This window comes from Delftia sp. WSY_16 (assembly GCF_043104415.1).
GTDB classification, from domain to species: Bacteria; Pseudomonadota; Gammaproteobacteria; order Burkholderiales; family Burkholderiaceae_C; genus Comamonas; species Comamonas tsuruhatensis.
This window is the reverse complement of record NZ_JBICKS010000022.1, coordinates 1-94,508: the sequence shown is the minus strand read 5'-3', so window position 1 is coordinate 94,508 and position 94,508 is coordinate 1. Positions and strand designations below refer to the sequence as shown.

The window sequence follows — 94,508 nt, the reverse complement described above, 5'->3', positions numbered from 1 at the left end:
TTCTTTGCTTCTGACTTGCTGCGATCAGCGAAGCCTTGAATTCTAGCACAGTTTTTAGCGCCGTTGCAATCAAATTTCTTCGATTTTCTCAACACCAGCGATCTGCATCGCTCTCTTCAGCAGAGCCTTGCATTTTAGCACGTTTTTTCGTGCTGTCTACAAGACTTTTCTGACTCATCGCTGTCTGCAAGGCAGTGTGGCGACGAGGGATCGAACTATAGCATGGGTTTTTACCGATGGCGTGAAATTCGTGAACTTCCTTGCAGACCAGTGAAGAAGCCACCGCCCCGCCCTCTGAAACCCGCCCGGAGCCTGCCCTGCGGGCAGGCTCCGGGCGCGGAGGCCTTGCTGCCTGCACCAGGAATCGGGCCCGCATAGATAATGCGCGCACGATGGCATTGATTACTTTGTTAGACGCCCAACTGGCGTTCGGGCATGTGGCGCTTCTCGACCACGCCCAGTTTTCCCTGGAGAGCGGCGAGCGTGTGGGCCTGATCGGTCGCAACGGCGCAGGGAAGTCCTCTTTGTTGAAGATTCTTGGCGGGCTGGCCAAGGCAGACGACGGGCAGGTCCAGACACAGTCCGGTATCCGCATTACTTATGTGGCGCAGGAGCCGGTGCTTGTGCCCGAGCAGACAATCTTCGAGTCGGCATCCGACGGCATAGCCGAGGTGATTGCCGTGCGCGACCGCTACCTGGCTGGCGCCGAGGGCGAGGATCTCGATGCGCTGCAGTCCCAGATCGAGGCCTATGACGCCTGGAACTGGGAGCAGCGCGTGGAGGAGACTCTGCAGCGGCTGCACCTCGATCCCGAAGCCGTGGTGGGCACCCTGTCCGGCGGGATGAAGAAGCGCGTGGCACTGGCCCAGGCCCTGGTGGCGAGACCTGATGTACTGCTGCTGGATGAGCCGACCAACCACCTGGATCTTGACGCCATCGAGTGGCTGGAAGAGTTGCTGCTGAACTTCAAGGGCAGCGTGGTGACCATTACGCACGATCGATCCTTCCTGGACCGGGTTTCCACACGCATCGTGGAGCTGGATCGTGGAACGCTGCGCTCGTATCCCGGCAATTTCGTCCAGTACCAGCAGACCAAGGAGGATCAGCTGGCCCAGGAGGCCGTGATCAATGCCAAGGCCGACAAGCTGCTGGCCCAGGAAGAGGTCTGGATCCGCAAGGGCGTGGAAGCCCGCCGCACGCGCAGCCAGAGCCGCATCGGCCGGCTTGAGCAGTTGCGGGCCAACCGCGCTGCCCGCCGCGAGGTGCTGGGTGGCGTGAAGATGGACATTGCGTCGGGCCGAGGCGACGGCTACCAGGGCAAGATCGTGGCCGAGCTGACGGATGTGGCCAAGTCCTTTGGCGACAAGAACATCGTCTCCCACTTCACCGCCACCATTTTGCGCGGAGACAAGGTGGGCCTGATCGGCCCCAACGGCGCAGGCAAGACGACGCTGCTCAAGATGATTCTGGGCGAACTGGCACCTGACAGCGGCCAGGTGCGGCTGGGGGCGAATCTGCAGGTGGCGTACTTCGACCAGATGCGTCACCAGATCGACATGGATGCCACGCTGGAGGACTTCATCAGCCCCGGCAGCGAGTGGATCGAGATCGGCAGCCAGAAAAAGCACGTGAAGAGCTATCTGTCGGATTTCCTGTTCTCCCCGGCGCGCGCCCATTCCCCCGTTCGCTCGCTGTCTGGCGGGGAGCGCAACCGCCTGCTGCTGGCCCGGCTGTTTGCCCGGCCCGCGAATGTGCTGGTGCTGGACGAGCCGACCAACGATCTCGATATCGAGACGCTGGAAATGCTGGAAGACCTGCTGCAGAACTACGACGGCACCGTTTTTCTGGTCAGCCATGACCGCAGTTTCCTGGACAACGTGGTCACCAGCACCATCGCCTGGGAAGGCCCGGGCCAATGGCGCGAATATGAAGGCGGCGTGCAGGACTGGCTGGATCAGTCCCGCCGCAGCCGCGATCTGGCCGAGGCCGCGCAGCCCAAGCCATCCAAGGAAGAGGCCAAGCCCGTTGCGGCACGCAGCGACGGCAAGCCCAAGCGCAAGCTCAGCTACAAGGAGCAGCGTGAGCTCGATCAGTTGCCCGAAAGCATTGCAGCGCTGGAGGCAGAGCAGAAGTCCATTCGGGAAGCCTTGGCCGATGGTTCGCTGTATGCCAGCGACAATTCCCGCGCCGTTCAGTTGCATCAGCGCGATGGCGAGATCGATGAGCAGCTGATGGAGGCGCTGGAGCGCTGGAGCGCACTGTCGGAGTGAGCTTTCTTCGGACGAAAAAAAAGAGCGCCTGGCGCTCTTTTTTTTCATGGGTGCCGCCAGGACCGGCCGTTGCACTCAAATGCGGTGGTGAACCTGGTCCGAACCTATGCGCAGCTTGCCCAGCAAGGCGGAGGCGATCTGGTTGAGGGGCAGCACCTCGTCGGCCGCACCATGGGCGATGGCCTCGCGCGGCATGCCGAAGACGATGCAGCTGGCTTCGTCCTGCACGAAGTTGTAGCTGCCCGCATCGCGCATTTCACGCATGGCGACCGCGCCATCGGCACCCATGCCGGTGAGCATGATGCCGTAGGCGTTGCGGCCCGCACAGGCCGCCACCGACTTGAAAAGCACCTCGACCGAAGGCTTGTGGCGATTCACGGGCGGGCTGTCATCCACCACGGCGACATAGTTGGCACCGCTGCGCTGCACGGAGAAATGCTTGCCGCCCGGTGCGATGTAGGCGTGGCCGGGCAGCAGCCGCTCGCCCTGCTGTGCTTCCTTCACGGTCATCTGGCACAGGCTGTTGAGCCGGGCCGCGAAGCTGGTGGTGAAGCCCGGCGGCATGTGCTGGGTGATGACGATGGCCGGGCAGTCGGCCGGCAGATGGGTAAGCACTTCACGGATGGCCTCGGTGCCGCCGGTGGAGGCACCGATGGCAATCAGCTTTTCCGTGGACAGCCGCCCCAGCAGCGACGCCGGTGCAGCCTGGCGCGGCGCGCTCATGCCCGCCGAAGCGGAGACCGGCGCCAACGCGCTGCCGGTGGCGGGAGCCGCACTGCGCGGAGCGACCGGCAGGCGCCGGACCTGGGCCACGGCAGCAACGCGGATCTTGTCCACGATCTGCGCGGCCAGCTCCTGCAGGCCGTTGGACACGCCCACGCGCGGCTTGGCCACGAAGTCGATGGCGCCCAGCTCCAGCGCGCGCATGGTGACCTCGGCGCCGCGCTCGGTCAGCGTGGAGATCATGACCACCGGCATGGGGCGCAGCCGCATGAGCCGGCCCAGGAAGTCGATGCCATCCATGCGGGGCATTTCCACATCGAGCGTGATCACGTCGGGATTCATCTCGCGGATCATCTCGCGTGCGATCAGCGGATCGTTGGCCGAGCCGATGCATTCCATGTCGTGCTGGCGATTGATGATCTCGGACAGCAGACTGCGCACCAGCGCAGAGTCGTCCACCACGATCACCCTGATTTTCCTGTCCATTCCTTTGAACCTTCCTCAAAACAGGTCGACCGAGCCGCCTGCCGTATTGCGTGCCACGACGGCTGCATTGCCGCGCGTGAATTCCTGCTGTACCAGCTCCTCCGGATGGGCGTGTGCCAGGCGCTTGACCATGGCCTTGCCGCTGGCGGGGAAGAACACCACCTTGCGCGGGTAGATGTCCAGCACATCCTCCGAGACGATGGGGATGCGTTCAGTCTGCAGGTACTGCGTGACGAAGGCGGTATTGCGTTCGCCCACGTTCATGGTGGTGAAGTTGTGCATCACCTGCCCGCCGCCGAAGATCTTGGCCTGCAAAGACTCGCGCCGTGCGCCGAGCTTGAGCATTTCGTTGATCAGCAATTCCATGGCGTACGAGCCGTAGCGGCCCGACGCATCGGCGGAGTCGCCGTCGGGCAGCATGAAATGGTTCATGCCGCCCACGCGCATGGTGCGGTCCCAGATGCAGGCCGAGATGCACGAGCCCAGCACGGTGACCAGGATCACGTCCTCGTTGGAGACGAAGTATTCGCCCGGCAGCACCTTGACGGCGTTGTGCTGGAAATGCGGGTCGTAGTAGAAGAACGACGCCTCGCCGGGGTAGCGCTGCTGGCGCTTGAGCTGCTCCAGCGAGGAGCGCGGCACCGGGTCGCCCGGCGCCGGGTAGTCCGCAGCGGTATAGCTGTTGATGCGCGGCGTGCGGCGGCGCTCCGAAGGCGGCGGGGGCGGTGCGAAGGCGGAGCGGTCCCCGATCATGGGAAGACCCCCTTGTGTGCGGCAGGACCTGCGTCAGCGGCGCTCATAGACCGTCTTCCCCTTGAGCGTGAACAGATCGCGCGAGTCGCTGAAGTTCTCGGCATGTCCGACGAACAGCAGGCCCCCGGGCTTCATGACGCGGTGGATGCGCTCCAGCACGCGGCGCTGCGTGGCCGCATCGAAGTAGATCATCACGTTGCGGCAGAAGACCACGTCGAAGGGATCGCGGAACGGCCAATCGTCACGGATCAGATTGACGTTGAGAAACTCCACCAGGCGGCGCAGCTCGGGCTTGACGCGCACCAGGCCCGCATTGCCGGCCTTGCCCCGCAGGAAGAAGCGGTGCAGGCGCTCGGCGCTCATGCCCTTGATGCTTTCGGCGCGATAGACACCGGCCGACGCCGTGTCCAGCACACGCGAGTCGATGTCGCTGGCCTGCAACTGGAAGCTGGGCGTGGCGCCCAGCACCTCCAGGGCCGTCATGACGATGGAGTAAGGCTCTTCCCCGGTCGAGGCCGCGTTGCACCAGACCTTCCAGGCCGTGCCGGCCGGCTTGCTGCGCAGATGCTGGGCAAAGATCTCGAAATGGTGCTGCTCGCGAAAGAACGCGGTGAGATTGGTGGTCAGTGCGTTCACGAACTCCTGCCACTCCACGCCATCGGACTGGGACTCCAGCCAGTCCAGGTAGGTGGCAAAGCTGTCGTAGCCCGTCTCGCGCAGGCGCCGCGACAGGCGGCTGTAGACCATGGCGTGCTTGCCATCGTGCAGGCTGATGCCGGCACGCTGGTAGATCAGCGCCTGCACGCGGGCGAAGTCCCGCGACGACCATTCGAATTCGCGCCCCTGGGCCAGGGGCCCGTTGGCTGCCCCGTCGTCGGCGACGGGGCGCGCGGCCAGTGCCGCATTGGAAGAACCGGATCGCATGAGGGCGCTCAGTGCAAGAACGGGTCTCAGTCGGCCGAAGCGACCAGGCCCATGTCCACGTTGTTCATGAGCTTTTCGATGTCCAGCAGGATGAGCATGCGCTCGCCCACCGAACCCAGGCCCAGGATGCAGCCGCTGTCGATGGCGCTTTCGATGTCCGGCGCGGGGCGCACGGCTTCGGGAGCCAGCTCCATCACGTCGCTGACCGAGTCCACCACGATGCCCACCACGCGGTTGCGCAGGTTCAGGATGATGACGACGGTGAAGCTGTTGTATTCGACCTGGGAGCAGTTGAACTTCAGGCGCATGTCCACGATGGGCACGATGGTGCCGCGCAGATTCACCACGCCCTTGATGAACTCCGGCGCATTGGCGATGCGCGTGGGCGGCTCGTAGCCGCGGATTTCCTGCACCTTCAGAATGTCGATGCCGTATTCCTCCTGGTCCAGGCGGAAGGTCAGGTACTCGCGCGCGCCGGTGGCGACGCCTGCAGTCTTAGCGATCACGCTCATTGCTCAGCTCCTCAACTGTCGGGCCCGCGCCGTGGTGGCGAAAGCCATGGTTTTTGGCGGCGCGCAGGCTCTGCCTGCGGCTCCGTCGTTTGTCGTCAGGTATCCCTGTCCCATTCAGTGGCGCGCGCGGCGCACCAGCGCACCCGTGTCCAGAATCAGCGCCACCGTGCCATCGCCCAGGATGGTGGCGCCCGAAACGTTGGGCACCTTGCGATAGTTCGATTCCAGGTTCTTGACCACCACCTGGTGCTGGCCCAGCAGCTCGTCGACCAGCAGGGCCACGCGGCTGCCGTCGGACTCGACCACCACCATGATGTTGCTGGACTGGCTGGTGTCGCTGCGCGGCACACGGAAGGTCTTTTCCAGCGCGAACACGGGCATGTACTCGTCACGCACCTTGACCAGTTGCGTGCCGTTGGCCACGGTGTTGACGTCCTCTTCCTTGACCAGGAAGGACTCGACCACCGAGGACAGCGGCAGGATGTAGACCTCGTCGCTGACGCCCACCGACATGCCGTCCATGATGGCCAGGGTCAGCGGCAGGCGAACGGCCACGCGCATGCCCTTGCCCTGGTTGGACTCGATCTCCACCGAGCCGCCCAGCGCCGCGATGTTGCGCTTGACCACGTCCATGCCCACGCCGCGCCCGGACACGTCGGTCACCACATCGGCCGTGGAGAAGCCCGGCGCGAAGATCAGCTGCCAGACATCCTGATCGGGCATGCTGTCCGAGACATCCATGCCGCGCTCGCGGGCCTTCTTGAGAATCTTCTCGCGGTTCATGCCGCGGCCGTCGTCGCGCACCTCGATGACGATGGAGCCGCCCTGATGGGAGGCTGCCAGCGTCAGCGTGCCATGCTCGGACTTGCCAGCGGCCAGGCGCTCCTCGGGCATTTCGATGCCGTGGTCCACGCTGTTGCGCACCAGATGGGTCAGCGGGTCGGTGATCTTCTCGACCAGACCCTTGTCCAGTTCGGTGGCTTCGCCCAGCGTGATCAGGTCGATCTTCTTGCCCAGCTTGCCGGCCAGGTCGCGCAGCATGCGCGGGAAGCGGCTGAACACGGTGGACATGGGAATCATGCGGATGGACATCACCGATTCCTGCAGATCGCGCGTATTGCGGTCCAGATCGGCCAGGCCTGCCAGCAGTTGCTGGTAGGCCGATGCATCCAGCCCGTGGCTGTTTTGCGCCAGCATGGCCTGGGTGATGACCAGCTCGCCCACCAGGTTGATGAGCTGATCGACCTTGGCCACCGACACACGGATGCTGGTCGACTCCATCTGCGCCTGCTGCGCCTGGGCAGCCGTCTTGGCAGCAGGCTTGGCCGCGGCACCGGCCGGCTGGATGGCCAGCGCGCCGTCGGCCTGGGGCATGCCGGGTGCACCGTTGAAGAAGCCGTAGGCCTCTTCGGCGGGCGGAATGGCGACCGAGGCCAGGGCGGCGTCGGGATCGTGCGCGGCATGCTCTTCGGCGACGGGGGCTTCGGCCACCTGCACCGCTTCGGTTGCAGGAGCGGCCCCGGCCGCCTCATCGGCTGCCGTGATGCGAACCTGCTCCTTGGCCACGTGGAAGGCGAACAGATCGAGCAGGTCGTCGTCGGTGGACGAGGTCTGCACGGCAAAGAGGCGGCTTTGCGGCTGATCGCAGGCCAGGTCCTCGATGCGGCCCAGGCCGGGAATGTCGCGGAACAGTTCCTTGATGGCCTCGGCCATCTCCAGACGCTCCAGCGGACCGATCAGGATGTGCAGCGAACGGCCGCCACTGGCGGGTGCCGTTCCGACGGCGCCGCCCGATACGGGCGCGGCAGGCGCGGGCGCCTCGACCGGCGCTGCCACGGGAGCAGGCGCCGGTGCCGGTGCAGCGGCCGGGGCGGCTGTTGCAGGCACGGCACTGCGGCCTTCTGCCAGCATCTCGATGCGCGCCACCAGATCCGTGGTGGACAGGGCCTCGCCCTCGTTGCCGGCCTGGTGGCGTGCCAGCAGGCTGCGGCTGGCATCGGCCGACTCCAGCAGCACGTCGACCATTTCAGGAATCGGTGTGATCTCGTGCCGGCGCAGCCGGTCGAGCAGCGACTCCATGCGGTGCGTCAGCTCGGTCACATCGGCAAAGCCGAAGGTGGCCGCGCCGCCCTTGATCGAGTGCGCGCAACGGAAAATGCCGTTGAGCTCCTCGTCGTTGGCCGCCGACAGATCCAGATTCAGCAGCATCTGCTCCATCTGGTCGAGGTTCTCGGCCGCTTCTTCGAAGAAGATTTGATAGAACTGGCTCAGGTCGAAGTCTGCGCCCGCTCCTGCCCCATCCTGGTGTAGATCCGCCATCTTTGGTCCTGCTGTTTCCTGTTGCCCGTACTTATCGGCTCAACGCATTACTTTCTGAATGACTTCGATCAAACGGTTCGGATCGAAGGGCTTGACCAGCCAGCCCGTGGCGCCCGCAGCGCGTCCGGCCTGCTTCATCTGGTCGCTGGATTCGGTGGTGAGAATGAGAATGGGCGTGTTCTGGAACTTCGGGTTTTCGCGCAGCTTGCGCGTCAGGCCGATGCCATCGAGGCGCGGCATGTTCTGGTCGGCCAGCACCAGATCGACTTGTTCGAGCTGGGCCTTTTCGAGCGCATCCACGCCGTCCACGGCCTCCACGACGCGAAATCCCGCTCCTGCGAGGGTGAACGCCACCATCTTTCGCATCGAGGGGGAATCATCAACAGCCAGAATCGATCGCATGTATAGCTCCAACAGACGGGCAATAAAAGGTGGATGGGTGCATGGTCAGCGGTCAGAACAGTTCGACCGAGCCAGCATCCATCTCGCTTTGCGTGACGGGATTGGGCCGGTCGGGTATCGCCGGCAGGCCCAGGGAATCGTCCTCTCCCTCGTCCACACCCATGGTGGCTGCGGCCAACTGGAACGCGCAGCCTTGCAAAATCTTCGTAATATGGGCGATCAGTTGGGAGGACATGTCGTGAAACTGCAACTCGGTCACCGCCAGCCTCAACGTGGACCGGGCGGCATCGAGCTGGGGCAAGGCGGCTAGCGCCTCGCCGGCCAGCTGGCCATGGGTCTCGTCGAAACGGTCCAGCAGGTTCTGCGTTGCGTGATTGAGAAGGCCTTCCAGGCGCTGCAGATCGCGCATCGCCACCAGCAAGGCATCCTGCAGGTCTGCGGCCACCATGACGGGCATGGGGACGGCAGGCTCGCCCGAAGGCTTGTGCATTGACTGCATTGTTACTCCACCACCAGCGTTTCAGCCCAACGTGCGCCGTGCCTTGCAGCACGGCCAACCCTTGTCAATCGTTCACGGGAATGCCGCGCATCCCTTGGTGTACACGACCATTTGCATTTATGTTCCAAAATGTATCTCATGATAGCGCCCCCGGGGATGCCAGACCACCGCACAAGCCCTTGCGCATACTGCACATCGAGGATTCGGCCGCTGACCAGGCGCTGGCGCGGCTGAGCTTGCTGCGCGGCGGGCTGGTCTGCGAGATTGTCGTGGTCGACACGCTCGATGATGCCGCAGCTGCGCTGCACAACCAGGCATTCGACCTCATCCTGGCCGACTACCACCTGCCCGGCTTCACGGCGCTGGATGCCTGGGAGCTGGTTCGCCGCCAGCCCGGGCATCCGCCCTTCGTGCTGCTGTCCGGCGCCATCGGCGAGTCGGCCGCCGTGGATGTGATGCGCGAGGGCATCAGCGACTATCTGCTCAAGGACCACATCACGCGCCTGCCCCATGTGGTCTCGCATGCGCTGGAAGTGCACGAGGCCCGCCTGGCACGCCGGCGCGCGGCGGCCGAACTGGCGGCGTCCGAGCGGCGCTTGGCCGACCTGACCGAGCACCTGCAGACCTCCACCGAGCGCGAGCGCGCCAGCATCGCCCGCGAGATCCACGATGACATCGGCGGCTCGCTGACCTCGGTGAAGTTCGACGTGGCCTGGATCGCGCGCAATGCGCCCGAGGGCGGGCTGCGCGAGCATGCGCTGGCTGCGCTGGAGATGCTGGAGCACGCGCTGGGCGCCAGCCAGCGCATCATGATGAACCTGCGCCCGCCCGTGCTGGACCAGGGACTGGTGGCCGCCGTCCAGTGGCTGGCCGAGAATTTCGAGCGCCGCACGGGCGTGCCCACCCGTGTGCGCAGCAGCCGCGAAAGCATGGACATCGCGCCCGACATCCAGGTCGTGGCCTACCGCACGGCCCAGGAGGCGCTGACCAACGTCGGCAAATATGCCCAGGCGCGCCATGTGGACATCGATCTCTCCGACCGCGAAGGTTTTCTCACGCTGGAGGTGACGGACGACGGCGTGGGCCTGGCCGACGGCGCCCGCGACAAGCCCGAATCCTTCGGCCTGCGCGGTCTGGGCGAGCGCGCGCGCACCGTTCGGGGCTGGCTGGATGTCAGCAGTCAAGCCGGACGCGGAACCTCGGTCATCGTCTCCATTCCGCTGGACGATGGCGGCGCTTGCCCTAATATCCCGGGCAATGAATGCTGAACGCCATGGCGGCGTGACCCTTTTTCCAGGAGGCCGACTTTGATCCACGTGGTGCTGTGCGACGACCATGCGGTGCTGCGCCGGGGCATCCGCGACACCCTGGCCGAGGCAGTGGACATCAGCGTCACCGCAGAAGCAGGCAGCTATGCCGAGCTGCGTGAGCAGCTGCGCACCGCCGCCTGCGACGTGCTGCTGCTGGACATCAACATGCCCGGCCGCAGCGGCCTGGAGGCCCTGGCCAGCGTGCGCGAGACCCATCCGCTGATCAAGGTGCTCATGGTCTCCATGTACCCCGAGGACCAGTACGCGCTGCGCTGCCTCAAGGCGGGCGCCCAGGGATATGCCAACAAGGCGGGCGATCCGATGCTGCTGATCGAGGCCGTGCGCACGGTGGCCACGGGCCGCAAGTACCTGACGTCCGAAGTGGCCCAGATGCTGGCCGACAGCCTGGCCCAGCCCGCACCCCAGGTGCCGCATGAAAGCCTGTCCGAGCGCGAGCTGCAGACGCTGATCAAGATCGCGGCCGGGCAGCGGCTGACCGACATTGCCACCGAGCTGATGCTCAGCCCCAAGACCGTCAGCGTCTACCGGGCGCGCGTGCTGGAAAAACTGCAGATGAGCAGCAACGCCGAACTCACGGCCTACGCCATCCACAACCAGCTGATCTGAGGTTTTTGCGGCCGGCAGAGCGGAAAATCTGTTGTTTTTCACAACTGCTTACATTGAGGTGCCAAACACCGCGATGCCGCGCTGCAGCAAGGCGACCAGGGGCTGCTCGAGCAGCGGCAGCGTGGCCATCAATCCCGTCAGGCCCACGGTGAGCGTGACCGGGAAGCCCACGGCATAGATGTTCATCTGCGGTGCCACGCGCGAAATGATGCCCAGCACCAGGTTCACGAACAGCAGCATGGCGACCATGGGCAGGGCGATCCAGAAGGCGCTGGCAAAGACCGCCGCCCCCATCTCGTGCAGCCGCATCTGGTTGATGGCCTGCAGGAAGCTGCCGTCCACAGGAAACGCCTCGTAACTCTTGAGCACGGCCATCAGCACCAGCAGGTGTCCGTTGATGACGATGAACAGCAGCGTGGAAATCTGGACCATGAAGCGCGCCACGGCGCTGAGCTGGGCATTGGTCGTGGGATCGAAGAAGCTGGCGAAGTTCAGGCCCATCTGCAGGCCGACCACCTCGCCCGCCACCTCCACGGCGGCAAACACCAGGCGCACGGCAAAGCCCACGGCCAGTCCCACGCCGACCTGCTGTATCAGCGTCCCCAGCGCCTGCGGCGAGTTGATGCCGATCACGGGCTGGTCGCCCAGCACGGGCTGCGCGCACACCGCGACCAGGAAGGCCAGGCCGATCTTCAGCCGCATGGGAATGACGCGCTGCGAGAACACGGGAGCCACGGAAAACATGGCCAGCACGCGCAGAAACGGCCAGAGAACTGGCGACAGCCAGGCCACCAGTTGGGCTTCGCTGAAGGTGATCACGGCGGCGTTTCCTGCGCGCGGCGAAGGGCTCAGCCCACCGCCTGCGGAATGGTCTCTATGGTGCGGCGGATGAAATCCACCAGCGTGCTCAGCATCCACGGACCGGCAATGGCAAACACCAGCACGGCGGAGATGAGCTTGGGCACGAAGGCCAGCGTGGCCTCATGCACCTGGGTCACCGCCTGGAAGACACTGACGGCCAGGCCCACGGCCAGCACCACGCCCAGCACGGGCATGGAGATCATGAGCAGCAAGGTCAGTGCCTCGCGGCCGAAGGTGAGCACGTATTGGGAGGTCATGGAAGGATTTCCAATAAAACGGGACTAGACGGCGAAGCTGGCCGCCAGCGATCCGATGAGCAGGTTCCAGCCATCGGCCAGCACGAAGAGCATGAGCTTGAATGGCAGGGCCACCAGCACGGGCGACAGCATCATCATGCCCAGCGACATCAGGATCGAGGACACGACCATGTCGATGACCAGGAAGGGGATGAAGATCATGAAGCCGATCTGGAACGCCGTCTTCAGCTCGCTGGTCACGAAGGCCGGCACCAGCACGCGCAGCGGCGCGGTCTCTGCGGTGACGCCGGCTTCGAGCTTGGCCAGGCGCGCGAACAGCGCAAAGTCCGATTGGCGCGTCTGCTTGAGCATGAAGTCGCGCATGGGCGCCTCGGCCTTTTCAATGGCCTGCTCGAAGGTCGCGGCATTCGTGGTGTAGGGCACATAGGCCTCCTGGTACACGCGGTCCAGGGTGGGTCCCATGACGAACAGCGTCAGGAACAGCGACAGGCCGATGATCACCTGGTTGGGCGGCGCCGACTGCGTGCCCAGCGCCTGGCGCATCAGCGACAGCACGATGACGATGCGGGTGAAGCCCGTCATCATCAAAAGGATGGCCGGCAGGAACGACAGCGCCGTGAAGAACAGCAGGGTCTGGATGGGCACCGAAAAACTGGTGCCACCGCTGCCCTGGCCGATGACCAGCGGCAGGCTGGCGGGCGCGCCCTGCGCCCAGGAGGCCAGGGGCGTGGCGCAGCACAGCGCCAGCGCTGCGGCGCCGGCGGCCTGGCTCAGCGTGCGCGCCGGGCGCTTGCAGGAATATTCAGACATTCGCACCGTCCGCAGGCAGGCTGCGCGCTTGCGCCATCGCAGCCGAAAAATCAGCAGGGGCCGGGGCCTGCAGCACATGCAGGCACTGGATGCTTTGCGCCGTGACGCCCAGCACCAGCCGCACGGTCTGCGCGCCCTCGCCCACTTCCACCGTCACCACCCGCTGCTGCGGACCCACGCCCACGGCGCCCAGCACCCGCGACTGCAGGCCGGCTGCGCCACGCAGCGCAGCCGTGCGCTGCTGAAAGCGGCGCAGCAGCCAGGGCAGAGCAGCCATGGCCGTGACCAGGGCCACGACCGTGAGCAGGGTCGGCCACAGCGGGCCCATGCCGGAGCTCTCAGCCACGGCTGACCCGGCGCAGGCGCTCGGACGGCGTGACCACGTCGGTCAGGCGGATACCGAACTTGTCGTTGACCACCACCACCTCGCCCTGGGCGATCAGGTAGCCGTTGACCAGCACGTCCATGGGCTCGCCGGCCAGTGCGTCGAGTTCGACCACCGAGCCCTGGGCCAGCTGCAGGATGTACTTGATCGGCACCTTGGTGCGGCCCAGTTCCACCGACAGCTGCACCGGGATGTCCAGCACCATGTTGATGTCGTTGACCGGCACGTCGCCGCCACCGGCGTAGGGGCGCACGGGCTCGCCCGTCAGCGGGCCGCCCTGTTCCGCCTCCAGCTTGGCGTCGCGCTCGCGCTGCTCGTCCAATGCCTCTGCCCATCCCGAGAACGGATCGTCGCCAGCGGGCTTTTGCGTGTCTTCAGTTGCCATTGTTTTCTCCCATCCAGCCAGCATCGGCACCGCGCAGGCAGTGCTCGACACGGATTGCATACTTGTCGTTGTGAGTGCCGTACTGGCACTCGAAAATCGGAACGCCGCCGATGGAGGCGCGGATCAGCGGCTCGCGGTCGAGTTCGATGAAATCGCCGGGGCGCATGGCCAGCAGCTGCTCCACCGTGGCGTCGGCGCGCGCCAGTTCGGCCACCAGGGTCACCTCGGCGGCCTGGATTTCGCGCTTGAGCACCTTGACCCAGCGGCGGTCCACTTCAATGGAGTCGCCCTGCGTGGAGGAGTACAGGACATCACGGATGGGCTCCAGCGTCGCATAGGGCATGCAGATGTGGATGGAGCCCGAGATGTCACCGATCTCCAGCTGGAAGGCCGTGGACACGACGATTTCGCTGGGGGTGGCAATGTTGGCGAACTGCGGCTGCATCTCCGAGCGCTGGTAGCCCAGCTCCAGCGGATAGATGCCGTGCCAGGCCTTCTTGTATTCCTCGCAGATCACGTTGACCAGGCGGTTGATCACGCGCTGCTCGGTGTGCGAGAAATCCCGCCCTTCGATGCGTGTCTGCAGCCGGCCCGTGCCGCCGTACAGCGTGTCGATGACGCCGAACACCAGCGAGGGATCGCAGACCACCAGGCCGCTGCCGCGCAGCGGGCGGATGGCGACGATGTTGAAGTTGGTGGGCACCACCAGCTCGCGCAGGAAGGCGCTGTAGCGCTGCACCGACACCGTGCCCACCGACACCTCGGGGCTGCGGCGGATGAAGTTGAACAGGCCGATGCGGAAGTTGCGGGCAAAGCGCTCGTTGACGATCTCCATCGTCGGCATGCGCCCGCGCACGATGCGCTCCTGGCTGGAGATGTCGTACTGGCGGATGATGCCCGCCTCGACCTCCTCGGTCGTGGATTTCTGGCTCTCGCCGGTCACGCCCTCCAAAAGGGCATCGACTTCTTCCTGGGAGAGAAACGAATCGCTCATGGCGCCTTGCCTCCCCGGTTACTGAATGATGAAGCTGGAGAACAGCACGCGGCGCACGGGGTTCTTGCCAGGGGAGCGGCGGCGCTCGCCATCTTCGTCCTCTGCATCCTCGTCGCGGCTGCGCTTCTTGGCCTTGGCCTGGTTGCCGTAGCCCAGCGGTGCAGACACTTCGTTGAGCACGTCGGCAGCCAGGCGTTCCTTGCCGTCGCGCTCCAGCAACTCCTCGGCCGTGCGCTGGGACACCAGCATCAGGATGCCGTTGCGGATGCTGGGCAGGTACTGCTTGACCGTAGTGGCCGTCTTCTCGTCGGCCAGCTCCAGCGTGATGCCGATCTGCACGAAGCGGTCGCCGCCCGGGTCGGACAGATTGACCACCAAGCTGTCCAGCGGCAGGAAGGTGGGAACCGTGACGGCCGCCTTGCTGGAGCCGCCCTCCTCCTCATCGGCATTGCTGTGCCGCTTGGACAGCAGGATGAAGGCAGCGGCCGCGCCTATGGCCAGGACGGCGATGATGACGATCAGCACGATCAGCTTCTTGCCCTTGGCCGGGGCGGGAGCTGCATTGTTGGCGGCATTGGGTGTGGCAGACACTGGAATTCCTCTGGGTGAGCGGGACCGCCACGCGCTCGCGCATCATGCGCGGCGCCATGACGCAGCAGGCCCATGGCAGGAATTATTCGGCGATTGGACCTCGGGCCATGGCCTGAATAAGCGCATGAAACCCCGGTTTCTCGCTGGCTTGATGGCCCCAAAACGCCACAGGCCGGGCAGCTTGTCGCCACCCGGCCTGTTCTGAAAACCCGGAAAACGGCGCATGCGCCGCCCCGCAAGAAGCGCAGGAAGAATCAGACGAACAGATCCACCCCGCCTGCCGCCGCGCGGCCACCAACCTGTGCGGCGCCACTGCCGCCCGTGACGCCGGCGGCATCGACCATGGCGCTCACGCGGCCCTGGCGCGCCTGGGCATCCGCGCCCTGGCGACCCCCCGCCTCGCCATTGCCGGACTGGCCACCCGCGTCCACGCTGACGCCGGCCAGTTGCAGGCCCTGGGCCTGCAGCAGCTCGCGCAGCTGGTCGGCACCGTTGCCCAGCCATTCGCGCGCCTGGGATTCGCTGGCGCCAAAGCGCACATGGGCCTCGTTGCCCTGCAGGCTGACCTGCACCTGGATGGCCTTGCCCTCATGCTCGACAGACAGCGAGGCGTTCTGGCTCTTGTTGTGCACCCAGAAGGCCACCTGCTCGGACACCTGCTGCTCGCGCTCGGTGGAGTTGCCCGGCTGTGCCTGGGCATCGGGCTGGGCCAAGGCTGCGCCATTGTGTCCGGCGGCCTGCTGTCCCAGGGACTGGCCGGCGTGGGCCGCGCCCACGGCGGCTGCAACCCCATGCAATCCGTTGGCGGCAGACTCTGCGGAGCCGGTGCCACCTTCGCGGGCCCGCTCGAACAGGCCGCGCCATTCCGCGGGCCGCACCGCCGCCATGCCGTTGAGCGCAATGCCCGACGCCAGGGCCGCGTCCTGCCGTACGCCGGGCGCCAGCGCCTGGGGTGTGTGCTCATGCGTGGCCTGGGCTGCAGATGCCGTGCGCGCTGCGGCGGCCGTCAGCGCCGTATCGGACTGCACGGCGGCCAGCACATCGGCCGCCTGTGTCTGTGCCTGGGCGCCCTGGCGCGCAGCGGTATCGGCGGGCGTGCCGGCTGCAGCGGCATCCACTGCGCCAGCCAGCGCCGCCGTGTTGGCGTTCGCGGCCAGCGCCGCGCCTGCGGCATCGCCCGCTGCAGGTTGCGGAGCCATGAAGGCGGCATGCGCCACCACGCCCTGCTCCTGGCGCAAGGCCAGCATGGCGGCACTGCCCCGGCCAGACAACCAGTCGCCCGCCACGCCCTGCAGCATGTCGCGGTCGCCCTTGCCATCGAGGTGGGCGGTCTGCCCGACCAGGCTGAGCCAGGGCGCCTGGCCGTTGGCGGCCAGCAGCATGGCATCGGCCTGCGCGGAAGTGGCCATATCGGCCGTCTCCGCCTGGGGCTGCAGCGGCAATTGCGTCTGCAGCAGCCCCTGTGCCAGGCCGGACAGGTCAGCCGGATCCTTCAGGCTGCCCTGAATTGCACCCTTGAGGTTGGCCAGTGCGCCGGCCCCCTCATCGCCGAGGACCTGACCCAGGTCCGGCAGTCCGCCAATGCCATCCATGGCGGCCAGCAGCGAGGAAAAGCCTGCGGCCTGCTCATTGGACGGCGGCTGCGCCGCGCGCGCGGAACGCACGCCCTCCATGGTGCGCTGCATGGCGCTGCGCGCGTCGGCGCGCTGTTCGATCTGGTTGGTGGACATGCGTCAAGCCTCCTGGAATGTCAGCCCGAAGCTGCGGCGGAAAAACTGGATGGCCGCACGTTCGTCGGTTTCCTTTTGCTCGCGGCGCATCTGGCCCAGCGCCAGGTCGCGGCGGCGCACCTCGACCACCTTGCGCAGGCTGCTGACCCGCAGCTCGCAGGCCATCAAGGCCTTTTGCGCGGCCTCCAGGCGGATGGCCAGGTCGGCCAGCACCCGTGTCTGCAGGCCGATGGCGTGCTGCAGGCGGTCCATGAACTGGTATTGGTGGAACATGACTTCGGGCTGCACGGACTGGTTCTGCTGCACGCCCCAGCGTGCCTGCATTTCCTGCACGTAGTGCTGCAGTTGGTCCATCTGCGCCTGCGCCGCCTGCTGCGAGCGCTGACGCTCCTGCACCGCCTGGCGCGCCTCGTCACGCTTGCGCGACGCGGCATCGATGGCCACCATCAAGGCATTCAAGGACGACATACCGGGTTTTCCTCCCTGTGTTCGCTGTTGCGTTATCTCAGTGCCGCGTCACCGCATCACTGACCACCGAGCGCGGCGGCCATGCCCGAGATGCTCTCGTCCATGGAAGCCGACTCGAACATGCTTTGCTGCAGAAAGGCCGCCATGGCCGGCTGCAGCCGTATCGCCTCGTCCATCTGCGGGTCCGAGCCCGCCATGTAGGCGCCGACCTGGACCAGGTCCCGGCCCTTCTGGTAGCGCGAATAGACAGCGCGAAAGCGCCGCGCCAGCTCGAAGTGCTCGCGCGAGACCACGTTGTGCATCACGCGCGAGGCCGATTGCTCGATGTCGATAGCCGGGTAGTGGCCCGACTCGGCCAGCGCCCGCGACAGCACGACGTGGCCGTCCAGAATGGCGCGTGCCGCATCGGCGATCGGGTCCTGCTGGTCGTCGCCCTCGGACAGCACGGTGTAGAAGGCCGTGATCGATCCCACGCCGTTGAGGCCGTTGCCGCTGCGCTCGACCAGGGCCGGCAGCTTGGCAAAGCACGACGGCGGATAGCCCTTGGTGGCCGGTGGCTCGCCAATGGCCAGCGCGATCTCGCGCTGGGCCATGGCATAGCGCGTCAGCGAATCCATGAGCAGCAGCACATGCTGGCCCTTGTCGCGGAAATGCTCGGCAATGGCCGTGGCGTAGGCGGCACCCTGCATGCGCAGCAGCGGCGGCGCATCGGCCGGCGCGGCCACCACCACGGCGCGGCTGCGGTCCTGTGCGCCGAGGATGTCCTCGACGAACTCCTTGACCTCCCGGCCGCGTTCACCGATCAGGCCGACGACGATCACGTCCGCCTGGGTGTAGCGCGCCATCATGCCCAGCAGCACGGACTTGCCCACGCCCGAGCCTGCGAACAGGCCCAGCCGCTGGCCCCGGCCCACGGTGAGCAGGGCGTTGAGCGAGCGCACGCCGGTGTCCAGCGTCTCGCGCACCGGGTCGCGGTCCATGGCGTTGATGGGGTTGCGGTCCAGCAGATCGGCCGTGACGTCGGCCAGCGGCCCGCCATGGTCCAGCGGCTGCCCCTGCGAATCCACGACACGGCCCAGCAGGCCGCTGCCGATGGGCAGGCGCAGCACGCCGGCCGCCATGGACACGGGCTCTTCGGGACCGTCGCCAAAGCGCAGCGGGGCGACAAAGGGTTCGGCCGGCGTCACGATGGCGCCGCTGGACAGCCCCTGGATGTCGCCCGCAGGCATCAGGAACGCACGCTCGCCGGCAAAGCCGACGACTTCGGCCAGCACCGGGTCCTGGCCTGCCTGGCGTATCCAGCATTGCGAGCCCACCGGCACCTGCAGGCCCGTGGCCTCCAGCACCAGGCCGGTCAGGCGCGTGAGCGTGCCGTGGGTTTCCAGCGGAATGTCGCTGTGCAGGCGGGCGCGGGCATTGGACAGCAGCTGCTGCCAGGGCTTGCCTGCATCGGCCAGGGAGGCATCAACCGGCATCGCGTTCTCCGTCATACCAGGTGGAGACCAGGCCCAGCGCGGCCACGGCGCGGCGCCAGCGCTTGTCCATGCCGGCATCGACCTGGGCACCGCCCGATTCCACGCGCACATCGCCCTGGGCCACGCCAGCGTCGCTGATCCACTGCACCTTGGACTGGGCGCCATGCTCGGCGCGCAGCGCCTCGTCCAGCACGGCGAAGTCGGCAGGGTTCAGGCGCACGGTGGCGGCGCGGCCGTCGGAGGCCAGCATGTCCAGCGCCTCGCGCACCACGGGCAGCAGGGCCTGGGGCTGGCTGCGCAGCTCCTGGCGGACCACCTGGCGCGCGATGTCGCAGGCCAGGTTCAGCAATTCCTGCGCCGCATCCGCCTGCAGCTGCTTGAAGCCGGCGTCCAGGCCGGACAGCAGCGCGTCCACGCGCTGCGCCGTCTCTCGGCCCGTGCCGGAGACATAGTCATCCATGTGCTGCTGCCACTGCTGCCGGGCTTCCTGGCGGCCTTGCTCCAGGCCCTCGGCATGGCCTTCGGCGCGTGCCTGCTCCAGCAATTCATGCAGCCGCTCCTCGTCCACGGCGGGGGTGGATGCCGCCGTGCCTGGCGCGTCGGCGTCGACATCCAGCACCATGGAATCGGCGTCCAGCCGGGGCGCATCGGAGCGCCCGGGCAGCGACAGGCTGTGGAAGCCGGACGAGGAGGCGGGTGTGCGCGCCATGCCGGCGCCACCGGGTGCAGCCTGTGCATCGGGGGCGCCCTGAATGTTCGGCAGGCCGGGCAGGCTTTGCAGGCCGCCCATGTGGTCCACGGCACCAAAGCGCCACTGCACCACCTGGCGCTCGTCAATCTCCTCGGAGGGAATGAAGCGCGAGTTCATCCCACTAGACATAGCTGTCCTCCGCGCCGCTGCCGATGGTGATCTGGCCTTCTTCGGCCAGACGGCGCACCACCTTCAGGATTTCCTTTTGCTGCGCTTCCACTTCGGACAGGCGCATCGGGCCGCGGCCTTCCAGGTCCTCGCGCAGCGACTCGGCCGCACGCATGGACATGTTGGCCAGGATCTTGTCGCGCACTTCCATCGAACCGCCCTTGAGCGCGATGATCAGCGTCTCGGACACCACTTCGCGCAGCACCAGCTGCACCGAGCGGTCGTCCAGTTTGACCAGGTCGTCGAACACGAACATCTTGTCCATGATCTTCTGCGCCAGGTCCGGGTCGTAGTTGCGGATGGTGTCCAGCACGGCCACGTCGGCATTGCCGCCGAGGTTGTTGATCATCTCGGCCGCCGTCTTGACGCCGCCCAACGAGGTCTTGCGGATCTTGTCGCCGCCGGCCAGCACCTGGAACAGCACTTCGTTGAGGTCCTTGAGCGCGGTCGGCTGAATGCCTTCCAGCGTGGCCACGCGCAGCATGACTTCGCTGCGAAAGCGTTCGGGCAGCTGCATCAGCACGGCAGCAGCCTGCTCGTGCTCCAGGTGCACCAGGATGGCGGCCACGATCTGCGGATGCTCGCCGCGCAGCAGTTCGGCCACCGACAGCGGGTCCATCCACTTCAGGCTTTCGATGCCGGAGACATCGCCGCCCTGCAGGATGCGGTCGATCAGCAGCGCGGCCTTGTCGTCGCCCAGGGCGCGCTTGAGCACCGAGCGCACATAGCCGCTGGCGTCGTCCACCAGCAGGCTTTGCGCGGCCGCGTCATCGGCAAAGCGGTTGATGACGAAGTCCACCTTCTCGCGCGAGACGCCGCGCATGTGCGCAATGGTCTCGCCGAGCTTTTGCACTTCCTTGGGTGTGAGGTGCTTGAACACCTCGGCCGCTTCCTCCTCGCCCAGGGAGACCAGCAAGATGGCGGCGTCGTTCAGGCCTCGTTCGTCCATATCTCAGCAATCCGTGTTTGGCAGGCTCAGGTGGCCTCGCCGTTGATCCAGGTCTTGACGATGTTGGCCACCGCGATCGGGTTCTGCTTGGCCAGTTGGCGCGCCTGCTCCAGGCGCACCTGCTCCTGTGTGGGAGACAGATCGACAGCGGGTCCGGCCAGCGCCGGACGGTCCAGCTGTTCGCCCTCGATGGCATTGAGCTGACCGCCCACGGCAGCCGTCTTGCGGCCCTTGAGCATGGGTCGCACCAGGCCCAGCAGCAAGATGGCGCCGAACAGGGCCAGGCCGATGGGCACGCCCAGGCTGCGGGCCATGTCCAGCACTTCGGGCTGGCGCCACAGCGGCACCTCGGCCGGCGCTTCGTCCTGCACAAAGGGTGTGCTGACCAGGTTGACCGAGTCACCGCGCTCGGCGCTGTAGCCCACGGTCTCGCGCACCAGGGTCAGCAGTTGCGCCTGCTGCGCCGCCGTCAGGCCGCGCGCTGCGGCGGCAACGGTGGCGGCATCGGTGGCGCCACCGGCTGCATTCGGCGCAGCGGCCGCCACCAGGGGCGCATTGATGACCACGGCGGCCGTCAGGCGCTTGATGCTGCCCGTGCTGCCGCGTGTGTGGCGCACGGTCTTGTCCACTTCGTAGTTGGTGATGGACTCGCGCTTGCTGGCAGAGCGCACGGCGTTCTGTCCATCGGCCGCCTGGGGTGCGGGATTGGCGCCATTGACCGGCGCGGACGCGTTCTGGGGCGGCTGGTTGCTGGTGGCGCCGGGGATGCCGGTGGGCTGGGGCGGCTTTTGCTCGCCCGTGCTCTCCACCACCTGCTGGCTGCGCACCACGCCCGCGTCGGAGGACTGGTTGGGGCGGTGCTGCTCCGAGGTCGATTCGGTCTGGCTGAAATCCATCTCGGCCGAGACCTGGGCCTTCACATTGTTCTTGCCGACCACAGGCTCCAGGATATCCAGGATGCGGCGCACGTACTGCTGCTCGATCTGCTGGGTGTAGTTCAGCTGCTGCATGTCCACGGCGTTGGCGTTGCCGTCGGGCGACTGCGACAGCAGCTTGCCCGAATCGTCCAGGATGCTCACGGCCGTGGGCGCCATCTCGGGCACGCTGGAGGCCACCAGGTGCACGATGCCCGCGATCTGCGTGCGGTCCAGCACGCGGCCGGGGTACAGGCTCAGCAGCACCGAGGCCGAAGGCTTTTGCTGCTCGCGGAAAAAGCCGTTCTGATTGGGCAGGGCCAGATGCACGCGTGCGCTTTGCACGGCGGCCAGGGCCTGGATGGAGCGCGTCAGCTCGCCTTCGAGGCCGCGCTGGAAATTCAGGCGTTCCTGGAACTGGGTGATGCCGAACTTGCTGTTTTCCATCAGCTCGAAGCCCGTCACCGAACCCTTGGGCAGGCCCTGGGTGGCCAGCTTCAGGCGCACGTCGTGCACGCGGTCGGACGGGATGAGGATGGCGCCGCCGCCTTCCGTGTAGCGGTATGGCACGTTCATCTGCGACAGCTGGGCGACGATGGCGCCACCATCCTTGTCGCTCAGATTGGAGAACAGCACCTTGTAGTCCGGCTGGCGGTAGAACATGGCCGCCGCCCCCACGGCGACAACCAGCAGCACGGCGATCGCGCCCCAACGCAGGCGCTGGCCACGGTCCATGGCCGTCCAGCGCTGCTGCAGGGCAGGCTGGGGGACGGGAGTGGCTTGGGGGACAGGGATTTCAGCGACAGCAGACATCTTGGTTCCAGGTGTTCGAGCCCTGCACACACAGGACCCTAGCGTGCTGTCGATTATTCGAAGTCCGCCGCTTCACATTCGCCCGATAAGCGCGCCGTTTGACCTTCTATTTGCCCGGATGCGAAAACCCTGCCGACCTACGATCTCGTCATCTTGCTAACTCCGATGGAATGTGTCATGGACCTTCGCATCCCCAGTACCACCTCTCCCCTGTACGGCACCCAGCTCCCCAAAGGCGTGGGCGCAGGCGACGCATCGACCAAAGTGGCGGCTGGCGGCTTCAGCCAGGCCCTTCAAGGCGCGCTGCAGTCCGTCAGTTCAGCCCAGAACCACTCCAGCCAGCTGCAGCGTGAAGTGCAGCTGGAGAACCCGGCCGTCAGCCTCGAAGAAACCATGATCGCCATGCAAAAGGCACAGATCGGCTTCCAGGCCACGATGCAGGTGCGCAACCGGCTCGTGCAGGCCTATACCGACGTGATGAACATGCAGGTCTGAGGACGTCCGGCCCCGGCCGGACCCTCTTTGCCCACCCAAACCACAGACCGCAGACCGAACAGCATTTGCGCGCACCATCGCATGGCTGCGTCTTTCCGGCACGCGCAGGATCCGGCCTTCTTCAAGGCGTTGTTCCGCTTTCGCCGAACCGGGCCTTTGCCCACCCTCCCCATTCCTGGCCGCCCGTCACCGCACGGCCCAAAGCCCCCGTCTTTTTCAGCAAGCGTGACCTCCTCCCGCGCATGGAGGGTCGCCTGCCGATGCGCAGCCCTGCCTGCACCGGCCGGCAGGCGCGTCACGCCGACGCCACCCCGGAAAAGACAAAACCCTCGGGCACGCGTGCCGGAGGGTTGATCAGGACAGGAAAAAGGAAGACGGAGGCTGCTTCAGCTGGCCGAGTGGTAGATGCGCGCCTTGCCCGGTCCGGCGTGAGGGTGTCCATACAGGTCACGTCCATACGTGGCCTGGTCCGAAGCCTGGGGAATCAGCGCCGCCGCCTGGTGCTGGGCCACCACCGCCATGCGCGCCAGCTGGTCGCGCTGCATGGCCATCTGCTCGCCCAGTGCCTGGGCGCGCTCGCGCAGCTCCTGCGTCCAGTCGGCCGCGCTGAAGCGGCGGGCCAGTTCGGAAAACGCCGCCATGGCATCGCGCAGCCGGGTGCTGGCCTGCTCCAGCGCGACCGCATCCTTCGATTGCAGCGAGGCGGACACCATCCGGACCACCGCGTCCAGGGAATCGAGCATCTCGCTGAGAGTCATGGGACAGGCCTTGCTGAAAAAAGAAAGCGCGTGCTCGCGCCGGAAGGAAAAAACCGAGAAAGAACCGAACCCGCGCTCAGACGCGCGAGTGCGAGAGGAATTCCTCGGAGTTGGCCAGCAGCTTGTCGGCCACGGCGTCGGCGTTCACGCGGAAGGTGCCGTTGGCAATGGCTTCGCGGATTTCCTTGACGCGGTTGGCATCGAAGTCGGCGGTGGCACGACCAGTTTGGTCCAGTGCGCGGGCCGAGTTCGAGAACGACACGGGAACACCGGCCGCCTTGGCAGGCTGGGCCTGTGCGGAGGATTCCTCGCTGGCAATGGCGCTGGCTGTCTTGGGCTGCTTGGCGGCGGCCTGGGAGGCAGCGGCGGGCAGTTCCGGTTTTTGACCTATCTTCATCTTGATTCTCCAATCGCCCTGGCGGCGTAAGGCGCTGTGCCTAGCTTTCGACTGCCTGGAACAAAACTTGAGGTTTTTTTACTGCACCAGCACCACGCCCTCGGGATTCACCACCCCGGAGATGAGCCGGCCATTATCCATGCGAACCCGCACGGTCTGGCCTTCGCCGGCGGCAGACATGGCCTTGCCCGACGATGTGACGGAAAAACCACCACCATTGACCAGAACACGCACTTCGGCACCCACCGCGAACAGCGCCGGCGTGCGCAGCATGTTCTGGCGCAGTGCCTGGCCTGCGGCCAGCGGGCGGGAAGCCACCAGGCCCACCCAGTCCTGCTGGTTGGCGTAGACGGCAGCCGAATCCTCGGCCCAGTCCACCTCGGCCTGGACGGCGTCGTCGGCCGACAGCGGGCGGCCCGAAGGCACGCCGTTTTGCAGCACCCAGGCAGGCCCCCAGGCCTTGACCGTGATGGGCAGGAACACATTCCAGGCCACGGCGCCCTGCAGGCAGCGCAGGCCCAGGCGGGTACGGCCCCACAGGCGCGAGCCTGCGGGCAAATAGGGTTCGACCTTGGCGCAGGCGGCCAGGCGCAGGCGGGGATCGAGCTGGCCCATCTGCACTTCCATGCGCAGGGGCAGGGCGCCCGCACCGGCCATGCCCTGCTGCAGGGCCTCGTCGGCAAAGCGCTGGCCGATCTGGCTGAGCTGGGCCGCGCCATCGGGCGCGTTCTGCGCGAACGCGCTGCCTGCCAGCGATGCTCCAGCGGCGAGCGCAGCGCATGCGGCGGCGCGGGCGAAGGCTCGGGCGGCGGAAGGCGGATGGGCGGTGCTGAAGTTCGACATGGCTGGGGCTCCTGACTTGCTCCGGCACCCCGTCAGGATGGGCGGGATACATGGAGCGATGCCAGCAAATATAGGGCGGGCGCCGTTTTCCGAAGCGCCGAACTGCGCAGGCAAACGCGCTTTCTTTGCGCTTTAGCGTTCGGGCCCGATTTCCATAATCGACGCATGCCGCAGTCCGTGGGCTGCCGCCATTTCGTCAACCGATCACCGCAAATCCCAGAGGGCGAGGCCGACATGCTCGACAAGATGACTGAACGACTGGACTTCCAGAGCAAGGCGCTGGTGCTGCGCGCCGAGCGCCAGCGTGCAATCGCCAGCAACATCGCCAATGCCGACACCCCGGGCTATGTGGCACGCGACTTCAATTTCCGCGAGGCGCTGACGGCCGTCACCTCCGGCCCCTCGCCCATGACGCTGGCCAGCGTCAGCCAGGGCGGCCACATTCCGCTGCCTGCCGCCGCCTCGGGGCAGAGCGCGCAAAGCCATCTCGGCTACTCGGTGCAGGCCCAGACCAACATGGACAACAACACCGTGGACCTGGACCGCGAACGCGCCAACTTCGTCGACAACGCCGTGCGCTACGAAGCCACGCTGCGCTTTCTGAACGGCCAGGCCAAGACCATGCTGTCGGCCATCCAGGGCCAGTAAGCCGGCGCCACAGACCACAGGAGCTTTCCCATGTCCATGTTCTCCATCTTCAGCATCTCCGGCAGTGCCGTCAGCGCCCAGTCCCAGCGCCTGAACGTCGTGGCCTCGAACCTGGCCAACGTCGATGCCGTGGCCGGCCCCGACGGCAAGGCCTACCAGGCACGCCAGGTGGTCTTCCAGACCGTGCCCATGGGCGAGGAAGGCTCCTCGGGCGTGCGCGTCAGCGCCATCAGCCAGGACAACACGCCGGGCCGCCGCATCCACGATCCCCAGCACCCGCTGGCCGATGCCGAAGGCTATGTGACGCATTCCAACGTCAGCGCCGTGGACGAGATGGTCAACATGATCTCGGCCTCGCGCTCCTACCAGAACAACGTCGAGGTCATGAACACGACCAAGTCGCTGCTGCTCAAAACCCTGCAGATGGGCCAGTGAGCCCCGTCCGCACCACATTCCAGGAGCCACTCCCATGATCTATGGCGCAGGCAGCGTCGCCAGCACGGCCGACCTCAACAGCAAGAACACCACGAGCAATTCGAACACCGACCCCGCAGCAGCGCAGGACCGCTTCCTGAAGCTGCTGGTCGCGCAGTTGAACAACCAGGATCCCATGAATCCCATGGACAACGCGCAGATGACCTCGCAGATGGCGCAGATCAACACCGTCACCGGCATCCAGCAGTTGAACAAGACCATGGAAAGCATGGCCGGCCAGTTCACGGCCATGCAGGTGCTGCAGGGCACGCAGATGATCGGCCGCACCGTGCTGACCGAGGGCAACACCCTGGGCGTGGGCAAGGAAAAGTCCTATACGGCGGCCTTCGACCTCGAAGGCCCGGCCGCCGATGTCAAGGTGCAGATCACCACGGCCGGCGGCGAGCTGGTGGACACCGTCGAGCTGGGCAGCGGCACCGCGGGCCGCAACTACTTCACCTGGGACGGCAGCAAGTACACGGGCGATGCCAGCCAGCTGCGCTACACGGTGCAGGCCACGAATGCCGACAAGGCCGTGGCCTCGACCACGCTTTCGCCCCACGCGGTGCTTGCCACGGGCACCACCGACGGCAAGCTGACGCTGGAGCTGGACGACGGCACCAACGTCGCCTACACCTCCGTCAAGGCCGTGTACTGAACACCGCACCAAACACCCCAAACCATCGCAGGAGCACACCATGGGATTCCAACAAGGCCTCTCGGGTCTGAACGCCGCCAGCAAGAACCTGGACGTGATCGGCCACAACATCGCCAACGCCAACACCACGGGCTTCAAGTCCTCGCGCGCCGAGTTCGCCGAGGCCGTGGCCAGCGCCGTCGGCTCGGCCAGCGGCCAGAACAGCGGCATCGGTGTCAACGTGGCCGCCGTGACCCAGCAGTTCCGCCAGGGCCCGATCACCACCACGGGCAACAACCTGGACGTGGCCATCAACGGCAACGGCTTCTTCGTGGTGCGCCAGCCCGATGGCAGCACGGCCTATACGCGCGCCGGCAACTTCGGCCTGGACAAGCAGGGCAACCTCAAGACCGTGCAGGGCGACAACGTCATGGGCTACCCCGTGGACGCCACCACGGGCAAGGTGCTGGCCGGCGGCCAGCCCGTGCCCATGGTCTTCCCGTCGGGCCAGCCGATTGCGGCCAAGACCACGACCAAGATCAATGTGGAGCTGAACCTCGATGCGCGCGCCACGCCCGCGGCAGGCAACCCCGCAGCCACGCCTCCCGTTGCCGCCACGCCGCGCGCCACCTATGGCACCTCGATCAACGTCTATGACAGCCAGGGCGTGCCCACGCCGGTGCAGATGTACTTCGAGAAGGACGCGGCGTCCAACACCTGGAAGGTCTACGACGGCCTGGACGACCCCACGGCATCGCCGCCCAAGGTCGCCACCTTGCTGACCACCCTGGTGTTCGATGCCTCCGGCAAGATCACCAGCGGCAGCCCTGTGACTGGCGTGCAGATCAATAGCAGCAACCCCAACGCGCCCACGCCCGGCACCATCAACGGCACGGCCGGCGTGACGCTGGACTTCTCCAACGTCTCGCAGTTCGGCTCCAAGTTCGCGGTCAGCAGCCTCAAGCAGGACGGCTACACCGCAGGCGCGCTCACCGGCATCAATGTCGGCAACGATGGCTCCATCGTGGCCACCTACTCCAACGGCGTGACGCGCACCGAGGGCCAGCTGGCCCTGGCCGCCTTCACCAACACCCAGGGCCTGGGCGCCGTGGGTGACAACAAGTGGGTGGAAACCTCGGATTCGGGCCCGGCGCTCAACGGCACGGCCCAGTCCGGCACCTTCGGCTCGCTGCGTTCGGGCGCGCTGGAGGACTCCAACGTGGACCTGACCGCCGAGCTGGTGAACATGATGACCGCGCAGCGCGCCTACCAGGCCAATGCCCAGACCATCAAGACCCAGGACCAGGTCTTCTCGACCCTGGTGAACCTGCGCTGATAGCCAAGAACTGAGTCAGGAGAGCCGGCATGGACCGCATCATCTACACCTCCATGACGGGCGCCAACGCAGCGGCGCAGCGTCAGTCCGTGCTGGCCCACAACCTGGCCAATGCCGGCACCAATGGCTTTCGGGCCGAAATGTCCACCTTCCGCTCCGTGCCCCTGCAGGGCAGCGGCGCGGGCACGCGCGTGTTCGCGCTGGAGGCGACCTCCGGCTACGTGGACACGCCCGGCCCCACCCAGCGCACGGGCCGCGCACTGGACGCCATGGCCATGGGCCGCGCCTGGTTCGCCGTCCAGGGCCTGGACGGCCAGGAAGCCTACACACGCAACGGCGTGTTCGAGGTTTCCCCCGAGGGCCAGCTGGTCAACAGCAACGGCCAGGCCGTGCTGTCGGACGGCGGCGGCCCCATCGACATTCCGCCCGAGTCCACGATTTCCCTGGGCTCCGACGGCACGCTGACCGCCAAGACCGGCAACCAGCTGCCCGTGGCCGTGGGCCGCGTCAAGCTGGCCACGCCGGCCGAGGACGCTGCGCTGGTGCGCGGCAACGACGGCCTGTTCCGCACGGGCAACGGCGAGCCGCTGCCCAACGACGAGAACGCCCGCCTGCTGTCGGGTGCCATCGAAGGCTCGAACGTGAATTCGGTGGAGACCATGGTCGGCATGATTGCCGCCGCCCGCCAGTTCGAGACCCAGATGCGCCTGCTGCAGACCGCAGAAACCAATGACAAGACGGCCAGCCAACTCTTGAGCATGAACGGCTGAAAGCACTGAAAAGGAAAACGCCATGATCAATTCGCTGTTCATCTCCAAGACCGGCATGGAAGCCCAGCAGACCCAGCTGGATGTGATCTCCCACAACCTGGCCAACGTCTCGACCACGGGCTACAAGCGCGCCAGCGCGGTGTTCGAGGATCTGATCTACCAGAACCTGCGCCAGTCGGGCGCCCAGACCACCGAGCAGAACCAGCTTCCCACGGGCCTGCACCTGGGCCTGGGCGTGCGCACGGTGGCCACCTCGCGCAATTTCCTGCAGGGCGCCCTGCAGCAGTCCAACAATGCGCTGGACGTGGCCATCGACGGCAACGGCTTCTTCCAGGTCAACATGCCCGACGGCACCACGGCCTATACCCGCGACGGCTCCTTCCAGGTCGATGCCCAGGGCCAGCTGGTGACTGCCAGCGGCATGCCCATCGCCAACGGCGTCACCATTCCCCAGGGCGCGACCAAGGTGTCTATCAGCCCCGAGGGCGTGGTCAGCGTGACCATGGCCGGCCAGGCCGCGCCCCAGCAGGTGGGCAACATCGCGATGAGCCAGTTCATCAATCCGGCCGGCCTGGAGCCGCGCGGCCAGAACCTGTTCACGGAAACCGCTTCCTCGGGCCAGCCCCAGCAGGGCCAGCCCGGTGTCAACGGCATGGGCATGATCAAGCAGGGCTACCTGGAAGGCTCGAACGTGAACGTGGTGCAGGAGCTGGTGACCATGATCCAGACCCAGCGCGCCTATGAAATGAATTCCAAGGCCATCCAGACGTCGGACCAGATGCTGGCCAAGCTGGCGCAGTTGTAATTGATCTCTCCCCCTGAGCGGCTTCGCCGCTTCCCCCTCTCTACTCGCTTCGCGAGGGAGGGGGACGACGCCCTCGCTGCGGGGCGGCCCTTGCTCGGCGTCCCTGACCTGGGCCGCGCCGGTCTCCGGGGTCGCGCCACATGCCTATGGCTCGCCAGGTTCATGCGAAGCATGGATCACTGAAACACCGGGAACATCGCCATGACCCAACGAACCTTCTCCCTTTCCGCGACGGGCACGTGCCTGGCGCTGGCGGCAGTCCTGTCGGGCTGCACGACGCTCAATGACCCGCCGCCGGTGGACATGCCGTCCACGGCGCCGCCGGTGCTGCCGCAGCCTGCCCCGGTGGCGGGCAGCCCCACGGGCAGCCTGTTCAACGCGGCCAGCTACCGGCCCGGTTTCGAGAACCGGCGTGCGCGCCTGGTGGGGGACCTGGTGACGGTGCAGATCGTGGAGCGTGTGACGGCCAGCCAGAAGTCGGATTCGGGCCTCAAGCGGTCCAACAAGACCACGGCCGGGATTTCGGCGCTGCCGCTGTTTTCGGGCAATGCGCTGGCCAATCTCAAGGACCGCTCCAACATCGGCTTCAACAACAACAACGACTACACGGGCTCGGGCTCGACGTCCAGCGACAACACGTTCACGGGCGCCATCAGCACGACGGTGGTCGATGTGCTGCCCAACGGCCATCTGGTGATCGCCGGAGAAAAGCAGATCGGCGTGAACCACAACGTGGATGTGCTGCGCTTCACGGGCACGGTGGACCCGCGCACCATGCAGCCCGGCAGCCTGGTCGCCTCGACCCAGGTGGCCAATGTGCGCGTGGAATCGCGCAGCCGCGGGCAGGCCGGGGAAGCGCAGTCAATTGGCTGGTTGTCCCGGTTCTTTTTGAACGTTATGCCGTTCTGATTCTCCGGAGAATGGACAGCATGAAAGTACTGTCCATGCTCCTGACATTGCGCCAAGCGCAGCGCCCGTTCTGGGTTGCAGCCGCCCTCGGCGCCAGCATGCTGACCCTGCCGGCGCATGCAACACGCATCAAGGAGGTCGCTGCCATCCAGGGCGTGCGCAGCAACCAGTTGACCGGCTACGGTCTGGTGGTCGGCCTCGACGGCACGGGCGACCAGACCACCCAGATGCCCTACACCAAGCAGGCCCTGGCCAACTACCTGGAGCAGATGGGCATCTCGCTGCCCGCCACAGGCAACGCGGGCCAGCTGCAGCTCAAGAACGTGGCGGCCGTGATCGTCACCGCCGAGCTGCCGGCCTTTGCCCAGCCAGGCCAGACCATCGACGTGGTCGTCTCCTCCGTGGGCAATGCCAAGTCGCTCAAGGGCGGCACCCTGGTGACCACGCCGCTGCGCGGTGCCGACGGCGAGATCTACGCGCTGGCCCAGGGCAACCTCGTGGTCGGCGGCGCCGGCGCCTCGGCCGGCGGCTCCAAGGTACAGATCAACCACCTGAGCGCGGGCCGCGTGCCGCAGGGCGCCCAGGTCGAACGCGCCGTTCCCACCCCGATCAACGAAGGCGACAGCATCACGCTGGGCCTGAACGCCACCGATTTCCAGACCGCCGACAAGGTGGTGCGCGCCATCAACCAGCGCATGGGCCAGGGCGTGGCGCAGGCGCTGGACGGGCGCACCGTGCGCGTATCCGCGCCCCAGGACCCGGGATCGCGCGTGCGCATGATTGCCGAGATCCAGGAGATGCCGATCGAGACCTCCAAGCCCTCGGCCAAGGTCGTGATCAACGCACGCACGGGCTCCATCGTGCTCAACCAGGCCGTGACCCTGGGCCCCTGCGCCATCGCCCACGGCAACCTGGCCATCACCATCAGCACCACGCCGGTGATCAGCCAGCCCGGCGCCTTCTCGCAGGGCCAGACCGTGGTGGCCCAGAAGTCCGACATCCAGATCAAGCAGGAGCCCGGCAACATCATCAACATGCCCGGCTCCCCGCAGCTCACCGACGTGGTGCGCGCACTCAACACGCTGGGCGCCACGCCCCAGGACCTGCTGGCCATCCTGCAGGCCATCAAGGCCGCAGGCGCTCTCAACGCCGAACTGGAGGTGATATGAGCATCGCACTTCCCAATGGATCGCAGACTGCGGCCAGCAATGCGCTGGCGGCCGACGCCCGGTCCCTCAACGCACTCAAGTTCGCGGCCGGCGAGAACAGCCCGCAGGCCGCGAAGGAAACCGCCAAACAGCTGGAATCGCTGTTCATGCGCGAGATGATCAAGAGCATGCGCGAGGCGACCATGAAGTCCGGCCTGCTCGACAGCGCACAGGGCAACCTCAGCACCGACATGCTGGACCAGCAGCTGTCGGTGGCCATGTCGGGCCAGCCCGGCGGACTGTCGGATGCCATCACGCGCCAGCTGGCCCGCACCATGGGCTCGGAAGCCGCCGAGGATGCCGAGATCTCCGTGCCCTCCACGCTGAGCATGAGCCGCATCGCCTGGCGCAGCACGGCCACCAATGCCAATGGCGCCGCCGGCGGCACCGCTGCCATCGGCGCCTGGAGCGGCAGCCGCAGCAGCGCGGCCCAGTCCGTCAACGCCTACGCACCCGCGCCCAAGGGCCGCGACAACTTCGTGGCCCACCATGGCGACGCTGCGGCGCGCGTGGCGCAGGAAAGCGGCATTCCGGCCGCCTTCATGCTGGGCCAGGCCGGCCACGAGACCGGCTGGGGCAAGAGCGAGATCAAGAACGCCGATGGCAGCAATGCCCACAACCTCTTCGGCATCAAGGCCGGCAAGGGCTGGACGGGCAAGGTCGCCGAGGTCACGACCACCGAATACATCGACGGCGTGGCGCGCAAGGTCACGGCCAAGTTCCGCGCCTACGGCTCCTACGAGGAGTCCTTCCGCGACTATGCGCGGCTGATCACCAGCAATCCGCGCTACGAGAAAGCCATGGGCAAGACCGACTCGGCCCTGGCCTATGCGACCGAGCTGCAGAAAGCCGGCTACGCCACCGATCCCGAATACGCCAGCAAGCTCAGCCGCGCCATCCAGAGCGCCGTGCAGAGCGCGGCACGCGCACAAGCCTAAACCGAGAACACGCCATGAGCCTTTTGAACGTCGGATCCCGCGCCCTGATGGCGAATCAGATCGCCCTGCAGACCACCGGCCACAACATCGCCAACGTCAACACGGCCGGCTACTCGCGCCAGAGCGTGGCCTTCCAGACCTCGCCGGGCCAGAACATGGGCAGCGGCTACATCGGCAATGGCGTGGATGTGAACACCATCCTGCGCAACTTCAACGAGTTGCTGAACCGCCAGGCGGCCACGGCCAGCGCCGTGTCGGCGGCCGATTCGGCGCGCGCCACCTCGCTGGCGCAGATGCAGGAAGTGTTCAGCGGCGGCAAGACCGGCCTGGGCGCGGCCATCACGGACATGATGAATTCGTTCGGCGATGTGGCCGGCGCGCCCACCGACCCGTCGGCACGCCAGGTGGCGCTCACGCGCATGAACGAGCTGGCGGCGCGCTTTCGCTCGGCATCGGCCCAGCTCGACGAGCTGGACTACAGCGCCAAGCAGCAGATGGGCAACGATGTGACCGTGGTCAACAGCCTGGCTGGCCAGGTGGCCACGCTCAATGCGCAGATCAGCCGCTCCATCGCCTCGGGCCAGACGCCCAACGACCTGCTGGACCAGCGCGACCAGCTGGTGCGCAATATCAACAAGTATGTGCAGACCAGCCAGATCCCCGCGGACGACGGCACCATCAGCCTGTTCGTGGGCGGCAGCCAGCCGCTGGTGCTGGGCTCCAGTTCGGCCCAGCTCACGCTCAAGGAGGCCACGGAGTTTCCGGGCAGCGGCAAGATGGCCCTGTACTTCCAGCAGCCCGGCGGCCAGAGCGTGGAGCTGACGCCCTCCATGCTGGGTGGCGGCGAGATCGCCGGCCTGCTGCAGTTCCAGGGCAGCGACCTGACCGAGGGCCGCAACCTGCTGGGCCGCATGGCACTGGCCATCGGCGACACGCTGAACCAGCAAAACAACCTCGGCCTGACGCTGTCGGGACAAAGCGGCAGCAATCTGTTCAAGCTGTCCATGGTCAGCAACGGCTCGACCACGGGCGCCCAGTGGACAGGTGCCACCACGCCGACAACCACGGTGGTCGATGCCAGCCAGCTCAAGGCCTCCGACTACCAGGTCGTCTTCGGCAGCACGGCCCCAGCGGGCAAGGTCATCCGCCTGTCCGACGGCAAGGTCACGGACTTCACCGACATGGCCGACCTGAGCTCCAAGGAGATCGACGGCCTGCGCTTCGACCTCAAGGCCGAAGGCGTGCAGGGCAACTCCATCCTGTTCCGCCCCATGGCGGCAGGCGCCCACGACATCCAGGCCGCCGTGCACTCGCCCAACGACCTGGCCGTGGCCAACCCCGTGGCCGCCAGCATCAAGTCCCTGGGCGACGCCACCCTGCAGATGGGCGGCATCCAGGTCAGCGCGGGCTTCGACCTGTCGACCTTTGCCGGCGCCGAGGTGTCGTTCAGCAAGAACGCTGCCGGACAGCTGGAGTACACCATCACCCCGGCACCGGCAGGCGGCATCCCGGCCACGGGCCTGTACACCTCCGGCCAGGCCATCCAGCTGGCGCCGGGCCTGCAGGTCAAGATCACCGGCACGCCCGCCATCAACGGAACCAACAGCGACAAGGTCACGCTGGGCAAGGCCACCGATCCGCAATACGGCACGGCCTACCAGCGCGATGCCGGCAATGCCAGCTCCTTCCTGGCGCTGCGCGACAGCAAGCTCTTCGATGGCTCGACCACGCTGAGCGACGGCTTTTCCACCGCCATGGCCCAGGTGGGCACCCGCACACAGAGCGCGCAGTACGCGGCCAAGCTGTCCGAGACCATCGCCAAGAACCTGGAAGCGGACCGCACGGCCGTCTCGGGCGTGAACCTCGACGAAGAGGCCGCCAAGCTGCTGCAGTACCAGCAGTCCTACCAGGCCTCAGCCAAGATGCTGCAGGTCGCGCAAAGCATTTTCGACAGCGTTCTGCAGACCGTGGGCCGCTGATCACAGGACAGGAGCATTCCACCATGAGCATCTCCCGCATTGGCACGGCCAACATGTACGAAAGCACCATCAACAACCTGAACTCGCGCAACACGAGTCTGGTGGACCTGATGGAAAAGACCACTTCCGGCAAGCGCGTGGTGCGCGCCAGCGACGACCCCGTGGCCGCCGCCCAGGCCGAGCGCGCGCTCACGCGCATCTCCCGCTCGGAAAACGACCAGCGTGTGCTGGGCCTGCAGCGCGATGTGATGGCCCAGGGCGAATCCAAGCTGGGCACCGCCCACGACGCGCTCAAGGACTTCCGCGACCTGATCCTGCAGTCCGGCAATGGCTCCTATGACCAGAAGGCGCGCGATGCGCTGGTGCAGCAGCTCGAAAGCATACGCAACCAGGTGCTGAGCTACGCCAATGCCAAGGACTCCAACGGCCTGCCCATCTTCCGCGGACTGGGCAGCAAGGAAGACCCTCTCACCAACGGCAACCCCGGCACCAATTCCCAGCTGCAACCGGGCCAGGCCACGGGCAGCGAAAACGGCCTGCCGCTGGCGCTGGACGGCTTTGCGACCTGGATGAACGTGCCCACGGGCAACGGCGTGTTCGCCGTGACGCGCCAGTCGCCCACGGGCAGCTCGGCCTATGCCGACCTGGGCACGGTGTCGGACCCCAGCGCCATCACGGGCGCCAGCTACACCCTGAATTTCACCAAGGACGCCACGACGGGCGCCCTGAGCTACACCGTCACCTCCGGTGGCACGACCGGCCCGGCCGTTCCCTACACGGCCGGAGACACCATCACCGTGGGCGGCATGTCGATGAAGATCTCGGGCAACCTGGCCACGGGCGACAGCTTCACGCTGGGCCCCAGCCAGCGCACCGACCTGTTCAGCGTGCTGGACAACGTGATCGCGGGCGTGAAGAACGGCGCCACCGATGCCGGCGCCATGCAGCAGGCGCTGGGCCGCGGCCTCAACGAACTCGACGCCGGCATGAGCCGCGTCCAGGCCATGCGCAGCTTCGCCGGCGACCAGCTCAACCGCGCCGACCGCCTCGAAGACGACATGAAGAACCAGGCGGACCAGCAGGAAGCAGCGCGCTCGCGGGCCGAAGACATCGATATGATCAAGGCCCTCTCCGATGTGGACATGCAGAAGGTGGGCATGCAGGCGGCCTTGCAGTCCTACGCCTCGATCCAGAAACTGTCACTGTTCAACTTCATCAACTGATAACCGCCCGCGCATGCATCCATGGTCCAGTCCGTCCTGAGCTCTCTGACCCTCGGCTATAGGCCGCTCTGGAACCAGGCCCGCCGTCTGGCGGGCGTGCAGCTTTATCTTCACGAGGAGCCCGGCGTCCAGGCCGACGTGGCCCACCTGCTGCGCATACTGCGCGAGACCTGGGGCACGCAGTCGCCGCCGGTGCTGCTGTCGCCCCAATCCCGCCAGGTGCTGTGCGACCTGCTGGAGAACGCCTCCAAGGGAAGCCCCTGGATCGAGGTGCGCGGCGACTGGCTGCAGGACTCCGCCATCTATGACCTGGTGCGCCAGGCCCATGCGCGCGGCCTGATGCTGGTCTGGCGCGGCCCGCTGTCCGACGTGCCCGACGCCCAGGCCGCCCACTGGTTTGCCAGCAGCCTGCTGCATCTGCCGCCCGAAGGCGCCTCGGGCATGCCCAATCAGACCGTGCTTGCGCTGCAGCAGGCCGCGCAGGCCGCCGAAGCGCCGACCAAGCTCCAGGCCCTCAAGCAGGCCGCCAGGCCCGCCCCCACCCTGCCCCCCCTGCAGCTGCTGGGCGGCCAGATGTATGAAGGGCTGGAAAGCCTGGCCCTGGCCGATCTGTGCCTGGACAGCTTCCATGCGGGCGCCATCGCCGGCTGGCCCGTGGCCGATGCATTGCATGCCCAGCGCCATCACCCCGCCCTGCCCAGCCGCGACACCGTGCTTGCGCTGATGCGTGCCGTCGATGCCGAGCAATCGCTGGAAGCCTTCGAGCAGATCCTGGGCGAGGACCCCATCCTGGCCTATCGCTTCATGCTCTACACCAACTCCGCGGCCCTGGGCCTGCGGGGCAATGTGGACTCGCTGCGCCGCGGCCTGGTGATGCTGGGCTACGGCACGCTGCAGCGCTGGCTGTCGGACCAGCTGCCCCACGCCTGCACCGAGCCCAGCCTGATACCCGTGCGCACCGCCATCCGGCTGCGCGCCAGCCTGACCGAACGCCTGATCGAAGCCGGCATCAGCCACGACCTGCAGCGCGAGGTCTATCTGCTGGGCCTGTTCTCGCAGCTGGACCAATTGCTGGGCGAGCCCCTGCCCACCGTGCTGCGCCGCGTACCGCTGTCCGAACGCGTCTTCGACGCGGCCGTGACGCGCACCGGCCCCTACGCGCCGGCCCTGATGATGGCCATTGCGCTGGAATCCGACGATCCCGCACCGATTCGCCAGCTGCGCGAAGACAACGACTTCGAGATCGAGGACGTCAACCGCAACCTGCTGCGCATGCTCAGCGAACTGCAGGTGCAGCCCGCGCCGGCGGCCTGATCGATATACGGCGACCCACAGCGGCCGAACCTGCGGCCTGATCTGCAGCCGCTGCCATCCGCAGATTCCGCCCATGAAAAAACCGCCTGGATCTCAGGCGGTTTTTTCATGTCCGGCAGGAAGCTGCAGATGCAGCTGCCGCCGTCAGGCCATGGCTCAATGCATGGCGTGGGGCTGACCGTCGAACATGTGCTCGAACTGTGCCAGCCAGGGCTCGGCCAGCGTGCGGATCTGGGCATCGTTGCGCAGGATGCGCTGCATGATGCGGGCCTTCTCCTTGCGTTGCTCAGGCGCCAGCGGCTCGTCATGGGACTTGAGCCGCAGCTGCTCGATCAGCACGGCACAGGTGCCTTCGTAGCGCGTCACTCCCTCCCAATCCTTGTTCTGTGCGGCCTGCAGCATCTTGGCGCTGCTGTCTTCTATGGCCCGGTAAAAGTCAATCAATGTCAACTCCATTTCTAGGTCCCGGCAACGGCTGGCGTGTTGGCGATATCACGCCAACCATTGGCAATCGGAGCCAACACGTCCTGCGCGCTTTGCAGCAGCGCTGCGTCGTTGCGCAGATTGGCCAGCGTCAGCTGGGTGATGCTGTAGTCGTAGACGGAAATCAGGTTCTGGGCCAGCTCGCCGCCTTCATCGGGATTGACGGAGGCCTTCAGGCCTTCCTCCAGAATGCGCACGGCCTTGCCGATCTGCACACCCTTCTCGCCGATGTCGCCACGCTGCAAGGCTCCCTTGGCCGCGTTCAGCGCTTTCTCAAGCGCGTCGAACAGCAGCTGGATCAGTTGATGGGGCGATGCGCCGTCCACGGAGGACTGGACGCCGACCTGGGCATAGGCACTTGCAGCACGACGGTTGAGCGATGTGTACATGTTCGTTTCCTTGATGTCTTGTTCTTCGGCTGCAATGCCCGAAAATTTAGAGGCACCGGGCATTGGTTACAGAAAACAGGACCGCCGCTCCGCATGGCTCCTGTCTATTTATTCCACTGGGAAACCTGCTGGTTCATGTAGGCACTCAGCGCCGAATAGCCGCTCATCTTCTTGTCCAGCGAAGCGTACTGCTCACGCAGGCGCTTTTCCAGCGAATCGGCCTGGTCATTGATCCGGTCCTGGGACTTGCCGTTGCTCTTCTTGAGTTCCTGCAGGCTCTTGCTCTTGGTGTCGAAGGTGCCATCGAATTCCAGCGCCTTGCGCGTGAAATCCTTCATGCGCGCGGCCAGGCCCTGCGTATCAGGCTGCCCGTCCGTTCCCACGGCGGCAAACATCTTGCTCATGGACTCGGGGTCCTTCAGCGCTGCGTCCAGCTTGGTCTTGTCGCTGGCTGTCGTACCGTAGGCGAGCTTGCCGCCCTTTTGGATCTGAATGCCCATGTCCGACAGGCGCTTGAGCGTGTCCGCTGCGCCAGCAACCGTACCCGAGACCACGCTGCGCAGGCTGTTGGTCATGCCCACCGTGGTGGAGTCGCCCTGCAGCACGCCGGCGGCCTTGCTTTCGGCGTCGTACTTGGTCGAGCTGGCCAACGCGTCATTGAGCGCGTTGTAGGCATCCATGAAGGCCTGGATCTTCTTCTTCATGCCCTCAGTGTCCGAGGACACCGTCACCGTCACCGGGGTGGCGGCCGCCGTCACCTGGTTCACGGTGATGTTCAGGCCAGGCACGGTCTGCTTGAACTCGTTGGTGGTCGACTGCACCGTGATGCCATTGACATTGATCTCGGCATTCTGGGCGTACTGCGCCACGGAGCTCGTGGTTGCCTTGCCGTTGAAGGCCAGGGCCGACAGGCTGGCATCGCCACTGGCACCGACCGTGAAGCCGGCATCGGCACCCGTGGCACGCGAGCGCAGCACCAGGCGTTCACCCTGGGCATCCTTGAGCACCGACGCCACCACGCCCGTGCCCTTGCTATTGATGGCCTGGACCACGTCTTCCAGCTTGGCACCGGCCGCGATATCGATCTCCACGGGAGTGCCGGGATTGCTGAACTGGTCGCCAGTCTTGTCCCAGCTGCCCATGGTGATGGTGAGCTTGCCAGCCCCGAACTGGGTGGACGCCGGCATGACAGCGGTCGCAACAGACTGGCTGCGCGCCAGATCCGTCACCGAGATCACCGAAGATCCGGGCAGAGCATTGGCGTCCGTCACCGTGGCAGTCACGGCCGTATTGGTCGTGGTGGCATTGGTCAGGCGCCATGTATCGGCATCGGCCAGCGAAGTGGCCGCGTCCTGAAGCGTGGACATCAGGGACTTGATCTGCCCGAACGTGGATATCTTGGAATCCAGAACAGACGCTTTTTGCTGAAGCGGAACCAGTGACTGCCTTTGCAGGGCCACCAGTTTGGCGATCATCGTCTCGTCCAGGCCGCTGCCGCTGATGCCAGCTGAGCTCAAGGTGGCCATGACCATCCCTTTCTAAGTGCAGAACACCTCCGCGCCACAGCGCAGAACGCGTCCTTGCGAACACGCACACCAAATGCCCGAAGGCATTCCCCGGTATCTTATCGACCGGTTTCTCCCGAACCTGAGGCTTTTTTTGGCTACGCCCTGCGCAGCCAGGCTCAAAAGCCCCGCAGGCTCCCTCTTACTGGATCAGCTTGAGCACCGACTGGGGCAGCTGGTTGGCCTGGGCCACCATCGCTGTACCAGCCTGCTGCAGGATCTGCGTGCGGCTCAGGTTCGCGGTTTCAGCGGCAAAGTCGGCATCCATGATGCGCGAGCGTGCGGATGCGGTGTTCTCTGCTGCCACCTGCAGGTTGGAGATCACGGCCTCGAAGCGGTTCTGTGCGGCACCGAAGGTGGCGCGTGTGTTGTTGACCAGATCCAGTGCCGTATCGATGGCGGCCATGGACAGGCGAGCATCGGCAGCCGAGCTGCCTGCACCGATGAGGGACCCCAGCGAGCCACCGAGCGTAGGAGGCGTTCCTGCCGTGATATCCAGACCGCCGGGCGTAGAGCCCGTCAGGTTCACGGCCATGATCGTGATCTGGTTGTCGGCGCCGGTATTGGCACCCACCTGGAACACGGTGGCATTGTTGTTGTCCAGCAGCTGGCGGCCGTTGAAGCTGGTGCTGCCGACGATACGGGCGATTTCCTGCGCCAGCTGCTGGAACTCCTTGTCCAGCGAACCACGGTCCGTCGTGCCGTTGGTGTCGTTGGCGGCCTGCACGGCCAGCTCACGCATCCGCTGCAGGTTGTCGCTGAGCTTGCCCAGTGCGCCTTCGGCCGTCTGCGCCATGGAAATGCCGTCATTGGCATTGCGCATGGCCACATTCATGCCTCGCACCTGGGCGTTCATGCGCTCGGCAATGGCCAAGCCTGCCGCGTCGTCCTTTGCACTGTTGACACGCAGGCCCGAAGACAGGCGCTGCATGGTGGTGCTCAGCGACGACTGGGACGTGTTGAGATTGCGCTGGGCGTTAAGCGAAACAAGATTGGTGTTGATGATGGATGCCATGGGGCAGCTCCTCGTTAGGCATGAACAATGGCCAACCGTTCGACGACCCCAAGCCGCCAGAACGCCAGAAAGCACGCCAGGACTTCCAGCTCTGCCTATCTGATGCCAACGATTGTGCGGAAAAGCCCTTGCGCCAAAGCGCCGATAAAGCCCATGATCGGACGCCAATTCACCTTTCGAACACCCTCTTCACCCACTCTTTCGCCCATAAAAAAACCCCAGGCAGATGCCTGGGGCCTGGAGAATTCCGGCCGCCTTCTGCTTGGAAAGGCCGCCGGACTCGCACTATCAGCGCAGCAGGGCCAGAACGCCCTGGGGCAGTTGGTTGGCCTGGGCCACCATCGCCGTGCCAGCTTGCTGCAGGATCTGCGAGCGGCTCAGGTTGGCGGTTTCCGAAGCGAAGTCGGCATCCATGATGCGGCTGCGGGCAGAAGCGGTGTTCTCAGCTGCCACTTGCAGGTTCGAGACCACGGCCTCGAAGCGGTTCTGGGTGGCACCCAGCACGGCGCGCTCGGAGTTGACCGTATCCAGAGCCGTGTCCAGGTTGCTGATCACGGTAGCCAGGGCAGTAGCGTCCAGAGCCGTGGTGGCGTTGGAGCCGATCGAGGCGCTGGTGATGCCGGTGATGTCGGTGTTCGTACCCAGATTGCTCGTGGTGACGGTGATCGAGTCGTTGGCCGAAGTGTTGGCGCCCACTTGGAAGTTGATGGCGCCAGCATCGGTGCTCAGGATCTTCTTGCCGTTGAAATCAGCGCCCTTGATCACGCGGTCGATTTCCTTGCCCAGCTCGACGAATTCCTTGTTCAGCGAAACTTGGTCCTTGGCGCCGTTGGTGCCGTTACGGGCCTGCACAGCCAGTTCACGCATACGCTGCAGAGCGTCGGTCACCTTGGACAGGGCGCCTTCAGCGGTCTGGGCCATCGACACGCCGTCGTTGGCGTTGCGCACTGCCACGTTCATGCCGCGGACCTGGGCATTCATGCGTTCTGCGATGGCCAGGCCGGCTGCGTCATCCTTGGCGCTGTTGACGCGCAGGCCGGAGGACAGGCGCTGCATGGTGGTGGACAGCGAGCTTTGCGAAGTAGCCAGGTTGCGCTGGGCGTTCAGCGATTGCACGTTGGTGTTGATAGACATGGCCATGGTGACAACTCCTAGTAAAGTCAGTTACGTCGCCGCCACGGTGCCCTCGCTTATCGCAAGGCGGGCGGCGGCGGCCCAATCCGACCATCGGCCGCTTTCACATCGAATTACGCGGCTTTTGGTGGGCTCAGGACTTTTTGTCCCTCTGCTGAGTTGGTTTTCGGAGCTGCCCCGGCGAACTTTAGGGGGACTTCACAAGATTTTTTGCACTGCGCGGCATGGCCATCCGCGCGGTGCATGGTTCGCTGTTACAAAACGGGGGCCACAGGAGCGGCCAGACCCAGATCCTCATAGGAGACACGCAGATCCACAGGCTCCTGTCCCTGGCACCAGCGGGCCCAGGCCTGGCGCATCCCCATCGCCACCGAGCGCGCCACGATATCCGCCTGTTGCGGCTCCAGGTCCTGCAGGCGTGCGCGCAGCCCCTGGCGTATCTGCTGCAGCTGCGGCAAATGTGCCTGCCAGTACGCAGCCTGGTCTAGCAGTTGCGCCAGGTCCCGTGCTGCAAAGCCCTGGTCCAGGCCGACACGAGCCATCACTTCGGCCGACTGCCGCCCCGCCAGCAGTTCCCCCATCATCGTCAGCGTGGGCACGCCCATCCACAGGGCGTGGTTGGTGACCACTCCGCCGGTGAAGGGCAGAGTATCAAGGCAGATATCTATGTCATGGTGCGCCTGCAGATAGTGCTCGAATCCCATCTGCTCCACAAAATCGACGCGCTGCGCGGCCACGCCCTCCTCGGCCAGCCAGTCGCGCAGGTGCTGCGGAGGACCGGAACGGGGGCAGGCCGCGATCTTCAGCCTCGCCGTGGGCAGGGCGCGCAGCACCTCACCCCAGACAGCAACCACCTGGCGGTTGATCTTGGACAGGCGGTTGAAGGAGCCGAACGTCAGATGGCCGTTGCGCAGCGCCGGCAGTGGCGCCACGGCCTCCTGGTGGATGCCGCCGTCGAAGACGTAGGCCAAAGGAACACGCATCAGCCGTTCGGTCAGCTGGGTCTTGAGCAGTTCGTCCTCCAGGATCAGGTCGCTGAGCACGATGTAGTCCATGCTTTCCAGGCCTGTGCTGCCCGGGTTGCCTATCCAGGTCATCTGCAGCGGCGCGGGCTTTGCGGCAAACAGATCCAGCCGGTGACCACGCGTATGGCCACTGAGATCGATCAGGATATCGATGCCGTCGGCCCGAACCAGGTTGGACAGCGACTGCACATTCATGTCCTTGATGCCGCGCCACAGCTGGAACAGGCCCTGGAATTCCTTGGTGACCTCATCGTGAATTTCGTTGTTGCAATAGGCAACGCACACCAGGTCGCCATGCCGGGACAGCTCGCGCATCACCGGCAGGAAGAACTTGGCCGCCGCATGCGCGCGAAGATCACCGGACACGAAGCCCACACGCAATGTCTTGCCGCGGTCACGGGCATTGTCATGCCCGGTCCCTTGCTGCCCCGCGGAGTGGCACCGCATGAGCGCGCCATATTCGCGGTTGGCCCGGCCCACCGAGGCTGCACTGGCCTCAGGAGAATGGATCATGGCGAACAGGCGCGCGCTGTAGGCGGGCTCGTAGTCCGGGTGCAGCCTCACCAGTTCATCCAGCTGTTGCATGTGGCGCGCGGCGTCACCGCAGCGGTCCCAGTAGGCGGCACGCTGGAACATCAGCTCCCGGTCACCGGGCAAGCGCTCCAGCGCGACCGTCAGCGCCTGGTCGAGCCGGGGCAGATCACGGGTTTCAAGCAGTACGTGGCAACGGATTATCTGTGCGCGAGCGCTATCAGGCTGAATGCGCAGCGCTTCTTCAAGCAGTTCCAACGCTTGATCCCACTTCTTCTGGGCGAACAGCGTGAAGGCCGTTTCGCAGAGAAGCACCGCATTGTCGGGACGCAATTGCAGCGCCTTGCGCAAGCAGGTTTCGGCTTCCCCCAGTCGGCCGCCGGCACACAGCAGCAACGCCAGATGCAGCAGCAGCTCCAGGCTGCCGGGATCGAGCTGCAGCGCCATGCGATAGGCAGTTTCCGCCTGCAGCTCCCAGCCAGCCTCGCCCAGCACATGGGCGCTGGCCAGGCACAAACGCAGGTCCTCGGGCCGCTGCTGCATGAGCAGCACCAGGAACTGCGCACATTCCTGCAGCCGTCCGGTTTTCTGCAGCGCGGCCGTCAGCCGCGACAGTGTGTCCACATCCTCCGGGTCGAGCAGCAGCGCATTCACATAGCAGGGCAGGCTGTCCTCGATACAGCCCTGGGCGCACAGCGCATCGCCCAGATGCGAGAAGGCCTGGGTCCAATGCGGCCGCAGCGCCAACGCAGCGCGCATCGCACGCTCGGCCTCGGCTGCGTGGCCTGCCTGCAGGCAGATGCCGCCCAGGTTGAACTGCACCTCGGCATCGCGCGGCAGCAGAACGGCTGCCTGGCGCGCTGCCTGCAGGGCCGCCTCGATGCGGCCGTTCGCATGATCGGCCGCCGCCTTGAACTTCCAGACCAAGCCGCTCTTGGGATATTGGCGCACCAGCGAACCCGCCAGCTGGCTGACCTCGGCATGCTCGCGCTGGGCAAACAGCTGCCCCAGCAGCCGCAGCTGCGCCTCGGGCACCCGACCACGGCCATCGCCAGCAACCGGCGCCGCCTCGGGCTGCGCCGGCCCCAGTGGCCAGCGCGCGGCCTGCACCTCCAGGAACGCAGCTGCCTGCGCGCCCTGCACCAGGGCCACATCCTTTTCCAGCTGTTCCAGCGCAATCTCCTGCATGCCGTTGGCCCGTGCCACGTCGATCAGCGAGATGGCCATGTCCAGCAGCCCCTCGCGGATCAGCATGTGGATGTACAGGCGCCAGTAGCCAAAATCCGCAGGCCGCACGCCGATGGCTGCCTCCAGATAGGGCAGTGCCTCGGCACTGCGCAGCTGGTGCAGACCCAGCAGCTGGGCCATGCCGTGCAGCGCCTCGGCATGGGCAGGCTCCTGCTCCAGCACCTTTTCATAGGCCTGGCGAGCCTGCTCGAACTGCCACTGTTCATGCAACTGGCGGGCCTGCTGCAAATGCTCGTTCGTATTCATCTTGGTCATCAAGGTTGCGGGCAAGCGCCCCACCACAGGCCCGGCGCCCAGGCCGACACCCGCACAAATACCGCCATCGTGCAGGCAAGCCGACGAACACGGCCCCTGGATAAGCGGGAGCAAACCGCATTTCTTTCACTTTTATCAAGTGGCCCGGTCACCGCCTGCTACAAAACAGGAAGCACCCCAGGGAGCCATATGCCATCATCCCCCGGGGTCCGCCAGGACAGCATCGCCCCACGCAGCATCGGAACAGGACTCGCTTTTGCCCACAGTTCCAGCCTTCCGGCGCAGAGGCGCTCTGCGAAAATTCATCGAAGCGTTTGCCCTCATAGGCAGGCGCCCAGCCTATTTTTCAGGAACCCATCCCATGCCCTCCATTGACCAATTCATCGAAAGCTTTCTGACCGCCGTGGACTTCCAGGAGGCCGTGGAAGTGACGCCCGAGACCGAGCTCAAGAGCCTGCCCGAGTGGGACTCGCTGGCGGCGCTGGGCGTGATCGTCATGTTCGATGTCGAGTTTGGCAAGACCATCACCGGCGACGACATCAAGAACTGCGTTACCGTCAACGACCTCTACAAGCTCCTGGGCTGAACACCATGGCGCTGTCCACCCTGCACAACGTCCGCTTTGCGGGCATGGCCAGTTGCGTTCCCAAGCGGGTCATCTCCAACCTGGAGGACTGCCCCCCTTCGCAGCGCACCGAGCGCGAGCGGCTGGTTCGCAACATCGGCATCCAGACCCGCCGCATCTGCCCGGAATGGCAATGCTTCTCGGACCTGGCCTTTGTGGCTGCGGAGAAGCTGCTGGAAGAACTGCAGTGGCAGCGCGAGGAGATCGATGCGCTGATCGTCGTCACGCAATCGCCCGACTATCCCATTCCCGCCACGGCCATCATTCTTCAGGATCGCCTGGGCCTGTCGCACGGCACCATCGCCTTTGATGTGAATCTCGGCTGCTCAGGCTACCCCTTCGGTCTGCACCTGCTGGGGAGCATGATCTCGGCAGGCGGCGTGAAGAAAGGCCTGTTGCTGGTGGGCGACCGGTCTGCGACCGTTAAGGACCCCCTTTTCTCGGACGCGGGCACGGCCACGGCGCTGGAATTCGATGCCAGCGCCGCCCCGATGCACTTCGACCTCAACAGCGACGGCAGCGGCTACAAGGCCATCATGCTGCCGGCTGGCGGCCACCGCGAGCCCTATGGCGTGCAGCATCTGATTCCCACCCGCGACGAGCATGGCTATCTGCGCACGCCGGCAGACCTGATCCTCGACGGACCGGCCGTGCTGAGCTTTTCCACCCAGCGCGTGCCGCCAGCCGTGGAGCGCCTGCTGGAATACTCCCAGGTGGCCAAGGACGATATCGACTACTTCGTCTTCCATCAGGCCAACCGGATGATCAACGAGACCATCCGCAAGAAGCTGGGCCTGCCTGTCGAGAAGGTGCCCTCCACGCTGCACGACCTGGGCAACACCAGCGGAGCGTCCCTGCCCGTCACCATGACCGCCCGGCTCAACGCGCAACTGCAGGGGCAGCGCAACAGGCTGCTGCTCGGTGGCTTCGGCATAGGCCTTTCCTGGGGCACGGCCATCGTGGATATAGACCAGGCCCGCTTCCCCGCACTGATCGAAGCATGACCGGCTACGTCTACCCCTTCTCTCTGGAAGGAAGGCACATACTCGTGACCGGTGCCAGCTCCGGCATCGGTCGCGAGATCGCCCTGCAATGCGCCCGCATGGGCGCCCAGGTGTCCATCACGGCGCGCAATGCCGAGCGCCTGCAGGACACCCTGGCCGAGTTGGGCGAAAAGGGCCAGGATGGACTGGTCGCCGACCTGGCTAGCGAATCCGATCTGGATCGACTGGTGCAGGCCGTGCAACCGCTGCATGGACTGGTCCATGCAGCGGGCATATCCCAATTGGTGCCGTTCCGAATGGCACGGGCCAAACACCTGAACGACACATTCAACAGCAATACGCTGGCCCCCCTGCTGCTGACGCAAAAACTGGTGGCAGGGCGCAAGCTGTTGCCGCAGGCATCCATCGTCTTCATCGCCGCCGTGGCCTCGCATGCGGGCCCCGTCGCAAGTGCCGCCTATGCGGCCAGCAAGTCCGCGCTGCTGGGGGCCTCCCGCTCCATCGCAGAGGATCTCTCCAGGCACGGCATCCGCGTCAACTGCATCGCCCCCGGCTATGTGCAAACGCCCATGCTGGAGGCCCTGGGCCAGGGCGGCGCCAATTTGCACGAGCGCACCCAATGGGCGCCCCTGGGCCTGGGCCAACCTGAGGATATCGCCCACGCAACCACGTTCCATCTCAGCGATGCCAGCCGTTCAATCAACCGCGGGTATTTCATGGTGGACGGTGGCATCTCCATTTCCATGGGCCTCTAACTGCATACCATGAACTCTGCCCATGCTCCTGCGCTGCCCCGCAGCGCCTCGCACCCCTTCTCACTGGAAGGCAAGGCCATACTCCTGGTCGGCGCCGATACGCCCACGGGCCGGCAGGCGGCCGACACGCTCGCCCACAGGGGGGCGCAGGTGATCGAGCAGTCGGCGTTCATCCCCGTGAAGACGGCGCTCGACGGATTTCTATACTGCACGGCCTCGGCGCAGACACCGATGGGCCTGGCAGACATCACGGAAAACCTCCTGCAGCAGTTCATCGCCAGCCGCCTTGCGGCGCCCGTTCTTGCGATCCGCCAGCTGATGGAAGACGGACTGCTGCGTGAAGGGGCCTCCATCGTCCTGGAGAAGATCAGCTTCGCCAACGCTGGGGATCACCGCTTCGTGAGCTTGGAAGGTGGCCTGGGCTCCCTGACTGCCAGTCTGGCGCTGGAATGCGCTGCGCGCGGCATCCGCGTCAACGCCATCACCACCAAGGCCTTTGCCGAGGCGCATGACAGGGAGGACTTCGCCCATGCGGCCGTCTATCTGCTGTCCCCTGCGAGCCGCTGGGTCACCGGCAGCGACCTGGTCATCACCGGGCAGGCCACCAGATAAGACGATTGAATGTACGAAGAACGCATGAAGAAAGTTTGGATCATCGGCGCCGGCGGTTGGGGACGCGAGGTCGTCTTCCTCGTCCGGGGCCAGCCGGCCTCCGACCGGCAGTGGGTACTGCAAGGCTTCCTCGACAGCCGGCCCCACATGCTGGACAACTATGACAATCAGGGCCTCGCCATTCATGGCGACCCGCTGGCACACAGGCCGCAGGACGATGAACTATTCGTCTGTGCACAGGGCTCTGCCGCCATGCGTCAGAAATATGCCGAGACCCTGCTTGCCAAAGGCGCGCAGTTCATCAGCATCATTCCACCGGGCACCTATGTACCGGACAGCGTGCGCATAGATACAGGGTGCATTTTCTCGCCCAATGTGCAAATCAGCCCCGATGCCCATATCGGCCCCTTCACCAACATCCATTCGCTCACCGTGCTGGGCCATGACGTGCAGACCGGCAGCTATTGCCAGATCGGCGCCATGGCGTTCCTGGGCGGCGGCGTGCAACTGGGCGACTTGGTCACCGTCCATCCCCATGCCACCATCCTGCCGGGCATACGCATAGGCGACGGGGCAAGCGTCGGAGCCGGCGCAGTCGTGGTCAAGGATGTTCCAGCGGGCGCCACCGTTTTCGGCAACCCGGCACGCGTGATCTTCCACGCGCCATCCGGACAGGAGTGAACAGATGCGTTCACGGATGCACCCAAGCTACTACCTGTCTGCCGACATCTTCGAACGCGAACAGCAAAAGCTCTTTCGCAAGCTCTGGTTGTTCGCGGGCCTCAAGACCCTGCTGCCGGAAAACAACTGCTTCATCACGCGCAAGATCGCCGGCATTCCTGTCGTCATCCAGAATTTCCAGGGTGAGTTGCACGCCTTCGAAAACGTGTGCCTGCACCGCAGTTCCCCCTTGCAGTCGGAGCCCGTGGGTCGCCGGCCACTGGTGTGCCAATACCATGCCTGGAAATACGACGCCGCAGGACAGGTCAGCAATATTCCCCATTGCGATGCGCTCTACCAGTTCAGCAAACCGCAGAAAAATTCCCTGAAGCTGCGTGAATTCGCCTTGCGCGCGGTCGGCAACCTGCTGTTCGTCAATCTGAGCGATGACCCGCTGCCACTGGAGGAGCAGTTCTCGGCGCAGTTCCTGGCCTCGCTGGAAAGCAGCTCCAGTGCCTATGACAGCGAAGTCATGGTGACGACCTGGCAATGCCGCTTCAACTGGAAGCTGGTCCAGGAAAATCTACGCGACAACAACCATGTCGCTTTCCTGCACCCCCGCACGCTGGCCCCGTTCGTGAGCTTTCTGCCAGCGGTTGATCCGGCCTGCGCCGCAGAAACGCAAGAACCCCTGACCGATATCAGCACGGCGGGCCTGCGCCAGGAGATGCGTTATTTCAGCTATGGGGGCCCGGAAGGAACACCATCCGAATACCAGTCCTTAGGCTGGCACGCCAATGTCGAGCGCTGGCAGCCCAATACGGAATCCGCAGATGCTCAGTTCGTGGATGGAAGAGTGCACAACCAGCCAGTGGTTGGCGAACGCCAGCAGGATGCCTATTTCAACTGGCTGGCCTTCCCGAACTTGCACATCGCCAGCGGCAACGGCGGTAACTCCTTCGTCATTGAACACTACATTCCAGTTGCCCCGGACCGCACCGACGTGGAGATCTATCGTTTCACGGCACGCAAAAAGCGGCCCAACCCAGCGTCTACCCAAATACTTTTGTCCGAGATGCATCACAGCAGGCTGATTCTCGGCGAGGACTTCGGCATGCTGGAGAAAGTGCAATCCGTCTTGCATTCGCAAGCCCCCGTGCCAACACAAGGCATCTACGAAACAACCAACCGGCTCATCGAACGCTGGTACACCACCTTGCTGGAGACGGAACATGGCCTGTAGGTGGATCATCGGCGCCGGCGCTGCCTTGGAAAGGGCGCATGAATCCTGGTGCCGTTCCTTTCCAGATTCAAAAATCGAAAAGATTCCCCTCGTCCAGAATGCACAGTATGAATTCGATCTTGAACCACTGAATGCCATAAGGCCCGGCGAGGGTTCAGCCTTCGTGGCGTTCGACGAGCGTTTCGGCAACTTCAAGCGTGTGGAACTGATGCAGGCTGCCATGGAGCGCGGCTTCAAGCTTGCCTCCTTCGTCAGCCCCCGCGCCATGGTAGCCGGCGGCGTACGCATCGGCCCCAACGCCTTCGTGGGCGATGGCGCCATCGTCGGCCATGGCAGCCGCATCGACTACAACAGCGTCCTGCTGCCCGGAGCGTGCCTGGGAAGCGGCGTGCATGTGCGTGCTTCCTGCTGGCTGGAGTCCGCCGTCGTCGTCGGTGATGGCGCACAGATAGGCGCGCACAGCATCCTGCGCAGCGGTGCCCTGGTGGCCGCTGGCGTGCAGGTAGGCCGCGGCTGTGAACTGGGCTGGTCCCGGCGCTATGACAAGGACATCGCAGCCAAGACGGTGTATGACCCGCGCTATGACGCCCCCATCCTTGTTTATGGGTGAGGTCAGGCTCAAAAGTTTTAGTGCGACAAGATCTCAGTTTTTCTTATTCGCTCCTATCAAATTAGCTTCAGCTCGAATCCACTTATTATCCCCAGCATCACCATGGCTATAATCACTGGTAATCTTGAACGAATTCTACTGAAATACCCAGAAATTGACCTGACCAAGGTTCGCCTCATCGGCTGGGGAGCCGGCCAATACTTTCATTATCAATACCCACTCATCAAAGATCGTCTACAGCTCGCGTATACCGTCTGCCCCAATCCCAAAAATCATGGAAAAACCATAATGGGACTGGAAGTACGTTCTCCAGAATCTCTACACCAAGAATGCAAAGAAAATACTATCGTTGTAATATTTGCAGAACGCTACTTCGACATTATGCACGCGTTGAGAGATCGGTTCAACGATCTCCGCAGTGTTAACGCCTGCACACTAGAAGTAAACGATGGCGCCTTGCTTACAGAAATGGATGATTTTCGAAATTTGAATATCACCCCCATACAAAGAAAGTGGAAATCGAGGGCGCGTTTTGGGATTTTTATTCAAGGCATGGCCATGGCACATACTCCTTATGTACTTGCTTGGAATCGCATGCACCATCCACATGCCTATCAGTGTATGGTTACTTGGGATCACCTAGATCCAGCACTACTGGAAAGATGCCGCGCGTGGGTTGACAAGCTTATACTTGTTCCTCAACCCGAAAATACAGGAATTCTATTTCTTAATACAGCTTTGCGCTCTGCACGCATAGGCGTTGAACATCTAGCGGAGCAAGGCATTGAATTTTCTGTGCGTTGCCGAAGTGACAATATTTTAGCAGGCTCACTTAACGAAGTGGTTGAGCGTCATTTTTCCCGAGAAAGAAATCATGGAAAAATTGCAATATCCATTCATAGTTGGCCGCATTTGCCTTTCATGTTTAGTGAGAAAACCATGCTTGCACGGACTACGGACATGCTCAAGCTCTGGTCAATGCCCGAAGATCCCAGAAGCACAGAGCATCTCGATTATCAAGTACCAAGCAATGCGCACTTTTTAGAGTTAAAACGCGCAGTTCCAGAAGTATTACTTTGGAGTAGCTACGCAAAGTCTCTTGGTTACTCCACAGACACTCTGGAGGATTCTCATAATTTCCAACGTGCCTGCCTACTTCCTTTAGAGCCAAACTTGCGCTGGCAATCTCTAAAATTTATACCTCTATTTCATATCATAGCCCAGCGTGATCGATGGTGGAATATAGAGCAATGGGAGAAAATTTATACAGACCCAGAGAGCGCACGCGAACATGCACAAGCCTTGCAAAATCTAGACATGAGCGTTGAAGATTTCTGGCAACAGAAAGTCGGATAGAAATCCAGGAATATTTATGCCAAAAATTGTCGCATTTGTCCCCGCCAAAAGTTCCAGCGAAAGAATTAACAACAAGAATCTTACCATCCTTGATGGCGAGTATTTATTCAAACGAAAACTGCGTCAGTTGCTGGCATGTCCAATGATTGATGAGGTTTATCTAGATACCGATAGCGATGAAATTGCGGCTCTGGCCGCAGATCTTCCAATCCTTAGGCTAAAACGCCCCCATAAATTAGCCACCAACAGCACTGATGGACATGAGCTTTTCGAATGGGAATGCTCAACCGTCAATGCCGACATCTATATCCAAACTCTGTGTACTGCACCGTTTATTGATGCCTCGACAATAGAACGAGCCATAGAGCAGCTACTAAGAACACCAAAAGCAGATTCACTAGTAGCGATTACCAAGGAAAAACAATATCTCTGGGAAAACAATAACCCAATTTACCTTCAAAACGGACGAATACCAAATAGCGTAGATCTACCAACAAGCACGATTGAAGCGATGTCGCTTTATATGGTCCGTGGTTCGGAAAAACGCCCTCGCCACCGCTATGGAATAAACCCCACTTTATTTGAAATAACGCCACAAGAGGCCATTGACATTAACTGGCCAGAAGATCTATTGCTAGGAGAGACCATTGCCGCAGGAATACGAGCACAAGAAAATCTTCGCCTTAGCATGCTACGCCCACACCTGAAAACTGCCATGCTTTCAGATATCACCCGAGAATTGGGCCTGCAATGCACTCTCCCACATGAGATCTCACCACGAGGTTTACAGCGCAATCTTCTAGGAAGGGCAAAAACATTGCTACTTATTCCTGCGGATGAAAAAAATCACTGGAAAGGCATTTATAACGCACTGGAATCATATGATTTTGTTCGTCCCGGCGACATCATAGTTGTTGAGAATCGTATTCCCGAGCGGGCATATTTCGGCAATCTTAATGCATCACTTGCGATCCGTGCAGGAGCATCAGGAGCAATCATCGATGGAGTAACGCGAGATTCTGCAGAGGTTGCCAGCTTAGAATTCCCCGTTTACTCAAGAGGCCACTACTGCAGAGATATAAAATTCGACGGAACTGTGAAATCCATCAACATGCCCATAAAAATCGGTGAAGTTTCTATAAAGAACGATGACTACATCATTGCCGATCATGATGGCGCCGTCGCTATTCCACAAGAACACTGGCAGAGGGTCTTGCAATTAGCATGGGAAACAATTGAAAAAGAGAAAATAATTACAACACTCGTTGCAAAAGGAATCTCAGCAAAAAACATTTTTAAAGAAATGGGCGCCTTTTGACGAAAGTCAGAGGGAATTCTCGTTTACGTTCATGCAGATTTCCTTTATCCGCAGGCGCTGTTGGCGCGGCATGCCAACGAAAAACGGAAGCCCCAGCAGAGTCCTCGCCAGTTCTTCTGCATGAGGTGTCTCAAGCACAATGCAATGCCTGTGCAGCACACCCATATGCTGCAAAAGCGGCTGATACCACCGTCGCGTAGTAATACGGGCTTGCCGGCAGGCCTGCTCCAATCGATCGCGCGCCATCTCGCTGGGTAGCTGTGCACACAACAAGGTCGGAGCCATCAGGCAGGCCTCGCCGGCCTGGGCCTGCCACACCAGGGATCGGTTGCTGGCCAGGTTCAGGTCATGTTTCAAGCTGTCATGCAGCCTGCGGCGCTCTTCGGCATGGAGTTCCCATCGCCCGAGCATTTCCAGCGCAATGGCGGCGTGGTACTCGCTCATCTTGGCATTCGTGCCGGCATGGGCCAGCGCACCAACGGGCAGGCCCGCCTCCGGGTCGAGATTGATGCCGAAGTTGGACAGTTGACGCACCCTGGCCGCCAGCCCCGGACGTGTAGAGACAACCAGCCCGCCTTCCCCCGCTGGCAGGCTTTTGGTGGTGTGCATGCTGAAGACCAGGGTCCCCTGCGCACCCTGCAGCCACTGGCTGCCGTAGGCCGCCGCTGCGTCGACGATGACTGGCAGACCCGTGTCCTGTTCGAACTGCTGCCACGCCTGCATGTCATGCGGCATGCCGAAGGTAGCCACCGTCAGCACCGCATCAATGCGCATGCCGGCGCAGGCCGCTCGGGCAATATCGGGCGTCATCATCCAGCTGCACGGATCGACATCCGCCAGCACAGGCACCAAACCCGCGCGCAGCACGGCAGTGGCACTGGCAACGAAGGTGAATGTGGGCAGCAGCACGCGAGCGCCTGTCGGCAGCCCCAGGGCTTGCAGCACAAGCTCCAGCCCCTGCGTGGCATTGGCCACCGTGGTGACCTGTTCACCAGGCAATGCGAAGCGTTGCGCGAACTCTGCCTCCAGCTCCCGCACCAGAGGCCCGAAGTTTGAATAGTGCCGTGCCGCATGCATACGCTCCAGCCATGGCATCAGCGCCTGCGGAGAGGGCATGTCCGGCACCAGCAGAGGCACCCAGTCCGGCTCGGGATGGCGGGTCATGCAGCGGTTTCCACTTGGGCCAGCAAATGCTGGAGATCGGCTCCCACGCTCAGGGTCTGATGGTCGCCGCGCAGCCAGTTGACCCACATGAGCCGGTAGGCTTTCTCCAGCTCTGCCGTGCGCTCGGGGTAGTTCATCAGGACACTGGCCTGCAGCCGCGAACGGGCCTGGCTACGCTGCTGTGCCAGCCGTGCCGGATCCTCCATCAGGCGCAGCGCAGCCTGTACGTAACCGTCGACGTCCTTGGCGATCTCGCCACCGAAACCGATGCCCCGCAATGTGCCGGCCGTGGACGCATCCACACCACGGACCGCATCCAGTGTCACGATGGGCAATCCCATCCACAGTGCATGCAAGGTCGTGGTGCCGCCGCAAATGGGTGAGGTATCCAGCGCCACATCGGCGATATGCCCCAGTTCCATGAAGCCATCCAGCGGCTGCTGGTGCAGCACGGACACACGGTCCAGCGGCAGGCCGGCGGCCTCCACACGTGGCTGCATATGGGCCTGCGCCGCATCGGGATCCTGCTCCTTGACCATGATGATCAGGCGCGCGTCCCTGCGTTCCTGAAGGATGCGGGCCCAGACTGCCAGCATCTCGTCGGTGAGCTTGGCAGAGTTGTTGAGCGAGATCAGCGTGGGGTAGCCGTTGCGCAGCATGGGAGGGTCTTCGCACAGCGGCGAATACTCGGGCGGCGCGTAGCTGGCCATGCAGCGCAGTTGGAACAGCTTTTCCGAATAGTGGGGAGCATGGCTGGGCGGCGCTATAGCGCCATCCACCAGCCGGTAATCCATGGCCTTCATCCCCAGTGTATGCATATAGCCCAGCCAGGTCACCTGCACGGGCGCGGCGCGGCGGGCGAAGACTTCCAGGCGGTGGCCCAGGGTGAAGCCGGACAGGTCCACCAGCACATCGATGCCGTCGGCGCGGATCTGTTCGTAGAGCTGGTCGTCGGTCTGCTCGACCACATCGTGCCAGTGCGGCACCAGGGCGCGCAGCTTTGCGGTCATCGCGTCGGGGCGGCCGCTGGAGTAGACGTGGATCTCGACGTTGTCCGGGTTGTGGTGCTCCAGCACGGGCCGCATGAAGAAGGCCACCGAGTGCTGGCGGAAGTCGGCCGTGACATAGCCGACCTTGAGCTTCTTGCGCGGGTTGCGATCGCGCGGGGGAAAGGGCTTGGCGTTGCGGGTCAGCGGGTCGGCGAAGCGCCGGCCCCAGTCGCGCGCCACCTCCAGGGATTTGAGCGGGTCGCTGCTGGTGTGCGAGTGGATGTAGGCCCGCGTCATCCAGTGCGTGTTTTCGTTCTTGGCGTGGCGGCAGGCGTCGTCGATCAGGTCGCAGGCCTCCTGCCTGCGGCCCGTGCTGAACAGGGCCAGGGCCAGCAGGCGCTGGGCGTTGGGCATGCGCGGCTCGATCTCCAGCGCCATCTGCAAGGCGTCCATGGCCTGGGGCCAGATGCTCATGCGCACGTAGACAAAGCCGATGTGCAGCCAGACCTTGGAGTTGCGCGGCTCCCGGGCCACCAGCTGCGCCAGCTCCGACAGGGCTTCGAGGAACTGCGCGCGATCGACCATGGCGCGGATGCGGGTCAGCTCGCTGTCGATGCTGGGCGGCTGCGCAGGGGCTGCAAAAGCGTTGGCAAGGGGTGAAGATGGCATGGCGGTGGAGCAGAGGAAGTATCAGGCCGGCCCGCGGTCGGCACGCTTGTGCGCGCGGTGACACAAAGAATAAAACTGTGCCGACTATCCTCGCATGCGCGCCGCGCGATCCACCGTTAAGCGCCCGCCTTGCAAGATTCAAACAGGCACCGATTTGCCGGCCTTTTCAGGCTTTTGGCGCGCAGCGGCGCGTTTACACCTTCATCTCAGGGCTCTCAAGTATGGATGCCTGCGGCCGATAGCTTGACAAGCCATGGGTTCGTCGATGGCCGCCACCCCGCCACGGCCCAGTGTCAAAACAAGCGCGCATTTCCAAGCCAGTTCCGACTTTTCCATCGGGACACCTCTGACAGAATCCACTCCCATGCTTGTCATCATCGGATACATCGTCGCCTTCGGTTGCATCTTCGGCACCTATGTGCTGCACGGGGGCAACGTCCAGGTCATTCTCAAGGCACTGCCTTTTGAAATGATCACCATTGGCGGCGGCGCCATCGGCGCCTTCATCGTGTGCAACCAGCCCAAGGTGCTCAAGGCCACGGCCAAGGCCATCCCTGGCGTGATGAAGAGTTCGCGCTACACCAAGGCCCGCTTCATGGAGCTGATGGCCCTGCTGTACGAGATTCTGCAAAAGGCCCGCAAGGAGGGCCTGATGTCCATCGAAGGCGATGTGGAGGCACCCAACGAGTCGCCCATCTTCACCAAGTACCCCGAGCTGCTGGCGGACCACCATGTGGTGGAGTTCCTGACCGACTATCTGCGCATGATGGTGTCGGGCAATCTCAATTCCCACGAGATCGAGTCGCTGATGGACAGCGAGATCGAGGCCCACCACGCCGAGGCCCATGCCCCCGTCAACGCACTGACCCGCCTGGCCGGCGCCCTGCCCGCCTTCGGGATCATTGCCGCCGTGCTCGGTGTGGTGAACACCATGGGCTCGGTGGGCCAGCCTCCTTCGGTGCTGGGCGGCATGATCGCCTCGGCCCTGGTCGGTACCTTCCTGGGCATCTTGCTGGCCTATGCGCTGGTGGAGCCCATGGCCGGCCTGGTGGAGCAGCGCGCCCAGGACGCCGCCAAGGAACTGGAGTGCATCAAGACCACCTTGCTGGCCAGCATGCAGGGCTACAACCCCGCCACCGCCATCGAGTTCGGCCGCAAGGTGCTGTTCTCTACCGAACGCCCCGGTTTCCTGGAACTGGAAACCCACGTCAAGGGCAAGAAGTAATCCTGCACCCAGCAGCGTCAAGCCATGGCAGAGAAAAAGTTACAGCCGATCATCATCAAGCGCGTCAAGAAGACTGCGCATGCGCCCCACGGCGGCGCCTGGAAGATCGCCTACGCCGACTTCGTGACCGCGATGATGGCCTTCTTCCTGCTGATGTGGCTGCTGGGCTCCACGGCCAAGGGCGAGCTGCAGGGCATCGCGGCGTATTTTTCCTCGCCGCTGAAGGTGGCGATGGCCGGCGGCGATGGCGCAGGCAACAGCTCCAGCGTGATTCCCGGCGGCGGCAACGACCTGGCCAAGGTGCACGGCCAGGTACGGCGCTCCGAGGCGGCCGACAGCTCCAACCGGCGCACCAGCGTCGATTCGGGCCGCGCCGATCAGGCCCAGGTGGACTCCAACCGCATCAAGGCACTCAAGGCCAAGGTGGACGCGATGATCACCAGCAATGCGCGCCTGAACGAATTCCGTTCTCAGATCCGCACCGACGTGACGCCCGACGGCCTGCAGATCCAGATCGTGGACGAGCAAAACCGCCCCATGTTCGACAGCGGCAGCGCCCTGGTCAAACCGTATATGCGCGACATCCTGCGCGAGGTGGGCGCGGCGCTGGCAGGCGCGGAAAACCGCATCAGCCTGTCCGGTCACACCGACGCGGCCCCTTACGGCAATGCCGACCGCGGCTACAGCAACTGGGAGCTGTCGGCCGACCGCGCCAACGCCTCGCGCCGCGAGCTGGTGGCCGCCGGCATGCCCCTGAACCAGCTGGCACGCATCACGGGCCTGGCCAGCAGCGACCTGCTGCTGCCCGACGATCCGCGCGCGCCCCAGAACCGGCGCATCACCATCACCGTGCTCACGCAGGAGGCCGAAAAGCGCCTGCTGGGCCACCGTGGGCCCGTGACGCGCAACGCCTTGCCGCCGTCATTGGCCGGCGGCAACGGCGGCACCGCGAATGCAGCCACAGCCGAAGCCACGGCCGGCGAGACTGCCGCGCAGCCCGCTGCCGCCGCGCCCGCAGCCGCAGCCGCCCCTTCGGCGCCCGCGTCACCTGATCGTGTAACAAATTAAGGTTTGAGCCCGATGCTGCCGAAAAGCAGGAAAATTCCCACATTGCGCCAAGAAGGTTTCATATTGTTACCATCGCGGCGGATTCTTACCAGTACCGAGCACCTACCGACCGAAAGGGCCTCACGTGGCTAATGCCCTGCGTTTTTTGATCGTTGACGACTTCTCCACCATGCGGCGCATCGTGCGCAATCTGCTCAAGGAGAGCGGCTTTCCCGAAGCCGATGAAGCCGAAGACGGCGTCGTGGCACTGCACAAGCTGCGCAACAGCAAGTTCGATTTCGTGGTGACGGACATCAACATGCCGAACATGAACGGCTTCCAGCTGCTCACCGAAATCAAGCAGGACGACAAACTCAAGCACCTTCCCGTGCTGATGGTGACGGCCGAGGCCCGCAAGGAGGACATCGTGGCAGCGGCCCAGGGCGGTGCGGCAGGCTACATCGTCAAGCCCTTCACCAAGGCCACGCTGGAAGAGAAAGTCAACCTGATCCTCAAAAAGCTGGGCCTGTAGGGCGCGCGCCATGAGCAACCCGGATGTCCCCGACAGCGTCCACTACAAGGTAGGCGTTCTCACGCGCCAGCTGCATGACTCGCTCAACGAGCTGGGCTATGCGGACCGATTGCGCGGCAGCATGGGAGAGCTGCCGGATGCGCAAAGCCGCCTTTCCTACATTGCGCGGCTGACCGGAGAGGCCGCCGAGAAGGTCCTCAACCGTGTCGAGCTGGCCAAGAGCCAGCAGGACCGGCTGGCCGAGCGCGTGCGCGCCATGCGCGCGCAGCTGGTCGAGGATCCCGTGGCGGCCGTGGCCAAGGGCCGGGTGATGAACTTCCTCGAAGAGGTCGAGCAGGACACGCAGCAGGCCGATGAGCACCTCACCGAGATCATGATGTCCCAGGACTTCCACGATCTCACGGGCCAGGTCATCGCCCGCGTGGTGTCGCTGGCTGCCGACCTGGAGGACCAGCTGGTGCAGCTGCTCATCCAGACCTCGCCCAACCCGCAGCAGACGGCGCTGGAGCCGCTGGAAAAGCCCAAGGAGCACCTGGCCGGCCCCGTGGTCGATCCCGAGAAGACACCCGATGTGGTGACTTCACAGTCCCAGGTGGACGATCTGCTGGCCAGCCTGGGGTTCTGACACACCCCGGGGCGCCATGCGCCTTTGCATTTGCATTTGCATTTGCACGGCAACCCTTCCCGCTGCGGGGCAAGGGTTTGCCGGCATACCGCTGCCTGCCGCACCACACCCCAGACAGCGCATAAGCGCCGCTTGAGCCCTGCTTATCGGGGCTTCGCCCATCCGGCTTGTTCCGACAATGACGCAAATCCTTCCGTCATTGCGCCATGGACTCCAGCCAAGACAAAAACCTGCCAGCCACCGAACGCAAACTGCAGAAAACGCGTTCTGACGGCCAGGGTGCGCGCTCCCGGGACCTGTCCCACCTGGCCATCCTGGGCACGGGCGCGCTGATGATGCTGATGGGCGCCGAGCCCCTGATCCAGCACCTGCGCATGGCGCTGGCCCAGCAACTGGCGTTCGACGCGCACACGGCCAAGACCCCGGCCCTGATGATGGAGCGCATGCTGTCCATGGGCAGCCTGGGCCTGAAGATTTCCCTGGGCGTTGCCGCCGTGACCACGGCCGCGGCCGTGCTGTCGGGCATGCTGGCCGGCGGCTGGATCCTGAGCCTCAAGCCCATACAGCCGCAGTTCAACCGCCTCAACCCGCTGTCGGGCCTGACCAATCTGTTTTCCAAGCAGCAGATGGTGACCGTGGCCAAGATGGTGGCGATGACGGCCATCCTCTCCTTCGTGGCCTGGAAGTTCCTGAGCAGCCACATCGCCGAGATCGCCGCCATCTCCTCCCAGCCTTCGGCCATGGCGCTGACCATGACCGGGCAGTGGCTGGCCAGCGGCGTGGCCCTGCTGCTGCTGGTGGTGTTCCTGATGGCCGTGATCGACGTGCCGCTGCAGGCCTACCTGTTCAAGTCGCGCCTGAAGATGAGCCACGAGGAAGTCAAGCAGGAGCACAAGGAGTCCGACGGCAACCCGCAGATCAAGAGCAAGATCCGCCAGAAGCAGCGCGAGATCGCCGACCGTGCCAGCGTCAACGCCGTGCCGCGCGCCGACTTCGTGGTCACCAACCCCACGCACTATGCCGTGGCGCTGCGCTACGACGAAAAGACCATGGCCGCCCCGCAGGTCATCTCCAAGGGCACGGACCTGGTGGCGCTGAAGATCCGCGAGGTCGCGGGCGCCCACAAGATACCGGTGCTCGAATCCCCGATGCTGGCGCGCGCCCTGTACGCGCACGCCGACCTGGACCAGGCCATTCCCGCCGCGCTGTACACGGCCGTGGCCCAGGTCCTGGCCTATGTCTACCGCCTGAAGGCCGCGCTGCGCGGCGAAGGCCCCATGCCTGGCGATCTCGGCGAACCCGCCGTGCCCGCCGAACTCGATCCGCACCAGGGCCGCCGCGCGCCCGCCGCCGCGACCACTGAAGGTACTGCTCCATGACGACGAATCCGCTCCAATCCCTGCAATCGATGTGGTCGGGCGAGAACACCAGGTTCGCCCAGGGCCTGATGGCGCCGCTGCTGGTGGTGGCCATCCTGGCGCTGATGGTGCTGCCGATTCCGCCGTGGCTGCTGGACACGTTCTTCACGCTGAACATTGCCGTGGCGCTGATGGTGATGATGGTGGCGGCCTACATGATCCGGCCGCTGGACTTTGCGGCCTTCCCCTCGGTGCTGCTGCTGACCACGCTGATGCGCCTGTCGCTGAACGTGGCCTCCACCCGCGTGGTGCTGCTGGAAGGCCACACCGGCCCCGGAGCGGCCGGTGCGGTGATCGAGGCCTTCGGCCACTTCCTGATCGGCGGCAACTTCGCGGTCGGCCTGATCGTGTTCGCCATCCTGGTGGTGATCAACTTCGTGGTGATCACCAAGGGTGCCGAGCGTATCGCCGAAGTCTCGGCCCGCTTCACCCTGGACGCCATGCCCGGCAAGCAGATGGCCGTGGATGCCGACCTGAACGCCGGCCTGATCGACGAAAAGGAAGCCAAGCGCCGCCGCGCCGAGGTGCAGGAGGAAGCCAACTTCTTCGGCTCCATGGACGGTGCCAGCAAGTTCGTGCGCGGCGACGCGGTCGCCGGCATCCTGATCCTGGTGATCAACATCATCGGCGGCTTCGCCATCGGCATGATCCAGCACGGCCTGTCGGCCGGCCAGGCCGCCGACAGCTACATCCTGCTGGCCGTGGGCGATGCGCTGGTCGCACAGATCCCCGGCCTGCTGATCTCGGTGGCCGCGGCCATGGTGATCTCGCGCGTGGGCAAGGAAACCGACATGGGCCAGCAGATCGCGCAGCAGCTGTTCATGTCGCCCAAGGTGCTGGGCATCACGGCCGGCGTGCTGGGCCTGCTGGGTGTCATTCCGGGCATGCCCCACGTCGTGTTCCTGAGCACGGGCGCACTGCTGGGCTGGCTGGCCTGGATGCTCTCGCGCCGCCAGCAGGAACGCGCCGCCCAGCAAACCCAGGCCCCCGCCCCCGTGGCCGCGCCCAGCGACGGCGAAGCCACCTGGGACGACCTGCAGCCCGTGGACCTGCTGGGCCTGGAGCTGGGCTACCGCCTGATCACCCTGGTGGACAAGGGCCGCCAGGGCGACCTGCTGACCCGCATCAAGGGCGTGCGCCGCAAGTTCGCACAGGAAGTGGGCTTTCTGCCCCCGGCCGTGCATGTGCGCGACAACCTGGAGCTCAAGCCCAGCGCCTACCGCATCACCCTGCGCGGCGTGATGGTGGGCGAGGGCGAGGCCTTCCCCGGCATGTTCCTGGCCATCAATCCGGGCGGCATCAGCACCCCGCTGATCGGCACCCAGACCACCGACCCGGCCTTCGGCCTGCCCGCCCACTGGATCGACGAACGCCAGAAGGAAGCGGCACAAATGGCAGGCTTTACCGTGGTTGATTCGGAAACCGTGATGGCCACCCATTTGTCACACTTGATGCAAGTGCATGCCGCCAAGCTGATCAGCCGTACCGAGACGCAGCAGTTGGTGGAGCATGTGGCCAAGCTGGCTCCCAAGTTGATCGAAGAAGTCATTCCGAAAATGGTGTCCATCACGACGTTCCAGAAAGTGCTCCAGCTGCTGCTGGAGGACTCGGTGCACGTCCGCGACATCCGCACCATCATCGAGACGCTGGCCGAGCACTCCTCGACCACCCAGGACCCCGTCGAGCTGGCCCGCCGCGTGCGCATTGCGCTGTCGCCGTCCATCGTCCAGCAGATCTACGGCCCGACCCGCGAGCTGAACGTCATCGCCATCGAGCCCGGACTCGAGCGCCTGCTGGTGCAGGCCCTGTCCAACCCCGGCGCCCCCTCACTGGATCCCGGCGTGGCCGAGATCCTCACCCAGAAGGCGGCCGACATGGCCAACCAGCAAGAAGAGCTGGGCCTGCCTGCCTGCCTGCTGGTCCCCGATTCCATCCGCAACTCCATTGCCCGCCTGGTGCGCCGCGTGGCGCCGCGTCTGCAGGTTCTCGCCCACAGCGAGATCCCCGAGACGCACACCATCCGCATCGGCTCGATTCTTAAAGGTGCATCCGCATGAACATCAAACGCTTCTACGCCCCTACCTCCCGCGAGGCCCTGGCCAAGGCGCGCATGGCTTTCGGAGCGGGCACCCTGATCCTGTCCAACCGCAGCACGCCCGACGGCGTCGAGGTCATGGCCACGGCCGAGGACACGCTGGAGCACAGCAAGGCCGCCGCCAGCAGCACGCCGCTGCAGCAAGCCATCGAACGCCGCTCGGCCGAGGAGACCACGGGCCTGCGTCCCCAGCTGCAGGCCCAGCTGATCCAGGCGCATACGCAGCCGCGCACGGCACAGCAGGCTTCGCCGGCGCCCTCACAGGCGGCTTCGCTGGCAGCCTCGCTGTCGGCAGATGGTGCCGAGCCCGCCGGCCTGCGCCAGAGCGTGCAGGAAGACACCGAGCAACTGGCCATGAGCACCCTGTCCTTCCAGGACTACGTGCGCGAACGCATGCTGCGCCGCCGTCACGAGGCCGGCGTCGACGAGCCCCTGCCCAGCTTTGCCCAGCGCCGCAGCCTGGGCGACGCCCTGCGCGAAGCGCCGGCCGCCGCGCCCATGGCCGCACAGCAGCCGTTCAAGGCACAGCCCGCGCCTTCCGTGGCCCGCCACAATCCGCTGCGCGCCAGCGCCGAGGCGCCGCTGCGCGAGCCCCTGCGCAGCGAACCCGCTCCAGCCATGGCCTCCCAGGCGCTGCGCGATGAGCTGCAGTCCGTGCGCGACCTGATCGAAGAGCGCTTCAACACCCTGACCTGGCTGGGCCAGACGCGCCAGAACCCCATCCACGCCAATCTCACGCACAAGCTGATCCGCGCGGGCTACTCCCCCGTGCTGGCCCGCGCCCTGGTCGAGCACATGCCCCAGGACCTGTCCGCCGGCGACGCCGTGCGCTGGCTGATGCAGGTGCTGGAACGCAATCTGCGCACCGACGCCGGCCAGGAGCCGCTGTACGAGCAAGGCGGCGTCTTCGCCCTGGTGGGCTCCACCGGCGTGGGCAAGACCACGACCACGGCCAAGCTGGCGGCCCTGTGCGCGGCCAAGTACGGCGCCTCCAGCGTCGGCCTGATCACCCTGGACACCTACCGCGTCGGCGCCCACGACCAGCTGCGCTCCTACGGCCGCATGCTGGGCATGGTCGCCCACCTGGCCCATGACCGCGCCGCGCTGCAGGACCTGCTGGGCCTGCTGGCCAACAAGCAGCTGGTGCTGATCGACACCACGGGCGTGGCCCCGCGCGATCCGCGCAAGGACGAAATCCTGGACCTGCTGGACCTGCCCGGCGTGCAAAAGCTGCTGGCCGTGAACGCGGCCGGCCAGGGCGATGCGCTGGACGATGTGATGCAGGCCTTCAAGGCACGCGGCTCCAGCCAGGCCATCCTCACCAAGGTGGACGAGGCCGTGAAGCTGGGCCCCTCGGTGGACACGCTGATCCGCCACCAGATGCAGCTGCGCGGCGTGACCAACGGCCAGCGCGTGCCCGAAGACTGGGAGCGCGCCGATGCGCAGCAGCTGGTCTCCGCCTCCATGCGCGCCTCCACCCGCTCGGCCTTCGATCCCAAGGCGCTGGACCTGGACTTCTTCTTCACCCCGTCCAGCCCCAGCACCATGGACAGCGAGGTCAGCCATGCTTGAGACCTTCCCCCAACTGCACCAGGGCCTGGGCCTGCACGGCCAGCCCGGCGCCGCAGCACCGTCCAGCCTGCGTGTGCTGGCCATGCTGCGCGACACGGCGGCCGACCCTGAAGGCCAGTCCGAGCAATCCCTGCTGTGGCCGGTCTGCGCCAGCCTGCAGCGCCTGGGCATGCCCGTCCTGGTGCTCGATGCCAGCCAGGGCGAGGCGGCCGACGCGCCTGGCCTGGCCCAGCTGCTGCAGCAAAGCGCCTGGCAGGCCCGTACCGGCCTGCACCCCGACCCCCGCCACAGCTCGGTGGCCGTGCTGCCTGCCCGCCAGGGCCTGGAGCTGCTGCCCCTGCAGGCACGGCAAGCCGGCATGACGCCCATGCAATGGCTGCAGCGCCATGTGCGCGGCTATGCCATCGTCATGCTGTATGCCGATGCCGACACGCTGGCCCGCAATCTGCCCGGCCAGGCCGTGCACCCGCTGATGGTGCTGCCCGAACACGGTCCCCGCGTGCTGGGCTGCTACCGCCAGCTCAAGCAGCTGGCCGTGCATGCCGGCCTGCGCTGCCTGCTGGCGCCGCTGCTGCCCGGCGCTAACCCCGTGGATGTGACCAGCTACGATTGGCGCCGCGGACAGACCGGTGCCCGCAGCCAGGCCGAGGATGCGCAACGGCGCCAGTCACAGATCGACGCGCTGCTGCGCTGCGCACAGCGCCATCTGGGCCACGCGCCCGGGCTGCTGCCCGTGCGCCTGCACCATGCACCGGACCTGCAGCGCCTGGCGCTGCAGTTGCTCAACCATGCGGGCAGCGTATTGCCGCATGGCGGCCAGGACCTGGCCGCCGGCTACGCACCGCTGCCTGCATCCCATGCCTGGAGCCACTGACTGCCATGTACACCGCCAAAGGCCAACTCGACCGCGATGCACTGATCCGTCGGCACGTACCCCTGGTACGCCGGATCGCGCTGCACATGATCGCCAAGCTGCCTCCCAATGTGGAGCTTGATGATCTGATACAGGTCGGAATGATCGGCCTGGCCGAAGCCCTGTCCCGCTTCGAGAGCGAGCAGGGCGTGCAATTCGAGACCTTCGCCAGCCAGCGCATCCGCGGCGCCATGCTCGATGAACTGCGCGAGGGCGACTGGATGAGCCGCAGCTCGCGCAAGAGCCAGAAGGACATAGAGCACGCGCTGCACCGCCTGGAGCAGCGCCTGGGACGCACCCCGCTGGAGTCCGAGATCGCCGACGAGCTGGGCATGGACCTGGACGACTACCAGTCGCTGCTGGGCAAGGTGCGCGGCACGCAGCTGGTCTACCTGGAAGACATGTCAGGCGGCGACGAGGGCGAGGACTTCCTCGAACGCCACGTGGCCGACAGCGGCGCCGACCCCTTTGCGCTGCTGCGCGACCACCGCCTGCGCGTGGCCCTGGTCGAAGCCATCAAGGCCCTGCCCGAGCGCGAGCAGTACATCATGGGCATGTACTACGAGCACGACATGAACCTCAAGGAAATCGCCGCCGTGCTGGGCGTGACCGAATCGCGTGTGTGCCAGCTGCACAGCCAGGCAATTGCGCGCCTGCGTACGAAGATGCGGGCGCACTGAAAGCTCCCCCTGAGCCGCTGCGCGGCTTCCCCCTCTCTACCCGCTTCGCGGGGGAGGGGGACGACACCCTCGCGGCGGGGCGGCCCTTGCTCGGTGTCCCTCGCTTTGGGCCTCGTGGGTTTTTTGCGCTGCTGGTCTGATCTATGTTTGCGGGTCGATACAGTCTTCCCCGCCTTCCGCCCCCTCCCCCTCTCCTCTCTCCCATTCCCTTTTCTATGCGCTGCCGCGCATGGCCTGGACTTCGCGTTCGAAGATGCGCCAGAAGGCGGGTTCCTGCGTGGTGGCGAAGTTGATGCGCATGCAGGTGCTGGGCTGGCGGCCGGCGTGGAACATGGAGCCGGGGGCGATGAAGTAGCCGGCGTCCAGCAGGCGCTGGGCCAGGGTTTCGGTGTCCACGCCGGTGTCCACCCAGCCGAACATGCCGGCCGGCTCGGCCGCGAAGCGGGCTCCGGCCTGCTGGGCCAGTGCCACGCTGCGCATGCGGGCCTGGGCCAGGTGCTGGCGCAGGCGCTCGGCATGGCGGCGCAGCTGGCCCTGGTCCATGCAGTGGGCCAGGGCGCGTTCCGTCAGTGCGGGGGTGGTCAGCGTGGACAGCAGCTTGGTGTCCACCAGGCGCTCCACCAGCGCAGGCGGCGGCGCCAGATAGCCAACGCGCCAGTTGGGCGCCAGCAGCTTGGCGAAGCCGCTCACGTAGATGCTGTGGCCCAGGCGGTCCAGCACGGTCATGCGTGCGGCGTGGTCGGGCGCGATCTCGCCATAGGTATCGTCCTCCACCACGTAGAAGCCGAATCGCCGCGCCAGCTGCAGCACCTCGTGGGCGCTGGCCGGCGACAGGCTGTAGCCGGTGGGGTTGTGCAGCACGCTCACGCTGACGTAGAGCTTGGGCGCGCAGCTTTCGCAGTAGCGCTGCATCACGGCCAGGTCCGGCCCGTCGGGGCCGCGCGGCACGGGCAGCACGCGCATGCCCAGCGATGCCAGGCGCGCGAACTCCACGGCCCAGCCGGGCTCCTCCACCATCACCGGATCGCCCGGCTGCAGCAGGGCCCGGCTGACCACGTCCAGTCCATGCGTTGCGCCCATGGTGGTGATGATGTGCTGCGGCGCCGCCGCAATGCCCAGGCGCGCCAGGCGCCGCGACAGCGCCTCGCGCAGGCTGATGTCGCCCAGCGGGTCGCCATAGCCCACGCAGGAGTCGTGCAGGGATTTTCCCGAGCAGGCCTTGCGCATGGCAGCGGCCAGAAAGCCTGCCTCCAGCCATTGGGCCGGCAGCACGCCCGCGCCGGGCTGGGGCCTGCCGCCCACGCTCTGGTGGAACATGCCGCGCACCAGCATGGAGGCATTGATGCGCGTTCCCTTGGGCGCGCCGGTGGCCTCGTCCGCAGGCGCGGCGCGGGCCTGTTCGGACTGCAGCAGCGGTGCGTCCTGCACGAAATCGCGCACGAAAAAGCCGCTTTGCGGCCGCGCCTCGACCAGGCCCTGGGCCTGCAGCAGGTCATAGGCGGCCACCACCGTGTGCGTGCTCACGCCCTGCTGGCGCGCGCATTCGCGCACCGAGGGCAGGCGTGCGCCCGCCGGCAGCAGGCGCATGCGGATGCGCTCTCCCAGGCGTTCGGCCAGCTGGGTGCTCAGGGTCTGCGGCGCCAGCCGCGAAAGGGGAACGGGCATGAGAGGGTCACCAAAACGTCACTGTATCGGGATGGGCGCCGATACAGAACATGCAATTGAGGGTTCAACTGTATTGGTACTGTACAGGTCTTGCACCTATATTGCAGGCATTCGTGCTGCGGAGCAGGCCTGCCGTGCCCTCCTCCCCAACAGCCCCTTGCCGCCTGTATGGAGACCTCCGGGGCCACCGCCTCATGCCACCGTCCGAACTCACCGCCTTGCTGCTGCTCGCCGCTTCCATGAGCTTCAGCCCCGGCCCCAACACCACGCTGTCCACGGCCCTGGCCGCCAACCACGGCCTGCGCCCGGCGCTGCGCTTCGTCCTGGCCGTGCCCGTGGGCTGGTGCTTGCTGCTGGTGCTGAGCACGGCCGGCGTGGGCGCGGCGATCGTGGCGGCACCGCTGCTGCTGTGGCTGGTCAAGGCCGCCGGCATCGGCTACCTGCTGTGGATGGCCTGGCGCCTGAGCCGCAGCGCACAGATGGCGTCACTGCAATCGCAGCAGCAGCTGCAGGTGGGTTTCTGGCAGGGCGTGGGATTGCAATTCGTGAACATCAAGGCCTGGCTGCTGGCCCTGGCCATCGTGGCCGGCTGGCTGGCGGGGCACGACGACCTGAGCGAGCGCCTGTCCGTGGTGCTGCCCGTCATGGCCGCCTATGCCTTCTCCAGCAATCTGCTGTATGCCTGCGTGGGCGCACTGCTGCGCCACTGGCTGGCCCAGGGACGCAGGCTGCTGTGGTTCAACCGTGCCATGGCGGCCATGCTGGCGCTGACGGCGATGTGGATGGTGGCCGCATGAGGGTCTGCCATCCACACCCAAGCAAAGGCCGTACTGGCCTGCCCAGCTATTGAAGGGAGGATGCGCAGACCCTTCACGGCCGCGACAAAATACCCTCATTGCCGGCGCAAGAGCGAAAGCACCATCCGCACTGCGCTCTTCACATGCGGCCGGCCCGTGCCCCACGACGGCATGGCAACCCATACCAGCCCGCCCGCATGGCGGGCACCGCAAAGACCTGGAACTGCTTTTTTTATGACGACCTGGACGCTGGCAGACCGTGCTGCCAAGATGAACCCCTCCGCCATCCGCGAAATCCTCAAGCTCACCGACCGTCCCGGCATCATCAGCATGGCGGGCGGCCTGCCCTCGCCGCTGGCCTTCCCGCTGGACGCGTTCACCCAGGCCTGCCAGACCGTGATGCAGCGCGATGGCGCAGCGGCCCTGCAATACGCCACCAGCGAAGGCTTCGCGCCCCTGCGCCAGGCCGTGGCCGACTTCCTGCCCTGGGAAGTGGACCCCGACCAGGTGCTGATCACCACGGGCTCGCAGCAGGCGCTGGACCTGATCGGCAAGGTCTTCCTGGACCGCGGCAGCCGCATGCTGGTCGAAAAGCCCACCTACCTGGGCGCGCTGCAGGCCTTTGCGCCGCAGGAACCGATTCCCGTGGGCGTGGACAGCGATGACGACGGCATCCTCGTCGAGGACTTCGCCGCCAAGGCCGGCACCGGCGCCGACAAGGCCCGCCTGGCCTACGTGCTGCCCAACTTCCAGAACCCCACCGGCCGCACCATGGCCGAGGCACGCCGCCAGGCCCTGGTGGACAAGGCGCGTGAACTCGACATCCCGCTGATCGAGGACAACCCCTATGGCGACCTGTGGTTCGAGCAGCCCCCTGCCCTGCCGCTGGCCGCGCGCAACCCCGAAGGCGTGATCTACCTGGGCTCGTTTTCCAAGGTGCTGGCCCCGGGCCTGCGCATCGGCTTCCTGGTGGCGCCCAAGTCCGTCTACAACAAGCTGCTGCAGGCCAAGCAGGCGGCCGACCTGCACACGCCCGGCTTCAACCAGCGCGTGGTCTCCGAGGTCATCAAGGACGGCTTCCTGGACCGCCATGTGCCCACCATCCGCGCCATGTACAAGCGCCAGCGCGACGCCATGCTGGCCGCGCTGGAACGCGAGATGGCCGGCCTGGACGTGCAGTGGACCCGTCCCGTGGGCGGCATGTTCCTGTGGGTTCGCCTGCCCAAGGGCATGGATGCGCAAAAGCTGCTGCCCGCCGCCGTGGAACGCGGCACGGCCTTCGTGCCCGGCGCGCCGTTCTACGCGGACGAGCCCCAGGCCAACACGCTGCGCCTGTCGTACGTGACCGTGTCGGCCGAGCAGATCGACAAGGGCATCGCCGCCCTGGCTGCCGCCATCCGCTCCACGATGTAAACCACCCCCTGAGCGGCTAGCGCCGCTTCCCCCTCTCTACTTGCTTCGCAAGGGAGGGGGACGACGCCCTCGGCTAGGCGCCCCCGCCGTGAGGCGGCTCTTGCTCGGCGTCCCTGGTGTTTGGGCCAGTTACCTGCTTGGGCCAGAGGGAAGCCGACACGCAGTCGAACCAAAGTCCGGCTTGCCGTCGGCTTTTCCATCCTCCCTTCCATCTGCCCGTTGCCATGACACCTGCATACGTCTCCCGCCAGCGCCCCTTCATGACCGTGGACGTGTTCACGGCACGGCCCTACCTGGGCAATCCGCTGGCCGTCGTGCTCGACGCCACCGGATTGACCGATGCGCAGATGCAGTCCTTCGCGGCCTGGACCAATCTGTCGGAGACCACCTTCGTGCTGCCGCCCACCGAGGCCGGCCGCGCCGCAGGCGCCGACTACCGCGTGCGCATCTTCACGCCGGGCGGCGAGCTGCCCTTTGCCGGCCATCCCACGCTGGGCAGCTGCCACGCCTGGCTGGCGCAGGGCGGCGTGCCGCAGCAGGCGCAGCGCATCGTGCAGGAATGCGCCAAGGGGCTGATCTCGATTGCGCGCCAGGACGGACGCCTGGCCTTCCAGGCACCGGCCACCGACATCGGCGTCGTGGAGCCGGGCCTGCTGGCCGAGGTGGCTGCCGCGCTGGGCGCGGAGCCCGGCCAGATCCTGCGCGCCGCCTGGCTGGACAACGGCCCGCGCTGGATGGGCGTGCTCTTCGAGCATCCCGATCAGGTGCTGGCGCTGGAGCCCGACCATGCAAGGCTCAAGGCGCTGAACACCAAGGTGGGTGCCTGCGCGCTGTACGAAAGCGCGCAAGATGCACCGGCACTGATCGGCCGCAGCAGCCGCGAGGCACGCGCCTTTGCCACGGGCCAGCGCCCGGCCGGGGCCGATGCGGATGCCGCCCCCAGCCTGGAAGTGCGCGGCTTCGCCAGCCCCGTCGGCGTCACCGAAGACCCCGTCACCGGCAGCCTCAACGCCAGCCTGGCCCTGTGGCTGCGCGGCGAAGGCCTGCTGCGCGCGCCCTACATCGCCAGCCAGGGCTGCTGCGTGGGCCGCGACGGCCGCGTGCATGTCAGCGAGGACGCCCAGGGCGCGCTGTGGATAGGCGGCCATGTGGTGGAGTGCGTGAGCGGCCAGGTGCTGTTGTAGGGCCTGCCGGGCTGCTGGAATCTGTCGCCAAGGCGGCAGCCAGTCGCCCGCAGGACAAACGCCGGCGCCAGCGCTGGCCACAATCCGCGCCATGGGAACCCTCTATCTTGTGCGCCATGGCCAGGCCTCGTTTGGTGCCGAAGACTACGACCAGCTCAGCGAACGCGGCCAGGCGCAATCGCAAAGATTGGGTGCCTACTGGCGAGAGCGCGGCCTGCGCTTCGACGCGGTCTACACGGGCACGCTGCGCCGCCATGCGCAGACGCTGGCCGGCATCGCCGAAGGCCTGGGCAGCCTGCCTGCCGAGCAGCACCGCACCCAGGCGCTTGCGGGCCTCGATGAATACGACAGCGGCGCGCTGCTGCAGGCCATCCACCCAGCGCCCCTGCCCAAGCCCGACACACCCGAGCTGTACCGCCACCACTTCCGGCTGCTGTGCGATGCCCTGGCCCAGTGGATGGCCGGCACCATCAGCCCCAAGGGCATGCCCAGCTGGGACGACTTCTCCGGCGGCGTGCGCCAGGTGCTGGAGCGCGTGCGGCATGAACATGCCGACGAAAACGTGCTGCTGGTCAGCAGCGGCGGCCCCATCTCCACCGCCGTGGGCCATGTGCTGGGCACCTCGCCGGAGGTCACCATTGCGCTGAACATGCGCATCCGCAACAGCGCCGTGACCGAGTTCACCACCAGCCCCAAGCGCCTGATGCTGCAGACCTTCAACACGCTCAACCACCTGGACACGGACGAGCACCGCAGCTGGATCACGCACGCCTGATCCAGCCCCGGCCAGGCCGCCACACGGCTATTGCGCCAGGGCATAGCAGCCAGAACACGGGCGATCTGGGCCGGCCTGCGCTTTTGCGCCACACTGGCCGGCCAGGAGACAAAAGACCCATGAACAAACGCCGCTTCACGCGCAGCGCCCTGGCCTGCGCGGCCCTGCTGCTGGCCGCCATCACCAGCCAGGCACAGCCCCTGTCGAACAAGCCCATCCGCATCGTCGTGCCCTTTGGCGCAGGCGGCGTGGCCGACGTCACCTCGCGCGTCGTTGCGCAAAAGCTGGCCTCGCAGCTGGGCCAGCCCGTCATCATCGACAACAAGCCCAGCGCGGGCGGCATCGTCGCAGCCGACACCGTGGCCAAATCCGCACCTGACGGACACACGCTGTTCCTCATGTCCAACGGCAGCGCCGTCACCGTGGGGCTGTTCAATCAACTGCCTTTCGACATGGTCAAGGACTTCACGCCGATTTCCACCCTGGGCTACTTCGACATCGGCGTGCTCACCGCAAGCGACTCGCGCTTCAGGAACCTGGGCGAGCTGGTGGCCTGGGCCAAGGCCCACCCCGGCAAGCTCAACATCGGCAGCATCGCCATCGGCAGCACCCAGCACCTGGCGGCCGAACTGTTCAAGACCACGGCCGGCATCGACGCCCAGATCGTGCCCTTCAACGGCACTCCCGCCGTGGTCACGGCCCTGCGGGGCAGGCAGATCGACGCGGCCGTGGAAATCCTCACGCCCATCATGGGCCAGATCAACTCCAAGGCCGTCAACCTGCTGGCCATCACCGGCGACAAGCGCTCGGCCCTGCTGCCCGGCGTGCCCACGGCCCAGGAGTCAGGCGTCAAGGGGTTCGTCGCCTCCTCCTGGAACGCCCTGGCCGCCCCCGCCAAGACCCCTCCGGAAATCATCGCCCGCCTGAACAAGGAAATCGCCGCCGCCGTGAACTCCCCCGAAGTCACGCAGAAACTGCGCGAAATGAACGTCCAGGCCCAACCCAGTACGCCCGAGCAGACCGCGCAATTGCTGCAATCGGAAATCAAACGCTGGGGCGACGTGATCGTCCAGGCCAAGATCCCGAAACAGTAAAAAGGGCCGAGCGCAGCGAAGGCCCGCAACAACTCCCCGTATGTCAGCGCAGGTGGCCCCGCAGCGCAGCGAAGGGGTCGCGGACAGTCGGCCGCCGGGCCGAGACCCGGCCTCGAAAAACCACCACCCGGCAGGGTCCAAAAAAGGCCCAAAACTAAAGAGGCTCCGGCGCCCTTCCCACAGTATCCGCAGGCAGCGCAACCATCTCGGACAACAACCGCACCAGCCCCCGAGCCGAAGCCTCCACCATCAAAGCCCCCCGCTCGGCCGTGGCCCCCGCAGCATTCCCCACAGCCCCGCAAACGTTGTAGTCCTCGATGGCCCAGCCCATCTTGGCGCTTCGCCCGTTGCCCAGCAAGGCATGCCGCTGCGCCCTATCCTCCGAAGTGGAATGAAAGTCCCGCGCATGCTCCATGCGCACGGTCTCCGGCGCCAGGTGCAGCATCATCGATGTCTCCACCTCGCCGCCATGGATGCCGAAGCGGTGCTCATGCGCGCTGAACTGCGCATTGGCCGCATCGTCCACCAGGCCGAACCAGCTGCTGCTGTAGACCAGCAGGCCGTGGCGCATGCGCAGCTCGCGCGCCACGATGTCCATCACGCTGACCTGGCCGCCATGGCCGTTGAGCAGCAGCAGCCGGCGCACGCCGGCCCGCGCCACGCAGGCGCCCAGTTCGGTCCAAAGCGCGATCACCGTGGCGGGCGACAGCGTCAGCGTGCCGGCAAACGATTGGTGCTCCACGCTGAAGCCGATGTTCTGCGGAGGAAGAAAGAGCACGGGCAGGTCGGCCGGCAGCAGCGGCAGGGCCGCATCGATCACGCCCTGCAGCAGGCGGGCATCGACGGACAGCGGCAGGTGCGGCCCATGCTGCTCCACGGCGGCCACGGGCAGCACCGCCACGGTTTCCGCGGCAAGCCCCGCCTGGGCCAGCGCGAAATCGCGCGCCGATACTTCGGCCCACCAGCGCGATGGCCAGGTACCGAGGGACGTGTGTGGAGGCGGGGAGCTTGGCATGGCCATGATCTTAGCCCCCGCCCCGCGTCTCATTCGACCTTGAAGTTGGATTCCCTGACGATGCGCTTCCAGCGCTCGTTGTCGGATTCGATCAGCCGCGCGAACTCCTCGGGCGTGCCCCGGCGCGGCACATAGCTGTAGCTGCGCAGCTTGGCCAGCACGTCGGGCATCTGCATGACCTTGTCCATCTGCTGCGCGAGCTGGGCCACGATGTCGCGGGGCGTGCCCTTGGGCGCGAGCAGGCCCGACCAGGAGCTGAAGCCCATGCCGTCCACGCCGGCCTCCTTGATGGTGGGTACCTGGGGAAAGACTTCGGCGCGCTGGGGCAGCAGCACTGCCAGGGCCTTGACCTTGCCCGTGCGGATCATCTCCACCGAGGTGAAGGAGTCGAACGAGAAATCCACCTCGCCCGCCACCACGGCCTGCATCTGCGGCGCCGTGCCCTTGTACTGGGCGTTGACGATGCCCGGCGCGCCAATCACCTTCTTGAACTGCTCGGTGATCAGCGAAATCATGCTGCTGCCCGAGGACACGCTCAGCGGCTTGCCCTGTTTGGCCATGTCAACCAGCTCCTGCAGGCTGTTCACGGGCAGGTCCTTGCGCGCAATGAGGACGAAGCCCACGTCGCACAGATGGCTGATGGGCTCGAAGCTGGCCAGCGCCTCGTAGCTGGTCTTGTAGAGCACCGGGCTCAGGGTCTGCGCGCCCGCCGTGTTCATCAGCAGGGTGTAGCCGTCGGGCGTGGCGCGCGCGGCCAGTTCCGTGCCGATGACGCCGTTGGCACCGCCCTTGTTGTCCACCACGAAGGACTGGCCGGTCAGCTCCCCGAGCTTTTGCATGGCCAGCCGCGCCACCACGTCGGTGGTGCCACCGGCGGGAAAGGGCACGATCACGCGCACGGACTTGTCGGGATAGGCAGCGGCCGCGCGCGCGTGCTGCGGCAGCCCCCAGGCGGCGGCCGCTGCCGCGCCGGCGGCCAGGAATTGGCGGCGAGATGTCTCCTGCATGGCTTGTCTCCTTGTGTTGCTCTATCCCGGATGGGTGGCCGGTCCATGATGGGCAACGGACCTATCGCCTGTCCAATACCAAGCGCCTATGCAACGATATCTTTTGCCAATCGTCTTGCAACAACGCACAGAGGATTCCATGGCGCATGGCCGCTACCATCGCCGCCTGTAGCCAGGGGAACCAAAGATCCCGCCCCGGGCTCCCATAGTCCGCCATGCCACTCCAAACGCCTCCTCGCCACACCGCACCCCAGCGCCTCGCCTTCTGGCTTCTTGCCTTCCTTCTGGCAGCCTCCAGCCTGCTGGCCTTCCAGGCCGGCGCGCAGATCCGCCTGAAAACCGGCAGCGGGGCGGCAGCGACCGTGGACACGCCGCGCGTGCGCGCCGAGCTCGTGGCCCAGGCGCCCGAAGGCGTACAGCCTGGCCAGACACTGTGGCTGGGCCTGCTGATCACCCACCAGCCCGAATGGCATACCTACTGGAAGAACGCCGGTGACTCCGGCCTGGCCACCGAGCTGAACTGGCAGCTGCCTGCGGGCCTGACGGCGGGCGAGATCCAGTGGCCCGTGCCCGAGGCGCTGCGCGTGGGCCCGCTGCTCAACTACGGCTATGAGGGCCAGGTGCTGCTGCCCGTGCCCGTGCAGGTGGCCCCCGACTTCAAGCCGCCCGCGTCCGGCATGCTGGACCTGCGCCTGCATGCGAACTGGCTGGTCTGCCGCGTGGAGTGCATTCCCGAGGAAGGCGATTTCCAGCTGCAGCTGCCCGTGCAGGGCAGCACGGCAGGCCAGGGTCAGGCCTTCACCCAGGCCTGGGCGCTCAAGCCCCAGGCACTGTCCGCGCCGGCCCAGGCCAAGGTGGTGCCGGCCAGCCAGCCTGCCGCACAAGGCAGGACGCCCGACGAGCGCGTGCAGCTGCGCATCGAGGGCCTGCCGGAATCCCTGCAGGGCCGCACGCTGGACTTCTATCCCGAATCTTCCGACACCTTCCACCACGCGGCCGAACTGGGCAAGGACTGGCAGCAGCATTGGGACGGCACAGCCTGGGTGGCCGAACTGCCGCTGTCCGACATGCGCGGCGACACTCCGGCCAAGCTGCCCGTGGTCCTGGCCCTGCCGCCCGCCGAGCGCGCCGCAGCGCTGGAGCAGGGCCAGCCCGTGGCCTGGCGCGCCGAGGCCCCGGTCGAGGGCCGCTGGACGGCTGCCGCCATGGCCAGCGTCTCGCCCGCACTGGCCGCTGCCCTGGCGGCCAACCAGGCCGCTGCGCCTGCCGCCAGCGCCACCAGCCTGTGGATGGCCTTGCTCGGTGGCTTGGTGGGTGGACTGATCCTCAACCTCATGCCCTGCGTCTTCCCGGTGCTGGCCATCAAGATCCTGGGCTTTGCACGCCATGGACAGGACCGCCGCGCCCAGCGCCTGGGCGGGCTGGCCTATACGGCGGGGGTGGTCCTGTCCTTCCTGGCCCTGGGCGGGCTGCTGCTGGCGCTGCGCGCGGCAGGCGAGCAGCTGGGCTGGGGCTTTCAGCTGCAGTCGCCGGCCATCGTGGCCCTGCTGGCAGCCCTGTTCACCCTGCTGGGCCTGAACCTGGCAGGCCTGTTCGAGTTCGGCTCCATGCTGCCCGGGCGTTGGGCTGCGGCGCATGCGCGCCACCCGGTGGCCGATGCCTTTCTGTCCGGCGTGCTGGCCGTGGCCATTGCCTCGCCCTGCACGGCGCCGTTCATGGGCGCCTCGCTGGGCTTTGCCATCGACATGCCGGCCCTGCAGGCGCTGACGGTGTTCGCCGCCCTGGGCCTGGGCATGGCCCTGCCCTATCTGCTGGCCAGCTTCGTTCCCGCCGTAGTGCGCTGGCTGCCACGCCCTGGCGCCTGGATGGACACTTTCCGCCGTGCCATGGCCTTTCCCATGTTCGCCACCGTGGTCTGGCTGGTCTGGGTGCTGGGGCACCAGAGCGGCATCGACGCCGCCACCGCGCTGCTGGCCCTGCTGCTGGCCTTCAGCGCCCTGGTCTGGACGCTGACGCTCAAGGGCCGCACGCGCGCCGTGCTGGCCACGCTGGCCGTGGTGCTGGCAGGCGCGCTGCTGGCCACCACCGCGCCCCTGATCACCACGCCTGCCCAGGCGGAGGGCACGGGCACGGCGTCCGCTGCAGGCGAGCGCTGGCAGCCCTGGTCGGCCGCCCGCGTAGCCGAGCTGCAGGCGGCGGGCAAGCCCGTGTTCGTGGACTACACGGCCGCCTGGTGCGTGACCTGCCAGGTCAACAAGCGCACCACGCTCAACCATGAGGAGGTGCTGGACGCCTTCGACAAGCACGGCGTGACCCTGCTGCGCGCCGACTGGACGCGGCGCGACCCAGCCATCACCGCTGCGCTGCAGCAACTGGGCCGCAGCGGCGTGCCCGTCTATGTGCTGCATGCGCCGGGCAAGCCGCCGGTGGTGCTCAGCGAGCTGCTATCGAAGAGCGAGGTACTGGGGGCATTGGCCGCGCTTTGACGGCACGCCCTCCTGGGACAAACCCCGATTTTGGGTAGGTCCCAGGCCTACATTTGTTGCAGCGCACGCCGTCCTAGACTGGATGCATCCGGGGAATACCGCAATCCGAACGCTAGGCGCCGCGGCTGCCGCCCGACTCCGGAGACCCGCCCGCGCGGCAACTGCCCGCCCTGCACGACACAGGAGGTGGGCCATGCATGCACTGATCACCCATTCGCACCCTTCGGGGGTGCACCATCGTTCACGCGGCAAGGGATTGCTGCTGGCGCTGGGACTGGCCAGCCTGGCTGTGGCGGGGATCGTCCTGCCCTTTGTCTGGGACCTGCTGGGCTTCGTCAACGGATTGCCCAAGATGGGATGGCTGCAGTCCATCCTGGCGGTCTCGCCGGTGTTCAGCTGGCTGATGATGTTCGCCTGGGGCCTGGCCGTTCCCGTGGCGCTGATCTATGCGCTCTACCACCCGCAGACCCATCCCTGGGGCAATGGCGCCATGGTGGCGGGCGCCATGCTGGTGGCCATCACCTGGTACGTGCACATGCCGGCCGCATCGCAATGCACGGCCATGTATCCGCAGACCGGCATGGCCTGCTCGGTGCTGCAATGGGGCTTCAGCATGAGCCTGGGCGTGGCTACGGCGGCCTATGTGTTCCTGGTATTCATGATTGCGCTGTCCTCGCTGGGGCTGCTGGCCGAATGCGTCTCGCGCAATGAGCCGCCCAGGCCCTGAATCCGCACGGTCTTGCGCAAGAGTCCCGGCCGCCGATTTTTTGCCGCCGGGCCGCCCCAAGGCAAAAAGCGGCCCCCTCGGGGGGGCAGCGGACCTTGCGCAGCAAAAGGGGGCGTGGGGGCTTCTTTTATAATGGCGGCTGGGTGTCCAGACCGCATGGGGCGGCAGGACAGGTGTTGATAGCGCAGGTCGGGCCGCCTGCGCACCGGGGCCGCAAGGCCCCTTTGCTGCTTTGCACATGAACACCTACACGACCCCGCGGCCGTCCGGCCCGCGCACGCCCCTTTTCCTGTCTTTCGCCGATCGCGTCGGCGCCTTCCTGTCCCGCTGGTCCCATGCCGAGGCCGCGGGCGGCATCGTGCTGCTACTGGCAGCGGCCGCCGCCCTGCTCTGGGCGAACTCCGGCTGGGCCGGCTCCTACGAGGCGCTGTGGCACACGCCGCTGAGCGTGGGCCTGGGCCCGTGGCAGCTGTCGCAATCCCTGCATTTCTGGGTCAATGATGCGCTGATGAGCGTGTTCTTTCTCGTGGTCGGCATGGAGATACGCCGCGAGATGCATTTCGGCGCACTGGCCCGGCCGCGCCAGGCGCTGCTGCCCGTGATGGCCGCGCTGGGCGGCGTTGTGGCGCCGGCCCTGATCTTCCTGGCCTTCAATGCCGCGCCGCCGCTGCGCAATGGCTGGGCCGTGCCCACGGCCACCGACATCGCCTTTGCCATGGGCGTGCTGGCCCTGCTGGGCCGGGGCCTGCCGCCCGCGCTGCGCGTGTTCCTGCTGGCGCTGGCCATCATCGACGACCTGGTCGCCGTGCTCATCATTGCGCTGTTCTATTCGGGCGGGCTGCAGTGGGACCAGCTGCTGGTGGCCGCCGCCGGCCTGGCCGGCGTGTTCCTGCTGCAGTCGCTGGGCGTGCGCCGCGCCTGGGCCTATGTGCTGCCGGGTGCTGTGCTCTGGTGGGGCATCTGGCAGACCGGCGCCCATCCCACGCTGGCCGGCGTGGTGCTGGGCCTGGTGACGCCCGTGCATGCGCTGGCCGGCCGCGAAAGCGCCGCGCCCGTGGAGCGCGTGCAGGCGGACCTGCATCCCTGGGTGGCCTTTGGCGTGATGCCGTTGTTTGCGCTGGCCAATGCCGGCGTGCCGCTGCAGGGGGCTGGCACCGCTGGCATCGATGCGGCGGGCACCTCGGCCGTGATGTGGGGCGTGGCCCTGGCCCTGGTGCTGGGCAAGCCGCTGGGCGTGCTGCTCAGCTGCTGGCTGGCCGTGCGCCTGCGGCTGTGCGCGCTGCCGCCGGGCATGGGCTGGGGCGACACGCTGCTGGCAGGCCTGCTGGCAGGCATTGGCTTCACCATGGCCATCTTCATCGCCACGCTGGCCTTTGACAGCGAGGCCCTGCTCAATGCCGCCAAGCTGGGCGTGCTGTTGGCCTCGGCCACGGCCGCCGTGCTGGGGCTGGGCTGGGGGATGGTGCTGCGCCGGCGCCATGCTGCGGACGCGACAGCCCTGCCCGCCTGAGCGGCAGGCGCTGCGTACACTGCGGCGCATGAGCGATACAGCAACAGACTCCCGCCTGCGCGACATCCTCGTGCAGTGCCGCACCCTGGCCGTGGTCGGCCTGTCGCCGCAGCCCGAGCGGCCCAGCCACCAGGCCTCGCAGTACATGCAGCGCCACGGCTACCGCATCGTTCCCGTGAACCCCGTGGTGGCACGCGAAGGCGGAAGCATCCTGGGCGAGCCCGTCCATGCCAGCCTGGCCGACGCTGCGGCCGCGCTGGCCGCACAGGGCCTGCGCATCGACATGGTCGATTGCTTCCGAAAGAGCGAGGACATCCCGCCGCTGGCCGCCGAGGCCGTTGCCGTCGGCGCGCGCTGCCTGTGGCTGCAATTGGGCGTGGTCAACGACAAGGCCCTGGAACTGGCCCGCGCCGCGGGCCTGTGGACCGTGCAGGACCGCTGCGTGAAGATCGAACACCAGCGCCTTCTGGCCGATGCCCCGCCCACTGCCCGGTAACTCAGGAATTGCCCATGAAAAAAGCCGCAGCCCCGAAGAGGCTGCGGCCTGCAATTGGCGTGGACCAAGGCCCGGTCAGTCCGGTGCAGGTTACCTGCCTCCGTCCGGGTGTCTGCTTCAGCCCACATCCAGCATCATGCACGGTCTTTGTGACAGCCCTGTGATGCACATCACGGTCCGGCCCATTGCACAAGAAGCCGGCTCCGCCCTCTCTTTCCGAAAATTCCCAATTTCCCCAAAACGCTGCGACGGCCTCAGCCGCGCCGCGTGAACAGGCGCAGGTAGCGCGAAGGCAGGTCCTGCATGCGCATCATGATGGGCAGGTCGGCCGTGTTGAAGTCGCTGTCCCAGGCCGGCGCGCCCAGCACCTTGGCCCCCGTGCGCAGGTAGCCCTGGATCAGCGCAGGCGGCTCCACGCTCATGCCGCTGGTGCTGATGGATGCCAGCTCCTCGGGCAGGGCCACGCGGGGACGCACCTGCAGCTCGGGCTCGGCCAGATGGGTCTGGCGCAGTTGCTGCCAGACGCGCGCCGGGCCCTCGCCATGGGCCAGCCCCGGGTACTGCATGGGGATGCTGGCGCAGCCGACCATGGCGTCGAGCCGGTTGCGCTGCATGAATTCGGCCAGCGCGCCCCACAGCGCCAGGATCACGCCGCCCTGGCGGTGCGATGCGTGCACGCAGCTGCGGCCCAGCTCCACCATGCGCGGGCGCCAGGCGGCGAGCGGGCCCAGGTCGAATTCCTGGTCGGAGTACAGGCCCCCGGCGCGCAGCGCCTGGGTGGGAGTGAGCAGGCGGTAGGTGCCGATGACCACGCCCTTGTCGGCATCGCAGACCATGAGGTGCTCGCAGAAGTCGTCGAAGGCATCGATGTCGTGCCCGGCCAGCGGCGTCTGCAGCACGGCGCCCATCTCGGCGGCGAACACCGCGTGGCGCAGGCGCTGCACCTGGCGCACCTCGTCGAGATGGCGGGCCCAGCGCACATCCAGCCGCAGCGGTTTGTCCGCGGCCTGGGGTGGCTGGAGAAGCGCGGAAAGCGGGGGCTTGGCGATCTCGATCGCCGCGTTGCGAAGGGTGTCCAGAACGTCCATATGCCCGCCTTCCTCGTCATGTTGGACGCAGTCGGTGACCTGCCTGTGCCACTCGGTTTGCCTGCGTGCCGCCATTGTGGAAAGCCGCCATGAAAGTCCCGCGACGGTTGCGTTACAGCAACATGTCACACCGCACTGCAATGGTGCACTGCAGCAAATGCCTCTATGACAGGTGCTGCGCGCAAGTTGGTGCACGCCACCACAGGGTTGGCATGTCGTCAAAAATGAAACAAATTGTGCGTTAATGACAGGGCCGCATGCCCGGCCATTGCGGCTTGCGGAGTCCTCAGTCTTCCCTTGCCGCGCCATGCTCCAGACCCTTCGCTCCAAGATCCTTGCCATCAGCACAGCCACCGTGGTCGGCGCCCTTGCCATCACGGGGGCTGCCACGTACCACATCGTTCGCGGCAGCACTTTCCAGACCATTGAACAGGACCTGGACGCCATCACCGCCGGCAACACCATGGCCATCGACCAGTGGGTGGCCTCCAAGGCACGCGCCGTCAGCGCCGCCGCCGCCGTGATCGAGCACGGCGACCCGCAGGGCTTTGCCGCCCACATGGGCCAGGCCAGCGGCTTTCCCATCACCACGGTGGGCTGGGAAGACAAGACCTACAAGTCCACCACCAGCACTCCGCCCGACTACGACCCCACGGCCCGCCCCTGGTACAAGAGCGCCGTACAGGCCGGCAAGCTGGCCCTGACCAAGCCCTATGGCGACTCCACCACGGGCGTGCCCTATGTGGCCTTCGTGGCGCCCATGCTGCGCGGCGGCGCGCTGCAGGGCGTGATCAGCGGCGCCGTGCCGCTGGAGGGCGTGCGCGAGGTGGTCTCCGCCATCCGCCCCACGCCCGGCAGCCTGGGCTTCGTGGTCAGCCGTGACGGCCAGGTGCTGGCGCATGCCGATGCCAAGCTGCTGCTCAAGCCCACCTCCGACATCTCCGAGCTGCTGACGCCGGCCGCGCTGACTGCGCTGGCCAGCGCCACGGCGCCGCTGGAAGTGAACCTGGGCGGCAGCGCCAAGCTGCTCAAGGCCCGCCCGGTGCAGGGCACGGACTGGCTGCTGGTGGTCGCGCTGGACAAGGCCGAGGCCACGACCGGCCTGCAAAGCGTGCTCAAGACGCTGGCCATCGCCATCGTGCTGCTGGCCTGCCTGGCCACGGCCGTGGCGGCGGCGCTGACGGCCCAGTCCTTCCGGCGTCTGTCCCAGGTGCGCGACGCCATGGACAAGATCGGCTCGGGCGGCGGCGACCTGACGCAGCGCCTGCCGGTGTCGGGCAATGACGAAGTGGCGCAGATCGCCTCGTCCTTCAACGGCTTCGTCGAGCAGATCGGCACCGTGCTCAAGGATGTGCGCAACGGCGTGGAGTCCATGAAGACCGCCACCGACGAGATCAAGCTGGGCAACCTGGACCTGTCCAACCGCACCGAATCCTCGGCCAGCAGCCTGCAGGAGACCTCGGCCTCGCTGTCGCAGCTGACGGCCAATGTGCGCCAGTCGGCCGAGGCGGCCGCCATGGCCACGCGCCTGGCCCAGTCGGCCAGCAGCTCGGCCACCAAGGGTGGCGACGTGGTGGGCAGCGCCGTGAGTACCATGGACGACATCTCCCGGGCCTCGTCCAAGATCGGCGAGATCATCGGCGTCATCGACGCCATCGCCTTCCAGACCAACATCCTGGCGCTCAATGCCGCCGTCGAGGCCGCCCGCGCCGGTGAGCAGGGCCGGGGCTTTGCCGTGGTGGCCTCGGAGGTGCGCAGCCTGGCCCATCGCAGCGCGGCGGCCGCCAAGGAGATCAAGACCCTGATCGACGCCTCCGGCGCCAGCGTGGCCATGGGCACGGAGCGCGTGCGCGCGGCCGGCCAGACCATGGGCGAGATCGTGGACGGCATCCAGCGCGTCTCCCAGATCATTGTCGAGATCAACGGCGCCATGACCGAGCAAAGCGTGGGCATCGGCCAGATCAACCAGGCCGTGGCCGACATGGACCGCGCCACGCAGCAGAACGCCGCGCTGGTGGAGGAGTCCACCGCCGCATCGTCCGTGCTCAACGAACAGGCCCACCACCTGTCGCGCACGGTGGCCGGCTTCACGCTGGAAGGGCGTGCGCCTGCCCGGGATCAGCTGCTGCTCACCAACTGAGCCGCCGCAAGCGACGGGCTCAGGCCTGGGCCGGCGCTCCCAGGCGCTGGGACAGGCTGCGCGCCTGGGCCTGCAGCAGCCGGGCCGGCCGGCCCTGGGGGTCCAGGTCCAGCGTGGCCGAGGGGCCGATGGCGGCAATGGCCAGCACCAGCTGGCCAAAGCCGTCGAACACCGGCACGGCCAGCGCGCTCACGCCTGACAGCAGCTGGTTCTCGACCCGGCTCAGGCGGCTGGCGCGGATGGCGGCCAACTCCTTTGCAAAGGCGGGCTCTTCCAGGCTGTGGCCTTCCGCGTCCAGCAGGGGCGCAATGCGCCCGGGCTCGCCAAAGGCCGCAAAGATCTTGCCCGTGGCCGTGTGGCGCAGCGATGCGGGCGTGCCGTGGCGCATGGCCACATAGACATGGGTGGGCCCCTCTTCCACGCGGATGATGGTCGGCCCCTGGCCGCTCCACATGGCAATCGACACCGTGCTGCCCACCTCCTGCGCCAGCGCGGGCAGCTCGGCGATCGCCAGGCGCACGGGATCGGCCTGCTGCAGGCTGATCAGCCCCATCTGTATGGCCAGCGGCCCCAGGCCGTAGTGGCCGCTGGCGCGGTCCTGCTCCATCAGGCCCAGTTTGCAAAAGCTCACCAGGTAGGGGTGGGCCTTGGCCGCCGTCATCTCGGCCTCGCGCGCCAGATCCTTGAGCGCCATGCGCCGGCCCGTGCGTGCCAGTGCCTTGAGCAACTGGCCGCCGACTTCCACGCTCTGGATGCCGCGCGGGCCGCGCGCGGGCTCGTCATCGCTGCTGTCAGGAAGGAAGACGGGGCTGTTCGGGGAAGAGGCGGCATCGGACATGGCAGGCATTGTGAAGGCTGGAACCCGGAGTTTGCGGCTCCGAGGGTTTTTCACTATGTCAAACGAATTGTTCAATGTTGAATTTTTCCCTAGCATTCAGGCATTCGATAAAAACAAATGCGTTTGTCCATTTCAAAAGCAGGATGCCCATGACCACCAAGACCTTTGCCTCCGCCGCCGACCTCGAAATCAAGCAGGTCAGCTTCGACAAGCTCTCCGAGCACGCCTACGCCTACACGGCCGAGGGCGACCCCAACACCGGCATCATCATTGGCGACGACGCCGTGATGGTGATCGACACCCAGGCCACGCCCGTCATGGCGCAGGACGTGATCCGCCGCATCCGCGAGATCACCGACAAGCCCATCAAGTACGTCACGCTGTCGCACTACCACGCGGTGCGCGTGCTGGGCGCCTCGGCCTTCTTCGCGGAAGGCGCCGAACACATCATTGCCAGCCAGGACACCTTTGACCTCATCGTGGAGCGCGGCGAGCAGGACAAGGCCAGCGAGATCGGCCGCTTTCCCCGCCTGTTCCAGAACGTGGAAAGCGTGCCCGACGGCATGACCTGGCCCACCCTGACCTTCACCGGCAAGATGACGCTGTGGCTGGGCAAGCTGGAAGTGCAGATCCTGCAGCTGGGCCGCGGCCACACCAAGGGCGACACCGTAGTCTGGCTGCCCCAGGACAAGGTGCTGTTCAGCGGCGACCTGGTGGAGTTCGGCGCCACGCCCTACGCGGGCGATGCCTACTTCCAGGACTGGCCGCACACGCTGGACGCCATCGCCGCCCTGCAGCCCGAAAAGCTGGTGCCAGGCCGGGGCGCCGCGCTGCAGACGCCGGCCGAGGTGCAGGCCGGCCTGGCCGGCACGCGCGACTTCATCAGCGACCTGTGGACCGAGGTCAAGGCCGGCGCCGACGCCCAGCAGGACCTGCGCAAGGTCTACGAGGCCGCCTTCGCCAAGCTGCAGCCCAAGTACGGCCAGTGGGTGATCTTCAACCACTGCATGCCCTTCGATGTGACCCGCGCCTACGACGAGGCCTCGGGCCATGCCGACCCGCGCATCTGGACCGCCGAGCGCGACCGCCAGATGTGGGAAGCGCTCGAAGGCTGAACCACGGCGGCGTGCCGGTCCTGAGCACCGGCACGCCTGCCCATCGCTCCCGCCCGCGCACCGGCATTCCCTGATGCCGGCGGGGATGGCTGCGCCTTTTCTCTCTCATACGCCCACGACAGAGGACGAACCCCATGTCCCACCCCGCCATCTCCCTGCAAGCGCTGCGCGGCAGCGGCGCAGACATACAGGCCATCCACATCCCCTACGAGCGCCATGCCGACCAGGACGCCGGTGCGGACACGCCCGCCCGGCATCCCGTGGTCATCGTCGGCGCCGGCCCCGTAGGCCTGTCGCTGGCCATCGACCTGGCCCAGCGCGGCCAGCGCGTGGTGCTGCTGGACAACGACTGCCGGCTGTCCACGGGCTCGCGCGCCATCTGCTTTTCCAAGCGCACGCTGGAGATCTGGGACCGCCTGGGCGTGGGCCAGGCGATGGTGGACAAGGGCGTGTCCTGGAACCTGGGCAAGGTCTTCTTCAAGGACCAGCCGCTGTACCGCTTCGACCTGCTGCCCGAGGACGGCCACGAGCGCCCGGCCTTCATCAACCTGCAGCAGTACTACGCCGAGGCCTACCTGGTCGAGCGCGCCCTGCAGCTGCCGCTGATCGACCTGCGCTGGCACAGCAAGGTCACGGCGCTCGAGCCGCAGGCCGAGGGCGCGCTGCTGACCGTGGAGACGCCCGACGGCAGCTACCGCATCGATGCGCAATGGGTCCTGGCCTGCGACGGCTCGCGCTCGCCGCTGCGCGGCCTGCTGGGCCAGGAAAGCCATGGCCGCATCTTCCGCGACCGCTTCCTGATCGCCGACGTGAAGATGCACGCCGAATTCCCCACCGAGCGCTGGTTCTGGTTCGACCCGCCCTTCCACCCGGGCCAGAGCGTGCTGCTGCACCGCCAGCCCGACGATGTCTGGCGCATCGACTTCCAGCTGGGCTGGGACGCCGATCCCGAGGAAGAGAAAAAGCCCGAGAACATCATTCCCCGCATCCGCGCCCTGCTGGGCAAGGACGCGCCCTTCGAGCTGGAATGGGCCAGCGTCTACACCTTCGCCTGTCTGCGCATGGACCGCTTCGTCCATGGCCGCGTGGTCTTCGCGGGCGACAGCGCCCACGGCGTCTCGCCGTTTGGCGCACGCGGCGCCAACAGTGGCGTGCAGGATGCCGAGAACCTGGCCTGGAAGCTGGACCGCGTGCTGCGCGGCCAGGCCGATGCCTCGCTGATCGCCACCTATGGCGCCGAGCGCGAATACGCGGCCGACGAGAACATCCGCAACTCCACGCGCGCCACCGACTTCATCACGCCCAAGAGCGAGATCAGCCGCCTGTTCCGCGACGCCGTGCTGGACCTGGCGCGCGACCATGAATTCGCGCGCCGCATCGTCAACAGCGGGCGGCTGTCCGTGCCGGCCACGCTGCATGGCTCGGCGCTCAACACGCCCGACACCGACACCTTCGACGGAACGCAGCTGCCCGGCGCCGTGCTGGCCGATGCGCCCATGCGCCGGCCCGGCGTGGACGGCACGGCCTGGCTGCTGCGCGCCCTGGGCCCGGACTTCACGCTGCTGCACTTCGGCCCCACGCCGGCCTGGGCGCAGGCGCTGCCCGGCGTGCTCAACCTGTCCATCGCGATAGAGGGCGAGGCCCATGCACCAGACGCCGACCTCATCGATGCGCGCGGCCTGGCGGCCAGACGCCTGGATGCGCGCCCCGGCACCAGCTACCTGCTGCGGCCCGACCAGCATGTCTGCGCGCGCTGGCGCCGCCCCGACGAGGCCGGCGTGCGCGCCGCTCTCCAAAGAGCCTGCGGCGCCGCCGCCACGGCCTGAACCTCTTACGCCCCATTCACAGGAGACCGCCATGCTGCTGTCCACCCACCCCAACCTGCAGGCCTGCGACGATTTCTACGAAGCCCTGATCGCCACCCACCAGGGGCTCGATACCGCGCAAAGCCATGCCCTCAATGCCCGCCTCGTGCTGCTGCTGGCCAACCACATTGGCCACCAGGGCACCTTGCTGCATGCGCTCGAACTGGCCCGCGCCAGCGCAGGACTTGCCCCTGCCGGCGCGGACCCGGCCGAGCGCGGCGCCGTGACGCCGGTCGCCCCGGTGCACGCGGCCGCCTGAAGCCGCGCGCCGCCGCCCGTACGGCGGCCTGCCATCCCCACAAAGGCGCCCGCCTCACACCTTGGACATCTCACAAGGGCGCCGCATACAACATGGAGACAAGGATGCAACGCAAGCAGTTTCTGGCCGCACTGGCCTGCTCGGGCCTGGCCCTGGCCGCAGGGCCTGCCGCCCTGGCACAGGACAAGCCCCTGGAATGGGTCGTGGGCTATGCGGCCGGCGGCGGCTCGGACGTGGTCGCCCGCGTCATCGCCGAAGCCATGGGCCGCAACATGGAGCGGGTCATCGTCATCAACAACAAGCCCGGCGCGGGCACCAACATCGCGGCCGAGTACAGCGCCCGCTCGCGCGACCACGGCAACCTCATGTTCACGGCCGACTTCGCCACGCTGGCGGCCAACCCCTTCCTGTTCAGCAAGCTCAACTACAACGCCGAGCGCGACTTCAAGCCCGTGGGCATGCTGGTGCGCTTTCCCATGCTGCTGGTGGTCAACAACGAGGTGCCCGCCACCAACCTCGCCGAATTCCTGGCCTGGGCCAAACAGCAAAAGACCGGCGTGAGCTGGGGCTCGGCCGGACTGGGCAGCCCCCACCATCTGGTGGGCGAGCTGTTCCGGGAGCAGGCGGGCCTCACCAACATGACCCATGTGCCCTACCGAGGAGCGGCCCCTGCCGTGCAGGACGTGGTCGGCGGCCAGATCCCTGCCATGTGGGCCGACAGCGCCACCATCATTCCCTTCCTGAGCGAGAAAAAGCTCAAGGCCATCGGCGTGGCCAGCCCCGCCCGCGTGGACGTGCTGCCCCAGATCGCCACGCTGCAGGAGCAGGGTCTGAAAGGTTTCGAGGGCTATGCCTGGCAGGGCATCGTCGTGCCCACGGGCAGCTCGGCCGAGGTGGTCAAGAAGTTCAGCCAGTCGCTCCAGCAGGCCCTGGCCGACACCCGCACCAAGGCACGCCTGGCCGCCATGGGCGTGGAGCCCATGCCCGGCAGCGCCGAGCAGATGGGCCAGTTCGTGCGCGCCGAGCGCGGCAAGTGGGGTCGGGTGATCGCGGCCAACAACATCAAGCTGGACTGAGCGCCACGCTGCAGACGCAAAAAGGCTGCCGGTCCGGCAGCCTTTTTCGTTGTGGCTGGGGGTTGCGTCTCAGGCCACCGCCGCCGCCTCCGCACTGCGCCCCATCCCCAGATAGGTATCGATGATGCGCCGGTCGTGCAGCAGCTCCCTGGCCGCGCCGCTGAGGGCCACGGCGCCCATCTCCAGCACGTAGGCACGGTCGGCCACCTTGAGGGCGGCGCGCGCGTTCTGCTCGACCAGCAGCACCGAGACGCCGTGGTCGCGCAGGCCGGCCACGACCTGCAGCACCTCGCGCACGATCAGCGGCGCCAGGCCCAGCGAGGGCTCGTCCAGCAGCAGCAGGCGCGGGCGCGCCATCAGCGCGCGGCCGATGGCCAGCATCTGGCGCTCGCCGCCCGACAGGGTGGAGGCCATCTGCGGGCGCCGCTCCCTCAGGCGCGGGAAGATGGCGAAGACCTCGTCCATGCGCTGCGTCTGGTCGCGCAGGCCCCGGCGCCAGCGCGAGAAGCCGCCCAGCAGCAGGTTGTCCTCCACCGACATCTCGCCGAACAGCTCGCGCTTTTCGGGCACCAGGGCCACGCCGTTGGCCACCATGACCTCGACGCCGGGGCGTGCGATGCGCTTGCCGTCCAGATGGATCTCGCCGCGCGAGGGCAGCAGGCCCATGGCGGCCGACAGCAGCGTGGTCTTGCCCGCGCCGTTGGGGCCGATGACGGTGACGATCTCGCCGCTGCGCACATCCAGATCCACCTGGTGCACGGCCTCCACGGGACCGTAGGACACGCTCAGGCCCTTGAGCTGCAAAAGGGTGTCGCTCATGCCGTCTCTCCGGTTGCCTCGTCGTCGTCGCCGCCGCCCAGGTAGGCGTCCAGCACGCGCTGGTTGACCTGGATCTGGGCCGGCGTGCCTTCGGCGATCACGGTGCCGAACTCCAGCACCGTGATGCGGTCCGCAAGATTCATGACGAACTCCATGTCGTGCTCCACGACGAGAATGCCCAGCCCCTCGGCCCGCAGCTGGCGCAGCAGGTCGGCCAGGGCCTGTTTTTCCAGGTGGCGCAGGCCGGCGGCCGGCTCGTCCAGCAGCAGGGCCGCAGGCTGTCCGGCCAGGGCGCGTGCGATCTCCACGACGCGCTGCTGGCCCAGGGCCAGCGAGGCGGCCGGCACATCGGCGAAGGCGCCCAGGCCGCAGCGCTCGATCTGGCGGCGCGCCTCGGCCAGCACCGAGGCCTCCTCGGCCCGGTCCAGGCGCAGCATGGAGGCCAGCCAGCCCCGGTGCGCACGCCGGTGCGCGCCCACGGCCACGTTCTCCAGCACGCTGCGCTGGCCCAGCAGGCGCACATGCTGGAAGGTGCGGCCCAGGCCCAGGGCGGCAAAGCGGCGCGAGGGCGCATCGTTCATGGCCTGGTCCATGAAGCGCACCTGGCCCTCGGTGGGCGAGTCCACGCCCGAGATCATGTTGAAGAAAGTGCTCTTGCCCGCGCCGTTGGGACCGATCAGCGCATGCACCTCGCCGGCCTTGAGCGTCATGGCCACATCGTTGTTGGCCACCAGGCCGCCAAAGCGCTTGGTCACATGCTCGGCCGCCAGCAGCACCTGGCCCGCCGCAGGCAGCGCGCGCTGCGCCAGCGGCGCCGCGTCCGCCAGCTTCAGATCGGACACGGGCCGGCGCACCCAGCGCGCCGTGAGCGCCTGCAGCGTGGGCCACAGGCCTTCTGCAAAGCGCTGCAGCACCAGCACCATCAGCAGGCCGAAGACGATGACCTCGAAGTTGCCGCTGGTGCCCAGCAGGGCCGGCAATATGTCCTGCAGCTTTTGCTTGATCAGCGTGATCAGCGTGGCGCCCAGCACCGCGCCCCACAGGTGGCCGGCGCCGCCGACCACGGCCATGAACAGGTACTCGATGCCCACGTTGAGGTTGAAGGGCGCCGGGCTCACGAAGCGCTGCATGTGGGCGTAGAGCCAGCCCGACAGCGTGGCCAGCAGGGCCGCCAGCACGAAGAGCTTGACGCGGTAGTGCGCCGTGTCGATGCCCATGGACTCGGCCATGACGCGGCCGCCGCGCAGCGCGCGGATAGCCCGACCCTCGCGCGAGTCCAGCAGGTTGTGCAGCAGCCACAGCGCCACCAGCAGCACGGCCCAGATCACCACGCCCATGGCGCGCGGCGAGGCCAGCGAGACGCCGCCGATCACCAGCGGCGCAATGCCCGTGATGCCGGTCTGCCCGCCCAGGAACTCCATGTTGCCGAACAGGTAGTACAGGCTCAGCCCCCAGGCGATGGTGCACAGCGGCAGGTAGTGGCCCTGCAGCTTGACCGTGACCGCGCCCAGCAGCCAGGCCACGACGAAGGTGATGAGCAGGCCCAGCGCCAGGCCCACCCAGGGCAGGCCCGCCGCGCCCACCAGCCCGCCCAGCGCGGCCACCGAGGCCGGTGCCGTGCAGACCCAGGCCGTGGCATAGGCGCCGATGCCCACGAAGGCCGCCTGGCCGAACGAGGTCATGCCGCCCACGCCGGTCAGCATCACCAGGCCTGCGGCCACCATGGCGAACAGGCCGATGTAGCTGAGGATGACGACGGTGAAATCGGGCAGGAAGCCCCAGGACGCGGCCAGCAGCGCAATGGCCGCCACCGTGAGCACGCGCGTGCTGATGCCGCCCGAAGCGGCCTTGGCAGGCGCCGTGGCCTGCGAGGAAACGGGGGCGCTCATTCTTCTTCCTCCACATGGTGGCTATTGCGCGATCGCCACCACAGCACCGGGATGATCAGCGTGAACACCAGCACCTCCTTGTAGGCACTGGCCCAGAACGACGAGAAGGCCTCCAGCAGCCCGACCAGCAGCGCGCCGGCCAGGGCCAGCGGGTAGCTGGCCAGCCCGCCCACGATGGCGGCCACGAAGCCCTTGAGGCCGATCAGAAAGCCGGTGTCGTAGTACACCGTGGTCAGCGGCGCGATCAGCAGGCCCGAGATGGCGCCGATCAGCGCGGCCAGCGCAAAGCTCACGTCGCCGGCCATGGCCGTGGGAATGCCCATGAGGCGTGCGCCCACGCGGTTGATGGCCGTGGCGCGCAGCGCCTTGCCGATCATGGAGCGCTCGAAGAACACGAACAGCAGGGCCACCAGCACCAGGGTCACGCCCACCACCACCAGGGACTGGCCCGAGATCGTGATGTCGCCCAGGCGCAGCTGCGCCTCGGAAAACGCGGGGGTGCGCGAGCCTTCGGCACCGAAGAACAGCAACCCCAGGCCGACCAGCACGCCGTGCATGGCCACCGAGACGATGAGCAGCATCAGCACCGAGGCATGGGCCAGCGGCCGGTAGGCCAGGCGGTACAGCAGCGGCCCCATGGGCGTGATCAGCACCAGGGTGGCCAGCGCCTGCAGCATCAGCGAGGACGGGCGCAGCCCCCAGGCCAGGGCCACGGCAATGGCCGGCAGCGCCAGGCACCACAGGAAGGTGGCGGGCCAGCTCACCTGGCTGCCCGCGCGCCAGCGCAGCAGGTCCACCACCAGCACGGCGGCGGCCAGGGCCAGCAGCAGCCACAGCGTGGTGGGCACGCGTCCGGCCTGCATCATGGCCAGGGTGAGCGCGCCGAAGGCGACGAACTCCCCCTGCGGGATGAAGATGATGCGGGTGACCGAGAACACCAGCACCAGGGCCAGCGCCATCAGGCCGTAGACGGCGCCGTTGACGATGCCGTCCTGCCCCAGCAGCAGGGCGATTTGCAGATCCATGATCGACTTTCGAGCAGACGCGGCCAAGCGCCACAGCGGCCGCCGCCAGGCGCGGCAGCCGCTGCGGCCTCAGGCCTGCAGGTTCAGGGCTGGTACTTCCAGGTACCGTTCTCGATCTTGACCATGACGGCCGCGCGCTGGTCCAGGCCCAGGTGGTCGGTGGGCGTCATGTTGAAGATGCCGTGGGCGCCGGCCACGTCCTTGGTCTGCTCCAGCGCATCGCGCAGCGCGGCGCGGAACTCGGCCGTGCCGGGCTGGGCCTTCTTGAGCGCGGCGGGAATCGCCGCTTCGAGCACGCGGCCCGCATCCCAGGAATGCGCGCCAAAGGTCGAAGCCGTGCCCTTGCCGTTGGCCGCCTCGTAGGCCTCCACATAGGAGACGGCGGACTTCTTGACCGGATTGCTGTCGGGCAGCTGGTGGGCCACCAGCACGGGGCCGGCGGGCAGCAGCGTGCCTTCCACATCCTTGCCGCCCACGCGCAGGAAGTCGGCATTGGCCACGCCGTGGGTCTGGTAGATCTTGCCCTGGTAGCCGCGCTCCTTGAGCGACTTCTGCGGCAGTGCGGCCGGCGTGCCCGAGCCGGCGATCAGCACCGCATCGGGCTTGGCCGCCATGAGCTTGAGCGTCTGGCCCGTGACCGAGGTGTCGCTGCGCGAATAGGCCTCGGTGGCGGTGAGCTTGAGGCCCTTGGCCTCGGCCACCTTGCGGAATTCCTGCAGCCAGCTTTCTCCATAGGCGTCGTTGAAGCCGATGTAGCCCACGGTCTTGATGCCGGCCTTGGCCATGTGCTCGCCGATGGCGGCGGCCATCATGGCGTCGTGCTGGGGCGTCTTGAAGACCCAGAACTTCTTGGCATCCACGGGCTCGACGATCTTGGCCGAGGCCGCCAGCGTGATCATGGGCGTCTTGGCCTCGGAGACCACGTCCACCATGGCCAGCGAGTTGGGCGTGATGCTGGAGCCCAGGATCACGTCGACCTTGCTCTCGCTGATCAGCTTGCGCGTGTTGGCCACGGCCGCCGTGGTGTCGGAGGCGTCGTCCAGGATGATGTAGTTGACCTTCTGGCCCGCCACCGTGCGCGGCATCAGCGCCACGGTGTTCTTCTCGGGAATGCCCAGGGAGGCCGCCGGTCCGGTGGCCGAGACCACCACGCCCACATTGATGTCGGCCAGGGCCGAGCCCCAGACCGTGGCCAGGGTCGCGGCCAGCAGGCCCAGTTTCGTCAAACGCTTCATGTCTGTCTCCTTGTGTTAGATGGGGCGTGGCACCTTCAGGCGCCACAATTTACCGTGGTAACTATTTTTTTGCCAGCGGTTTGATGCACGGGTTTGCCTGGGGTCTGCACGGCAGGCAAGCCTCCGAGGAACAGGTCGGCCACCACGGGGGCCATGGCCTCGTGGTCCAGCGTTCCGTCGGGCCGCAGCCAGGTGAACATCCAGTTCATCATCCCGAACAGCAGCATGGCCAGCGCCTTGGACAGGCCCGCGCCGTCGGCGTCCGGCCGCAGCTGGGCCACCGCCTGGGCAAAGGCCTCGACCACGGCGCGCTCCTTGCTCACCACGCGCTGGCGGTCCTCGTCCTGCAGGAAGCGCACGTCCTCGGTCAGCACGCGGTGGGCATGGCGGGCATGGGCGTACTCCTGCACGAAGCGTTCGATCAGCATGCGCAGCCGTGGCTCGGGCGGCAGGCCCATGGCCTGCACCTCGTCCACCAGGGCCTGCAGCCGCGTCATGTGGCCGTCGGTGATGTCCACCAGCAGCGCGTACTTGTCGCGGAAGTAGTGGTAGATGGTGGGCTTGGACAGGCCGCAGGCCTGGGCCACCTCGTTCATCGAAGTGCCGGGGTAGCCGCTGCGCGCGAACAGCGCGGCGGCATGGCCCAGGATCAGTTCGCGCTGGTCGTCGTATCCGGAAGATCGGCCTCGGGCCATGGGACTCCTGTGCGCGCTCAGCGGCTGCGGTGGTCGATCACGCGGCGGGCCTTGCCCACCAGGGTGCGCTCTATGGAATCGGGCCGCAGCACCTCGACCTCGGCGCTCACGCCGACCAGGGTCTTGATGCGCTGCTGCACCCACAGGGCCAGCGCCTCGGTGTCGCCGTGCGTGCCCGGCTGCATCTCGCAGCGCACGGCCAGCCGGTCCAGGTTGCCCTCGCGCGTGACCACCAGCTGGTACTGGCCCGACAGCTGGGCGTTCTGCAGCACGATCTCCTCGATCTGCGTCGGAAACAGGTTCACACCGCGGATGATGAGCATGTCGTCGCTGCGCCCCACGATCTTGCCCATGCGCCGGAAGCTGCGCGAAGTCGGCGCTAGCAGCCGCGTCAAATCCCGCGTGCGGTAGCGAATGATGGGCATGGC

90 protein-coding genes are annotated in these 94,508 nt (G+C 66.2%); 48 read left to right on the top strand and 42 right to left on the bottom strand.

Annotated features, from left to right (window positions below; genetic code table 11):
* Positions 1–392: 392 nt before the first annotated feature.
* On the top strand, positions 393–2,270 hold the full coding sequence (locus tag ACF8O7_RS13660) for an ATP-binding cassette domain-containing protein (protein WP_126312977.1): 1,878 nt from the start codon (positions 393–395) through the stop codon (positions 2,268–2,270).
* A 75-nt stretch (positions 2,271–2,345) separates the two neighbouring features.
* On the opposite strand, the gene ACF8O7_RS13655 is transcribed toward ACF8O7_RS13660, so the two are convergent.
* From ACF8O7_RS13655 to ACF8O7_RS13625, 7 genes are all read right to left on the bottom strand, one after another.
* Positions 2,346–3,479 (bottom strand): chemotaxis response regulator protein-glutamate methylesterase, encoded by a 1,134-nt coding sequence (locus tag ACF8O7_RS13655; protein WP_017407827.1) that lies wholly within the window; start codon positions 3,477–3,479, stop codon positions 2,346–2,348.
* A 15-nt stretch (positions 3,480–3,494) separates the two neighbouring features.
* On the bottom strand, positions 3,495–4,232 hold the full coding sequence (gene cheD, locus ACF8O7_RS13650) for a chemoreceptor glutamine deamidase CheD (protein ID WP_016449335.1): 738 nt from the start codon (positions 4,230–4,232) through the stop codon (positions 3,495–3,497).
* 33 nt (positions 4,233–4,265) lie between these two features.
* On the bottom strand, positions 4,266–5,156 hold the full coding sequence (locus ACF8O7_RS13645) for a CheR family methyltransferase (protein WP_016449334.1): 891 nt from the start codon (positions 5,154–5,156) through the stop codon (positions 4,266–4,268).
* 26 nt (positions 5,157–5,182) lie between these two features.
* Positions 5,183–5,668, bottom strand: coding sequence for a chemotaxis protein CheW (locus ACF8O7_RS13640; protein ID WP_016449333.1), 486 nt, complete (start codon positions 5,666–5,668; stop codon positions 5,183–5,185).
* Positions 5,669–5,782: 114 nt separating this feature from the next.
* Entirely contained in the window at positions 5,783–7,987 is a 2,205-nt protein-coding gene (locus ACF8O7_RS13635) for a chemotaxis protein CheW (protein ID WP_047327038.1), read from the bottom strand.
* Between the two features lie 39 nt (positions 7,988–8,026).
* Entirely contained in the window at positions 8,027–8,389 is a 363-nt protein-coding gene (locus ACF8O7_RS13630; RefSeq protein WP_016449331.1) for a response regulator, read from the bottom strand.
* Positions 8,390–8,441: 52 nt separating this feature from the next.
* Positions 8,442–8,888, bottom strand: a complete 447-nt coding sequence (locus ACF8O7_RS13625; RefSeq protein WP_016449330.1) for a hypothetical protein — start codon at positions 8,886–8,888, stop codon at positions 8,442–8,444.
* A 119-nt stretch (positions 8,889–9,007) separates the two neighbouring features.
* Between ACF8O7_RS13625 and ACF8O7_RS13620 the strand changes: the two genes are divergently transcribed.
* Positions 9,008–10,156: a response regulator gene (locus ACF8O7_RS13620; protein ID WP_016449329.1), complete on the top strand. Its 1,149-nt coding sequence runs from the start codon at positions 9,008–9,010 to the stop codon at positions 10,154–10,156.
* A gap of 39 nt (positions 10,157–10,195) precedes the next feature.
* The gene (locus ACF8O7_RS13615) at positions 10,196–10,825 is read left to right on the top strand and encodes a response regulator transcription factor (RefSeq protein WP_016449328.1); all 630 of its coding nucleotides are present in this window, start codon (positions 10,196–10,198) and stop codon (positions 10,823–10,825) included.
* 48 nt (positions 10,826–10,873) lie between these two features.
* Here ACF8O7_RS13615 and fliR read toward each other — a convergent pair whose 3' ends face one another.
* From fliR to fliF, 13 genes are all read right to left on the bottom strand, one after another.
* On the bottom strand, positions 10,874–11,644 hold the full coding sequence (fliR, locus tag ACF8O7_RS13610) for a flagellar biosynthetic protein FliR (protein WP_012202582.1): 771 nt from the start codon (positions 11,642–11,644) through the stop codon (positions 10,874–10,876).
* Between the two features lie 29 nt (positions 11,645–11,673).
* On the bottom strand, positions 11,674–11,943 hold the full coding sequence (gene fliQ / locus ACF8O7_RS13605) for a flagellar biosynthesis protein FliQ (protein ID WP_012202581.1): 270 nt from the start codon (positions 11,941–11,943) through the stop codon (positions 11,674–11,676).
* 24 nt (positions 11,944–11,967) lie between these two features.
* A complete protein-coding gene (gene fliP, locus ACF8O7_RS13600; RefSeq protein WP_016449327.1) occupies positions 11,968–12,753 on the bottom strand; it encodes a flagellar type III secretion system pore protein FliP in 786 nt (261 codons plus the stop codon).
* Positions 12,746–13,081 (bottom strand): flagellar biosynthetic protein FliO, encoded by a 336-nt coding sequence (locus ACF8O7_RS13595; protein ID WP_012202579.1) that lies wholly within the window; start codon positions 13,079–13,081, stop codon positions 12,746–12,748. The genes fliP and ACF8O7_RS13595 overlap by 8 nt, the downstream gene beginning before the upstream one ends.
* 10 nt (positions 13,082–13,091) lie before the next feature.
* Positions 13,092–13,523, bottom strand: coding sequence for a flagellar motor switch protein FliN (fliN, locus tag ACF8O7_RS13590; RefSeq protein WP_016449326.1), 432 nt, complete (start codon positions 13,521–13,523; stop codon positions 13,092–13,094).
* Entirely contained in the window at positions 13,513–14,517 is a 1,005-nt protein-coding gene (fliM, locus tag ACF8O7_RS13585) for a flagellar motor switch protein FliM (protein WP_016449325.1), read from the bottom strand. Before fliM ends, fliN begins: the two co-directional genes overlap by 11 nt.
* A gap of 18 nt (positions 14,518–14,535) precedes the next feature.
* Complete coding sequence (gene fliL / locus ACF8O7_RS13580; protein WP_016449324.1) at positions 14,536–15,108, bottom strand: flagellar basal body-associated protein FliL; 573 nt, start codon at positions 15,106–15,108, stop codon at positions 14,536–14,538.
* A 254-nt stretch (positions 15,109–15,362) separates the two neighbouring features.
* Positions 15,363–16,838, bottom strand: a complete 1,476-nt coding sequence (locus tag ACF8O7_RS13575; protein ID WP_074923324.1) for a flagellar hook-length control protein FliK — start codon at positions 16,836–16,838, stop codon at positions 15,363–15,365.
* Positions 16,839–16,841: 3 nt separating this feature from the next.
* Complete coding sequence (fliJ, locus tag ACF8O7_RS13570) at positions 16,842–17,306, bottom strand: flagellar export protein FliJ (RefSeq protein ID WP_016449322.1); 465 nt, start codon at positions 17,304–17,306, stop codon at positions 16,842–16,844.
* A gap of 56 nt (positions 17,307–17,362) precedes the next feature.
* On the bottom strand, positions 17,363–18,781 hold the full coding sequence (gene fliI / locus ACF8O7_RS13565; RefSeq protein WP_016449321.1) for a flagellar protein export ATPase FliI: 1,419 nt from the start codon (positions 18,779–18,781) through the stop codon (positions 17,363–17,365).
* A complete protein-coding gene (locus tag ACF8O7_RS13560; RefSeq protein ID WP_016449320.1) occupies positions 18,771–19,661 on the bottom strand; it encodes a FliH/SctL family protein in 891 nt (296 codons plus the stop codon). Before ACF8O7_RS13560 ends, fliI begins: the two co-directional genes overlap by 11 nt.
* Complete coding sequence (fliG, locus tag ACF8O7_RS13555) at positions 19,654–20,649, bottom strand: flagellar motor switch protein FliG (RefSeq protein ID WP_012202571.1); 996 nt, start codon at positions 20,647–20,649, stop codon at positions 19,654–19,656. Before fliG ends, ACF8O7_RS13560 begins: the two co-directional genes overlap by 8 nt.
* Before the next feature lie 26 nt (positions 20,650–20,675).
* Positions 20,676–22,376: a flagellar basal-body MS-ring/collar protein FliF gene (fliF, locus tag ACF8O7_RS13550; protein WP_026062017.1), complete on the bottom strand. Its 1,701-nt coding sequence runs from the start codon at positions 22,374–22,376 to the stop codon at positions 20,676–20,678.
* 177 nt (positions 22,377–22,553) lie between these two features.
* Between fliF and fliE the strand changes: the two genes are divergently transcribed.
* A complete protein-coding gene (fliE, locus tag ACF8O7_RS13545) occupies positions 22,554–22,871 on the top strand; it encodes a flagellar hook-basal body complex protein FliE (RefSeq protein ID WP_016449318.1) in 318 nt (105 codons plus the stop codon).
* Between the two features lie 386 nt (positions 22,872–23,257).
* Here fliE and ACF8O7_RS13540 read toward each other — a convergent pair whose 3' ends face one another.
* From ACF8O7_RS13540 to flgA, 3 genes are all read right to left on the bottom strand, one after another.
* Positions 23,258–23,629, bottom strand: a complete 372-nt coding sequence (locus ACF8O7_RS13540) for a hypothetical protein (RefSeq protein WP_392443531.1) — start codon at positions 23,627–23,629, stop codon at positions 23,258–23,260.
* 76 nt (positions 23,630–23,705) lie between these two features.
* Positions 23,706–24,026 carry a flagellar biosynthesis anti-sigma factor FlgM gene (gene flgM, locus ACF8O7_RS13535; RefSeq protein ID WP_016449316.1) on the bottom strand — a complete coding sequence of 107 codons (321 nt, stop codon included), beginning with the start codon at positions 24,024–24,026 and terminating at the stop codon, positions 23,706–23,708.
* Positions 24,027–24,104: 78 nt separating this feature from the next.
* Positions 24,105–24,869: a flagellar basal body P-ring formation chaperone FlgA gene (gene flgA, locus ACF8O7_RS13530; protein WP_016449315.1), complete on the bottom strand. Its 765-nt coding sequence runs from the start codon at positions 24,867–24,869 to the stop codon at positions 24,105–24,107.
* A gap of 234 nt (positions 24,870–25,103) precedes the next feature.
* On the opposite strand from flgA, the gene flgB reads away from it, so the two are divergent.
* The 12 genes from flgB (at position 25,104) to ACF8O7_RS13470 (ending at position 37,110) form a co-directional block, all read left to right on the top strand.
* On the top strand, positions 25,104–25,517 hold the full coding sequence (gene flgB, locus ACF8O7_RS13525; protein WP_013800365.1) for a flagellar basal body rod protein FlgB: 414 nt from the start codon (positions 25,104–25,106) through the stop codon (positions 25,515–25,517).
* Positions 25,518–25,547: 30 nt separating this feature from the next.
* Positions 25,548–25,952, top strand: a complete 405-nt coding sequence (gene flgC, locus ACF8O7_RS13520; protein ID WP_016449314.1) for a flagellar basal body rod protein FlgC — start codon at positions 25,548–25,550, stop codon at positions 25,950–25,952.
* 34 nt (positions 25,953–25,986) lie between these two features.
* Positions 25,987–26,649, top strand: coding sequence for a flagellar hook assembly protein FlgD (locus tag ACF8O7_RS13515; protein ID WP_016449313.1), 663 nt, complete (start codon positions 25,987–25,989; stop codon positions 26,647–26,649).
* 40 nt (positions 26,650–26,689) lie between these two features.
* Complete coding sequence (flgE, locus tag ACF8O7_RS13510; RefSeq protein ID WP_392443529.1) at positions 26,690–27,964, top strand: flagellar hook protein FlgE; 1,275 nt, start codon at positions 26,690–26,692, stop codon at positions 27,962–27,964.
* A 29-nt stretch (positions 27,965–27,993) separates the two neighbouring features.
* On the top strand, positions 27,994–28,734 hold the full coding sequence (locus tag ACF8O7_RS13505) for a flagellar basal body rod protein FlgF (RefSeq protein ID WP_016449311.1): 741 nt from the start codon (positions 27,994–27,996) through the stop codon (positions 28,732–28,734).
* 22 nt (positions 28,735–28,756) lie between these two features.
* Positions 28,757–29,539, top strand: coding sequence for a flagellar basal-body rod protein FlgG (gene flgG, locus ACF8O7_RS13500; RefSeq protein WP_012202560.1), 783 nt, complete (start codon positions 28,757–28,759; stop codon positions 29,537–29,539).
* 201 nt (positions 29,540–29,740) lie between these two features.
* Entirely contained in the window at positions 29,741–30,448 is a 708-nt protein-coding gene (locus ACF8O7_RS13495) for a flagellar basal body L-ring protein FlgH (protein ID WP_012202559.1), read from the top strand.
* A 20-nt stretch (positions 30,449–30,468) separates the two neighbouring features.
* On the top strand, positions 30,469–31,617 hold the full coding sequence (locus tag ACF8O7_RS13490) for a flagellar basal body P-ring protein FlgI (RefSeq protein WP_016449310.1): 1,149 nt from the start codon (positions 30,469–30,471) through the stop codon (positions 31,615–31,617).
* Positions 31,614–32,594, top strand: a complete 981-nt coding sequence (gene flgJ / locus ACF8O7_RS13485; protein WP_016449309.1) for a flagellar assembly peptidoglycan hydrolase FlgJ — start codon at positions 31,614–31,616, stop codon at positions 32,592–32,594. The genes ACF8O7_RS13490 and flgJ overlap by 4 nt, the downstream gene beginning before the upstream one ends.
* A 14-nt stretch (positions 32,595–32,608) precedes the next feature.
* Positions 32,609–34,573, top strand: a complete 1,965-nt coding sequence (flgK, locus tag ACF8O7_RS13480; RefSeq protein WP_034366512.1) for a flagellar hook-associated protein FlgK — start codon at positions 32,609–32,611, stop codon at positions 34,571–34,573.
* 23 nt (positions 34,574–34,596) lie between these two features.
* The gene (gene flgL / locus ACF8O7_RS13475; protein ID WP_016454332.1) at positions 34,597–35,796 is read left to right on the top strand and encodes a flagellar hook-associated protein FlgL; all 1,200 of its coding nucleotides are present in this window, start codon (positions 34,597–34,599) and stop codon (positions 35,794–35,796) included.
* Between the two features lie 21 nt (positions 35,797–35,817).
* Positions 35,818–37,110 (top strand): HDOD domain-containing protein, encoded by a 1,293-nt coding sequence (locus ACF8O7_RS13470; protein WP_016449306.1) that lies wholly within the window; start codon positions 35,818–35,820, stop codon positions 37,108–37,110.
* A gap of 156 nt (positions 37,111–37,266) precedes the next feature.
* Here ACF8O7_RS13470 and ACF8O7_RS13465 read toward each other — a convergent pair whose 3' ends face one another.
* The 6 genes from ACF8O7_RS13465 to ACF8O7_RS13440 form a co-directional block, all read right to left on the bottom strand.
* Positions 37,267–37,566 carry a flagellar protein FliT gene (locus tag ACF8O7_RS13465; RefSeq protein ID WP_016449305.1) on the bottom strand — a complete coding sequence of 100 codons (300 nt, stop codon included), beginning with the start codon at positions 37,564–37,566 and terminating at the stop codon, positions 37,267–37,269.
* A gap of 2 nt (positions 37,567–37,568) precedes the next feature.
* Positions 37,569–37,982, bottom strand: a complete 414-nt coding sequence (gene fliS / locus ACF8O7_RS13460) for a flagellar export chaperone FliS (RefSeq protein ID WP_016454333.1) — start codon at positions 37,980–37,982, stop codon at positions 37,569–37,571.
* Between the two features lie 104 nt (positions 37,983–38,086).
* The gene (gene fliD, locus ACF8O7_RS13455; protein ID WP_016454334.1) at positions 38,087–39,508 is read right to left on the bottom strand and encodes a flagellar filament capping protein FliD; all 1,422 of its coding nucleotides are present in this window, start codon (positions 39,506–39,508) and stop codon (positions 38,087–38,089) included.
* A 181-nt stretch (positions 39,509–39,689) separates the two neighbouring features.
* Positions 39,690–40,562: a flagellin domain-containing protein gene (locus ACF8O7_RS13450; protein WP_017404687.1), complete on the bottom strand. Its 873-nt coding sequence runs from the start codon at positions 40,560–40,562 to the stop codon at positions 39,690–39,692.
* Between the two features lie 288 nt (positions 40,563–40,850).
* Positions 40,851–41,702: a flagellin domain-containing protein gene (locus ACF8O7_RS13445; protein ID WP_017404688.1), complete on the bottom strand. Its 852-nt coding sequence runs from the start codon at positions 41,700–41,702 to the stop codon at positions 40,851–40,853.
* Positions 41,703–41,950: 248 nt separating this feature from the next.
* The gene (locus ACF8O7_RS13440) at positions 41,951–44,746 is read right to left on the bottom strand and encodes a tetratricopeptide repeat protein (RefSeq protein WP_392443526.1); all 2,796 of its coding nucleotides are present in this window, start codon (positions 44,744–44,746) and stop codon (positions 41,951–41,953) included.
* 370 nt (positions 44,747–45,116) lie between these two features.
* Between ACF8O7_RS13440 and ACF8O7_RS13435 the strand changes: the two genes are divergently transcribed.
* From ACF8O7_RS13435 to ACF8O7_RS13395, 9 genes are all read left to right on the top strand, one after another.
* Complete coding sequence (locus tag ACF8O7_RS13435; RefSeq protein WP_097204381.1) at positions 45,117–45,341, top strand: acyl carrier protein; 225 nt, start codon at positions 45,117–45,119, stop codon at positions 45,339–45,341.
* 5 nt (positions 45,342–45,346) lie between these two features.
* A complete protein-coding gene (locus ACF8O7_RS13430) occupies positions 45,347–46,384 on the top strand; it encodes a ketoacyl-ACP synthase III (RefSeq protein WP_392443524.1) in 1,038 nt (345 codons plus the stop codon).
* Entirely contained in the window at positions 46,381–47,139 is a 759-nt protein-coding gene (locus tag ACF8O7_RS13425; RefSeq protein ID WP_392443521.1) for an SDR family NAD(P)-dependent oxidoreductase, read from the top strand. The genes ACF8O7_RS13430 and ACF8O7_RS13425 overlap by 4 nt, the downstream gene beginning before the upstream one ends.
* A gap of 9 nt (positions 47,140–47,148) precedes the next feature.
* Positions 47,149–47,751, top strand: coding sequence for an SDR family oxidoreductase (locus tag ACF8O7_RS13420; protein ID WP_392443519.1), 603 nt, complete (start codon positions 47,149–47,151; stop codon positions 47,749–47,751).
* 9 nt (positions 47,752–47,760) lie between these two features.
* A complete protein-coding gene (locus ACF8O7_RS13415; RefSeq protein WP_392443516.1) occupies positions 47,761–48,432 on the top strand; it encodes an acetyltransferase in 672 nt (223 codons plus the stop codon).
* A 4-nt stretch (positions 48,433–48,436) separates the two neighbouring features.
* Positions 48,437–49,654, top strand: a complete 1,218-nt coding sequence (locus ACF8O7_RS13410) for an SRPBCC family protein (protein WP_392443513.1) — start codon at positions 48,437–48,439, stop codon at positions 49,652–49,654.
* Positions 49,644–50,264 (top strand): UDP-3-O-(3-hydroxymyristoyl)glucosamine N-acyltransferase, encoded by a 621-nt coding sequence (locus ACF8O7_RS13405; protein WP_392443511.1) that lies wholly within the window; start codon positions 49,644–49,646, stop codon positions 50,262–50,264. The genes ACF8O7_RS13410 and ACF8O7_RS13405 overlap by 11 nt, the downstream gene beginning before the upstream one ends.
* 102 nt (positions 50,265–50,366) lie before the next feature.
* Entirely contained in the window at positions 50,367–51,620 is a 1,254-nt protein-coding gene (locus tag ACF8O7_RS13400) for a hypothetical protein (RefSeq protein ID WP_392443510.1), read from the top strand.
* A 16-nt stretch (positions 51,621–51,636) separates the two neighbouring features.
* Positions 51,637–52,938 (top strand): cytidylyltransferase domain-containing protein, encoded by a 1,302-nt coding sequence (locus ACF8O7_RS13395; RefSeq protein ID WP_230357294.1) that lies wholly within the window; start codon positions 51,637–51,639, stop codon positions 52,936–52,938.
* 6 nt (positions 52,939–52,944) lie between these two features.
* Here ACF8O7_RS13395 and ACF8O7_RS13390 read toward each other — a convergent pair whose 3' ends face one another.
* Together ACF8O7_RS13390 and ACF8O7_RS13385 are read right to left on the bottom strand one after the other, a co-directional pair.
* Positions 52,945–54,102 carry a DegT/DnrJ/EryC1/StrS aminotransferase family protein gene (locus ACF8O7_RS13390; RefSeq protein ID WP_230357296.1) on the bottom strand — a complete coding sequence of 386 codons (1,158 nt, stop codon included), beginning with the start codon at positions 54,100–54,102 and terminating at the stop codon, positions 52,945–52,947.
* Positions 54,099–55,760, bottom strand: coding sequence for a glycosyltransferase (locus ACF8O7_RS13385; protein WP_392443508.1), 1,662 nt, complete (start codon positions 55,758–55,760; stop codon positions 54,099–54,101). Before ACF8O7_RS13385 ends, ACF8O7_RS13390 begins: the two co-directional genes overlap by 4 nt.
* Before the next feature lie 364 nt (positions 55,761–56,124).
* Between ACF8O7_RS13385 and motA the strand changes: the two genes are divergently transcribed.
* From motA to ACF8O7_RS13340, 9 genes are all read left to right on the top strand, one after another.
* Positions 56,125–56,985 (top strand): flagellar motor stator protein MotA, encoded by an 861-nt coding sequence (motA, locus tag ACF8O7_RS13380; protein WP_016449292.1) that lies wholly within the window; start codon positions 56,125–56,127, stop codon positions 56,983–56,985.
* Between the two features lie 24 nt (positions 56,986–57,009).
* Positions 57,010–58,053 carry a flagellar motor protein MotB gene (gene motB, locus ACF8O7_RS13375; protein WP_017404704.1) on the top strand — a complete coding sequence of 348 codons (1,044 nt, stop codon included), beginning with the start codon at positions 57,010–57,012 and terminating at the stop codon, positions 58,051–58,053.
* Positions 58,054–58,177: 124 nt separating this feature from the next.
* Positions 58,178–58,564 carry a chemotaxis response regulator CheY gene (gene cheY, locus ACF8O7_RS13370; RefSeq protein WP_012202534.1) on the top strand — a complete coding sequence of 129 codons (387 nt, stop codon included), beginning with the start codon at positions 58,178–58,180 and terminating at the stop codon, positions 58,562–58,564.
* A gap of 10 nt (positions 58,565–58,574) precedes the next feature.
* A complete protein-coding gene (locus ACF8O7_RS13365; protein WP_016449290.1) occupies positions 58,575–59,189 on the top strand; it encodes a protein phosphatase CheZ in 615 nt (204 codons plus the stop codon).
* Between the two features lie 206 nt (positions 59,190–59,395).
* Entirely contained in the window at positions 59,396–60,568 is a 1,173-nt protein-coding gene (locus ACF8O7_RS13360) for a flagellar biosynthesis protein FlhB (protein ID WP_016449289.1), read from the top strand.
* Positions 60,565–62,664: a flagellar biosynthesis protein FlhA gene (flhA, locus tag ACF8O7_RS13355; protein ID WP_016454350.1), complete on the top strand. Its 2,100-nt coding sequence runs from the start codon at positions 60,565–60,567 to the stop codon at positions 62,662–62,664. The genes ACF8O7_RS13360 and flhA overlap by 4 nt, the downstream gene beginning before the upstream one ends.
* Positions 62,661–64,274, top strand: a complete 1,614-nt coding sequence (gene flhF / locus ACF8O7_RS13350) for a flagellar biosynthesis protein FlhF (protein ID WP_016449287.1) — start codon at positions 62,661–62,663, stop codon at positions 64,272–64,274. Before flhA ends, flhF begins: the two co-directional genes overlap by 4 nt.
* Entirely contained in the window at positions 64,267–65,148 is an 882-nt protein-coding gene (locus tag ACF8O7_RS13345) for a hypothetical protein (RefSeq protein WP_126313032.1), read from the top strand. The genes flhF and ACF8O7_RS13345 overlap by 8 nt, the downstream gene beginning before the upstream one ends.
* Before the next feature lie 5 nt (positions 65,149–65,153).
* Entirely contained in the window at positions 65,154–65,867 is a 714-nt protein-coding gene (locus ACF8O7_RS13340) for an RNA polymerase sigma factor FliA (RefSeq protein ID WP_012202528.1), read from the top strand.
* Between the two features lie 213 nt (positions 65,868–66,080).
* On the opposite strand, the gene ACF8O7_RS13335 is transcribed toward ACF8O7_RS13340, so the two are convergent.
* The gene (locus ACF8O7_RS13335) at positions 66,081–67,532 is read right to left on the bottom strand and encodes a PLP-dependent aminotransferase family protein (RefSeq protein ID WP_016449285.1); all 1,452 of its coding nucleotides are present in this window, start codon (positions 67,530–67,532) and stop codon (positions 66,081–66,083) included.
* 194 nt (positions 67,533–67,726) lie between these two features.
* Here ACF8O7_RS13335 and ACF8O7_RS13330 point away from each other — a divergent pair, with 194 nt between their 5' ends.
* The 5 genes from ACF8O7_RS13330 to ACF8O7_RS13310 all read left to right on the top strand — a co-directional run bounded on the left by ACF8O7_RS13330 (position 67,727) and on the right by ACF8O7_RS13310 (position 72,795).
* Positions 67,727–68,329 (top strand): LysE family translocator, encoded by a 603-nt coding sequence (locus tag ACF8O7_RS13330; RefSeq protein ID WP_016449284.1) that lies wholly within the window; start codon positions 67,727–67,729, stop codon positions 68,327–68,329.
* Between the two features lie 234 nt (positions 68,330–68,563).
* Positions 68,564–69,742, top strand: coding sequence for a PLP-dependent aminotransferase family protein (locus ACF8O7_RS13325; protein WP_016449283.1), 1,179 nt, complete (start codon positions 68,564–68,566; stop codon positions 69,740–69,742).
* Positions 69,743–69,966: 224 nt separating this feature from the next.
* The gene (locus ACF8O7_RS13320) at positions 69,967–70,926 is read left to right on the top strand and encodes a PhzF family phenazine biosynthesis protein (RefSeq protein ID WP_074923342.1); all 960 of its coding nucleotides are present in this window, start codon (positions 69,967–69,969) and stop codon (positions 70,924–70,926) included.
* Positions 70,927–71,017: 91 nt separating this feature from the next.
* The gene (locus tag ACF8O7_RS13315; RefSeq protein ID WP_016449281.1) at positions 71,018–71,701 is read left to right on the top strand and encodes a histidine phosphatase family protein; all 684 of its coding nucleotides are present in this window, start codon (positions 71,018–71,020) and stop codon (positions 71,699–71,701) included.
* A 119-nt stretch (positions 71,702–71,820) separates the two neighbouring features.
* A complete protein-coding gene (locus ACF8O7_RS13310; RefSeq protein ID WP_074923344.1) occupies positions 71,821–72,795 on the top strand; it encodes a tripartite tricarboxylate transporter substrate binding protein in 975 nt (324 codons plus the stop codon).
* A 154-nt stretch (positions 72,796–72,949) separates the two neighbouring features.
* Here ACF8O7_RS13310 and ACF8O7_RS13305 read toward each other — a convergent pair whose 3' ends face one another.
* Both ACF8O7_RS13305 and ACF8O7_RS13300 read right to left on the bottom strand, forming a co-directional pair.
* Positions 72,950–73,810, bottom strand: coding sequence for a creatininase family protein (locus ACF8O7_RS13305; protein WP_074923353.1), 861 nt, complete (start codon positions 73,808–73,810; stop codon positions 72,950–72,952).
* A 29-nt stretch (positions 73,811–73,839) separates the two neighbouring features.
* Positions 73,840–74,817 (bottom strand): tripartite tricarboxylate transporter substrate binding protein, encoded by a 978-nt coding sequence (locus ACF8O7_RS13300; protein WP_016449278.1) that lies wholly within the window; start codon positions 74,815–74,817, stop codon positions 73,840–73,842.
* 215 nt (positions 74,818–75,032) lie between these two features.
* Here ACF8O7_RS13300 and ACF8O7_RS13295 point away from each other — a divergent pair, with 215 nt between their 5' ends.
* From ACF8O7_RS13295 to ACF8O7_RS13280, 4 genes are all read left to right on the top strand, one after another.
* Positions 75,033–77,303: a protein-disulfide reductase DsbD family protein gene (locus ACF8O7_RS13295; RefSeq protein WP_392443504.1), complete on the top strand. Its 2,271-nt coding sequence runs from the start codon at positions 75,033–75,035 to the stop codon at positions 77,301–77,303.
* A gap of 193 nt (positions 77,304–77,496) precedes the next feature.
* Positions 77,497–78,030: a hypothetical protein gene (locus ACF8O7_RS13290; protein ID WP_126313029.1), complete on the top strand. Its 534-nt coding sequence runs from the start codon at positions 77,497–77,499 to the stop codon at positions 78,028–78,030.
* Between the two features lie 238 nt (positions 78,031–78,268).
* Positions 78,269–79,540, top strand: coding sequence for a Na+/H+ antiporter NhaA (gene nhaA, locus ACF8O7_RS13285; protein ID WP_392443501.1), 1,272 nt, complete (start codon positions 78,269–78,271; stop codon positions 79,538–79,540).
* Between the two features lie 28 nt (positions 79,541–79,568).
* Positions 79,569–80,036, top strand: coding sequence for a CoA-binding protein (locus ACF8O7_RS13280; protein ID WP_016454716.1), 468 nt, complete (start codon positions 79,569–79,571; stop codon positions 80,034–80,036).
* 254 nt (positions 80,037–80,290) lie between these two features.
* On the opposite strand, the gene ACF8O7_RS13275 is transcribed toward ACF8O7_RS13280, so the two are convergent.
* Complete coding sequence (locus tag ACF8O7_RS13275) at positions 80,291–81,124, bottom strand: GNAT family N-acetyltransferase (RefSeq protein ID WP_016449273.1); 834 nt, start codon at positions 81,122–81,124, stop codon at positions 80,291–80,293.
* 307 nt (positions 81,125–81,431) lie between these two features.
* On the opposite strand from ACF8O7_RS13275, the gene ACF8O7_RS13270 reads away from it, so the two are divergent.
* Entirely contained in the window at positions 81,432–83,264 is a 1,833-nt protein-coding gene (locus ACF8O7_RS13270; RefSeq protein ID WP_043790849.1) for a methyl-accepting chemotaxis protein, read from the top strand.
* A gap of 19 nt (positions 83,265–83,283) precedes the next feature.
* Here the strand turns inward: ACF8O7_RS13270 and ACF8O7_RS13265 are convergent, their stop codons facing one another.
* Positions 83,284–84,102 (bottom strand): IclR family transcriptional regulator, encoded by an 819-nt coding sequence (locus ACF8O7_RS13265; protein WP_016449271.1) that lies wholly within the window; start codon positions 84,100–84,102, stop codon positions 83,284–83,286.
* A 149-nt stretch (positions 84,103–84,251) separates the two neighbouring features.
* On the opposite strand from ACF8O7_RS13265, the gene ACF8O7_RS13260 reads away from it, so the two are divergent.
* The 4 genes from ACF8O7_RS13260 (at position 84,252) to ACF8O7_RS13245 (ending at position 88,417) form a co-directional block, all read left to right on the top strand.
* Positions 84,252–85,217, top strand: a complete 966-nt coding sequence (locus ACF8O7_RS13260) for an MBL fold metallo-hydrolase (protein ID WP_016449270.1) — start codon at positions 84,252–84,254, stop codon at positions 85,215–85,217.
* Positions 85,218–85,351: 134 nt separating this feature from the next.
* Positions 85,352–87,043 carry an FAD-dependent oxidoreductase gene (locus tag ACF8O7_RS13255; RefSeq protein ID WP_126313027.1) on the top strand — a complete coding sequence of 564 codons (1,692 nt, stop codon included), beginning with the start codon at positions 85,352–85,354 and terminating at the stop codon, positions 87,041–87,043.
* A gap of 31 nt (positions 87,044–87,074) precedes the next feature.
* On the top strand, positions 87,075–87,341 hold the full coding sequence (locus ACF8O7_RS13250; protein ID WP_013800326.1) for a DUF2783 domain-containing protein: 267 nt from the start codon (positions 87,075–87,077) through the stop codon (positions 87,339–87,341).
* Between the two features lie 104 nt (positions 87,342–87,445).
* The gene (locus ACF8O7_RS13245; protein ID WP_126313026.1) at positions 87,446–88,417 is read left to right on the top strand and encodes a tripartite tricarboxylate transporter substrate binding protein; all 972 of its coding nucleotides are present in this window, start codon (positions 87,446–87,448) and stop codon (positions 88,415–88,417) included.
* A 69-nt stretch (positions 88,418–88,486) separates the two neighbouring features.
* On the opposite strand, the gene ACF8O7_RS13240 is transcribed toward ACF8O7_RS13245, so the two are convergent.
* The 6 genes from ACF8O7_RS13240 to ACF8O7_RS13215 form a co-directional block, all read right to left on the bottom strand.
* Positions 88,487–89,236, bottom strand: a complete 750-nt coding sequence (locus ACF8O7_RS13240) for an ABC transporter ATP-binding protein (protein WP_047219451.1) — start codon at positions 89,234–89,236, stop codon at positions 88,487–88,489.
* Positions 89,233–91,125 carry an ATP-binding cassette domain-containing protein gene (locus ACF8O7_RS13235; RefSeq protein ID WP_392443497.1) on the bottom strand — a complete coding sequence of 631 codons (1,893 nt, stop codon included), beginning with the start codon at positions 91,123–91,125 and terminating at the stop codon, positions 89,233–89,235. The genes ACF8O7_RS13240 and ACF8O7_RS13235 overlap by 4 nt, the downstream gene beginning before the upstream one ends.
* Positions 91,122–92,150, bottom strand: coding sequence for a branched-chain amino acid ABC transporter permease (locus ACF8O7_RS13230; protein ID WP_012202505.1), 1,029 nt, complete (start codon positions 92,148–92,150; stop codon positions 91,122–91,124). Before ACF8O7_RS13230 ends, ACF8O7_RS13235 begins: the two co-directional genes overlap by 4 nt.
* Positions 92,151–92,233: 83 nt before the next feature.
* A complete protein-coding gene (locus ACF8O7_RS13225; RefSeq protein ID WP_016449264.1) occupies positions 92,234–93,385 on the bottom strand; it encodes an ABC transporter substrate-binding protein in 1,152 nt (383 codons plus the stop codon).
* 35 nt (positions 93,386–93,420) lie between these two features.
* Positions 93,421–94,080 carry a TetR/AcrR family transcriptional regulator gene (locus ACF8O7_RS13220; protein WP_016454723.1) on the bottom strand — a complete coding sequence of 220 codons (660 nt, stop codon included), beginning with the start codon at positions 94,078–94,080 and terminating at the stop codon, positions 93,421–93,423.
* Between the two features lie 17 nt (positions 94,081–94,097).
* The coding region (locus ACF8O7_RS13215) for a phenylacetate--CoA ligase family protein (protein WP_392443495.1) at positions 94,098–94,508 on the bottom strand (411 nt) is incomplete at its 5' end.

What these genes read in the sequence shown, in the direction of transcription:
- ACF8O7_RS13660 (WP_126312977.1), top strand. Translation starts at nt 393, where the DNA reads ATGGCATTGATTACTTTGTTAGACGCCCAACTGGCGTTCGGGCATGTG.
- ACF8O7_RS13655 (WP_017407827.1), bottom strand. Translation starts at nt 3,479, where the DNA reads ATGGACAGGAAAATCAGGGTGATCGTGGTGGACGACTCTGCGCTGGTG.
- cheD (WP_016449335.1), bottom strand. Translation starts at nt 4,232, where the DNA reads ATGATCGGGGACCGCTCCGCCTTCGCACCGCCCCCGCCGCCTTCGGAG.
- ACF8O7_RS13645 (WP_016449334.1), bottom strand. Translation starts at nt 5,156, where the DNA reads ATGCGATCCGGTTCTTCCAATGCGGCACTGGCCGCGCGCCCCGTCGCC.
- ACF8O7_RS13640 (WP_016449333.1), bottom strand. Translation starts at nt 5,668, where the DNA reads ATGAGCGTGATCGCTAAGACTGCAGGCGTCGCCACCGGCGCGCGCGAG.
- ACF8O7_RS13635 (WP_047327038.1), bottom strand. Translation starts at nt 7,987, where the DNA reads ATGGCGGATCTACACCAGGATGGGGCAGGAGCGGGCGCAGACTTCGAC.
- ACF8O7_RS13630 (WP_016449331.1), bottom strand. Translation starts at nt 8,389, where the DNA reads ATGCGATCGATTCTGGCTGTTGATGATTCCCCCTCGATGCGAAAGATG.
- ACF8O7_RS13625 (WP_016449330.1), bottom strand. Translation starts at nt 8,888, where the DNA reads ATGCAGTCAATGCACAAGCCTTCGGGCGAGCCTGCCGTCCCCATGCCC.
- ACF8O7_RS13620 (WP_016449329.1), top strand. Translation starts at nt 9,008, where the DNA reads ATGTTCCAAAATGTATCTCATGATAGCGCCCCCGGGGATGCCAGACCA.
- fliQ (WP_012202581.1), bottom strand. Translation starts at nt 11,943, where the DNA reads ATGACCTCCCAATACGTGCTCACCTTCGGCCGCGAGGCACTGACCTTG.
- fliP (WP_016449327.1), bottom strand. Translation starts at nt 12,753, where the DNA reads ATGTCTGAATATTCCTGCAAGCGCCCGGCGCGCACGCTGAGCCAGGCC.
- ACF8O7_RS13595 (WP_012202579.1), bottom strand. Translation starts at nt 13,081, where the DNA reads ATGGGCCCGCTGTGGCCGACCCTGCTCACGGTCGTGGCCCTGGTCACG.
- fliN (WP_016449326.1), bottom strand. Translation starts at nt 13,523, where the DNA reads ATGGCAACTGAAGACACGCAAAAGCCCGCTGGCGACGATCCGTTCTCG.
- fliM (WP_016449325.1), bottom strand. Translation starts at nt 14,517, where the DNA reads ATGAGCGATTCGTTTCTCTCCCAGGAAGAAGTCGATGCCCTTTTGGAG.
- ACF8O7_RS13575 (WP_074923324.1), bottom strand. Translation starts at nt 16,838, where the DNA reads ATGTCCACCAACCAGATCGAACAGCGCGCCGACGCGCGCAGCGCCATG.
- fliJ (WP_016449322.1), bottom strand. Translation starts at nt 17,306, where the DNA reads ATGTCGTCCTTGAATGCCTTGATGGTGGCCATCGATGCCGCGTCGCGC.
- fliI (WP_016449321.1), bottom strand. Translation starts at nt 18,781, where the DNA reads ATGCCGGTTGATGCCTCCCTGGCCGATGCAGGCAAGCCCTGGCAGCAG.
- ACF8O7_RS13560 (WP_016449320.1), bottom strand. Translation starts at nt 19,661, where the DNA reads ATGTCTAGTGGGATGAACTCGCGCTTCATTCCCTCCGAGGAGATTGAC.
- fliG (WP_012202571.1), bottom strand. Translation starts at nt 20,649, where the DNA reads ATGGACGAACGAGGCCTGAACGACGCCGCCATCTTGCTGGTCTCCCTG.
- fliF (WP_026062017.1), bottom strand. Translation starts at nt 22,376, where the DNA reads ATGTCTGCTGTCGCTGAAATCCCTGTCCCCCAAGCCACTCCCGTCCCC.
- fliE (WP_016449318.1), top strand. Translation starts at nt 22,554, where the DNA reads ATGGACCTTCGCATCCCCAGTACCACCTCTCCCCTGTACGGCACCCAG.
- ACF8O7_RS13540 (WP_392443531.1), bottom strand. Translation starts at nt 23,629, where the DNA reads ATGACTCTCAGCGAGATGCTCGATTCCCTGGACGCGGTGGTCCGGATG.
- flgM (WP_016449316.1), bottom strand. Translation starts at nt 24,026, where the DNA reads ATGAAGATAGGTCAAAAACCGGAACTGCCCGCCGCTGCCTCCCAGGCC.
- flgA (WP_016449315.1), bottom strand. Translation starts at nt 24,869, where the DNA reads ATGTCGAACTTCAGCACCGCCCATCCGCCTTCCGCCGCCCGAGCCTTC.
- flgB (WP_013800365.1), top strand. Translation starts at nt 25,104, where the DNA reads ATGCTCGACAAGATGACTGAACGACTGGACTTCCAGAGCAAGGCGCTG.
- flgC (WP_016449314.1), top strand. Translation starts at nt 25,548, where the DNA reads ATGTCCATGTTCTCCATCTTCAGCATCTCCGGCAGTGCCGTCAGCGCC.
- ACF8O7_RS13515 (WP_016449313.1), top strand. Translation starts at nt 25,987, where the DNA reads ATGATCTATGGCGCAGGCAGCGTCGCCAGCACGGCCGACCTCAACAGC.
- flgE (WP_392443529.1), top strand. Translation starts at nt 26,690, where the DNA reads ATGGGATTCCAACAAGGCCTCTCGGGTCTGAACGCCGCCAGCAAGAAC.
- ACF8O7_RS13505 (WP_016449311.1), top strand. Translation starts at nt 27,994, where the DNA reads ATGGACCGCATCATCTACACCTCCATGACGGGCGCCAACGCAGCGGCG.
- flgG (WP_012202560.1), top strand. Translation starts at nt 28,757, where the DNA reads ATGATCAATTCGCTGTTCATCTCCAAGACCGGCATGGAAGCCCAGCAG.
- ACF8O7_RS13495 (WP_012202559.1), top strand. Translation starts at nt 29,741, where the DNA reads ATGACCCAACGAACCTTCTCCCTTTCCGCGACGGGCACGTGCCTGGCG.
- ACF8O7_RS13490 (WP_016449310.1), top strand. Translation starts at nt 30,469, where the DNA reads ATGAAAGTACTGTCCATGCTCCTGACATTGCGCCAAGCGCAGCGCCCG.
- flgJ (WP_016449309.1), top strand. Translation starts at nt 31,614, where the DNA reads ATGAGCATCGCACTTCCCAATGGATCGCAGACTGCGGCCAGCAATGCG.
- flgK (WP_034366512.1), top strand. Translation starts at nt 32,609, where the DNA reads ATGAGCCTTTTGAACGTCGGATCCCGCGCCCTGATGGCGAATCAGATC.
- flgL (WP_016454332.1), top strand. Translation starts at nt 34,597, where the DNA reads ATGAGCATCTCCCGCATTGGCACGGCCAACATGTACGAAAGCACCATC.
- ACF8O7_RS13470 (WP_016449306.1), top strand. Translation starts at nt 35,818, where the DNA reads ATGGTCCAGTCCGTCCTGAGCTCTCTGACCCTCGGCTATAGGCCGCTC.
- ACF8O7_RS13465 (WP_016449305.1), bottom strand. Translation starts at nt 37,566, where the DNA reads ATGGAGTTGACATTGATTGACTTTTACCGGGCCATAGAAGACAGCAGC.
- fliS (WP_016454333.1), bottom strand. Translation starts at nt 37,982, where the DNA reads ATGTACACATCGCTCAACCGTCGTGCTGCAAGTGCCTATGCCCAGGTC.
- fliD (WP_016454334.1), bottom strand. Translation starts at nt 39,508, where the DNA reads ATGGCCACCTTGAGCTCAGCTGGCATCAGCGGCAGCGGCCTGGACGAG.
- ACF8O7_RS13450 (WP_017404687.1), bottom strand. Translation starts at nt 40,562, where the DNA reads ATGGCATCCATCATCAACACCAATCTTGTTTCGCTTAACGCCCAGCGC.
- ACF8O7_RS13445 (WP_017404688.1), bottom strand. Translation starts at nt 41,702, where the DNA reads ATGGCCATGTCTATCAACACCAACGTGCAATCGCTGAACGCCCAGCGC.
- ACF8O7_RS13440 (WP_392443526.1), bottom strand. Translation starts at nt 44,746, where the DNA reads ATGAATACGAACGAGCATTTGCAGCAGGCCCGCCAGTTGCATGAACAG.
- ACF8O7_RS13435 (WP_097204381.1), top strand. Translation starts at nt 45,117, where the DNA reads ATGCCCTCCATTGACCAATTCATCGAAAGCTTTCTGACCGCCGTGGAC.
- ACF8O7_RS13430 (WP_392443524.1), top strand. Translation starts at nt 45,347, where the DNA reads ATGGCGCTGTCCACCCTGCACAACGTCCGCTTTGCGGGCATGGCCAGT.
- ACF8O7_RS13425 (WP_392443521.1), top strand. Translation starts at nt 46,381, where the DNA reads ATGACCGGCTACGTCTACCCCTTCTCTCTGGAAGGAAGGCACATACTC.
- ACF8O7_RS13420 (WP_392443519.1), top strand. Translation starts at nt 47,149, where the DNA reads ATGAACTCTGCCCATGCTCCTGCGCTGCCCCGCAGCGCCTCGCACCCC.
- ACF8O7_RS13415 (WP_392443516.1), top strand. Translation starts at nt 47,761, where the DNA reads ATGTACGAAGAACGCATGAAGAAAGTTTGGATCATCGGCGCCGGCGGT.
- ACF8O7_RS13410 (WP_392443513.1), top strand. Translation starts at nt 48,437, where the DNA reads ATGCGTTCACGGATGCACCCAAGCTACTACCTGTCTGCCGACATCTTC.
- ACF8O7_RS13405 (WP_392443511.1), top strand. Translation starts at nt 49,644, where the DNA reads ATGGCCTGTAGGTGGATCATCGGCGCCGGCGCTGCCTTGGAAAGGGCG.
- ACF8O7_RS13400 (WP_392443510.1), top strand. Translation starts at nt 50,367, where the DNA reads ATGGCTATAATCACTGGTAATCTTGAACGAATTCTACTGAAATACCCA.
- ACF8O7_RS13395 (WP_230357294.1), top strand. Translation starts at nt 51,637, where the DNA reads ATGCCAAAAATTGTCGCATTTGTCCCCGCCAAAAGTTCCAGCGAAAGA.
- ACF8O7_RS13390 (WP_230357296.1), bottom strand. Translation starts at nt 54,102, where the DNA reads ATGACCCGCCATCCCGAGCCGGACTGGGTGCCTCTGCTGGTGCCGGAC.
- ACF8O7_RS13385 (WP_392443508.1), bottom strand. Translation starts at nt 55,760, where the DNA reads ATGCCATCTTCACCCCTTGCCAACGCTTTTGCAGCCCCTGCGCAGCCG.
- motA (WP_016449292.1), top strand. Translation starts at nt 56,125, where the DNA reads ATGCTTGTCATCATCGGATACATCGTCGCCTTCGGTTGCATCTTCGGC.
- motB (WP_017404704.1), top strand. Translation starts at nt 57,010, where the DNA reads ATGGCAGAGAAAAAGTTACAGCCGATCATCATCAAGCGCGTCAAGAAG.
- ACF8O7_RS13365 (WP_016449290.1), top strand. Translation starts at nt 58,575, where the DNA reads ATGAGCAACCCGGATGTCCCCGACAGCGTCCACTACAAGGTAGGCGTT.
- ACF8O7_RS13360 (WP_016449289.1), top strand. Translation starts at nt 59,396, where the DNA reads ATGGACTCCAGCCAAGACAAAAACCTGCCAGCCACCGAACGCAAACTG.
- flhA (WP_016454350.1), top strand. Translation starts at nt 60,565, where the DNA reads ATGACGACGAATCCGCTCCAATCCCTGCAATCGATGTGGTCGGGCGAG.
- flhF (WP_016449287.1), top strand. Translation starts at nt 62,661, where the DNA reads ATGAACATCAAACGCTTCTACGCCCCTACCTCCCGCGAGGCCCTGGCC.
- ACF8O7_RS13345 (WP_126313032.1), top strand. Translation starts at nt 64,267, where the DNA reads ATGCTTGAGACCTTCCCCCAACTGCACCAGGGCCTGGGCCTGCACGGC.
- ACF8O7_RS13340 (WP_012202528.1), top strand. Translation starts at nt 65,154, where the DNA reads ATGTACACCGCCAAAGGCCAACTCGACCGCGATGCACTGATCCGTCGG.
- ACF8O7_RS13335 (WP_016449285.1), bottom strand. Translation starts at nt 67,532, where the DNA reads ATGCCCGTTCCCCTTTCGCGGCTGGCGCCGCAGACCCTGAGCACCCAG.
- ACF8O7_RS13330 (WP_016449284.1), top strand. Translation starts at nt 67,727, where the DNA reads ATGCCACCGTCCGAACTCACCGCCTTGCTGCTGCTCGCCGCTTCCATG.
- ACF8O7_RS13325 (WP_016449283.1), top strand. Translation starts at nt 68,564, where the DNA reads ATGACGACCTGGACGCTGGCAGACCGTGCTGCCAAGATGAACCCCTCC.
- ACF8O7_RS13320 (WP_074923342.1), top strand. Translation starts at nt 69,967, where the DNA reads ATGACACCTGCATACGTCTCCCGCCAGCGCCCCTTCATGACCGTGGAC.
- ACF8O7_RS13315 (WP_016449281.1), top strand. Translation starts at nt 71,018, where the DNA reads ATGGGAACCCTCTATCTTGTGCGCCATGGCCAGGCCTCGTTTGGTGCC.
- ACF8O7_RS13310 (WP_074923344.1), top strand. Translation starts at nt 71,821, where the DNA reads ATGAACAAACGCCGCTTCACGCGCAGCGCCCTGGCCTGCGCGGCCCTG.
- ACF8O7_RS13305 (WP_074923353.1), bottom strand. Translation starts at nt 73,810, where the DNA reads ATGCCAAGCTCCCCGCCTCCACACACGTCCCTCGGTACCTGGCCATCG.
- ACF8O7_RS13300 (WP_016449278.1), bottom strand. Translation starts at nt 74,817, where the DNA reads ATGCAGGAGACATCTCGCCGCCAATTCCTGGCCGCCGGCGCGGCAGCG.
- ACF8O7_RS13295 (WP_392443504.1), top strand. Translation starts at nt 75,033, where the DNA reads ATGCCACTCCAAACGCCTCCTCGCCACACCGCACCCCAGCGCCTCGCC.
- ACF8O7_RS13290 (WP_126313029.1), top strand. Translation starts at nt 77,497, where the DNA reads ATGCATGCACTGATCACCCATTCGCACCCTTCGGGGGTGCACCATCGT.
- nhaA (WP_392443501.1), top strand. Translation starts at nt 78,269, where the DNA reads ATGAACACCTACACGACCCCGCGGCCGTCCGGCCCGCGCACGCCCCTT.
- ACF8O7_RS13280 (WP_016454716.1), top strand. Translation starts at nt 79,569, where the DNA reads ATGAGCGATACAGCAACAGACTCCCGCCTGCGCGACATCCTCGTGCAG.
- ACF8O7_RS13275 (WP_016449273.1), bottom strand. Translation starts at nt 81,124, where the DNA reads ATGGACGTTCTGGACACCCTTCGCAACGCGGCGATCGAGATCGCCAAG.
- ACF8O7_RS13270 (WP_043790849.1), top strand. Translation starts at nt 81,432, where the DNA reads ATGCTCCAGACCCTTCGCTCCAAGATCCTTGCCATCAGCACAGCCACC.
- ACF8O7_RS13265 (WP_016449271.1), bottom strand. Translation starts at nt 84,102, where the DNA reads ATGTCCGATGCCGCCTCTTCCCCGAACAGCCCCGTCTTCCTTCCTGAC.
- ACF8O7_RS13260 (WP_016449270.1), top strand. Translation starts at nt 84,252, where the DNA reads ATGACCACCAAGACCTTTGCCTCCGCCGCCGACCTCGAAATCAAGCAG.
- ACF8O7_RS13255 (WP_126313027.1), top strand. Translation starts at nt 85,352, where the DNA reads ATGTCCCACCCCGCCATCTCCCTGCAAGCGCTGCGCGGCAGCGGCGCA.
- ACF8O7_RS13250 (WP_013800326.1), top strand. Translation starts at nt 87,075, where the DNA reads ATGCTGCTGTCCACCCACCCCAACCTGCAGGCCTGCGACGATTTCTAC.
- ACF8O7_RS13245 (WP_126313026.1), top strand. Translation starts at nt 87,446, where the DNA reads ATGCAACGCAAGCAGTTTCTGGCCGCACTGGCCTGCTCGGGCCTGGCC.
- ACF8O7_RS13240 (WP_047219451.1), bottom strand. Translation starts at nt 89,236, where the DNA reads ATGAGCGACACCCTTTTGCAGCTCAAGGGCCTGAGCGTGTCCTACGGT.
- ACF8O7_RS13235 (WP_392443497.1), bottom strand. Translation starts at nt 91,125, where the DNA reads ATGAGCGCCCCCGTTTCCTCGCAGGCCACGGCGCCTGCCAAGGCCGCT.
- ACF8O7_RS13230 (WP_012202505.1), bottom strand. Translation starts at nt 92,150, where the DNA reads ATGGATCTGCAAATCGCCCTGCTGCTGGGGCAGGACGGCATCGTCAAC.
- ACF8O7_RS13225 (WP_016449264.1), bottom strand. Translation starts at nt 93,385, where the DNA reads ATGAAGCGTTTGACGAAACTGGGCCTGCTGGCCGCGACCCTGGCCACG.
- ACF8O7_RS13220 (WP_016454723.1), bottom strand. Translation starts at nt 94,080, where the DNA reads ATGGCCCGAGGCCGATCTTCCGGATACGACGACCAGCGCGAACTGATC.